This is a genomic window from Paenibacillus sp. SSG-1, assembly GCF_002224835.1.
Classification (GTDB): Bacteria; Bacillota; Bacilli; order Paenibacillales; family Paenibacillaceae; genus Paenibacillus_AQ; species Paenibacillus_AQ favisporus.
The window spans coordinates 3691079-3805939 of sequence record NZ_MBRK01000001.1 but is presented as its reverse complement, the minus strand read 5'-3'; the positions used below and the strand labels follow the sequence as shown (position 1 = coordinate 3805939).

General features: G+C 53.6%; 124 protein-coding genes and 1 other annotated feature (1 of these 125 running past the window's edge). Of the genes, 111 read left to right on the top strand and 13 right to left on the bottom strand.

The window, feature by feature from the left end:
* The 11 genes from BCV73_RS17580 to BCV73_RS35445 form a co-directional block, all read left to right on the top strand.
* Positions 1-417, top strand: the 3' end of a protein-coding gene (locus BCV73_RS17580) for a D-alanyl-D-alanine carboxypeptidase family protein (protein WP_089548070.1). The gene continues 774 nt to the left of window position 1, outside the view; the window shows 417 of its 1191 coding nt (coding positions 775-1191); its start codon lies beyond the left edge, outside the window; its stop codon occupies positions 415-417.
* A gap of 35 nt (positions 418-452) precedes the next feature.
* Positions 453-1100, top strand: a complete 648-nt coding sequence (locus BCV73_RS17575; protein ID WP_076170060.1) for a nucleoside recognition domain-containing protein — start codon at positions 453-455, stop codon at positions 1098-1100.
* A 9-nt stretch (positions 1101-1109) separates the two neighbouring features.
* The gene (locus BCV73_RS17570) at positions 1110-1643 is read left to right on the top strand and encodes a spore maturation protein (protein WP_076170061.1); all 534 of its coding nucleotides are present in this window, start codon (positions 1110-1112) and stop codon (positions 1641-1643) included.
* Positions 1644-1723: 80 nt separating this feature from the next.
* Positions 1724-2065, top strand: coding sequence for a peptidoglycan recognition protein family protein (locus BCV73_RS17565; protein WP_076170062.1), 342 nt, complete (start codon positions 1724-1726; stop codon positions 2063-2065).
* A 21-nt stretch (positions 2066-2086) separates the two neighbouring features.
* The gene (locus tag BCV73_RS17560; protein ID WP_076170063.1) at positions 2087-2827 is read left to right on the top strand and encodes a pseudouridine synthase; all 741 of its coding nucleotides are present in this window, start codon (positions 2087-2089) and stop codon (positions 2825-2827) included.
* A gap of 128 nt (positions 2828-2955) precedes the next feature.
* The gene (gene resA / locus BCV73_RS17555) at positions 2956-3480 is read left to right on the top strand and encodes a thiol-disulfide oxidoreductase ResA (protein ID WP_076170064.1); all 525 of its coding nucleotides are present in this window, start codon (positions 2956-2958) and stop codon (positions 3478-3480) included.
* A gap of 2 nt (positions 3481-3482) precedes the next feature.
* Positions 3483-5171, top strand: coding sequence for a cytochrome c biogenesis protein ResB (resB, locus tag BCV73_RS17550; RefSeq protein WP_089550298.1), 1689 nt, complete (start codon positions 3483-3485; stop codon positions 5169-5171).
* Positions 5168-6430, top strand: a complete 1263-nt coding sequence (gene ccsA, locus BCV73_RS17545) for a cytochrome c biogenesis protein CcsA (protein ID WP_089548069.1) — start codon at positions 5168-5170, stop codon at positions 6428-6430. Before resB ends, ccsA begins: the two co-directional genes overlap by 4 nt.
* Positions 6431-6611: 181 nt before the next feature.
* Complete coding sequence (locus tag BCV73_RS17540) at positions 6612-7328, top strand: response regulator transcription factor (protein WP_076170066.1); 717 nt, start codon at positions 6612-6614, stop codon at positions 7326-7328.
* A gap of 1 nt (position 7329) precedes the next feature.
* On the top strand, positions 7330-8763 hold the full coding sequence (locus tag BCV73_RS17535; RefSeq protein ID WP_089548068.1) for an ATP-binding protein: 1434 nt from the start codon (positions 7330-7332) through the stop codon (positions 8761-8763).
* The gene (locus BCV73_RS35445; RefSeq protein ID WP_218828154.1) at positions 8763-8921 is read left to right on the top strand and encodes a hypothetical protein; all 159 of its coding nucleotides are present in this window, start codon (positions 8763-8765) and stop codon (positions 8919-8921) included. The genes BCV73_RS17535 and BCV73_RS35445 overlap by 1 nt, the downstream gene beginning before the upstream one ends.
* Before the next feature lie 5 nt (positions 8922-8926).
* Here the strand turns inward: BCV73_RS35445 and serA are convergent, their stop codons facing one another.
* Positions 8927-10522: a phosphoglycerate dehydrogenase gene (serA, locus tag BCV73_RS17530; protein ID WP_089548067.1), complete on the bottom strand. Its 1596-nt coding sequence runs from the start codon at positions 10520-10522 to the stop codon at positions 8927-8929.
* A gap of 245 nt (positions 10523-10767) precedes the next feature.
* Positions 10768-11002, bottom strand: a binding site (T-box leader).
* Positions 11003-11249: 247 nt separating this feature from the next.
* On the opposite strand from serA, the gene BCV73_RS17525 reads away from it, so the two are divergent.
* The 3 genes from BCV73_RS17525 to BCV73_RS17515 are packed head-to-tail and all read left to right on the top strand — an operon-like array spanning position 11250 to position 13134.
* Complete coding sequence (locus tag BCV73_RS17525; RefSeq protein ID WP_089548066.1) at positions 11250-11843, top strand: CPBP family intramembrane glutamic endopeptidase; 594 nt, start codon at positions 11250-11252, stop codon at positions 11841-11843.
* A complete protein-coding gene (locus tag BCV73_RS17520) occupies positions 11840-12283 on the top strand; it encodes a hypothetical protein (protein ID WP_089548065.1) in 444 nt (147 codons plus the stop codon). The genes BCV73_RS17525 and BCV73_RS17520 overlap by 4 nt, the downstream gene beginning before the upstream one ends.
* Positions 12277-13134: a metallophosphoesterase gene (locus tag BCV73_RS17515; protein WP_089548064.1), complete on the top strand. Its 858-nt coding sequence runs from the start codon at positions 12277-12279 to the stop codon at positions 13132-13134. The genes BCV73_RS17520 and BCV73_RS17515 overlap by 7 nt, the downstream gene beginning before the upstream one ends.
* 45 nt (positions 13135-13179) lie before the next feature.
* Here BCV73_RS17515 and BCV73_RS17510 read toward each other — a convergent pair whose 3' ends face one another.
* Positions 13180-14130: a polysaccharide deacetylase family protein gene (locus BCV73_RS17510; protein WP_076170072.1), complete on the bottom strand. Its 951-nt coding sequence runs from the start codon at positions 14128-14130 to the stop codon at positions 13180-13182.
* A 95-nt stretch (positions 14131-14225) separates the two neighbouring features.
* Here BCV73_RS17510 and BCV73_RS17505 point away from each other — a divergent pair, with 95 nt between their 5' ends.
* The 24 genes from BCV73_RS17505 to BCV73_RS17395 all read left to right on the top strand — a co-directional run bounded on the left by BCV73_RS17505 (position 14226) and on the right by BCV73_RS17395 (position 34370).
* Positions 14226-14534 carry a hypothetical protein gene (locus tag BCV73_RS17505; protein WP_089548063.1) on the top strand — a complete coding sequence of 103 codons (309 nt, stop codon included), beginning with the start codon at positions 14226-14228 and terminating at the stop codon, positions 14532-14534.
* A 186-nt stretch (positions 14535-14720) separates the two neighbouring features.
* On the top strand, positions 14721-15335 hold the full coding sequence (locus BCV73_RS17500) for a genetic competence negative regulator (RefSeq protein ID WP_076170074.1): 615 nt from the start codon (positions 14721-14723) through the stop codon (positions 15333-15335).
* Between the two features lie 127 nt (positions 15336-15462).
* Positions 15463-16158: a glutamic-type intramembrane protease PrsW gene (gene prsW, locus BCV73_RS17495; RefSeq protein WP_076170075.1), complete on the top strand. Its 696-nt coding sequence runs from the start codon at positions 15463-15465 to the stop codon at positions 16156-16158.
* Positions 16159-16236: 78 nt separating this feature from the next.
* Positions 16237-16386, top strand: coding sequence for a hypothetical protein (locus BCV73_RS35095; protein WP_163879344.1), 150 nt, complete (start codon positions 16237-16239; stop codon positions 16384-16386).
* 84 nt (positions 16387-16470) lie between these two features.
* A complete protein-coding gene (ypeB, locus tag BCV73_RS17490) occupies positions 16471-17832 on the top strand; it encodes a germination protein YpeB (RefSeq protein WP_089548062.1) in 1362 nt (453 codons plus the stop codon).
* Between the two features lie 148 nt (positions 17833-17980).
* Positions 17981-18634, top strand: coding sequence for a flagellar brake protein (locus tag BCV73_RS17485; protein ID WP_179232025.1), 654 nt, complete (start codon positions 17981-17983; stop codon positions 18632-18634).
* A gap of 69 nt (positions 18635-18703) precedes the next feature.
* Positions 18704-18925, top strand: coding sequence for a hypothetical protein (locus BCV73_RS17480; protein WP_089548061.1), 222 nt, complete (start codon positions 18704-18706; stop codon positions 18923-18925).
* Positions 18926-19031: 106 nt separating this feature from the next.
* Entirely contained in the window at positions 19032-19736 is a 705-nt protein-coding gene (cmk, locus tag BCV73_RS17475; protein WP_076170078.1) for a (d)CMP kinase, read from the top strand.
* Positions 19733-20329 (top strand): lysophospholipid acyltransferase family protein, encoded by a 597-nt coding sequence (locus tag BCV73_RS17470; RefSeq protein WP_285855049.1) that lies wholly within the window; start codon positions 19733-19735, stop codon positions 20327-20329. The genes cmk and BCV73_RS17470 overlap by 4 nt, the downstream gene beginning before the upstream one ends.
* Before the next feature lie 123 nt (positions 20330-20452).
* Positions 20453-21682, top strand: a complete 1230-nt coding sequence (gene rpsA / locus BCV73_RS17465; protein WP_076170079.1) for a 30S ribosomal protein S1 — start codon at positions 20453-20455, stop codon at positions 21680-21682.
* A gap of 252 nt (positions 21683-21934) precedes the next feature.
* Positions 21935-23257, top strand: coding sequence for a ribosome biogenesis GTPase Der (gene der / locus BCV73_RS17460; RefSeq protein WP_089548060.1), 1323 nt, complete (start codon positions 21935-21937; stop codon positions 23255-23257).
* A gap of 11 nt (positions 23258-23268) precedes the next feature.
* Positions 23269-23892, top strand: coding sequence for a glycerol-3-phosphate 1-O-acyltransferase PlsY (plsY, locus tag BCV73_RS17455; RefSeq protein ID WP_076170081.1), 624 nt, complete (start codon positions 23269-23271; stop codon positions 23890-23892).
* Positions 23882-24922 carry an NAD(P)H-dependent glycerol-3-phosphate dehydrogenase gene (locus BCV73_RS17450; protein WP_076170082.1) on the top strand — a complete coding sequence of 347 codons (1041 nt, stop codon included), beginning with the start codon at positions 23882-23884 and terminating at the stop codon, positions 24920-24922. The genes plsY and BCV73_RS17450 overlap by 11 nt, the downstream gene beginning before the upstream one ends.
* A 70-nt stretch (positions 24923-24992) precedes the next feature.
* Positions 24993-25268 carry a stage VI sporulation protein F gene (locus tag BCV73_RS17445; RefSeq protein ID WP_076170083.1) on the top strand — a complete coding sequence of 92 codons (276 nt, stop codon included), beginning with the start codon at positions 24993-24995 and terminating at the stop codon, positions 25266-25268.
* A 224-nt stretch (positions 25269-25492) separates the two neighbouring features.
* On the top strand, positions 25493-25672 hold the full coding sequence (locus BCV73_RS17440; RefSeq protein WP_076170084.1) for a DUF2768 family protein: 180 nt from the start codon (positions 25493-25495) through the stop codon (positions 25670-25672).
* A 23-nt stretch (positions 25673-25695) separates the two neighbouring features.
* Positions 25696-25998, top strand: a complete 303-nt coding sequence (locus BCV73_RS17435; RefSeq protein ID WP_089548059.1) for a 2Fe-2S iron-sulfur cluster-binding protein — start codon at positions 25696-25698, stop codon at positions 25996-25998.
* A complete protein-coding gene (locus tag BCV73_RS17430; RefSeq protein ID WP_218828153.1) occupies positions 25999-26667 on the top strand; it encodes a nucleotidyltransferase family protein in 669 nt (222 codons plus the stop codon).
* Positions 26664-27023 carry a 2Fe-2S iron-sulfur cluster-binding protein gene (locus BCV73_RS17425; protein WP_089548058.1) on the top strand — a complete coding sequence of 120 codons (360 nt, stop codon included), beginning with the start codon at positions 26664-26666 and terminating at the stop codon, positions 27021-27023. Before BCV73_RS17430 ends, BCV73_RS17425 begins: the two co-directional genes overlap by 4 nt.
* A gap of 78 nt (positions 27024-27101) precedes the next feature.
* A complete protein-coding gene (locus tag BCV73_RS17420; protein ID WP_256992885.1) occupies positions 27102-27863 on the top strand; it encodes a DUF3939 domain-containing protein in 762 nt (253 codons plus the stop codon).
* 470 nt (positions 27864-28333) lie between these two features.
* On the top strand, positions 28334-29812 hold the full coding sequence (gene spoIVA, locus BCV73_RS17415) for a stage IV sporulation protein A (protein WP_076170087.1): 1479 nt from the start codon (positions 28334-28336) through the stop codon (positions 29810-29812).
* Between the two features lie 286 nt (positions 29813-30098).
* Positions 30099-31175 (top strand): sugar ABC transporter substrate-binding protein, encoded by a 1077-nt coding sequence (locus tag BCV73_RS17410; protein WP_089548057.1) that lies wholly within the window; start codon positions 30099-30101, stop codon positions 31173-31175.
* A 279-nt stretch (positions 31176-31454) separates the two neighbouring features.
* Positions 31455-32951, top strand: coding sequence for a sugar ABC transporter ATP-binding protein (locus BCV73_RS17405; protein WP_089550295.1), 1497 nt, complete (start codon positions 31455-31457; stop codon positions 32949-32951).
* Positions 32941-33927 (top strand): ABC transporter permease, encoded by a 987-nt coding sequence (locus tag BCV73_RS17400; RefSeq protein ID WP_089548056.1) that lies wholly within the window; start codon positions 32941-32943, stop codon positions 33925-33927. The genes BCV73_RS17405 and BCV73_RS17400 overlap by 11 nt, the downstream gene beginning before the upstream one ends.
* A gap of 170 nt (positions 33928-34097) precedes the next feature.
* Entirely contained in the window at positions 34098-34370 is a 273-nt protein-coding gene (locus tag BCV73_RS17395) for an HU family DNA-binding protein (RefSeq protein WP_076170090.1), read from the top strand.
* 45 nt (positions 34371-34415) lie between these two features.
* Here BCV73_RS17395 and BCV73_RS35090 read toward each other — a convergent pair whose 3' ends face one another.
* Positions 34416-34592 carry a hypothetical protein gene (locus BCV73_RS35090; protein ID WP_167372869.1) on the bottom strand — a complete coding sequence of 59 codons (177 nt, stop codon included), beginning with the start codon at positions 34590-34592 and terminating at the stop codon, positions 34416-34418.
* A 104-nt stretch (positions 34593-34696) separates the two neighbouring features.
* Here BCV73_RS35090 and mtrB point away from each other — a divergent pair, with 104 nt between their 5' ends.
* The 33 genes from mtrB to BCV73_RS17230 all read left to right on the top strand — a co-directional run bounded on the left by mtrB (position 34697) and on the right by BCV73_RS17230 (position 62260).
* Positions 34697-34930 (top strand): trp RNA-binding attenuation protein MtrB, encoded by a 234-nt coding sequence (mtrB, locus tag BCV73_RS17390; protein WP_076170091.1) that lies wholly within the window; start codon positions 34697-34699, stop codon positions 34928-34930.
* Positions 34931-35115: 185 nt separating this feature from the next.
* A complete protein-coding gene (locus BCV73_RS17385; RefSeq protein WP_089548055.1) occupies positions 35116-35667 on the top strand; it encodes a hypothetical protein in 552 nt (183 codons plus the stop codon).
* 124 nt (positions 35668-35791) lie between these two features.
* Positions 35792-36673, top strand: coding sequence for a heptaprenyl diphosphate synthase component 1 (locus BCV73_RS17380; RefSeq protein WP_089548054.1), 882 nt, complete (start codon positions 35792-35794; stop codon positions 36671-36673).
* Positions 36674-36681: 8 nt separating this feature from the next.
* Positions 36682-37416: a demethylmenaquinone methyltransferase gene (locus tag BCV73_RS17375; RefSeq protein WP_076170190.1), complete on the top strand. Its 735-nt coding sequence runs from the start codon at positions 36682-36684 to the stop codon at positions 37414-37416.
* A complete protein-coding gene (locus BCV73_RS17370; protein ID WP_089548053.1) occupies positions 37409-38281 on the top strand; it encodes a UbiA-like polyprenyltransferase in 873 nt (290 codons plus the stop codon). The genes BCV73_RS17375 and BCV73_RS17370 overlap by 8 nt, the downstream gene beginning before the upstream one ends.
* The gene (locus tag BCV73_RS17365) at positions 38278-38931 is read left to right on the top strand and encodes a UbiX family flavin prenyltransferase (RefSeq protein ID WP_089548052.1); all 654 of its coding nucleotides are present in this window, start codon (positions 38278-38280) and stop codon (positions 38929-38931) included. The genes BCV73_RS17370 and BCV73_RS17365 overlap by 4 nt, the downstream gene beginning before the upstream one ends.
* Positions 38932-39111: 180 nt before the next feature.
* Entirely contained in the window at positions 39112-40086 is a 975-nt protein-coding gene (locus BCV73_RS17360; protein ID WP_089548051.1) for a polyprenyl synthetase family protein, read from the top strand.
* 89 nt (positions 40087-40175) lie between these two features.
* Entirely contained in the window at positions 40176-40619 is a 444-nt protein-coding gene (gene ndk, locus BCV73_RS17355; RefSeq protein ID WP_076170097.1) for a nucleoside-diphosphate kinase, read from the top strand.
* Positions 40610-41449 carry a CheR family methyltransferase gene (locus BCV73_RS17350; RefSeq protein ID WP_275541922.1) on the top strand — a complete coding sequence of 280 codons (840 nt, stop codon included), beginning with the start codon at positions 40610-40612 and terminating at the stop codon, positions 41447-41449. The genes ndk and BCV73_RS17350 overlap by 10 nt, the downstream gene beginning before the upstream one ends.
* Positions 41450-41530: 81 nt before the next feature.
* Entirely contained in the window at positions 41531-41695 is a 165-nt protein-coding gene (locus tag BCV73_RS35085) for a hypothetical protein (RefSeq protein ID WP_163879324.1), read from the top strand.
* 346 nt (positions 41696-42041) lie between these two features.
* Positions 42042-43211: a chorismate synthase gene (gene aroC / locus BCV73_RS17345; protein ID WP_076170099.1), complete on the top strand. Its 1170-nt coding sequence runs from the start codon at positions 42042-42044 to the stop codon at positions 43209-43211.
* A gap of 2 nt (positions 43212-43213) precedes the next feature.
* Positions 43214-44320, top strand: coding sequence for a 3-dehydroquinate synthase (gene aroB / locus BCV73_RS17340; RefSeq protein ID WP_089550294.1), 1107 nt, complete (start codon positions 43214-43216; stop codon positions 44318-44320).
* Positions 44313-44687 (top strand): chorismate mutase, encoded by a 375-nt coding sequence (aroH, locus tag BCV73_RS17335; protein WP_089548050.1) that lies wholly within the window; start codon positions 44313-44315, stop codon positions 44685-44687. Before aroB ends, aroH begins: the two co-directional genes overlap by 8 nt.
* Before the next feature lie 318 nt (positions 44688-45005).
* Positions 45006-46559 (top strand): anthranilate synthase component I, encoded by a 1554-nt coding sequence (gene trpE, locus BCV73_RS17325; protein WP_076170101.1) that lies wholly within the window; start codon positions 45006-45008, stop codon positions 46557-46559.
* Between the two features lie 25 nt (positions 46560-46584).
* Positions 46585-47625 (top strand): anthranilate phosphoribosyltransferase, encoded by a 1041-nt coding sequence (gene trpD, locus BCV73_RS17320; protein ID WP_076170102.1) that lies wholly within the window; start codon positions 46585-46587, stop codon positions 47623-47625.
* Positions 47615-48445, top strand: a complete 831-nt coding sequence (trpC, locus tag BCV73_RS17315) for an indole-3-glycerol phosphate synthase TrpC (RefSeq protein ID WP_089548048.1) — start codon at positions 47615-47617, stop codon at positions 48443-48445. Before trpD ends, trpC begins: the two co-directional genes overlap by 11 nt.
* Positions 48438-49109, top strand: coding sequence for a phosphoribosylanthranilate isomerase (locus tag BCV73_RS17310; RefSeq protein WP_089548047.1), 672 nt, complete (start codon positions 48438-48440; stop codon positions 49107-49109). The genes trpC and BCV73_RS17310 overlap by 8 nt, the downstream gene beginning before the upstream one ends.
* Positions 49106-50305: a tryptophan synthase subunit beta gene (trpB, locus tag BCV73_RS17305; protein ID WP_089548046.1), complete on the top strand. Its 1200-nt coding sequence runs from the start codon at positions 49106-49108 to the stop codon at positions 50303-50305. Before BCV73_RS17310 ends, trpB begins: the two co-directional genes overlap by 4 nt.
* The gene (gene trpA / locus BCV73_RS17300; protein WP_076170106.1) at positions 50302-51108 is read left to right on the top strand and encodes a tryptophan synthase subunit alpha; all 807 of its coding nucleotides are present in this window, start codon (positions 50302-50304) and stop codon (positions 51106-51108) included. Before trpB ends, trpA begins: the two co-directional genes overlap by 4 nt.
* Positions 51109-51136: 28 nt before the next feature.
* A complete protein-coding gene (gene hisC, locus BCV73_RS17295) occupies positions 51137-52237 on the top strand; it encodes a histidinol-phosphate transaminase (RefSeq protein WP_089548045.1) in 1101 nt (366 codons plus the stop codon).
* A 24-nt stretch (positions 52238-52261) separates the two neighbouring features.
* Positions 52262-53359, top strand: a complete 1098-nt coding sequence (locus tag BCV73_RS17290) for a prephenate dehydrogenase (RefSeq protein WP_089548044.1) — start codon at positions 52262-52264, stop codon at positions 53357-53359.
* A 499-nt stretch (positions 53360-53858) separates the two neighbouring features.
* Complete coding sequence (locus BCV73_RS17285; protein ID WP_076170192.1) at positions 53859-54452, top strand: RNA polymerase sigma factor; 594 nt, start codon at positions 53859-53861, stop codon at positions 54450-54452.
* Positions 54449-55051, top strand: coding sequence for an anti-sigma factor family protein (locus BCV73_RS17280; RefSeq protein ID WP_076170109.1), 603 nt, complete (start codon positions 54449-54451; stop codon positions 55049-55051). Before BCV73_RS17285 ends, BCV73_RS17280 begins: the two co-directional genes overlap by 4 nt.
* 40 nt (positions 55052-55091) lie before the next feature.
* A complete protein-coding gene (locus BCV73_RS17275; protein ID WP_089548043.1) occupies positions 55092-55679 on the top strand; it encodes a histidine phosphatase family protein in 588 nt (195 codons plus the stop codon).
* A 93-nt stretch (positions 55680-55772) separates the two neighbouring features.
* The gene (locus tag BCV73_RS17270; RefSeq protein WP_089548042.1) at positions 55773-56900 is read left to right on the top strand and encodes a hypothetical protein; all 1128 of its coding nucleotides are present in this window, start codon (positions 55773-55775) and stop codon (positions 56898-56900) included.
* 44 nt (positions 56901-56944) lie between these two features.
* Positions 56945-57451, top strand: coding sequence for a gamma carbonic anhydrase family protein (locus BCV73_RS17265; RefSeq protein WP_089548041.1), 507 nt, complete (start codon positions 56945-56947; stop codon positions 57449-57451).
* Positions 57452-57475: 24 nt separating this feature from the next.
* On the top strand, positions 57476-57655 hold the full coding sequence (locus BCV73_RS17260) for an IDEAL domain-containing protein (protein ID WP_076170113.1): 180 nt from the start codon (positions 57476-57478) through the stop codon (positions 57653-57655).
* A 151-nt stretch (positions 57656-57806) separates the two neighbouring features.
* Positions 57807-58247, top strand: a complete 441-nt coding sequence (locus BCV73_RS17255; protein ID WP_089548040.1) for a DUF2487 family protein — start codon at positions 57807-57809, stop codon at positions 58245-58247.
* Positions 58248-58417: 170 nt separating this feature from the next.
* Positions 58418-58960, top strand: coding sequence for a Rieske (2Fe-2S) protein (locus tag BCV73_RS17250; protein WP_179232023.1), 543 nt, complete (start codon positions 58418-58420; stop codon positions 58958-58960).
* 15 nt (positions 58961-58975) lie between these two features.
* Entirely contained in the window at positions 58976-59647 is a 672-nt protein-coding gene (gene qcrB / locus BCV73_RS17245; protein ID WP_076170115.1) for a menaquinol-cytochrome c reductase cytochrome b subunit, read from the top strand.
* Between the two features lie 19 nt (positions 59648-59666).
* Positions 59667-60542: a menaquinol-cytochrome c reductase cytochrome b/c subunit gene (locus BCV73_RS17240; RefSeq protein ID WP_076170116.1), complete on the top strand. Its 876-nt coding sequence runs from the start codon at positions 59667-59669 to the stop codon at positions 60540-60542.
* 151 nt (positions 60543-60693) lie between these two features.
* Entirely contained in the window at positions 60694-61317 is a 624-nt protein-coding gene (locus BCV73_RS17235) for a DUF1405 domain-containing protein (RefSeq protein ID WP_089548039.1), read from the top strand.
* A gap of 61 nt (positions 61318-61378) precedes the next feature.
* The gene (locus BCV73_RS17230; RefSeq protein WP_089548038.1) at positions 61379-62260 is read left to right on the top strand and encodes a sporulation protein YpjB; all 882 of its coding nucleotides are present in this window, start codon (positions 61379-61381) and stop codon (positions 62258-62260) included.
* An 87-nt stretch (positions 62261-62347) separates the two neighbouring features.
* On the opposite strand, the gene BCV73_RS17225 is transcribed toward BCV73_RS17230, so the two are convergent.
* Positions 62348-63217, bottom strand: a complete 870-nt coding sequence (locus BCV73_RS17225) for a YitT family protein (RefSeq protein ID WP_089548037.1) — start codon at positions 63215-63217, stop codon at positions 62348-62350.
* Between the two features lie 187 nt (positions 63218-63404).
* On the opposite strand from BCV73_RS17225, the gene BCV73_RS17220 reads away from it, so the two are divergent.
* The 27 genes from BCV73_RS17220 to BCV73_RS17085 all read left to right on the top strand — a co-directional run bounded on the left by BCV73_RS17220 (position 63405) and on the right by BCV73_RS17085 (position 90445).
* Positions 63405-63734, top strand: a complete 330-nt coding sequence (locus tag BCV73_RS17220) for a nucleotide pyrophosphohydrolase (protein ID WP_076170120.1) — start codon at positions 63405-63407, stop codon at positions 63732-63734.
* Between the two features lie 50 nt (positions 63735-63784).
* The gene (locus tag BCV73_RS17215; RefSeq protein ID WP_089548036.1) at positions 63785-64321 is read left to right on the top strand and encodes a tetratricopeptide repeat protein; all 537 of its coding nucleotides are present in this window, start codon (positions 63785-63787) and stop codon (positions 64319-64321) included.
* A gap of 116 nt (positions 64322-64437) precedes the next feature.
* The gene (dapB, locus tag BCV73_RS17210) at positions 64438-65238 is read left to right on the top strand and encodes a 4-hydroxy-tetrahydrodipicolinate reductase (protein ID WP_089548035.1); all 801 of its coding nucleotides are present in this window, start codon (positions 64438-64440) and stop codon (positions 65236-65238) included.
* 18 nt (positions 65239-65256) lie between these two features.
* Positions 65257-65679 carry a methylglyoxal synthase gene (gene mgsA, locus BCV73_RS17205; protein WP_076170123.1) on the top strand — a complete coding sequence of 141 codons (423 nt, stop codon included), beginning with the start codon at positions 65257-65259 and terminating at the stop codon, positions 65677-65679.
* Entirely contained in the window at positions 65676-66389 is a 714-nt protein-coding gene (bshB1, locus tag BCV73_RS17200) for a bacillithiol biosynthesis deacetylase BshB1 (protein WP_089548034.1), read from the top strand. Before mgsA ends, bshB1 begins: the two co-directional genes overlap by 4 nt.
* Positions 66390-66588: 199 nt before the next feature.
* The gene (gene bshA / locus BCV73_RS17195) at positions 66589-67752 is read left to right on the top strand and encodes an N-acetyl-alpha-D-glucosaminyl L-malate synthase BshA (protein ID WP_076170125.1); all 1164 of its coding nucleotides are present in this window, start codon (positions 66589-66591) and stop codon (positions 67750-67752) included.
* 31 nt (positions 67753-67783) lie between these two features.
* A complete protein-coding gene (locus tag BCV73_RS17190) occupies positions 67784-69049 on the top strand; it encodes a CCA tRNA nucleotidyltransferase (protein WP_089548033.1) in 1266 nt (421 codons plus the stop codon).
* Positions 69036-70010 (top strand): biotin--[acetyl-CoA-carboxylase] ligase, encoded by a 975-nt coding sequence (locus BCV73_RS17185; protein ID WP_089548032.1) that lies wholly within the window; start codon positions 69036-69038, stop codon positions 70008-70010. The genes BCV73_RS17190 and BCV73_RS17185 overlap by 14 nt, the downstream gene beginning before the upstream one ends.
* A gap of 272 nt (positions 70011-70282) precedes the next feature.
* Positions 70283-71155, top strand: a complete 873-nt coding sequence (panB, locus tag BCV73_RS17180; protein ID WP_076170863.1) for a 3-methyl-2-oxobutanoate hydroxymethyltransferase — start codon at positions 70283-70285, stop codon at positions 71153-71155.
* The gene (gene panC / locus BCV73_RS17175; protein ID WP_089548031.1) at positions 71152-72039 is read left to right on the top strand and encodes a pantoate--beta-alanine ligase; all 888 of its coding nucleotides are present in this window, start codon (positions 71152-71154) and stop codon (positions 72037-72039) included. The genes panB and panC overlap by 4 nt, the downstream gene beginning before the upstream one ends.
* A gap of 3 nt (positions 72040-72042) precedes the next feature.
* Positions 72043-72426, top strand: a complete 384-nt coding sequence (gene panD / locus BCV73_RS17170; RefSeq protein ID WP_076170868.1) for an aspartate 1-decarboxylase — start codon at positions 72043-72045, stop codon at positions 72424-72426.
* 135 nt (positions 72427-72561) lie between these two features.
* Entirely contained in the window at positions 72562-73191 is a 630-nt protein-coding gene (locus tag BCV73_RS17165; RefSeq protein WP_076170870.1) for a tetratricopeptide repeat protein, read from the top strand.
* Between the two features lie 153 nt (positions 73192-73344).
* Complete coding sequence (dinG, locus tag BCV73_RS17160; RefSeq protein WP_089548030.1) at positions 73345-76206, top strand: ATP-dependent DNA helicase DinG; 2862 nt, start codon at positions 73345-73347, stop codon at positions 76204-76206.
* A gap of 116 nt (positions 76207-76322) precedes the next feature.
* Positions 76323-77009 (top strand): redox-sensing transcriptional repressor Rex, encoded by a 687-nt coding sequence (locus BCV73_RS17155; protein ID WP_076170875.1) that lies wholly within the window; start codon positions 76323-76325, stop codon positions 77007-77009.
* Complete coding sequence (locus BCV73_RS17150) at positions 76963-78297, top strand: amidohydrolase (RefSeq protein WP_089548029.1); 1335 nt, start codon at positions 76963-76965, stop codon at positions 78295-78297. Before BCV73_RS17155 ends, BCV73_RS17150 begins: the two co-directional genes overlap by 47 nt.
* Positions 78298-78338: 41 nt before the next feature.
* Complete coding sequence (locus BCV73_RS17145) at positions 78339-78857, top strand: cell wall elongation regulator TseB-like domain-containing protein (RefSeq protein WP_076170879.1); 519 nt, start codon at positions 78339-78341, stop codon at positions 78855-78857.
* Between the two features lie 464 nt (positions 78858-79321).
* Positions 79322-79846, top strand: a complete 525-nt coding sequence (locus tag BCV73_RS17135; protein WP_089548027.1) for a hypothetical protein — start codon at positions 79322-79324, stop codon at positions 79844-79846.
* A complete protein-coding gene (locus BCV73_RS17130) occupies positions 79846-81348 on the top strand; it encodes an AAA family ATPase (RefSeq protein WP_089548026.1) in 1503 nt (500 codons plus the stop codon). The genes BCV73_RS17135 and BCV73_RS17130 overlap by 1 nt, the downstream gene beginning before the upstream one ends.
* A gap of 124 nt (positions 81349-81472) precedes the next feature.
* A complete protein-coding gene (locus tag BCV73_RS17125) occupies positions 81473-82345 on the top strand; it encodes a 3-hydroxyacyl-CoA dehydrogenase family protein (RefSeq protein WP_076170885.1) in 873 nt (290 codons plus the stop codon).
* Positions 82342-83550, top strand: coding sequence for an acetate/propionate family kinase (locus BCV73_RS17120; protein WP_089548025.1), 1209 nt, complete (start codon positions 82342-82344; stop codon positions 83548-83550). The genes BCV73_RS17125 and BCV73_RS17120 overlap by 4 nt, the downstream gene beginning before the upstream one ends.
* A gap of 44 nt (positions 83551-83594) precedes the next feature.
* Positions 83595-84890, top strand: coding sequence for an asparagine--tRNA ligase (gene asnS, locus BCV73_RS17115; RefSeq protein WP_089548024.1), 1296 nt, complete (start codon positions 83595-83597; stop codon positions 84888-84890).
* Positions 84891-84910: 20 nt separating this feature from the next.
* Positions 84911-85603, top strand: coding sequence for a DnaD domain-containing protein (locus tag BCV73_RS17110; protein WP_089548023.1), 693 nt, complete (start codon positions 84911-84913; stop codon positions 85601-85603).
* A 288-nt stretch (positions 85604-85891) separates the two neighbouring features.
* The gene (locus BCV73_RS17105) at positions 85892-86779 is read left to right on the top strand and encodes an NAD-dependent epimerase/dehydratase family protein (RefSeq protein ID WP_089548022.1); all 888 of its coding nucleotides are present in this window, start codon (positions 85892-85894) and stop codon (positions 86777-86779) included.
* A 104-nt stretch (positions 86780-86883) separates the two neighbouring features.
* Complete coding sequence (locus BCV73_RS17100) at positions 86884-87516, top strand: RNA polymerase sigma factor (protein ID WP_089548021.1); 633 nt, start codon at positions 86884-86886, stop codon at positions 87514-87516.
* Entirely contained in the window at positions 87516-87971 is a 456-nt protein-coding gene (locus BCV73_RS17095) for a hypothetical protein (protein WP_089548020.1), read from the top strand. Before BCV73_RS17100 ends, BCV73_RS17095 begins: the two co-directional genes overlap by 1 nt.
* A 43-nt stretch (positions 87972-88014) precedes the next feature.
* On the top strand, positions 88015-89241 hold the full coding sequence (locus BCV73_RS17090) for a hypothetical protein (RefSeq protein ID WP_089548019.1): 1227 nt from the start codon (positions 88015-88017) through the stop codon (positions 89239-89241).
* 292 nt (positions 89242-89533) lie between these two features.
* Complete coding sequence (locus BCV73_RS17085; RefSeq protein WP_076170904.1) at positions 89534-90445, top strand: phosphotransferase; 912 nt, start codon at positions 89534-89536, stop codon at positions 90443-90445.
* Positions 90446-90579: 134 nt separating this feature from the next.
* Here the strand turns inward: BCV73_RS17085 and BCV73_RS17080 are convergent, their stop codons facing one another.
* Positions 90580-90960 carry a hypothetical protein gene (locus tag BCV73_RS17080; protein ID WP_089548018.1) on the bottom strand — a complete coding sequence of 127 codons (381 nt, stop codon included), beginning with the start codon at positions 90958-90960 and terminating at the stop codon, positions 90580-90582.
* 186 nt (positions 90961-91146) lie between these two features.
* Here BCV73_RS17080 and BCV73_RS17075 point away from each other — a divergent pair, with 186 nt between their 5' ends.
* Both BCV73_RS17075 and BCV73_RS17070 read left to right on the top strand, forming a co-directional pair.
* The gene (locus BCV73_RS17075) at positions 91147-91662 is read left to right on the top strand and encodes a hypothetical protein (RefSeq protein ID WP_089548017.1); all 516 of its coding nucleotides are present in this window, start codon (positions 91147-91149) and stop codon (positions 91660-91662) included.
* A gap of 14 nt (positions 91663-91676) precedes the next feature.
* Positions 91677-92219 carry a hypothetical protein gene (locus tag BCV73_RS17070; RefSeq protein ID WP_089548016.1) on the top strand — a complete coding sequence of 181 codons (543 nt, stop codon included), beginning with the start codon at positions 91677-91679 and terminating at the stop codon, positions 92217-92219.
* Between the two features lie 100 nt (positions 92220-92319).
* Here BCV73_RS17070 and mtnB read toward each other — a convergent pair whose 3' ends face one another.
* The 7 genes from mtnB to BCV73_RS17035 all read right to left on the bottom strand — a co-directional run bounded on the left by mtnB (position 92320) and on the right by BCV73_RS17035 (position 99780).
* Complete coding sequence (gene mtnB / locus BCV73_RS17065; RefSeq protein WP_089548015.1) at positions 92320-92997, bottom strand: methylthioribulose 1-phosphate dehydratase; 678 nt, start codon at positions 92995-92997, stop codon at positions 92320-92322.
* 2 nt (positions 92998-92999) lie between these two features.
* Positions 93000-93674, bottom strand: coding sequence for a 2-hydroxy-3-keto-5-methylthiopentenyl-1-phosphate phosphatase (locus tag BCV73_RS17060; RefSeq protein WP_089548014.1), 675 nt, complete (start codon positions 93672-93674; stop codon positions 93000-93002).
* Positions 93671-94894, bottom strand: coding sequence for a 2,3-diketo-5-methylthiopentyl-1-phosphate enolase (locus BCV73_RS17055; protein WP_089548013.1), 1224 nt, complete (start codon positions 94892-94894; stop codon positions 93671-93673). Before BCV73_RS17055 ends, BCV73_RS17060 begins: the two co-directional genes overlap by 4 nt.
* Positions 94891-95751 (bottom strand): pyrroline-5-carboxylate reductase, encoded by an 861-nt coding sequence (gene proC, locus BCV73_RS17050; RefSeq protein ID WP_076170916.1) that lies wholly within the window; start codon positions 95749-95751, stop codon positions 94891-94893. The genes BCV73_RS17055 and proC overlap by 4 nt, the downstream gene beginning before the upstream one ends.
* A gap of 46 nt (positions 95752-95797) precedes the next feature.
* On the bottom strand, positions 95798-97045 hold the full coding sequence (locus tag BCV73_RS17045; protein WP_089548012.1) for a glutamate-5-semialdehyde dehydrogenase: 1248 nt from the start codon (positions 97043-97045) through the stop codon (positions 95798-95800).
* Between the two features lie 37 nt (positions 97046-97082).
* Positions 97083-98186, bottom strand: a complete 1104-nt coding sequence (proB, locus tag BCV73_RS17040; protein WP_089548011.1) for a glutamate 5-kinase — start codon at positions 98184-98186, stop codon at positions 97083-97085.
* A gap of 382 nt (positions 98187-98568) precedes the next feature.
* A complete protein-coding gene (locus BCV73_RS17035; RefSeq protein WP_089548010.1) occupies positions 98569-99780 on the bottom strand; it encodes a pyridoxal phosphate-dependent aminotransferase in 1212 nt (403 codons plus the stop codon).
* A 175-nt stretch (positions 99781-99955) separates the two neighbouring features.
* Between BCV73_RS17035 and BCV73_RS17030 the strand changes: the two genes are divergently transcribed.
* Positions 99956-100774: a carbon-nitrogen family hydrolase gene (locus tag BCV73_RS17030; protein WP_089548009.1), complete on the top strand. Its 819-nt coding sequence runs from the start codon at positions 99956-99958 to the stop codon at positions 100772-100774.
* Between the two features lie 86 nt (positions 100775-100860).
* On the opposite strand, the gene BCV73_RS17025 is transcribed toward BCV73_RS17030, so the two are convergent.
* On the bottom strand, positions 100861-101772 hold the full coding sequence (locus tag BCV73_RS17025; RefSeq protein WP_076170924.1) for a LysR family transcriptional regulator: 912 nt from the start codon (positions 101770-101772) through the stop codon (positions 100861-100863).
* A 204-nt stretch (positions 101773-101976) separates the two neighbouring features.
* Between BCV73_RS17025 and leuC the strand changes: the two genes are divergently transcribed.
* From leuC to BCV73_RS16975, 10 genes are all read left to right on the top strand, one after another.
* A complete protein-coding gene (leuC, locus tag BCV73_RS17020; RefSeq protein WP_089548008.1) occupies positions 101977-103401 on the top strand; it encodes a 3-isopropylmalate dehydratase large subunit in 1425 nt (474 codons plus the stop codon).
* A 14-nt stretch (positions 103402-103415) separates the two neighbouring features.
* Positions 103416-104018 (top strand): 3-isopropylmalate dehydratase small subunit, encoded by a 603-nt coding sequence (leuD, locus tag BCV73_RS17015; RefSeq protein ID WP_076170928.1) that lies wholly within the window; start codon positions 103416-103418, stop codon positions 104016-104018.
* Between the two features lie 295 nt (positions 104019-104313).
* Entirely contained in the window at positions 104314-105816 is a 1503-nt protein-coding gene (locus BCV73_RS17010; protein WP_089548007.1) for an N-acetylmuramoyl-L-alanine amidase, read from the top strand.
* A 31-nt stretch (positions 105817-105847) separates the two neighbouring features.
* Positions 105848-106522, top strand: a complete 675-nt coding sequence (locus BCV73_RS17005) for a GerMN domain-containing protein (RefSeq protein WP_089550292.1) — start codon at positions 105848-105850, stop codon at positions 106520-106522.
* A 281-nt stretch (positions 106523-106803) separates the two neighbouring features.
* The gene (locus BCV73_RS17000; RefSeq protein ID WP_089548006.1) at positions 106804-108249 is read left to right on the top strand and encodes an N-acetylmuramoyl-L-alanine amidase family protein; all 1446 of its coding nucleotides are present in this window, start codon (positions 106804-106806) and stop codon (positions 108247-108249) included.
* 31 nt (positions 108250-108280) lie between these two features.
* On the top strand, positions 108281-108988 hold the full coding sequence (locus BCV73_RS16995) for a GerMN domain-containing protein (RefSeq protein WP_089548005.1): 708 nt from the start codon (positions 108281-108283) through the stop codon (positions 108986-108988).
* 191 nt (positions 108989-109179) lie between these two features.
* On the top strand, positions 109180-111915 hold the full coding sequence (locus BCV73_RS16990; protein ID WP_089548004.1) for an S-layer homology domain-containing protein: 2736 nt from the start codon (positions 109180-109182) through the stop codon (positions 111913-111915).
* Between the two features lie 89 nt (positions 111916-112004).
* Positions 112005-112679, top strand: coding sequence for an endonuclease III (gene nth / locus BCV73_RS16985; RefSeq protein WP_076170938.1), 675 nt, complete (start codon positions 112005-112007; stop codon positions 112677-112679).
* Between the two features lie 32 nt (positions 112680-112711).
* On the top strand, positions 112712-112984 hold the full coding sequence (locus tag BCV73_RS16980) for an NAD/NADP transhydrogenase alpha subunit (protein ID WP_076170940.1): 273 nt from the start codon (positions 112712-112714) through the stop codon (positions 112982-112984).
* A gap of 188 nt (positions 112985-113172) precedes the next feature.
* On the top strand, positions 113173-114861 hold a 1689-nt coding region (locus tag BCV73_RS16975; RefSeq protein WP_179232022.1), incomplete at its 3' end, for a dynamin family protein.

Below are 114861 nucleotides of genomic sequence, written 5' to 3'. Positions count from 1 at the left end.
GACGGGGACGACTGGAACGACCACGGCAGAATGCTGGATTACGGGTTTGAATATTACCCGCTGAAACAGCTGACCGAAAAAGGGGAGTCGGTACAGGGTCAGGATTTGGTCGTCAGCCAAACGTTCCAGTACCCTTTTGCCGATGGCGAGGAAGCTCAGGTCAACAAGAAGCTGGTGCTCTATCCTGAAGCGGAGGAAGGAGCACCGGATTTGAGATTCGGGCTGAGAGGGAAAATCGAGGTGTCGCTGAAAGGGGAAAAGATCGGAGAAATCCCGGTCTACAGAAAAGGAAGCGTGCTGCCGGAACGAACGGCGTCCGGAACAGCTGCCGAGCAGACGATGGCACCCGTTCACAAAAGCAATTGGGGACAATGGTTCAGCGTAGTGCTGAAGCGTCTGCTTCAGCCTGGGGCCTGATGTTAACGTAACAACCTGGGGAGAGGGGATACGAAATGATCAATGCGATTTGGCTGGGGCTTATTCTGATTGGATTCGGTTTTGCAGCAGCCCAGGGGAAGATTGAACTGGTCACTTCTGCGGCCTTCGACGGGGCTAAGACCGGGGTGACAGTATGTTTCGGGTTAATCAGCGTGCTGGTCTTCTGGCTCGGTATGATGCGCCTTGCGGAAGATTCGGGTCTGCTGAAAAAAATAGCCCGGCTGCTGAGCCCGATCGTCACCTTTTTATTTCCGGATGTACCGAAAAACCATCCTGCCATGGGTTACATATTGTCCAATATGAGCGCGAATCTGCTCGGTCTAGGCAACGCAGCCACGCCAATGGGCATCAAGGCGATGCAGGAGCTGCAGACGCTGAATCCCGATAAGACGGCCGCCAGCCCGGCGATGTGCACGCTGCTGGCGCTCAATACGGCCAGCATCACCTTGATTCCGACAACGCTGATCGCGATCCGGATGAACTATCAGTCCGCCAATCCGACGGATATCGTCGGCACAACGCTAATGGCGACCGCCGTGGCCACGTTGGCCGCCATCGTGATGGACCGCTGGTACCGGCGCAAATTTATGCGCAGCAGGCCGAAGAAGCCGCCGGTGCACTCGGGTCCCGTTTCTTCCTCCCAATCCGAGCTGAAAGGGTGAGCAGGGCGTATGGTGGCGTTCATCAATTTGATATCGGCCTGGGCGATCCCCGTACTAATCGCGTTTATTCCCCTTTATGCTTTTACCAAGAAGGTGCCGGTGTACGAGTCCTTCGTCGACGGAGCCAAAGAGGGATTTCAAACGGCCATTCAAATCATTCCTAACCTGGTCGGGATGATGGTAGGGATCAGTATTTTCCGGGCCTCAGGGGCCCTTGATTTTTTTGTGGGCTGGACAGGTCCCTTCCTTCAGCATTTGGGCGTTCCGAGCGAAATATTGCCCCTGGGTCTGCTGCGGCCGCTGACAGGAACAGGGTCCCTCGCATTCGCCACCGATCTGATCTCGGTGTACGGCCCGGATTCCATGATCGGACGGATGGCTTCAACGATTCAAGGGAGTACGGATACGACGCTGTACGTGCTCACTGTTTATTTGGGTGCGGTCGGAATCCGCAACGGGCGATATGCGCTTAAGGTCGGTCTCTTATCGGATGCGGTAGGATTTGCAGCAGCTATTGCCGTCTGCCTGCTGTTCTTCGGATAACCGGCCAGCCGTGTGGAACGGTTTCATGGACACCTCATATACTGTACCAAGCTCAGGCTAGTTTAAATGAGGTGATCCGCATGACATTCGAAGGCTTTATCATTCATCATTCCGTATGCCCTTCCATCAACGGAAAAGGGTATGATTTTTGGATCGGGGAGGATGCCTCGGTCGTTTCTTCCCCTTACGTCACCGATCCGTCCCATATCCATATTTGCCTCCAGGGTGATTTCAACCGCGAATACACCCTGTTTCGCGCTGCCGAAAAACAGCAGCTGTTCGTTGCCAGCAAGCTTATTATGGAGCTGGCACGCCGCTACAACATTTCCCCCCTCTATTTGTATCCTCACTCCGACACCTGCCCAGGAGCGGATTTTCCATGGAACGAACTTGTGATTTATCCGGTTGATGGTTATCATTAGGGTTGAGGTGACCTATTGAACATGGAGAGATTACAGAAAGTGTTAGCGCAGGCCGGTATCGCTTCGCGCCGTAAGTGCGAAGAATTGATTCTGGCTGGCAAAGTGGAAGTTAACGGGGAAACCGTAACCACGCTGGGGACCAAGGCGGACCCGAATCAAGATATCATCAAGGTGAATGGCAAACCGATCAAACACGAGCAGAAGATTTACATCGTGTTCAACAAGCCGAAAGGGGTTATTACCAGCGCGTCCGACCCGGAAGGACGAAAAATCGTAACCGATTATTTGAAAGGCATCAAAGAGCGGGTTTATCCGGTCGGCCGTCTGGACTATGATACCGAAGGTCTGCTGCTGCTGACCAATGACGGCGAATTTGCCAATCTGCTGACTCACCCGCGTCATCATGTGCCCAAAACGTATCTGGCGACGGTGGAGGGGATCCCGCATGGCAGCGACCTGGACAAGCTCAAAGCCGGCATTCAGCTGGAGGACGGTATGACGGCCCCTGCCGAAGTCGAATATAAAGATATCGACACGGAGAAGAACGAAGCCGTAATCAGCATCACGATTCATGAAGGCCGCAACCGGCAGGTCAGACGGATGTTTGATGCGATCAAGCACCCGGTGATCCGGCTGAAACGTGTGGCGTTCGGCGACCTGCTGCTGCACAATTTGAAGCGGGGCTTGTACCGCCATCTGACAAAGGATGAAGTACAAAGTTTATTAAATATGGCTAAATCGGGAAATTTAAACAAAAGATAGAACGGAAGGACACATAATTTTCAAATACTCCCGGAGCACCTGTGACATTATTTCGCTATAATTGTTCATAGGTTGTTCAAACTCTGCGCTTAAAATATGTGATTTGTCATGGAAAGGGAGCTTTTGGCATGGGTAAATCTAGAAAAAAGGTTCAAATCATTATCCTGCTGTTGATTGTCATTTTGGGCGGTTACGCCATTACGACACAGGTTTCGGGCTCTAATGGCAAACCGACGGAAGGCAGTAAGGCGCCGAACTTTGACTTGCTCGGGCTGGACGGCAAGGTTCATACGCTCGATGAATATAAAGGCAAGGCGCTTGTTGTCAATTTCTGGGGAACCTGGTGCGAACCATGCGTGAAGGAAATGCCCGCCCTGCAGGCCCAGTATGATAAGTGGAAGGATAAGGATGTCGTCATCGTTGGCATCAACGCCGGTGAGGACAAAATGGCCGTGGAAAATTTTGTGAAGCAGGTCCATGTCAGCTTCCCGGTAATGCTGGATCCCGAGAAGGACGCCATTCAATCCTACGGAATATCCCCGCTGCCCACGACGTTTTTTGTCTCGCCTAACGGGAAGATCAATAAGATCCATCTGGGACAGCTGGATTTGCAAACTCTCGATCAGCAAATTGAAGAGTTGGTGAATTCCTGATGATGAAGGAAGTTATTGCATTCAAGAACACCAAGTGCGAGTGCGGGCACCAAAACCCCGTGGGGACGGTGCTCTGCGAGGCTTGCGGAAGGCCATTGGAAGAACAAGACCGCGAGTCCAACGAAGTTCTGGAGATGCGCTATGACGGGATGGCACGACGCTCTCAGCGTGCCAACCCGAATTTCATAGACCGGATCTGGAACTTCTTTTCGTCTGTAAAGATCGCCGTATACATGATTATCCTGACCCTGCTCGGATCGATGCTCGGGACGATTTTCCCCCAGGAAAACACATTTCTGAACATCGATCCCTCAACGTACTACAAGGAAACTTACGGCACGCCCGGATTGATTTATTACAAGCTGGGCCTGTCGCATACGTACGAATCCTGGTGGTTTGTCCTTCTGCTCGTCATGATCGGCGCGTCGCTGGTCATCTGCAGCCTGGACCGGGTGCTGCCGCTGTACAAAGCGCTTACCAAGCAAAGAATTTTGAAGCATAAGCAGTTCCTGACCCGTCAGCGCGTGGTGTATCAGGGACCGATAGAGCTGGAGTCCAAGGAATGGGTGGAGCAGGTATCCGTCCATATCAAGAAAAGAGGCTACCGTGTACATACCTTGGATAACGCTTTACTCGCAGAAAAGTACCGCTTCAGCCGCTGGGGACCATACGTCATCCATATCGGGCTGATCATTTTCCTGCTGGCCGTGCTGGCCCGCGGCTTGCCCGGTCTGCACATGGATCAGCATGTCGCTTTTCCAGAAGGCGAAATCAAGCACATTCCGAATACGTCGTATTATTTGAAGAACGAGAAGTTTACGGTTGAATATTACTCGGAACAAGATTTGCCAAAGGAATTTCAGGGCAAAAACAAGGTGCTTCCAAAACTGTTCAAGACGCAGGCGACCCTGTACGAGTGTACGGCCAACTGCAATGATCCGTCCAAACAGCCTACGCTGAAGGCCGTTGACCATCACAATATTGAGGTTAATGACCCGATGGATTACAAAGGCCTGAAGGCCTATCAGTTTGACTACGATTTGACACCGGTCCTCCGTTCGGTCAAGCCTTCCCTGGTGGACAAGAAGACCGGCAAAGATTACGGAACGTTCCAGCTGAAGATCAAGGATCCAGAGCGGAACTACAAGGTAGGGCCATATTCGCTTGAGTTGAAGGAGAAGTACAACGATTTTGGGCTGGACGAGAACGGTCAGCCCGTCACGAAAACTCCGAATCCAAACGCGCCGGCTTTTCTCTTCCTGATTAAAGGGCCGAATTTGCCAGCCGAAGGCGTACATTATTTCTATTTCCCGAAACAAATCGACAAGGAGCGCTTCCAGCAGGATGCCATAAACGCCAAAATGAACGGCGGCAGCGTTCCGCTTGAGCTGGATGTCAAAGGAATGGGAAATGTGGACTTATCGATGTCGACCACCTATTTGAACATCCGGGTGGACAAAGCGATGCCTTTTGTCTGGGTAGGCGCAGCCATCGTCATGCTTGGACTTGTACTCGGCTTCTATTGGCAGCACCGCCGGATCTGGCTGCGGATTGACGACGGGAACCTGACCCTCGGTGCGCATACCAACAAGAACTGGTTCGGCATCCGCCGGGAGATTGCGGCAATACTTCGCAAAATGAATCTGGAAGTGGACGAGAAGTCCTTGGATAACGGAGGGAATCACTCATGAGTGGATTGTTAAATTTCAGCAGCAACATGTTCGTCGTCGCATTCTTCCTGTACTGCGCGGCGTTCATCCTGTTCGCGGTCGCCATTATGGGCCGCCGGTGGAGCAACAGGGATCCGGAGTCGCACCGCAGGAAGTGGGGGAATATTGCGTTCGGGGTATCCTCTCTCGGCCTGGTGCTGGAGCTAACGTACTTCTTTACCCGGTGGGCGGGCGGCGGACATATTCCCGTCAGCAACATGTACGAATTCATGTCATTCCTTTCGATGATGGTCATGGTGGCGTTTACGGTGGTATATCTCATTTACCGCAAAACGATACTCGGCTTGTTCGCGGTTCCGATCACGATCATCATTATGGCATACGCCGCGGTGTTTCCGCAGGAGGTGCAGCCGCTGATTCCGTCGCTGCAGTCCTATTGGCTGAAAATCCACGTCACGATGGCGGCGGCCGGAGAGTCGTTCTTCGCGATCGCATTTGCGGCAGGCTTTATGTACCTGCTGCGCACGGTGAATTTCAGCAGCACGGATAAAAAGGACAGACGCCAGCAGCGCTGGGTCGAAATCGTATTTTTCTCGATCATTCTGGTTATCTCGTTTATCATTACGGTCTTTGCCTTCCGTGCAGCCGGTTATGAATCCGTGTTCACCCAGACGAAGGCTTCCGGAACGGCCGGGCAAACGGCGAGCGTTACGCAGACCGTCGAATACAAGCTGCCGCCGATCGTAGCGCCTTACCACAGCAAGGTCGAAAGCTATCAGCCGTTCCTCGGCATGACGAAGCCGCTGTTCAGCGCTCCGTCCTGGATGAACGGGATCAACGCGGGACGCAAGTTCAACACGATAATTTGGACGGTGATCTCCGGCATTATCCTGTACGGAATCCTCCGGTTGATCGCGCGCAAGCCGCTTGGACGTGCGGCCTCTCCGTTCCTGGACGGGATCGACCCTGATGATTTGGATGAGATCAGCTACCGTGCGATCGCCATCGGGTTTCCGATCTTTACGCTCGGCGCCTTGATCTTTGCAATGATTTGGGCTCAGGTGGCCTGGGGACGCTTCTGGGGATGGGATCCGAAAGAAGTGTGGGCGCTCATCTGCTGGCTGTTCTACAGTGCCTACCTGCACCTCAGATTGTCCCGAGGCTGGCAGGGGCGCCAGTCGTCATGGCTGTCGGTTCTCGGGTTCCTGGTAGTCATGTTTACCCTCGTCGGCGTGAACCTGGTCATTGCCGGACTTCACTCCTATGCGGGTACAAACTGATCCAGTTATGACAATTTATATAGATTGAACTGGAGCCAATTGTTACTCTAGTTCAATCCATTTAGCACTGAATAATCCGTTTCACATTGCTCGCTTGGATGTTGAAACGGATTTTTGTTAAGATTAGCATGGAGTTATGACAAGTTCTTCACAGAAACATAGAAGGGGTTGAGGTTGTCTTATGTCAGAACATACAAACCGGATCCTGGTCGTGGACGACGAGGAACGGATCCGCCGCCTGCTGAAAATGTATTTGGAGAAGGAAGGCTATGAAGTCGAGGAGGCCGAGGACGGCGAAACCGCGCTCCGTAAAGCTTCCAATCAGGATTATGGCCTGATCATGCTGGACTTGATGCTGCCCGGCATGGACGGCATCGAGGTGTGCAACCGGCTGCGCCAGCTCAAATCGACGCCGGTGTTGATGCTGACCGCCAAGGGCGAGGAGATCAACCGGGTTCAAGGCTTTGAAGTCGGCGCGGACGATTATGTCGTGAAGCCATTCAGCCCGAGGGAAGTCATTTACCGGGTAAAAGCGATTTTGCGGCGCTCTTCGGCAACGGCGTACCTATCGAAGGAAACGAATTCGAGCAACAACATCGTGTTTCCGCATCTTGTGATTGAGCACGATGCCCACCGGGTGACAGCGAACGGACAAGAGGTCAGCTTGACACCTAAGGAATACGAGCTGCTGCATTACCTGGCGGTCTCGCCGGACAAGGTTTTTTCCCGGGAAGAATTGCTGAAGGATGTATGGAACTATGAATTTTTCGGCGACCTGCGGACGGTCGACACGCACGTAAAGCGCCTGCGGGAGAAGCTGAACAAGGTATCACCGGAGTCGGCGGCGATGATCACCACCGTCTGGGGCGTAGGCTACAAGCTCGAGGTACCGAAATAACATGAATTTCTGGACCTCTCTTGTCGGGAAGCTCTGGGCGACCATCATCTGCCTGGTAGCATGCATCCTGATTATTCTCGGGTTATTTCTGCTTCCATACATCGATATGAATTATTCGAACTCCGGGGACATCAAGCGGCTGTTTACGTACACAGCTATCATCGGGTTTTCAATGACGACCTTCTTTGCGCTGTTTCTGCTGACGAAGATTACGCAGCCGATGCAGCAGATGATTCAGGCTACCGAAGCGATCCGTAAAGGCGAGTACAACACGCGCTTGTCGATCAATACGAGCGACGAGATCGGGAAGCTGGCGAACACGTTCAATCATATGGCGGCTGAGCTGGAAGACAATATCCGCAACTTGAACCAGGAAAAGGAGCATTTGGCGAGCGTCCTCCGAAGTATGAGCGACGGCGTCATTACGTTCGATACTTCAGGCAAGGTGATCTTGACGAATCCACCGGGACAGAAGCTGATCACCCAATGGAAGGATATCCACTGGAACTTGGACCAGGAGGACGCCGAAGGGGAGGAAGAACAGCAGGTACCCGAGCCTTTGCTGGACCTGTTCGACAATATGCTGGAGGGCAGCGGCGACACGAGCACGAATCTTCACGTCAAGCAGGGCGTCTGGTCGGTTCATATGGCGCCTCTGTATTCGGATAACGACATCCGAGGGGCGGTTGCGGTGCTCCGCAACGTAACCGAGGAAGTGCAGCTGGAGAAAATGCGCCAGGACTTCGTTGCCAACGTGTCGCATGAGATCCGTACGCCGCTGTCCATGATGCAGGGATACAGCGAAGCGCTGCTGGATGGCATGGCGGCGTCGCCGGAAGAGAGCCAGGAACTGATTCAGGTCATTCATGACGAATCCCTTCGCATGGGGCGGTTGGTTAAGGATCTGCTTGACATGGCGCGGATGGAAGCGGGGCATGTCGACATGGCCAAAAAGCAGCTTGACCTCAACGAGCTGCTCGAGCGCGTATACCGCAAGTTTACGGTACGGGCCAAGGAACGGAATATCGAGCTCCTTTATGACCGCAAGACGGAGGATATGGTGCTTGAGGAGGCCGATGAAGACCGTTTGGAGCAGGTGATGACCAACCTGCTGGACAATGCGTTCAGGCACACGCCAGAAGAGAAGAAGATCAGCATCCTTGCCGACCGTGTCCTGTCGGACAAAAAGCCGATGATCCGAATCGTGGTGAAGGACGAGGGCGTAGGCATTCCGCCGGAGGATCTGCCGTTCGTGTTTGAACGGTTTTACAAGGCGGACAAGGCACGGGTACGCGGGGAATCGGTCGGTACGGGTCTTGGGCTAGCCATTGTCAAAAACATCGTAGAATCGCACCAGGGCAGCATTCAGGTGGACAGCATCCTGGGCGAAGGAACGGCCTTTACGATGCTGCTGCCTGTCGAAAGCCGTAAATAATGGAAAAAGAACAGGAAACACCTCTGACGGGGTGTTTTTTTGTTGAAGAAAAAAGATTAATCTTGTTCAACGTGGAACATCGCTTGTTTCCCACCAACAAAAAACAGCGTAAGCCAGGCTCACTTGAACCTGCTTACGCTGTTCTTCATAAAGTATAGATCGATTAGGAAAGGACGATTTCGACGGCACTGTTGAGCTCAGGAATCGTCGTCAGCTCACTCAGCACTTCTTTCTGCACGCCTTTGTCGACGGTCAGAATCATGATGGCTTCGCCGCCGATAATTTTTCGGCCGACCTGCATCGAAGCGATGTTAACGTCGTTCTTGCCGAGCAGCGTTCCGACTTGGCCGATAATACCCGGTTTGTCGTTATGGGAAATCAGGATTTGATGACCCTCCGGAGCGATATCGACAGGGAACTTGTTCAGCTGCACGATCCGCTCGCCATAGCCGTTAAGCAGCGTGCCCGCTACCAGACGCTCTTCGTTCTCGGAGGTTTTGAGGGTCACGGTAAGCAGGTTCGTAAAGCCTTTGGATTTAGGAGCCGTGGATACGGCCACGTTGACTTCACGATTTTTGGCGAGATGCATGCAGTTGACGATATTGACTTCGCTGCCAAGGTGATGGGCAAGCACGCCTTTGACGATATAGCGGGTCAGCGGAAGGGTGTCGATGTCGGACAAATCTCCCGCGTAGTCCACATGAATTTCATGGATCGCCTGGTTTTTCGTAATTTGGGCGGCAAAGCTGCCCAGTTTCTCCCCGAGCGAGAAGTAAGGCTGCAGACGGCTCATGATGCTCGGTGCCACCGGCGGCATGTTGACGGCGTTCTTGAACGGCTCGTCGCGCAGAATATGCAGCACTTCTTCGGACACGTCAATGGCTACGTTCTCCTGGGCTTCGATGGTGGAAGCGCCGAGGTGAGGCGTAACGATAATTTTCGGATGGTTCAGGAACGGATGGTCCTGCTGCGGCGGCTCCGATTCAAACACGTCGAATGCGGCGCCGGCAACGATGCCTTCGTCGATCGCTTCAACCAGGGCCATCTCGTCAATGACGCCACCGCGGGCGCAGTTGATGATGCGCATACCCTTTTTCATCACTTCAAATTGCGGACGGGAAATCATATGGCGGGTCTCCGGCGTAAGCGGCGTATGCACTGTCATAAAATCGGCATTCCGGATAATATCGTCCACCGTTGCCAGCTTTACTTCGAGCTTCTCGGCGCGTTCCTGGGTCAGGAAAGGGTCGAATGCCAGAATGTTCATGCCGAACGCTTTGGCACGTTTGGCCACCTCGCTGCCGATCCGTCCCATACCTAGTACGCCAAGCGTTTTGTTGCGAAGCTCGACGCCAAGGAACGATTTGCGGTCCCAGGTTCCGCCGATCGTTTTGGCATAAGCTTGAGGGATGTGACGGGCCAGTGCCATCATCATCGCAAAGGTATGCTCGCAGGTGGTGATCGTATTGCCGTCAGGGGCATTAATAACGATGATGCCGCGTTGGGTTGCCGCTTCGAGGTCGATGTTGTCCACGCCGACGCCGGCGCGGCCGACGACTTTCAGGCGGGTTCCCGCGGCCATAATTTTTTCGGTAACACGCGTTTGGCTGCGAACGAGAAGGGCGTCATAATCCCCGATGATCGCCGCAAGCTCGTCTTCGGAGAGCCCTGTATTTTTCTCTACCGTGACATCAGGTGCATCGACTAACTGCTGGATTCCGAGATCGCTGATCGGATCCGATACTAACACTTTAAACATTGGTTTCCATCCTCCTTAAATATCTAGAACGCTTATATATAAGGACATGTCCGATAGGAACATATCCGTGAAGCCGAAAGTGGAGCCGCTGAGCAGCCTATGGGAGACAATCAGGCGGATACCTAAGTTCATTCCGTAAAGCAACGCGGTACTGTGCCAAAGGATGAACGTGCAGCTGGCCGGATTTTTCTCCTTATTCTTAGTTGGACAACAAAAAAACTCCCGATCCGCATACTACTTCCGTAGTAAGGGACGAGAGTTATCGTGGTGCCACCCTAATTCACCGCCGTCTTCGCGAACGGCAGCCTTAAGGTCTTCCGATTGGAGACCTGATTGATAACGGAATCATCCGACTGCACCTACTGGGTAGTTCAATGCAGTTGCTCTGGAACGCTAAAGATGACTTCTCTGTCACCGGTTTGCACCAACCACCGGCTCTCTGGAGACGATAAAGCCTCTTCTTTCCTTCATCGTGTTTCGCTCAATTAATTTTTCCATAATGTATCACGGGCCTATCAGGCGTGTCAATAGGTAAAAGTGCTTCCCTTGAATGTTCTGCTCTTAATCTGCTATGATTCTAATGCTGGGAGGACTTTTTTAACAAAGTTAATTCGTATATTTCGGGGGTCCCGCAGAACACAAACAGATGTTGGAGTAAAGCCTTCACGTTGTGGGATGTTTGCAACTACTCTAGTAACAGAAACTTAATAGACAGGCAGGCCTCATCATGAAAAAAAGGAAATGGAAATTACCCAAAATTCAGCAGGCTAAGCCTGAACAGCTGAATGACCGTCTACTTCTGATCAATCTGTATATCACCCAGGGCCTAACCTTATTGATCGGTCTCGTATGGATTCTGCTGCAGCGAAGAAATCCGCTTGCCTTGTTTCAGCTTCAGCATCCCGGACAAGTTGTCGCATGGGGGCTTGGGCTGGCCGCCGTTATGTTTGCCGTCGATTTCCTCGTCTCCCGGATTACGCCGGAGGAAGTGATGGATGACGGCGGAATCAACAACATGCTGTTCCAGCGCCGTCCCGTATGGCATATTATAGTCATCTCCGCGGTCGTGGCGGTATGCGAGGAGCTGCTGTTCCGTGGAGCCGTACAGCATGCATTCGGTCCGTATTGGACCAGTATATTATTTGCGGTCATTCACGTCCGGTATTTGAAGCACTGGATTCCAACCGGCTGGGTTTTTTTGAGCAGTTACGGCCTCGGATATATCTACATACATTCCGGAACACTGCTTGCCCCGGTCTTATGCCATTTTATGATTGATTGTGTATCCGGGCTAGTGATTCGATTTCGGAGGGAAGCATGAACAGCGAATTGAGCAGAGTTGAAACGTACAGAAAAAATCGGAAGAAGACCCCAGTAAAAAAGGCGCCTTCAGCCGGTGCCGGTCAACGGACTCCGCCCAAGTCCAAGGCAGCAGAGACGTCTTCAACACGGGCGGCCGGAACGCTGAGACGCGGAAAAACGGCAGGAAATGCAGGGAAGCGGCCGGCGGCAGCCAGAACTGCTGCAGCCGCTTCCGGCTCGGGGGCAGCCCCGCAGTCCCGGCGGAGTAACCGGACTGCCGGAAAAAGAGAGGCAGGCGAGGAATCCGCCGTTCCGGCAAGAGCGGACACTTACGGTTCCCGGCGCATCAAGATCAGTAAATATTTTACGAACTCTTTAATCTTTTTATTTATCGGTTTAACGGCATTTCTTGTTTATTGGGGAATTAAGGGCGCCCCCCCGCTGGAGGACCTATGGTAGCCCCCTGGCTCGTCTGGGCAGGGGCAGGCGTCGCGGCTGCGGCTGCAGCGCTTTACGCCAGGATGTCGTATGAAGCGAGGCTAGAGCTGGTTCAGCAGGCCGACGTGAGGCTGGAGAGGCTGCCAAAGCCCTTTGACGGCTGCAAGCTTCTGTTCATATCGGATCTGCATAGCAGAAGGCTGACGGGGAAGACGATACGGCAGCTGGCCGGAACGGTTGATTGGGTGATCCTTGGCGGGGATATTATGGAACGGAATGTACCGCTGAGCCAGGTGGAGCACAACTTAAGGCTGCTCGCCGAAATCGCCCCGGTATATGCCGTATACGGCAACCATGATTATAAGGCCGATCCCGAAGGTTTGGAAAAGCTGATGAACGCATGCGGAGTCACTTTGCTGCGGGATGAGAACGTTCCTCTCCTGCGAAACGGCGCGCGCCTCTGGTTAACCGGTGTTGATTATCCGCGGTACAAACGAAACGATTATCCTCCGGTTCCACAGCTGCCTGTCCGTGACGCCGGTGCGGAATGCCGCATCCTGGCCGTTCATGACCCAGCCTGGCTTCAGAAGCAGAAGACGATCCAGGCGGACCTTGTGCTTGCCGGCCATACCCATGGCGGACAAATTACGCTGCCTTGGCTCGGACCGATCCGGCTGAATCAATTTTACCGCAAGTATGCTTCGGGATGGTTTGAATGGGAGCAGCCGGAAGCGGAGGTCCGCCGGCCGCGCATGCTGATCAGCCGCGGTTTCGGCACAAGACGCGTTCCGCTCCGCCTGTGCTGCCCTGCAGAAATGCATGTCCTTACGCTAAGGACAGAATCCATAGAAAAAACACAGATAAACGAGTAAAAGCAGCCGATATGCCGGCTGCTTTTTTATGCATTGCATGATTCCTTACTTGATTTGAGTATCGATGCTTTCGGGATCTACAAAGGTGTAGCCTTTGCTTTCCAGCTTGGTAAGGAGCGTATCCAGCGCTTCGACGGTCCACGGAAGCTCATGCATTAAAATGTTGCTGCCGCTGTGCAGCTGGTCCAGCACGTGTGAGATAACCTTGTCGGCATTGCCGCTGCTTTTGGAGCTCATCGTCCAATCGAGCGAACCGTTGGACCAGGTCATGTACAGGAGACCGTTCTCCTTGGCGATTTTCTTGCCGGTATCACCGCCAGCCCCATTGGGGGGACGGAAAAATACCGGCGCTTTGCCAACGGTTGCCTTGACGATCTGCTGCGTATCCTCGATTTGTCTGCGTACTTCCGCTTCAGGCTTATTTTTGAGGATGATATGGTCCCAGCTGTGGTTGCCGATGGTCTGCCCGCGGTCCGCTATTAATTTCAACAGCTCGGGATGCTGCTTGACGCGGTATCCATTGACAAAAAATATCGCCTTGGCGTGATGCTTGTCCAGCGTATCGATCAACCCGTTGATCATTTCGGCCTTTTTAGGGCCGTCGTCGAAGGTTAGCAGTACGACTTTTTTCGAAACCCCTTCAACACTCGGAACGATATCGTAAGCTTTATTCATGCGATACTGCACCTTTACCGCTTTTGTACCCGACTGCTGATCGTTGGAATCCGGCTTGGATGCGCTGCCTTGATTCGTTTGATCGTTATTCGTTTGATCGTTATTCGTTTGATCCTTATTCGTTTCCGGAGAACTTTCCGGTACCGATCCGCCGGGTTGAACGCCGGACGTCCCGTTTGTTGTGGTGCTGCCTGGATGGTTTGTATGTACTTCGTTTGTTTGAGCCGGAGGGACCGCCTTTTGGTCTTTTTGTCCCTCGTTTCCGCAGGCGCTAAGGATGAGCAGGGAGCATAGAGCCAGCGCCGCCGTGATTTTAACCATGATTTCATCTCGCTTTCCTGAATTTATGCCGCATGAGCAGGACCATATTCGCTCAAAATATATTCGACTTCATCCCATAAGGAGGTTGTACCTAAATGAACACTTCTGCTTTTATTGGCGGTATTTTGATTGGTGCTGCTGCAACGACGCTCTTGTCCAGAAACCGGGGACGCAACATGATTACGTCTGTCATTGGCGGCAATGCCAAGGACAAAATGATGGATATGGCGAACATCGGCATGGGCTCGTCCCATCGTCACGACGCTCATGGTTCCCACAACGATTCGTATTCCAAGGGATCGAGCGTTACCCAGATTAAAGATTTTATCCGCACCAATCCGGATGTCAAGCGGGAAGTGGACATGATTCTGAAAGAGACAAATACGGTGATACCTGGATTGTAAACGCGTCAAACCCATTAGAATCATTTAAAGGGCGGTTATCCGCTCCAAATGATTCTTTTTTTGTCCATTTTACAGCGTGCATTTATGGTTATATAATGATAACATACTTACATAGAACTATTTTCAGCACATATTATGGGAGACATCATAATTTGTTATAACAATGCTTACAAGGAGGATCCTGTCATGAAAATAGAACGCTTAAGCTCAGATAAGATACGGATTTTCCTTACGTTTGACGACCTGAGTGAACGGGGCATCCAGAAGGAGGACATGTGGCAAGAAATCCCGAAGGTGCACGAGCTGTTTACCGAAATGATGGATCAGGCCTATAACGAACTGGGCTTTGATGCAACGGGACCGCTCGCCGTGGAAGTGTTTGCCCTTCCTGCTCAAGGAATGGTCGTCATCGTGACCCGGGGGAAATACGATCATCATCAGTACAGTCAACTGGGTGAAGATGAACTCCCTGAAGAAGTTTACGAAATGGAAGTCACGCTTGAACAAAGCGACTCCATCGTGTATGCTTTTAACGACTTCGAAGTGCTGATCGAAGCTGCACACGTACTTCAACGACATATCACCGAAGCCGGGCGGCTTTATCATTATAGAGATAAATGGGTACTGTACATGGACCCCGAAGAAATCGACGCTAATCAGCTTCCTTCGCTGATCGCGGTTCTTGCCGAGTTCGGAGAAGCTGCATCCTATACGGAAGCCGTACTTGAGGAATATGGCAAAGTCGTCATTGCCGAGAATGCGGTTGACGTCATTTGCACACATTTCAAGCGCCAGGATTAACACCGTTGTCCTGATTGAGACATCCCATGAGGATTCATCTTCATGGGATGAACTTTGCTTTGAAGCTGGAGTTACATTCGGCAGGGCCGCTTAAGGTCACTGCCAGGAAGTGGAGGGATTAAGAACGGTGCTTTTGTTTTCGGTTATTGCGTCGGCATTGGCGCCGGGTCTTGCCCTACTGACCTATTTTTATTTAAAGGACAGATACGATCAGGAACCGCTGCTTATGGTGATCAAGGTGTTTCTGCTTGGTTTTATGATCGTGGTTCCGGTCATGATCATCCAGCGGGGCCTTACAACGGGGCTCGGCGGCAATCCGTATCTGGATTCTTTTGTCATATCGGCGTTTGTTGAGGAATTTTTGAAATGGTTCGTGCTGTTTCACATGATATACAACCATACGGAGTTTGACGAGCCGTACGACGGAATCGTGTATGCCGTAGCGATTTCGCTTGGTTTCGCGACTGTGGAGAATGTGATGTATGCCTGGTACAGCCACGCATCCTTCGGGGCGATGTTCCTGCGGGCGCTGCTTCCGGTATCGGGGCATGCCATGTTCGGGGTGATGATGGGTTATTACCTCGGCAGAGCGAGGTTTTCGACCGGAGCCAAGGCCAAGCGTTTTCTGGTCTATTCGATGATCATCCCGTGGTTCTGGCACGGGGTCTACGACTTTATTTTAAGCACGATGACGCATTATTGGATCTGGTTTATCGTCCCGCTGATGGCTTTTTTATGGTACGGAGGCATGGGCAAGGTATACCGGGCCAACAACCGCTCCCCGTTCCGTTTCCTGAAGCGGGAGGAAGAGGTTAATACGTAATTAAATTGGGCACACTTTATCCTAAGAAGTTACAATCCGCATTCGGATACAATCTTTTTAGGATGGAGGTGTCCTTTTTTGCGTGTCAAAGTAAAAATCGTCTGCAGGCAATGCGGGGAACGCTACGTGCTGCGCGGCAAAAAAGAACGCGGGAAGATCGAAACCGGCTTCAAGCAGTGCCTGTGCAACAACCAAAGCCAGTTCGATATCGAAGAAGACCCGTTTTGAACCGATACCTGGGAAACGATGCATAAGACTCCTTTCTTCTAGTCAAACTAACACCAGCTTTAAGTTGATGAAAGGAGACTTCACATGTACAAGCGATTAAGCGCTGTTTTATTTCCCATAGTCACCCTGTTTATGATCGGAGCGTTTGTGTGGGGGTACCAAGAGAACCAGGAGAAGAACGCCGTGCTGATCAAGGCGGAAAACCAGTATCAGCGGGCTTTTCATGACCTCTCCTATCATATGGACCGCCTGCACAGCGAGCTTGGCAATACGCTGGCCGTAAGCTCGGCTTCCAATGCGATGCACCGGAAAGGGCTGGTCAACGTGTGGCGGCTGACAAGCGAAGCGCAGAACGAAATCAACCAGCTGCCGCTCACCATGTTGCCGTTTAACAAAACCGAAGAGTTTCTGTCCAAAATATCGAAGTTTTCCTACCAGACCTCCATGCGGAATTTGGAGAAAGAGCCGCTGTCAAATGAGGAGATCAAAAACCTGAAGGCGCTCTACGCCAACTCCGGACAAATCACCAAGGATCTCCAGGACGTGCAGTCCAAGGTGATCAGCAACCGGCTGCGCTGGATGGACGTGGAAAGCGCGATGGCCACGGAAGACAAGAAGCTGGACAACACCATTATCGACGGCTTCAAAACGGTAGACAAAAGGGTCGGCGAGTACCCGGAATTGAACTGGGGTCCGTCGGTATCCAGCATCTATGACAAGCGATCAGTGAAAAAGCTGTCCGCACAGCCGGTATCTCCCGAGGATATCAAGCGGAAAGCAGCCGATTTTGCCGGCGCGGGAGGAGGCCAATCCAACGTTCAAGTTACCGAAAACGGGAAAGGAACCGAATGGGCGTCCTACACCGCCACCGTCAGCTCCAACAACCGGCCTGCTCCGCTGTCGCTGAACTTCACCCGTCAAGGCGGGCACTTGATTTCCTTTTCCGATAACCGGGAAGTCGGACCGAAGGCGGTTACGATGGAAGAAGCCCGCAAGAAGGCCGATCAGTTTCTGCAAAGTAAAGGCTATAAGGATATGACGGCCGTTACAGCAGACCAGTATGATAATATGGGCAACTTCACATATGTGCGCAAGCAGGACGGCGTACTGGTGTACCCGGAAAAAATGACGGTTCGGGTCGGGCTCGATAACGGCGAGGTGACCGGGTTCCAAGCCAGCGATCTCGTTTACGAGCAATCCCAGGCGCGTAAAATTCCAAAACCGAAGCTGACCTTGAGCCAGGCGCGGAAGAAGCTGAATCCCGAGTTTAAGGAAAACTACAACCGGCTGGCGCTGATCAAGGATGATTCGGGCCAGGAAGCTCTGTGCTACGAATTCGGAGGCAACATTAACGGCTCCAGATACCGGATATACATGGATGCCAATGACGGCTCTGAACGGGTCGTAGAGGAACTCAAGGATTCGGATAAAAAAGCGGTGAAATAGGCAAAAAGTTGCAAGGATCAAGTGATGAGCAAAGCCTCTCGGATCAGTCGAGGGGCTTTTTTTATTGCGCAAAAACACTGCTTACCTATGAACAAAGACATGGTATAATCAGGATAGAATGCTATTTTACAGGCTGGCGGTGAGTTTGTTGTTTCCTAAAATCAGCGATCAATTGTTTATCTCCGTGGATTCCGGAGACCAGAAAGAAGCGGGGATGGAGTACAAGTCCCGCATCACGGATTTGGAGGACGAGTCCATTCTGATGGAAGTGCCCATCCAGGAAAAGACCGGGCAGCTGAAGCGGCTGCACATGGGTGACGAGCTTTCGGTGTATTTTTTGACCGACGGCGGCGTTAAAAATTTTTTCAATACTTACGTGCTCGGCTTCAAGGAAGACGTCGTCCGGATGGTGCGGATCCGCAGGCCTGAGCCCGAGTCGATCGGCAAAGTCCAGCGCCGAAGCTTTTTGCGCGTCAATGCCGGTTTGGAGGTGGCGGTCCAGACCGAACACAATATCCGCTTCGTCACGCGTACAGAAGATGTCGGCGGGGGCGGCATTTCCTTTTATAGCGACGCCGACATGGCGATCCGGGAAGGTGACATGCTGTCCTGCTGGGTGCTCGTACCGTATAAGAACGGAAACCTGGAGCACGTTCCGTTTAAAGGCAGCGTCGTCCGGATCCAGCAGCTCGACAACGGCCGGAAAATCATGATGCTGAAGTTTGAAGCGATTACGGATATGGAGCGGCAAAAGCTGATCCGGTACTGCTTCGAGCGCCAGTTTGATTTCCGGAACCGCTGAGAGATCGGGTGAGGGAATATTTTGCAATGCCAAGGATACACTAGTAGGAAAATGCAGGGAGTGTATCTGATGGATGAACAGGATCGCGTTCGGCAGTATCTCCGGCTGTTCGGGGAATGCTTTAACGTTTTGTCCAAATGGGTGAAAAGGGCTTTGATTGTGCTTGTCGTTATGCTGATCCTCATACAGGGGGCGCTTCATATCAAGCAGGTCAGACCATACTTGTCCCCGGTGTACAAGCTTGACGGCATCCCTGTCAAAGAGCGGGATGTCAGGGATTGGAAAGAGTAAAATGGAGGGACGTTTTTGCATCGGAATACGTTGTGTGGTATAATTTTCTCGACGCAGGCAATGCCTGCTTTTTTCTTGAGGCTTATGTTTGAGGAGGAATGCCCCTTTGGTTAGGCAGGGGACAGAGGATAACTTGAAAATCAACATTGCGATCGATGGACCTGCCGGGGCCGGCAAAAGCACGATTGCCCGCCTGGTGGCGAGAGCCCTCTCGTACATATACGTGGACACCGGAGCCATGTATCGGGCCGTAACGTGGTTTATGATGGAACAAGGAATTGGACCGGAATTTCCTGAAAAAGTGCTTCAACTCACCCAAAAGATGGTGATTGAATTAATACCCGGGGAAGACGGGCAGAAAGTTCTGGTCAACGGCGAAGATGTGACCCCTTACATCCGTTCTTTGCAGGTGAACGGGATGGTATCCCAATACTCGCAGATTGAAGGAGTAAGACGCCACCTCGTTGCGCTGCAGCAGCAGATGGCTCTGCACAAGGGCATAGTGATGGATGGACGAGATATCGGAACGACCGTGCTTCCCGATGCCGAAGTGAAGATTTTCATGACGGCAAGCGTCAAAGAGCGTGCTCTCCGCCGGTACAAGGAAATGAACGATGCGGAAGGATTGACACTTGAACAGCTTGAGAAGGATATCGAAAGACGTGACCGTCTGGACGCAGAGCGCGAAATTTCGCCGCTTCGCTGCGCCGATGACGCCATTGTCCTGGATACGACGCACATGGATATACCTCAGGTTGTCGACACCATCGTTGATTACTGCAAAACGTACAGGGGTGGGGAGAAGAATTGAAGATTTACGTTTTTTGCCGGGATATCCTTAGGGCCATATTCACCTTGTTGTACCGCTTTGAAGCGGTCGGCACGGAGAATATCCCCAAAGAAGGCGGGGTGCTGCTCTGCTCCAATCACAAAAGTCTGCTCGATCCGATATCCGTCGGGATCAAGGTGAAGCGGCAGGTCAAGTTCATGGCCAAGGAAGAATTGTTCAAAGTTCCTGTACTGGGATGGCTGATCACCCAGTTCGGAGCGTTTCCCGTCAAGCGGGGGGGAGTCAGCAAAGAGTCTTTCAAGACCTCCATCTCCATTTTGCGCGGCGGTGAAATCATGGGCATCTTTCCGGTAGGCACGCGCTTCTCCGATACTGGCGCCGCCAAGAAAGGGGCTGCCATGTTTGCGCTCCGCGGCAATGCCGCCGTCGTGCCGGCCGCGATTATCGGCGATTACAAGATTTTCAGAAAAATGAAAATCGTGTATGGACAACCTATCGTCCTGGATGACCTGAAAAGCGGCGAGGTGGATGGCGATCCGCTCGAGCTGGTGACAGAACGCATCATGGACCGGATCCATGAAATGGAGAAGACCGGAAGACCTTCGGGGAATTAGCCGGGCGTGCATGAACACAAGCACTTATTGGAAACATATGATTCGTACTGCTTTATGATGTTTTGAACTCTGCGTCAGCAGGTTTGAATAAATGGGTTTTTTTGAATTGAGGAGGGTATTGACATGTCGGAAGAAACGAAAAATCAAGAAACTGCAGAAGCGGTAAACCAAGAGGAATTGGATCAATTCGTATCCTTGAAAAAAGGGGACACCGTGAAAGGCACGATCGTCAAACTGGAGGACAACCAGGCTTATGTAAGCATTGGATATAAATATGACGGCGTCATTCCGGTCCGCGAACTGTCTTCCGTACACCTTGACAACGCATCTGAAGCGGTGCAGGTTGGTCAGGAAGTGGAATGCAAGGTTGTCAGCATCGACGACGAGAAGGAAAGACTCGTTCTTTCCAAGCGTGCGATCGACAGCGAGAATGCTTGGGATGAGCTCGAGAAGCATTTCGAAGCTCAGGACGCTTTCGAAGTTACCGTAGCTGACGTGGTAAAAGGCGGTCTCGTCGCAGACGTGGGCGCACGCGGATTTATCCCGGCTTCCATGGTTGAGCGTCATTTCGTTGAAGACTTCAGCGACTACAAAGGCCGCACGCTGCGCGTGAAGGTAAAAGAGCTTGACCGTGAGAACAACAAAGTGATCCTGTCGCAAAAAGACGTTCTCGAAGAAGAGTTCGAAGCCAACAAGCAAAAAGTGATGGGTGAACTTCAAGAAGGACAAGAAATCGAAGGTACGGTTCAACGTCTGACTCAATTCGGCGCCTTTGTTGATGTGGGCGGCGTTGACGGACTGGTTCACGTGTCCGAAATGGCTTGGCATCATGTGGACAAACCTTCCGATGTCGTGTCCGAAGGCGACCAAGTGAAGGTAAAAGTTCTCAAAGTTGATCCGGAAAAAGGCAAAATCAGCCTGAGCATCAAGGCTGCCCAGCCAGGACCGTGGGAATCCGCAGCCGACAAGTTCCATACCGGCGATGTAGTAACAGGCGAAGTGAAGCGTCTTGTCACTTTCGGTGCTTTCGTTGAGCTGGCGCCAGGTGTCGAAGGACTTGTTCATATTTCGCAAATTTCCCATAAGCACATCGGTACACCGCATGAAGTGCTCAAAGAAGGCCAAGAAGTTCAAGTCAAAATCTTGGACATCAACACGGCTGAAAAGCGCGTAAGCCTGAGCATCAAGGAAACCGAGGAAGCTCCTGCGGCAGCTCCAAGACCGGAAAGAGCACCGAAGAGCAGCGCGCACAAGGATGATCTGAAAGACAACCCGAACGTATCGCTCAGCAACCAAGGCCTCAGCATTACACTCGGTGAACGTTTTGGAGACAAACTCAGCAAATTTAAATGATTTGGGCCTCCAAAATTGAAATCGGTGAACCCTTACACGGGTTTACCGATTTTTTTTTAGATTAGCAAGTATGCTGACTCGGGGAAATTGGTACGAGATGTTCGATCATGAAAGCCAAAGAATCGGCCATGCATGGTTCGGTGTATGCTTTGGAAAAATACAATTAACATTCGGCTATTCCTATGAAAGGTTAGCCAAAAGAAACGTTTTTTGCTATGATGATTATCGTAAGAATTGACAGGAGGAGTGACTATGGCAAGACCCGTAGTGGCAATCGTGGGCAGGCCTAATGTGGGGAAATCCACCATTTTTAACCGTTTGGTCGGGGACAGGCTGGCCATTGTAGAAGATAAGCCGGGCGTGACGCGTGACCGGATTTACAGCGTTGCCGAATGGAACGGCAAACCTTTCAGTGTCATTGACACGGGAGGTATTGAAATTGACGGTGACGATGTAATTTTGAAATCGATCCGTATGCAGGCTGAGCTTGCTATCGAAGAAGCCGACGTCATCGTCTTTATGTGCGATGCCAAGAGCGGCGTAACCCAATCTGACGAAGAAGTAGCCCAGATGCTTTTCCGTTCCGGAAAACCGATCGTGCTGGCCGTAAACAAAGTGGACAATTTGCAGCGCAATGACGACATTTACGAGTTTTACAGCCTCGGTTTTGGGGACCCGATCGCGATATCCGGCAGTCACGGAACCGGGATCGGCGATCTTCTGGACGCTATTGTAGATATTTTGCCAGACCTGACGGATGACGAGTACGATGAGGACGTGATTCGGGTTGCACTGATCGGACGGCCGAATGTCGGCAAATCGTCGCTCGTGAATGCGATCCTTGGCGAAGAACGCGTCATTGTCAGCGATATTGCGGGAACGACCCGGGATGCCATTGACACTCCGTTTGAGCGGGACGGGCAGCGTTACGTGCTGATCGATACCGCCGGTATGCGTAAACGCGGAAAAGTATACGAAACGACCGAGAAGTACAGCGTTATGCGGGCGATGCGCGCCATCGAAAGAGCGGACGTGGTGCTTGTCGTCATTAACGGTGAAGAAGGGATCATTGACCAGGATAAGCATATTGCTGGTTACGCTTACGAGGCCGGCAAAGCTTCTCTTTTTGTCGTCAATAAATGGGACGCCGTCGAGAAGGATGACAAGACGATGCACCAGTTTGAGAAAAAGATCCGCGATCACTTCCTGTTTATGACCTACGCGCCGATTCTGTTTCTGTCCGCCAAAACGAAGCAGCGGCTCCACAAGCTTCTGCCGGTCGTTCAGCACGTCGCCGAGCAGCATTCGCTGCGGGTGCAGACGCATCTATTGAATGACGTCGTATCTGACGCCGTGGCGATTAATCCGCCTCCGACGGACAAGGGGCGCCGTCTGCGTATCAACTATGCGACGCAGGTTGCGGTCAAGCCGCCGACGATGGTCATTTTCGTGAACGATCCGGAACTGATGCACTTCTCTTACGAGCGTTATTTGGAGAACAAGATCCGGTCTGCTTTTGATTTTGAAGGAACGCCTATACGCATCTTTACTCGGCGCAAATCGGATGAAAGTTAGGGGAGAATAGCTTGGTTCTACAGATCATCGCCATTATACTGAGTTACTTGCTCGGTTCCATCAGCTTCAGCGTCGTCCTTGCCAAGCTGCTGAAAGGGATCGACATCCGTCAGCACGGCAGCGGTAATGCGGGAGCGACGAATACGCTGCGCATACTGGGAAAGGGGCCGGCCGTTCTGGTTCTGGCGCTGGACGTCCTCAAAGGAATCGCGGCGGTGTGGATCGGCGTGTGGATGGGTGGAGGCGAGGCATGGGTTCCCGCATTATGCGGCATCGGTGCGATCGTCGGGCATAATTGGCCGGTGTATTTTCACTTCCGCGGGGGCAAAGGCATTGCGACGACCATTGGCGTCATGGCGACACTGAGCTTTCTGCCAGCACTGTATGCCGGCATTATCGCCATTCTGCTAATCGTGGTTACACGGTACGTGTCGCTGGGATCGCTGGTGTTCGTGGCGCTTACGCCTGTATTTTTGCTCATTTTGGGTTATGCCTGGCCGATTTTTTGGACCAGTCTCATTATTTGTTTATTTGCCTTCTGGAGACATCGGAGCAATATTGTGAAAATTCTTCAGGGTCGGGAAAACAAAATCGGATCCGGAGGGCCCAAAGGGGGTAAAGGGATTGTCAAATAAAGTGGCTGTATTGGTCGCGGGCAGCTGGGGAACGGCTTTGGCCAGCGTGCTCGCTGCAAACCATCCGGAGGTGGTGCTGTGGAGCCGAAATCCGGATCAGGTCAAGGAAATCAATGAGCAGCATACCAACAACCGCTATCTGCCGGACGCTCAGCTGCCGGTCAATCTGAAAGCGACAAGCGACATGGGGGAAGCGGTGTCGGGGGCGAAGGCCGTAGTGATCGTTGCCCCATCCAAAGCGATGCGGCAGGTGGCGCGGGACTTAAGCGCTCATTGGCAGAAGGATATGCTCGTGATCCACGCGACGAAAGGTTTTGAGACCGAAACGTTGAAGCGGATGTCTACGGTCATCGCTGAAGAGCTGGGCTGCGAAGAGGGAAGAATCGTAGTCATGTCCGGTCCAAGCCATGCGGAGGAGGTCGTCAAGCGGTGCCCGACCACCGTTGTGGTCGCATCACTGACCGAGAGCGAGGCGGTCGCCGCGCAGGACTTGTTTATGAATTCCGACTTCCGCGTATACACGAACCGGGATATGGTCGGGGTCGAGCTCGCGGGAGCGCTGAAGAACATCATTGCCCTCGGCGCGGGCATGTCGGATGGCCTTGGCTTCGGGGACAACGCAAAAGCGGCGCTGCTGACGCGAGGTTTGGCTGAAATCACCCGGATCGGCGTGGAAATGGGAGCGAACCCGCTCACGTTCTCCGGCCTCGCGGGCGTCGGGGACCTGGTGGCCACGGCAACGAGCAGGCACAGCCGGAACTGGCGGGCAGGCTCCATGCTCGGTCAAGGCAAAAACCTCGATGAGGTGCTGGATTCGATGGGCATGGTGGTGGAAGGTGTCCGGACGACCCAAGCGGCGCATGACATCTCGAAAAAATACGGCGTACAGATGCCGATAGCCGATCAGCTGTACCACGTGCTCTTTTTGAACCGGAATCCGCGCATTGCCGTTGAGGCGCTCATGGGCCGGGACCCGAAGACCGAAATGGAGACGATGAAGCTGGAAACGTGGGAGCAGTGGCACCGTTAATGCTTATTCACCTTTTTCCGCACTTCCTCATATATTAGGGTTGAGGAATGCCGGAGGAGGGGAGAAGACATTGAGCAAAAACATTTCTAGGGATGCGCTGAAGGCGATCAATAAGAAAACGGGCAAAAACATCTCTGAAAGTGCCGTCAAAAAACTGGCCAGCACGGTTAAGCCGTCGACCATGCAAAACGAGGCCCAGCTCCGTCAGCTGATTAAACAAGTATCCGCGATGGCCAACGTTCCCGTCAGCGAGGAAACCATCAAGGATATCATCAGCGCCGTGAAGAAAAGCGGGATGAATCCTGAAAACATGGAAGCGTTGATGAAAATGATGATGAAGAAATAATCATATAGGTCTGACGAAAAAAGAGCATGAAGTCTTTGGAGCCGGAGGCTGCAGGGCTTTTCGCTCTTTTTTTATATGTGTCAAATCGTCTCTGCTGTTCCGATGAGAGGAAGAAGTACGGGGACTGCTGACCGAGCCTTACTTTGTGGGCGCATTTTGCGAAATTGGACAAGTTTCGTGTTATAATACGGTTAATGATGGAACAGATTGGAGAGTTTTAGCGTATGGATCCAATGACAAAAATGTGGGTATCCCTGATCGCCATCTTGATTATGGGGCTATCCGTCTTTCTCATTACCTTCGCCCGAACCAAAACAAAGGGGGTTCTTCGGGGAGCCCTCTCTTTGGTCGCATTTGTCATTATGGTGGTCGGATTTTTGGGCGGCATGGCAGCATTAATGTAGCAAAGGAACGGTGGATAACGAACATGGAAGCAGCATTACAGCTTATTGGAAGAACAATCGAGAAAACCGTCGTGCCTGAACCGGGCAAAAGCATCCTTCAGCATGCGAAGGACAACAAAGTGGACTGGCAGCACCTCTGCACCCGCGGTACTTGTGCCCGCTGCCGTTGTCTGATTTCCGAGGGGGCGGAGCACCTGGAGGAACCGACGAAAGCGGAACATCTTCGCCTCGACCCGGAAGAGTTTGACGAGGGCTATCGTCTAGGGTGCCAAGCCGTGGTTAAGACGGCGGGAAAAATCGTAGCCAGAAACAAAACGTATTTTTAAATGGACCGGAAGATTGGAGTGTGTGCCGTGCAGATCCCAGCCGAATTACAGCAAGCCCTGCATGACGCCTCTCATGCGCTGTCGCAAACTTCATCCTGCTGGTTGATTGGCGGAAGCTGCGGGCTATTGCTTCAGGACGTGCATTTGGATAAACCGCCACGCGATATCGACATCTACGCCGATTCGGCCTCCGTATCGGAGCTTCATCATGCCCTCGCAGGGTGGGAGGTGGATCAGCCGGTCCTGAGCGTTACGGATCAATACCGGTCCGTGTTAAGCCATTATAAGTTGAGCCGATACACGCTGGAACTGGTGGGAGGGTTCGAAGTTCAGGCGGAGGGTTCGCATTATAAGGTTGAAATTAACCGGAGGCTGGCCTCTGCGGGCGTCCATGCGAAACTCAACTCAATACGGATTCCGCTGATGCCGCTCAGCCATGAGCTGCTGTTTAATGTACTTCGGAACCGGGAGGACCGGTACACGGCGATTGCTGCTGCCATGCGGGCAGATTTGCAGGCCCATTTACCGCTTCTTGAGGATCTGCTCTCGGATAATGCGTTCCAATCCGAACACATTCAGATCATTTCCCAACTACTCCATACCGAGTCATTAGTACGATTTGCGGTAAACGGGCGGGATTCAGGCCATGCCGGGCGGGAACGCCTATGAATCATAAAGTTACGTTCCAGCCGTCAGGCAAAAGCGTTCTCGTCCGTGAAGGCATATCGCTGCTCCATGCGGCCAGGGATGCAGGTGTATACATACCCACGCGATGCGGGGGCAAAATGGGCTGTTTGATGTGCAAAGTTCAGGTTGACGCCGCCAGCGCCGGACAGCTTACCCCTCCCGCCGAGGCGGAGAAGCGCAAGCTCGGTTCCCTGATCCGCAGCGGTACCAGGCTGTCTTGTCAAGCCAGAGTGCGCGGGGCAGTGACGGTGACAGTCCCGGAAGACAAACTGAAGGCGGCGGTCCGCAAGCAGCTGGAAGCAGCAAGGAACCGTGACAGGGAGGACGACCTGTGGTAGCGGCAGGCAGGACAAACACGCTACAGGCTGCTTGATGTATCAATCGGCTTTACTATATGCAAAGGGTGATATTTGTTGATGACACCGGCTTTGACCAACAAGATGATGAAGGGAACCCGGAAGGCGGCGACGGCTGTCATGGTGCTGCTGTTGATCATGACCGCCACTGCCTGCATGTATCCGGATCAGAAGAGCGGTGAGACGAGGGTATCCTACCGTGAAAGCGTGAAGCGCATCCAGTCCGCGATGGACGATTTTCAAAAGGACCAGGGGATCCTGCCGATCATCAATGCGGATGAAACGACGCCGCGCTTTGAGAAGTTCCGTATCGACCTGGACCAGCTCCAAAAGCGGGGCTACTTGGACGATATCCCGACGACCGCCTTTGAGAAAGGCGGAAGCGCATACTTTCTGGTACAGAACGAAGAGACCGACCCGACCGTTAAGGTCATGGATCTCGTCACGGTGCAAAAGGTCAACGACGTGCAGCGGGCTGTCGATTTGTATAAGTCCAAGCATGATGGGCAGCTGCCGGCCGGCGAAGAAATATATCCCGGCATCCATACCGTTGACCCGGATCTGGCCGGCACAAACAATGTTGAGCTGAAGAGCGTATATTCGGGTCAGGACATGAGCTTTATTATGGATGCCAAGGGCATAGTGTACGCGGATTATGCGTTTGATATTATGCAGTTGATCGACAAGGAAGGCGTGAAGCCTTCCAAAGACGAGGATTTACGAGATTACCTCATCAAGTCTTCCGATTATGTACCGGTGAAGTCGCTGCCGTACGAGTGGTCCGGGGATGCGCCAGTCGCCAAATCGGAGACAGGGGCGTGAAGCTGAACGTACAGATTGGAAGTGAAAGGCCTGCTGGAAACAGCAGGTTTTTTTTATGCGTATTGCTATGTTTTTCGGCATTCCCGCTAGCAAAACAGCATCAACAAGTGGATAAGCGGCTGTGCGCAGGTAGTTATGTTGTGCTGCATGCTTCATATACATATTTATTTCTGCCCCGGCATATATCTGAGAGGGATGACGAGGGGCATGCGAACGACGCAGGGATTATATGAATTTTATTCCGAATACCCGTCATATTGTTTTTAATAGGTACATACTATGATACTAGTCCAAATGCCTACGGAGTAACGCCGCTTTGCCGTTTCCCATCCTACCTGACTACCGGCGGCGGACTACTGACGACATTGTAAGGCTCAAATCCGTTGCAATGGCTCGAGGCTCCAGATGGAACACGAAGCGGATGCTCTTAAAGCATTTTTCCTTCGGAGTAAATGAGGAGGGGATCTCTTTTGGAAAAAGTGGACATTTTTAAAGACATTGCCGAACGAACTGGCGGGGACATTTACCTGGGTGTCGTCGGCGCCGTCCGCACAGGAAAGTCAACATTTATTAAACGGTTTATGGAAACAATCGTACTGCCGAACATTGCAAGCGAAGCAGACCGCGCCAGAGCGGTCGATGAGCTCCCGCAGAGCGCTGCCGGGAAGACGATTATGACCACCGAGCCGAAGTTTGTACCGAACAATGCGGTGCAGCTGAAGGTCACCGAAGGTCTGGAAGTGAACGTCCGCCTCGTGGACTGCGTAGGCTACGCGGTGGAAGGCGCCAAAGGCTATGAGGATGAAAACGGTCCGCGCATGATATCGACGCCATGGTTCGAGGAGCCGATCCCGTTCCAGGAGGCCGCCGAAATCGGGACGCGGAAAGTGATTCAGGAGCACTCTACGCTGGGCGTTGTGGTGACCACGGACGGCACGATTGCCGAAATTCCACGCCACTCCTATGTGGAAGCCGAAGAACGCGTCGTCGCCGAGCTGAAGGAAGTCGGCAAGCCGTTTGTGCTGGTCATCAACTCCACGAAGCCGCGGAGCGAAGAAACGCTGCAGCTGCGCAATGAGCTCGCCGAGAAATACGACATTCCGGTCATGGCGCTCAGTGCGGCCACAATGACGGAGGATGACGTCACCGGCGTCCTGCGCGAAGTGCTGTACGAATTCCCGGTGCACGAAGTCAACGTCAACCTGCCTAGCTGGGTTATGGTGCTGAACGAGAAGCACTGGCTGCGCAGCAACTATGAAAATTCCGTACGCGATACGGTCAAGGATATCCGCCGTTTGCGCGACGTGGACCGGGTGGTTACCCAGTTCATGGACTACGACTTCATCAACCGTGCGGCGCTCAGCGGCATGAATATGGGCCAAGGGGTAGCCGAGATCGACCTGTTCGCTCCGGATGAACTGTACGATCAAATCCTGATGGAAGTGGTCGGGGTGGAAATCCGCGGTAAGGACCACCTGTTGCAGCTGATGCAGGAATTCTCGCATGCCAAGCGGGAGTACGACCGGTTCGCCGAGGCGCTGGAGATGGTCAAGACGACCGGTTACGGCATCGCCGCTCCGTCGCTGGCCGAAATGTCGCTCGATGAGCCGGAGCTGATCCGCCAAGGATCCCGTTTCGGGGTTCGCTTGAAGGCGACGGCGCCTTCGATCCATATGATCCGCGTCGATGTCGAGTCGGAATTCTCACCGATCATCGGTACGGAGAAACAGTCCGAGGAACTCGTGCGCTACCTCATCCAGGACTTCGAAAACGATCCGATCAAGATCTGGGATTCAGACATTTTCGGCAGATCGCTGCACTCTATCGTACGGGAAGGCATTCAAGGCAAGATCGCAATGATGCCGGATAATGCGAGATATAAACTGCAGGAGACGCTCGGACGCATTATCAATGAAGGCTCTGGCGGATTGATCGCGATTATTTTGTAACCCATCAGCGTGAAGTAAAAAACCGTAGGCAGGCGCCCGCTTGCTTGCGGTTTTTTTGTGCTTGAATGCAGAAATGGATACCTGTTGATAGTAATTCCTGTTTTATACATAAAAATAAGCAAATGGCTGCTCGGAGCCGAGTTAAGGGACCGTTATGACAGGTTTTTTATGAAAAAAAGAAAGTATTTATACAAACTCTTAAAAACCTATTTACATACTTGGATATAGGCTTTATATTAGTGTATAACATTTTAACATAGTGAAGCTTTTAAGGGGGAAGAGAGAAATGCGTTTAAGAGGTAAAAAAAGGGGTTTCGTGTTGGCATCCGTTCTGCTGGTGCTGTCGATGGTGATGAGCGCCTGCGGTCATAACGCGCCGCCGGCATCGGACTCGGGGAGTGCATCCGGTGCCAATTCGGACAAGCCTCTGGCTGGCAAACGAGTTGCGCTTATCATGGAGTTTAACACAGGGACGTTTTCCCAGCAATACGTTCAAGGGGTAACCGAGGAAGTGGAGAAATTCGGCGGAAAGCTGACGAAGTTCGTGGCCGCCAACGATAAAGCAAAAATGGCGTCTCTGCTGGATTCGGCCATCACGCAGCATTTTGACTTGATTCTGACCGACCACGGTGATTCGCTCCTCGAACCTGGCCTTCGCAAGGCGGTGGAGCAGAAGATCCCTGTCGTCGTCTTCGACGCTGACGTGAACGTTCCCGGCGCGACAGTGCTCTCTCAGGACGACCAGAAGATGGCCGACCTGACGCTGCAGCAAATGAAGGAGAACATCGGGGGCAAGGGCAACATCGTTAAAGTATGGGTGGCCGGATTCGCACCGATGGAACGGCGCCAAATCTCTTACGCGAAATTTATGAAAGAGAATCCGGATATCAAGGAAATCGCTACGTTCGGCACCGCGAATAACCCGGCACTGGACACGCAGACCCAGATGGAAGCGATTCTGAAGCAGTATCCGAAGGGACAGATTTCGGCCGTTTGGGCTGCATGGGACGAGTTCGCAAAAGGGGCGGCGCGCGCCATCCAGCAGGCCGGACGCGATGAAATCAAGGTGTATGGCATCGATATGAGCGACGAGGACCTGCAAATGATCCAGGATCCTAGCAACCCGTGGGTCGCATCCGCCGCTGTCGATCCAAAGGATATCGGACGCATCCAGGTCCGTTATGGCTACCAGAAGCTGCATGGGGATCAAACCGAGGACAAGGTCGTTCTGAATCCGGTGTACGTTTCCCGCGACGCGCTTCCTAAGGAGCAAATTTCCACTACCGAGCTGTCCCAATATGTAGACGGCTGGGGTGCCAGCAAGCAAGGGCTTCAGGACTGGATGAACGAGTACAGCAAGTAAAAAAGATCCGGTCAAACCGGCAAATGCAAGTCTTGGGGTGGTGCTGAGGCGCTGCCCTTTTTCAGGAACAGGGGCTAAGCTGCACCCCACTTTGTGGGGTTATTATTTTGGGGCTCCCCGCAAAGTACTTGAACAACATCGCAGCAGATCATCACTTTGTGTGGTTATTATTTCGGGGCTCCCCGCAAAGTACTTGAATAATATTCAAAGCTGCACTCCACTTTGTGGGGTTACTTTTTGAAGGAGGAATGCCGTGTGACATCATCATTTCAGCTGGAAATGAGCGGAATCGGCAAACAATTTGGCGGCGTTTCTGCGCTGCATGCGGTGGATTTTTCGGTTCACGGCGGCCAGATTCATGCGCTGCTCGGTGCCAACGGCGCCGGGAAGAGCACGTTGATGAAGATTCTGTCGGGCGCTTATCAGCCGGACAGCGGACGCATTGCGGCAAACGGCACGGAGCTGCATATCACCTCTCCGGCCGCGGCCAAGCAGCACGGCATTCACTGCGTGTATCAGGAGGTCGATTCAGCCCTCGTCCCGCAGCTGAGCGTCGCCGAAAACGTCATGCTGGACGCCTTGTCTTCAGGCCGGGGAAGCATGTGGGTCAATTACCGGTCTATGGACAAACAGGTCAAGGCGATTTTATCCAGGCTGGATGACAGTATAGACATTCATAAAAAGGTGTACGAGCTGTCGCTTGCTCAAAAACAGATTGTCCTGCTGGCCCGCATTTTGTCCCAGGACGCCAAGGTGATTATATTCGACGAGCCGACCGCTCCGCTGAGCGACAGCGAATGCGAGGCTTTTTTTCGGATGATGCACTCGCTGAAGGACGCCGGTGTGGCGTGCATCTTTATTACACACCGCCTGCCGGAAGTGCTGCAGCACAGCGATATGGTGACCGTGATGCGTGACGGCAGGAAGGTTTACACCGGCCGGACACAGGACATCACCGGGGAAGGCATTATCGGGCACATGCTCGGTAAAACGTTTGAAGAAGAGTTTCCGAAAAAGGATACCGTGATCGGGGAAGTGCTCCTTCAGGCGGAAGGCGTCAAGCGCGGACACAAGGTGCGGGGCGCGGATCTTGAGGTCCGCCGCGGTGAAATTGTGGCCGTAGTCGGCCTGGTGGGCGCCGGTAAAACCGAACTGGCTCGGATCCTGAGCGGTGCGGATCAGCCGGACGAAGGCAGCATCCATCTGAAAGGGAGTAAGCTGTCGCTTAAGCAACCGGCGGACGCGGTATCCGCGGGAATCGTCTCCATCCCGGAGGAGCGCCGGAAAGAGGGAATCTTTATCCACGAATCGGTGGATTTGAACCTGTCCATACCGGTGCTGAACCAAGTCAGCAGGCTGGGGTTCATCTCGCGGAAGAAGGAGAAGGCTTTATCCGCCAAAATGATCGGTGCCCTTGGAGTCAAGGCCGCCTCCGGCAGCCAGCTGGTGAAGTTTCTGAGCGGCGGCAACCAGCAGAAGCTGGCGATCGGCAAATGGCTGGACAGCGGGGCGGAAGTTTTTATTTTTGACGAACCGACCAAAGGGGTCGATATCGGCGCGAAAAGCGATATATTCCGCATCATCGGAGATTTGGCGGATGCCGGCAAGGGCATTTTGTATTTTACCTGCGAATTGGCAGAAGGACTGGGAATCGGCGACCGGATCGCCGTCATGAGCGGCGGAACCATCAGCAAAGTATTTGCTCGGGGAGAAGCGACGCAAGCCCAGCTCCTATATTATGCGAGCGGAGGCTTGGAGGAAGACCATGAAGGATAAACTGTTAAACTTGGCGTTCCGGTACGGGGCGGTTGTCGTTATCATCGGGGTTATTGCATTTTTTTCGTTCAGACTGCCTTATTTCTTCACGTACGGGAACCTGACCGACATTCTGGGCTCGATCACGATCGTGACCTTTGTGGCGATTGGGGTGACCTTGTCGCTGGTCGTGGACGGCTTTGACCTGTCGGTAGGCTCAACCGTGTCGCTGACCACCGTAGGCGCTGCGTCGCTGATGATATGGTATGAGCAGCCGCTGTGGGTCGTCATCATCGTGCCGCTCATCCTGGGTGCCATCATCGGGCTCGTTAACGCCTTCCTGATCGTCAAGCTGCGGATTCCGGATCTTCTGGCGACTCTTGCCGTGATGTACATTGTCGGCGGGATTCACAAAACGTATGCCGCGGGTTATACGATTTACAACCATATGGAATTTCCGGACGGCACCAAAGCCCCCGGCGAGATGAGCGCCGCCTTTCTGCAGCTTGGACAGGGCAAATGGTTCGGCATTCCGATTTCGGCCGTCCTCCTCATTATTGCTGTGGCGCTTGTGCATATTTTTCTGACGCGGACCAAATACGGCCGCCAAATGTACGTCACGGGCGGTAATGAGGAAGCGGCGCGCCTGTCCGGAATCAAGGTGAAAAGGGTGCGTACGCTGGCGTACGTCGCTTCCGGCGTGTTCGCCGCGATTGGCGGGATTATTTACGCCTCCCGGGTCGGATCCGGTCAAATCGACGCGGGATCGCCGCTCTTGATGGAATCCGTGGCGGCTGTGTTCGTCGGTTTTTCGGTCTTTGGCGCCGGCAAGCCCAACGTCATCGGCACATTTATCGGGTCGGTATTGATCGGGGTACTGGTCAACGGACTGACCATGATGAATTTGCAGTATTTTACACATGATATCGTCAAAGGGATCGTTCTTGTCCTCGCACTTGCCGTCACTTTTTACGTTTTAAACCGCTCGCGAACGTAAAACTCTTGAAATTCTGCGGTTGCTGTATTACTATAAGTTTGTTCCGCGCCTGCGGCTGAATACGGTCTATATGGCGATTCTATCTGTAAATCTCACAGATGAACGTATATTTTACGGCAAAACGGAAAGATTGATAACATCGATTTATTATTTTGGGAGGTGAAATGATAGTGAACAAGTCCGAACTGATTTCCCAAGTAGCTGAAACGACAGAACTGTCCAAGAAGGATGCGACGAAAGCGGTTGACGCTGTATTCGAATCCATCGCACAGGCTCTGCAAAACGGGGACAAAGTCCAACTCGTTGGATTTGGTAACTTTGAAGTGCGCGAGCGTTCCGCACGTAAAGGCCGCAACCCGCAAACCGGTGAAGAAATCGAAATCCCTTCGAGCAAAATTCCGGCATTCAAGCCTGGTAAAGCGCTCAAAGACGGAATTAAATAAGATTTCTACATATTCCATACGCAAGAAGAGGACCGTGACGCTCGTTCACGGCCTTTTCTTTTCTGTAGGGCTGACATGTCCTTCGAGAGGATTGCCGTTGTCGTCCTTTTCCGAATAGGCGATCAGGATGACGGGAGAACCCGTCAGCTGGCTCAGCTGCTGTTCGTATTCGCGAAGCTTGGAAATTTGCCCTTCCCGCAAGGGCGCCGGTTCATATTGCATGTTCTCAACTCCTTGGACTTTATTACATTGGGTAGTATAGCCAGAGGATTTTAAAATAATTATACGCTGTGTGTAAGGCTCGCTGAAAAAAGGAGGATACACTCATGGAAAATAAAGGGAATACGGGGAACAGCGATTTTATCGTGATCAAGGCGAAGGATCAAGGGGTGCAGGTCATTGGACTGACCCGAGGCCAGGATACCCGGTTTCATCACACGGAGAAGCTGGACAAAGGCGAAGTGCTGATCGCCCAGTTTACGGACCATACCTCCGCCATTAAAATCCGCGGCAAAGCCGAAGTGTGGACGAAACACGGAAGTCTCGAAAGCGACAGCTAATAGCAGGGAGCTCAAAAAAACAGCTCTTGAATGCAAATTAGCTGCTGGTCAGGGGATGGCAAATTACCTTAAGCGCAATCTGTACAAACGCAGGCATAGCCTGCTTTTTTTCGTTGTAGAATGAGGTATGGACAGCACGTGTCCGGACGAAACTAAGGGATACTATGACGATGGGAGGGCTGTACTTGAAACGATTTTTCATTCCTGGCCTGGTGCTTGCCGTTACGCTGGGCTCGGTCCTCATCCTGCCTGCACTGTATCATGCGGAGCACACATTTGCCCGGGAAAGCCGGGCTTTGGCCGCGTTTCATCCCCAATCGGGCTGGACGCTCGACAATGCGAATATCGTGGATGCGCTGGACAGCCTTCCCCTTACGCTGCCGATCCGCAAGGTGGAGTGGGAATCCCGCGTGCTGACGGTTGACCTGAAAGTGGCCACACCGGAGGTGTCCGTGTCTGAAATCTATTCGAATATCGCCGAGATCCTCACATTTAGCTTTGACGGCACTTCCAATGTCGACCAGATTCTCCTTCGGCTCGTCGCAGAAGACAAATGGCTCGGCACAAGGCATCTGCTGCTTGCTGCGGATGTCCGGCGGACGGAGTGGAGTCCGGAGCTGAAACAGGCGCTTGGCGAAGCGGGAGAAAGCCCGCTTGCGGACGATATCAAATCCCGATTCCACCTCACCGAAACGAAACTGTGGAGAGACCGGTTCGATCCGCAGGAAAACGGGTAAAAAGAAGTAAGCATACTGTGCGTGGTCTGACAAGTTGTGCTATAATAAAAAAGATTGTGAACAAAAGTTCTTGCTCGCAACAGACGACATAGAAGTGAGAAAGTTATAGGCTCGGAGGCTGACGATGAAACCGTACCGCATACCCCAACTAGCAAAGAAATATGTCGATTACGACATGATCCAAACCCATACGGAGCTGCCGCCCTATCCGGATGCCCGTGTTCATCTTCTATATATTTTTCTGAACCAGGGAAGCCGCAAGCCTTCCGTGCATACAGAGCTGCTGGCGCTTGTCACGTCGCTCGTTCAGATGGGTATTGACACGCATGAAACGATCGACACCATCCAGGGCAAACAGAACGAGGGAGAAATGCGTTCCCGTCAGCTTAAAGTGCTCGCGGGAGACTATTTCAGCAGCCGGTTCTATCAGCTTCTGTCCCAGAAGGGGCAAATCGAGGCTGTATCGACGCTGAGCGCGGCCATTTGCGATGTGAATATTTTGAAAATGAATCTGTACGGCAAAATGAAAAGCCTTCTCCTGTCAGCGGAGGAATACTTACGGCAACGGGTACAGCTGAATATGCAGCTGTTTCTTTCTTTTACCCCTTTTCTGGATGATTCGTTAAAAGAACTGTGGAAATCGCTTCTCCGCGGCTTCAGCGAATGCGAAACGGTCGTTCGTGAAATGCAGCTGAGCTCAGGCTCGGAGCCATTCTTGTACAGCTATTCGTTCTGGCACATCCTGGATGTGGCCTCGGATGAAGACAAGCTGGCCCTGAAGGAAAACCGGGTTGAGCCGAAAGACTGGAAGAAGATGCTGCTTAAGTACAAGGCCGGAGAACATTTGGCGGATAAGCTGCAGCAGGCGGTGAACAGCGTGCAGTCCATCCTGAAAATGGTTAAGGGAGACGGAATGTTCCGGGAGATCGGACAGGTGCTTGACCCGTTCCTTCGTCAGCTTAACACACCGGGATCCGCAGTAGGGGAGGGATTGGCGAGAGGATGAATACCAGCATGAGTGAACGGGACACGAAGACGGAAAACAAATACTCACATGTCCAATCCGTTTTTGAGAGCATAGCACCGAAGTACGATGTGATGAACGATATTATAAGCTTTCGCAGGCACAAGGCCTGGCGGAAGTTCACGATGAAGAAAATGGCGATGAAACCCGGAGATACGGCGGTTGACCTGTGCTGCGGGACTTGCGACTGGACGTTGAGCATGGCGGAAGCCAGCGGCACGGGGCAGATGGTCGGCCTCGATTTCAGCCCGAACATGCTGAAGGTCGGCATGGACAAAATCAAGGCGAGACACCTCGAGGATCAGATTACGCTGGTTCAGGGGGATGCCATGAATTTGCCGTTTGAGGATAACCGTTTTGACTACGCCACCATCGGCTTTGGTCTGCGGAACGTGCCTGACCTGGTGCAGGTGCTGAAAGAAATGCAGAGGGTAGTCAAGCCTGGAGGCATGGTTGTATGCCTGGAGGTGTCCAAGCCGACGTGGCAGCCTTTCAAAGGAATTTATTATTCTTATTTCAAGTATATACTGCCTGGACTCGGAAAGGTGTTGGCCAAAAGGTATGAGCAGTACAAATGGCTGCCGGAATCGTTGGCTCTTTTCCCGGGAAGAGAGGAACTGGCAAGCATATTCCGCAGCATCGGTCTTCAGAATGTCGAAGCCTATCCCCTAACTGGCGGCGTCGCAGCATTACATATTGGGATCAAGGAGAATCGGCATGTTTAAGAAAATCGGCATTTTTCTAGAAATGATCAAAATTGAGCACACATTATTTGCGTTACCTTTTGCGTTTATGGGCGCGATCCTCGGATCGGTCGTCGTAAACGGTCACCTTCCATCATGGGCCCAGATCGGCTGGGTCCTGTTAGCCATGTTCGGAGCCAGAAGCGCGGCCTTCGGCTTGAACCGGATGATCGATCAGGTGATCGACAAGAAAAATCCGCGGACGGCGAACCGGGCCATTCCGGCAGGGCTGCTGAAGAGCGCGGAAGTGATCCTGTTTACGGTCGTTTGCTTCCTGCTTCTGCTGTGGGCGGCCTATGAGCTGTCTCCGCTGGCGCTCAAACTGCTTCCGATCGCCGTGTTTTTTCTCGTCATTTATTCCTACACGAAACGGTTTACCTGGCTGTGCCATATCGTGCTCGGCTTAACGATCGCGCTTGCCCCGCTCGGCGGCTGGGTGGCCGTGACTAACGAAATCGACTGGCCGTCCATCGTGCTGTACATCTCGGTCGCTTTCTGGACTGCCGGCTTTGATATCATTTATGCGATCCAGGATATCGATTTTGACCGGAAGGAAGGCTTGTACTCCATTCCGGCGCGCTTCGGCGTCCGCAAGTCTCTGCTCATTGCACGGTATTTTCATTTCATTACCGCGATCGGATTCGTTATCCTGTTCTTTACGACCGAGCTGAGCTGGTGGTATTTTGGTGGGATGCTGATCGCTTATATTATTCTCTTCTACGAGCATTTTATTTTGTCCCCGAATGACATGAGCAAGCTGCAGGTCGCCTTCTTTACGATGAACAGCGTCCTCAGCATTCTCGTATTCGTATTCACCCTGATTGATTTGGTGGTGCAGTACTTGTGACGCAGACGGAGAACAAGAGAAGAAGCTGGGTCGTCGGGATTACCGGCGCCAGCGGTTCGGTGTATGGGGTTCGGTTAACGGAGGTTCTGCTGAAGCAGGGCTATGACGTACACATCGTCGTCTCGAATGCAGGCTGGCGGGTGCTTGGCGAGGAGCTCGGCTGGAAAACAGCTCAAAGGGAGCTTGTGCTAAGCGAGAAATTCGGCGGCCATCCGGGCAGCGTCTATTACCATCCGGTGGCGGATATCGGAGCAACGATTGCCAGCGGCTCCTATCAGGTGGAGGGTATGGTGATTGCGCCATGCTCAATGGGGACACTGTCCGCTGTAGCTAACGGATCGTCCGACAATTTGATGACCCGCGCTGCAGACGTCATGCTGAAAGAAGGAAGGCCGCTGATTTTGGTGCCCCGTGAGACGCCGCTGCATGCCATACACCTGGAAAATATGCTGAAGCTCGCCAGGCTCGGGGTGAAGATGATTCCGGCGATGCCGGCTTTTTACTTTCATCCCCGGACGATCGAGGATTTGATCGACTTCCAGGTGGGAAAGGTGCTTGATATGATGCGGATCGAGCATGAGCTGTTCAGGCGTTGGGACGGCGGGCTGGCCGGACAGGCCAAAGCTGCAGAGTCCGGTACCAAAGAATAGACAGTCCTCCAAACCCATTCGTGCAGCACGAATTGTATGCTATGATTTAAATAAGATGAAAATGAATGGAAGAACGCCAGTGCTCTTTGTTTCTGCTATGCGGGCCATGCTCAAGCCGATGATTTGAACATGAACGGACAGGGAAATGCGGAGTAACATTACGCTGATACGGGTGAAGGAATGAAGAGATTAGACATATTCGGCTTACTGAAAAAAGATATGAATCAAATCGAACAAGAGCTCTTTCGCAGCATTGAGGGCGATCACGAGCTGTTGAACGAGACGTCCATGCACCTGCTGAAGGCAGGCGGCAAGCGGCTGCGCCCGGTGTTTGTGCTGATGGGCGGCAAGTTCGGCAGCTATGACCTGGACAAGCTGAAGCATGTGGCCGTTCCCCTGGAGCTGATCCACATGGCTTCCTTGGTGCACGACGACGTCATTGACGACGCCGAGACGCGCCGCGGTCAATTGACCGTCAAGTCCAAGTGGGATAATAAAATCGCGATGTATACGGGGGACTATATATACGCCCGGGCGCTGCTGCTTGCCACCAAGCTGGAGAACCCGAAGATTCATCAAATCCTCTCCAAAGCGATGGTCGAAATGTCCATCGGGGAAATGGAGCAAATCCGGGACTTTTTCAATACGGAACAGAGCATCCGTCGTTACCTTCTCCGTATCCGGCGCAAAACCGCCCTTCTGATCGCGATCAGCTGCCAGCTGGGAGCGGTTGCGGCTGACGCGGAGCCGAAGGTAGGCAACCTGCTCTACCGCTACGGCTACAACGTAGGGATGGCATTCCAGATTCAGGACGATCTCCTGGATCTGTGCGGAACGGAGAAACAAATCGGCAAACCGCCTGGAAGCGATATCCGGCAGGGCAACATTACGCTGCCTGTGCTGTATGCCCTGGAGGACGAAGCGGTTCGGGAACCGCTGCTGAAGGAGATCGCCGTCATCCGGGAACAGAACGGGGAATGCGACGTTTCCGCAGCGGTTTCGCTCATCAAATCAAGCACGGGAATCGCCCGGGCGGAGGAGCTGGCTACGCGCTATATCAACAAGGCGCTGGAGGCGCTCGACCGGCTTCCGAACCAGCGGACGAAGAAAAATTTGCGCGATATCGCCCATTTTGTGACCAAACGTTCGTATTGATACTTCCGCTGATCCGACTTTCTGTTTACAATACAAATCATAACTATGTACAACATTCGCAATGACTTGAGGAAATGGAGAGTGAGTTTATGCAGCGAACTTTTTTAATGATCAAGCCTGATGGAGTGCAGCGTGGTTTAATCGGTAAAATTATCGGCAGATTGGAAGACAAAGGTTTCAAAATGGTGGCCGGCAAGCTGGTGCAGGTGTCGGACGAGCAGGCCAAGCGTCATTACGCGGAGCATGAGGGCAAGGACTTTTATGACAATCTGGTAAAGTTCATCACGTCCGGCCCTGTGTTCGCCATGGTATGGGAAGGGGATAACATTATTCAATTGTCCCGCATTCTGATGGGCAAAACAGAAGTCACGGAGGCTCTGCCGGGCACCATCCGCGGGGACTACGCTTCCCATACGCCCCATAATCTGATTCACGGCTCGGATTCACCGGAGAGCAGCGCACGCGAAATCGCCAATTTCTTCGAAGCGCATGAACTGGTGGATTACGACCGCAGCATTACGCCGTGGATGTAAAGCCAGTTTTATATAATAACGGCGCGTCGGAAGAGCCAGGGACGCCCGACCCGGATTACATAGGGTTTATCCAGAATATTAAGCGAAGCACGGGAATCGACCTGTCGGACTATAAGGAAGCCCAAATGAAGCGGCGTCTGACGACGCTCAGGGTAAAGAACGGATACAGCAGTTTTGCGGAGTTTTTCGAGGCGCTGCAAAAGGATAAGCGCTTGTTTCATGAGTTTCTGGACCGGATGACGATCAACGTCTCGGAATTTTGGCGCAACCCGAACCGCTGGGAAGTGCTGCGCGATGTGATCCTTCCCGAATTGACCGCAGGTGCGCGGTCCAGGCTTAAGGTATGGAGCGCCGCATGTTCCACGGGAGAGGAGCCCTATACGCTGGCCATGATTTTGGACGGCAAAGGGCTGCTGCAGACGAGTACGCTGGTCGCCACCGATATCGATGAGGGCGCGCTGGCCAAAGCGAAACAGGGCTTGTACCTCGAGCGTTCGCTGAAGGACGTGCCGAAGGAAGTCGCGGCCCGGTATTTTTCCCAGGAAGGTCCGATGTACAAGTTCAGCGAAGGGCTCAAGGCAAACGTCCAATTTCGTAAGCAGAATCTGCTGACCGACACGTTTGAGCAGAATCACGATCTCATCGTCTGCCGGAATGTAATGATTTATTTTACTGAAGAAGCCAAAGCCAAGCTTTACCATAAATTTGCCTCTGCCCTGCGTCCAGGGGGATATCTTTTTGTGGGGAGCACCGAGCAAATTTTTACGCCCGGCCAATACGGGCTCGAGCCGACCGAAACCTTTTTTTACCGGAAAAAGGCTGACGCTTAAGGTGTCAAGGTATATTCAAACCTTCTCTTTGCGATACTACGATTATATTACGGCATCAGACAAAGCGGAGGTTTGCACATCATGGACAAACGAAAGGTAATTACCGCGTATCAGCGCGGGTTTATTACCATTCAGGAATGCGGACAGATTCTGGGCATTGAGAGCGTCCAGCTGAGCCGCCTGGTACAGGATTCCCTGGAAGGTCAGAAGAATACGCAGCGAAGCAGCCAGCCGGTAAGCCGGTAGGCAGGCGGAAGCTGGCGCTAATAAGCACCGCTCTTTCACTAGGAAAGACGGTGCTTTTTTGTGCTTGGTTACGGGGCTATTGTTTCGGTGCCCCTATGCAACGGGCTGAAGCTGTAAACGAACCGAACAGCTGGCCTTGATCGTGGGATTTCAATATAACGGGCTAATTTGAACCAAGCTTCTCCTTGAATCATCTTCAATACAGCGAAGTGTTTTCCCTAGCTTTAGCACATTGTATATAGCTGTAGGGGTTTCTTGTCAAAGCGTGGCACCTATACTATAATGGCAAAAGATATCTGCGGATTTTAGCCAGTTAATGTTTAACAGTTTAAAGGGGGAAAGCACCATGAGTATACGCTACTTAACGGCGGGGGAGACGCACGGACCTCAACTCACGGCCATTATCGAAGGATTGCCGAGCCAGTTGAAACTGGACTTTGAAGCCATCAATTTTCAGCTTGCACGCAGACAGAAGGGGCATGGACGCGGGCGCCGCATGCAAATCGAGAAGGATACGGCGAATATTGTAGGCGGTGTCCGGCACGGTTATACGACGGGAGCGCCTGTTGCCCTCGTGGTTGAGAACAAGGACTGGGCGAGCTGGAGCAGCATCATGAACGTGGAGCCGATCGAAGGGTCGGATGAAGAGAAACGCCGCGTTCACCGTCCCCGCCCGGGACATGCCGACCTGAACGGAGGCCTGAAATACAATCATAAAGACCTGCGGAACGTGCTGGAGCGCTCCAGCGCGCGCGAGACGGCGGCACGCGTTGCCTGCGGGGCGATCGCCCGCCAGTTTCTCGAAGCTTTCGGCATCAAAATTGCCGGGCAGGTCATCCGGATCGGCGAGATTGAAGCGCCGGCCAACAACCTGAGCGTCGACGAACTGATCGAACGCACCGAGGCTTCTTCGGTTCGGGTGGTAGATCCTGAGACGGAAGCGAAAATGGAAGCCTACATCGATGAAATCAAGAAAGAAGGCGATTCCATCGGGGGGATCGTGGAGTGCGTCGTTGAGGGCGTTCCGGTCGGTCTGGGGAGTTACGTCCAGTACGACCGCAAGCTGGACGGACGGATCGCTCAGGCGGTCATGTCGATCAACGCGTTTAAAGGCGTCGAGATCGGCATCGGGTTTGAGGCCGGCGTGCTGCGCGGATCCCAGGTTCACGACGAGATCCTGTACGAGGAAGGCAAGGGATATACCCGAGCCAGCAACCGCCTGGGCGGTTTTGAGGGCGGCATGACCAACGGCATGCCAGTTGTCGTCCGGGGCGTGATGAAGCCCATCCCGACGCTGTACAAACCGCTGCAGACCGTGGATATTGACACGAAAGAGCCGTACACCGCTCAGGTAGAGCGTTCGGACGCCTGTGCCGTTCCGGCGGCGAGCGTGGTGATGGAGCATGTGGTCGCATGGGAAATCGCCAAGGCGTTCCTGGAGAAGTTCGGCGGCGATTCCATGGACGAAATCAAAGCCAACTATGAAAATTACCTTGCCCAAGTGGAGAGGTACTAATGATGAGAACCGTACAAGTGGAGCTTGGCGAACGTTCGTATCCGATCTATATTGGCCCGTCCCTTCTTCCCGAAACGGGAAGTTTTCTGGAGAAGCATGGGCTGACCAAGAAAAGCATGCATCTGATCGTCACGGATGAGCAGGTTGCGGCCCGCCATCTGGACACCCTCAAGCAAAGTCTGGAAAGCCGGGGATATACAGCGGTCGTCTCGATCGTCAAATCGGGGGAAACGTCCAAATCCCTCGCAGTGTATGAAGAAGTGATGACGACGGCCATCCAGGGTGGTCTGGATCGCAGCTCGGCCGTTCTGGCACTCGGCGGAGGCGTAGTCGGAGACCTTGCCGGCTTCGTGGCTGCTACATATATGCGCGGCGTCAAGTTCGTGCAGATTCCGACCACGATTCTGGCGCATGACAGCAGTGTCGGCGGGAAGGTAGCCGTCAACCACCGGCTCGCCAAAAACATGATCGGCGCCTTCCACCAGCCCGAGCTGGTGCTATACGACATGGATACGCTGCAGACGCTCCCGGCGCGCGAAGTATCCGCCGGTCTTGCCGAGATGGTTAAGCACGGCCTGATCCGGGATGCGGAGTTTGCCGGCTGGTGCCGCGACCACGCGTCTGAGCTGCTGTCCCTGGACCGGGAGGCGCTGGCGTACGGATTGGAACGCGGCTGCTCCATCAAGGCCGATGTCGTGTCGGCCGATGAACGCGAGGGCGGCCTGCGCGCCATTTTGAATCTGGGCCATACGATTGGCCATGCGATTGAAGCGGTGGGGGGTTACGGAGAATTTTTGCACGGTGAGGCGATTTCCATCGGGATGGCGGGCTCAGCAATGCTGGCTGTCAAACTGGGACGCGATGCCTCCATCTTTCCGGAAACGGTGTCCATGCTGAAGGCACTGAAGCTTCCGGTCGTACTGCCGGAGCACTTGTCCACGGATAAGCTGATCGCGGCGATGAAGCATGACAAGAAATTTACGGAAGGCACCATGGTGTTTATCGTCCCGGATCGGATCGGGGAGGTCAGCATTGTGAAAGACATTCCGGAGGCTCTGGTCCGCGAAGTGATCGAAGAGCTGAGAAGAAAGGAGCCTGAGCATGTATAACCGGGGAATACGGGGAGCAACGACAGTAACCCGCAACGACGAACAAGAAATTCTGGATGAAACCCTTCGTTTGATGAAGGAAATTGCTGAGCGCAACGAGATCAATCCGGAAGACATTTGCAGCATCTGGATTACGCTGACCCAAGATCTGGATGCAGCATTTCCGGCCAAAGCAATCCGCCAGCTGGAAGGCTGGGAGCTTGTGCCGCTGATGTGTTCGATGGAGGTGCCTGTCAAGGGAAGCCTGCCGCGCTGCATCCGTCTTATGGTGACGGTCAATACCGAGAAGGGCCAGGCAGAGATCAACCACGTCTACCTGAATGAAGCGAAGAAGCTGCGCCCGGATTTGGCCGCACCCAAAGCCTGATTTGAAAAACATGGTTGCCATAACAGGGAATGTTCCTGTATAGTGTAGGTAGTTGAGATGAGTAGAGTTTAGATGAGATGAGTTAAGTATAGAAGAGCAGAGTCCATAAGGTTGCATATATATTTCGTCAACATGTCCGTGCTAAGGCAGTCAAGGCGTTTCCTTGTATTAGGGAACAGGTGAATGCTGATGCGGTTCATGCTGTCGGACTCTTTCATATACTTATTGAAATCCAAACCTCTACTTCGGTAGAGGTTTTTTTGTTGCTTTCGAGTCTGCTGCTCAACAAAGTCCTGATCAATCGAAGGAGGGTACACGATGTTGAATCCTAGTAAAGAGCAGGTCATCGCCCTGGCCGGGCAGTACAATCTGATCCCGGTTGTCAAGCGGCTGCTGGCCGACATGGAAACGCCAATCCGTATATTTCAGCGCTATGCCCAGCGGGAATGCGCATTTCTGCTTGAGAGTGTAGAGGGAGGAAGCCAGTGGGCCCGTTATTCGTTTATCGGGACGGACCCGTTCATGATGATCTCCGGCAAGAAGGGGGAAATCGTGCTGGAGCAGGGCGGACAGAAGCAGCTCATGAAAGGGAAGCCTGTTGAGGAGCTCAAAGCGCTGCTTCGCACATATCGAAGCCCGAAACTCGATGATCTTCCTCCATTCACGGGAGGAGCGATCGGCTTCTTCGGATACGATCTGCTGCAGTATTATGAGAAGCTTCCCGCGCATCAGGTCGACGATCTGGGGATGGACGACATCCGCTTCATGTTCTGCGACACCGTCATCGTGTTCGATCATGTGAAGCAGCAAATTTTGCTGGTCGGTAACGTGCATGTAAAGGAAGGGGACAACGACGAAGCGATCCGCAAAACGTATGACGAGGTGGACCGCAGGCTGGAGGAGATCGCGGGGCAGCTGCAAGAGCAGGGTCCGCGAGAGAATGTCAACGGCCGCAGCATTCCGGTGGATATCGACCTCGGCGAAATCAAGTCTAACATGACCAAGGAGCAGTATATGGCGAACGTTCGCCAAGCGCAGGAGTATATTCGCGCAGGGGACATTTTTCAGGTGGTGCTGTCCCAGCGCTTTCATATCGAGACGGAGGTGTCCCCGCTGCATGTGTACCGGGTGCTGAGAACACTGAATCCTTCGCCTTATATGTATTATTTGAAAATGCATGAAGAAATCATTGTCGGCACCTCACCCGAGGCGCTGGTCAAGGTCGACGGCAACCGGGTCAGCACCCGGCCGATCGCCGGCACGCGGCCGCGGGGAGCCGATGAGGCCGAAGACAGCCGCCTTGCCGCCGAGCTGCTCGCTGACGAGAAGGAGCGCGCCGAGCATTTGATGCTCGTGGATTTGGGACGCAACGATCTTGGCAGGGTGTCGGCGTTCGGCACCGTGAAATGCGACAGCTTTATGGAAATTGAGAAGTATTCGCATGTGATGCACATGGTTTCGAATGTGTCGGGGACGCTGCGGGACGACAAAGATTTCTTCGATGCCTTTCTGTCCTGCCTGCCGGCGGGAACGGTGTCCGGAGCACCGAAGCTGAGAGCGATGGAGATCATCGCCGAGATGGAGCGGGAGGCGCGCGGCGCTTATGCCGGTGCCATCGGGTATCTGGGATTTAACGCCAACATGGACTCCTGTATTACGATCCGGACGATCATATTCCGCAAGGGCAAGGCGTACGTGCAGGCGGGCGCAGGCATCGTGTGGGACTCCGTTCCGGAGAAAGAGTATGAGGAGACGATGAATAAAGCCAAAGCGCTCCTGAAATCGATCCGGACGGCGGAAGCGATGTTCCCGCCGGTTAAACTGGAGCGGGAAGTGACCAATCAGGATTATTTCTTTGAATATACACCTTAATGGACCGGAAAGGAGAGGAAAGAGCATGAGCGCAAGCGAATTGATACATGCGAGTTTGTCACAATTAATCGGAGGCGCGGATCTTTCAAGGGAGGAAGCCCGCGGACTGATGCAGTGCATCATGGAGGGAGCGGCGACATCTTCCCAGATCGGGGCGCTGCTGACAGCGCTGCGGATCAAAGGGGAGACCGTGGAGGAAATCACAGGGTTTGCCGAAGCGATGAGAAGCGTCGCGAGCCATGTAGCGACCGATAACGCAAGGCTGCTGGATACCTGCGGAACGGGCGGATCGGGGATCCACAAATTCAACATTTCCACCGTCTCGGCGATTATTTCTTCTTCCGTTTCGGTCCGGGTGGCTAAACACGGCAACCGCTCGGCTTCAGGCCGCGCGGGCAGCGCCGATGTGCTGGAGGCGCTCGGCGTTAACATTCACTTGAGCAGTGAACAGGCTAAACGGTGCCTCGAGGAAATCGGTATCTGCTTCCTGTTCGCCCAAATCTACCATCCGTCCATGAAACATGCAGCCGCTCCGCGCAAGGAGCTCGGCGTGCGGACGGTATTTAATATGCTGGGACCTCTGACGAATCCAGCCGGAGCCGACCGTCAGCTGCTGGGAATCTACGACCGGAACAAGACCGAAACGATCGCAAACGTTCTGAAGGAGCTCGGCTCCAAACGGGCGCTCGTTGTGACCAGCCTGGAAGGTCTGGACGAAATCAGCATCTCGGGGCCGACGCAAATTTCCGAACTGCGTCACGGCGAAGTGCGGACCTATCAGATTCACCCGCATGATCTCGGGTTGGACGTCCACCCGCTGGAAGCCGTTCTGGGCGGAGATGCAGTTCAGAATGCCGCCATTATCCGCTCGGTGCTGGCAGGCGAGAAGAGCCCGTACCGCGACATCGTGCTGGCCAACGCGGGGGCATGTATCTATGTCGCGGGGCTTGCAGACAGCATCGCGGAAGGCGTGCAGGCGGCGGCTCGGGCCATCGACAACGGCAGCGCATCGGCCAAACTTGAGCAACTGATCCAAATGACAGGAGAGCTGAGCTATGTATCTTGATAAAATCGTACAAACCAAACGGACCGAGGTGGCCCGACTCGCCGAGCATTTTTCACTTGTGGAAGCGGAGCGCCAAATCGCGGCGATGCCCGCGACCAGAGGATTCCACCGGGCGCTGACTGAAGGACGCAAGCGGAGCATGGGGCTGATCGCCGAGGTAAAGAAGGCGTCGCCTTCCAAGGGTCTCATCCGTCCGGATTTTCATCCGGTGCGTATCGCCCAGGCTTATGAAGCGGCAGGGGCCGACTGCCTGTCGGTTCTGACGGACGTCGAATACTTCCAGGGGAGCGGGCAGTATTTGCGCGATGTGCGCGCCGCGGTGGACCTTCCGCTGCTGCGGAAGGACTTCATCATCGACGAGCGGCAAATTTATGAAGCCCGCCTCCTCGGTGCGGACGCGGTGCTGCTGATCGCGGCCATTCTGGAGCCCGATCAAATCGCCGCTTACCTGCAGCGGGCGGGTGCGCTCGGGCTCGACGCCCTGATTGAAGTTCACAGCCGGAAAGAGCTCGAAGCCGTGCTTGGCCTCGGAGCGGATCTGCACCAAGGAGCGCTGATCGGGATCAACAACCGGAATCTGCATACGTTCGAGACTTCCCTGGAGGCAACGGCAAAGCTTCGGGAGCTGATTCCACAAGGGATTCCGGTCATCAGTGAGAGCGGCATCGCGGGCAAAGAAGATATGGCGTATTTGGAGCAGGCGGGAGCAAGCGGCGTGCTGATCGGAGAGTATTTCATGCGCCGGGACGACATCGCGGAGGCGGTCCGTGACTTGATGGGGCCGACCTTATCCGGGGAAGAAGTGAAGCATCGTGGGTGAGACGGCGGTAAAAATTTGTGGACTTCAGGACGTTGAAGTGCTAAAATCAATGGTAAACTTGCCTGTGGATTATATCGGATTCGTATTCGCGCCGAGCCGGCGCCGGGTAACGCCTGAGCAGGCTGCCCTGCTTTCAGCACAGCTGAAGGCGTGGAAGACGCCCGAAATTCCGCAAAGCGTCGGCGTGTTCGTCAACCCGGACCTGGAAGAGCTTGCCGCGATCGTGGAGGAGGCCCGGCTCGACGTCGTTCAGCTCCATGGACAGGAAAGCCCGCAATTTTGCCGGGAGGTCAAGGAGCGTTTGGGGACCCGGGTGTTCAAGGTACTATCAGTTCAATCCCTTAATGAGAATTCCGAATTATCTATAAATCATGAACTTTACGCAGGCTTGATCGATGGCCTGCTGCTTGATACATTCGATCCTGTGTATGGCGGAGGATCGGGAAGCACGTTTGCCTGGGAGGAGATACCGGCATACCGCGATTGGGCGAAAGCCCAAGGGATTCCGCTGTTTGTAGCCGGAGGCCTTCTGCCGTCCAACGTGGCCGAGCTGATCGATAAGTACAGCCCGGACGGCGTAGACGTTTCCAGCGGCGTGGAAAGTGACGGAGTGAAGGATATAGACAAAATCGCAGCATTTGTGGGAAGGGTGAAGCAGGCATGACAACACAATTACCAGACAAGAACGGGCGCTTCGGACCGTTTGGCGGAAGATTCGTTCCCGAGACGCTCATGAACGCGCTGATCGAGCTCGAGGAGTCATACAACCGATATTCGGACGACCCGAGCTTTCAGGAGGAGCTGAACTATCTGCTTAAGCAGTACTCCGGCCGTGAGACGCCCCTGTACTATGCGGAGCGTCTCAGCAAGCATTTGGGGCAGGCGAAGATCTACCTGAAACGGGAAGATCTCAACCACACCGGCGCCCATAAAATCAACAACGCGCTCGGACAAGGCGTTCTCGCCAAACGAATGGGCAAGACGAAGGTCATTGCCGAGACGGGAGCAGGCCAGCATGGTGTGGCAACGGCAACCGTAGCCGCACTCCTTGGAATGGAATGCAAGGTGTTCATGGGGGAAGAGGATACGAAACGGCAGGCGCTGAACGTATTCCGGATGCAGATGCTGGGCGCCGAAGTCGTACCCGTTACGTCCGGTTCGCGGACGCTGAAGGACGCCGGCAACGAGGCGCTGCGGTACTGGGTCAGCCATGTCGACGATACGTTCTACATCCTTGGCTCTGCCGTAGGGCCGCATCCATATCCGATGATGGTGCGCAACTTCCAGCGGATTATCGGCGACGAGACGCGCCGCCAGATCCAGGAGGCGGAAGGGCGTCTTCCGGACTATGTTGTCGCAGCCATCGGCGGCGGCAGCAATGCGATCGGCATGTTCTTTCCGTTTATCGAGGACAAGGACGTCCGGTTGATCGGCGTAGAGGCCGCTGGTAAGGGTGTGGAGACCGCCTTCCACGCCGCGACGATGAGCAAAGGCACTCATGGCGTCTTCCAAGGGTCTATGAGCTATCTGCTGCAGGACGATTTCGGCCAGGTGCAGGAAGCCCACTCCATATCGGCCGGTCTGGATTATCCGGGCGTCGGACCGGAGCACTCTTACCTTAAGGATATTGAGCGCGCCCAATACGTTCCGATCACGGACCAGGAAGCGCTTGATGCGCTTCAGCTGCTATGCCGGACGGAAGGGATCATTCCGGCTCTGGAATCCGCACATGCGATCGCTGAAGTGGTGAAGATGGCGCCGCGGCTCGGAGAGGACGACATCGTCGTCATCTGCCTGTCCGGACGGGGAGACAAGGACGTGGAGTCCATCATGGCTTATACGGGAGGTAAACAGGCATGAATTTGATGGATCAAACGTTTGCCCGTCTTAAACAGGAGAATCAAACGGCGCTGATTCCGTTTCTGACCATCGGTGACCCGGATCCCGATACGTCGGTTGAAATTATAGCCGGTCTCGAAGCGGCCGGAGCCGACATGATCGAGCTGGGCGTGCCGTATTCGGACCCCTTGGCCGACGGCCCGGTTATTCAGCGGGCTTCCGAGCGGGCGCTGAAGCATCAGGTGACGATCAAAACCTGCATGGAAACGGCGGTCAGAGCACGAAAGGCAGGGGTGAAGCTGCCATTCATCCTGTTTACTTATTATAATCCGGTGCTTCAGTTCGGGCTGGACCGCTTTTTTGAAGAGGTCAAAGCACATGACATCAGCGGCATTATCATTCCGGATCTGCCGATTGAGGAGTCAGCTGACGTACGCGCCCGGGCCGAGCGCTCGGATATTCATGTCGTTCCGCTGGTGGCTCCGACCTCCCATGAGCGGATCAAATCGATCGTGGAAGGAGCCAGAGGCTTCATTTACTGCGTATCCTCGCTTGGCGTGACGGGTGAGCGGGCGAGCTTCCACGAAGGCGTGGAAGATTTCATCGCCAGCGTGAAGAAGTATACGGACATTCCGGTGGCGATCGGCTTCGGTATTTCAAACAGGGAGCAGGCGGTGCGCTTTTCCCGGATCTGCGACGGTGTCGTCGTGGGCAGCGCCATCGTCCGCAAGGTCGAAGAGGCCATTCCGCTGCTGCAGGGCGGAGATACGCATGAACAGGGCCTTTTGCAAATCCGTGAATTTGTGGCACAATTAAAACCATAATCTTGAGTTGAAAGTGAGGGGGGATACGGTGAAACCAAAATCCCAGATAGTGAACATTCCGGTCTATGAGCCGGGCAAACCGATTGAAGAAGTCAAGCGGGAGCTTGGTCTCAGCGAAGTCATCAAGCTGGCTTCCAACGAAAATCCTTACGGCGCTTCGCCGCGTGTGAAGGAGGCGGTGCTTGCCGAGCTCGACAACATCAGTCTGTACCCGGACGGAGGCGCGGTGGAGCTTACGGCGGAAGTAGCCCGCTTCCTGGGTGTTGAGCCCGGGCAAATCATTTTCGGCTGCGGATCGGACGAAGTCATCGCCCTGATCTGCCGCGCGTTCTTGGTTTCCGGCGACGAAACCATCATGGCGGATCAAACCTTCTCCGTGTATAAAAGCAACGCCGACATCGAAGGGGCCGTCAGCATCGAGGTTCCGCTGGTGGACGGAAAGCATGATCTTGAAGCGATGCTCGCCAAGCTCAGCAGCAAGACGAAAATCGTTTGGATTTGCAACCCGAACAACCCGACGGGAACCATTCTCTCCGAAACCGAATTGACCGGTTTCCTGGATCAAGTTCCATCGAATGTGATGGTCGTGCTGGATGAGGCTTACTTCGAGTATGTAACCGACCTCTCCTACCCGGACGGAAGCAAGCTCCTATCCCAATATCCAAACCTGGTCGTTCTCCGGACCTTCTCGAAGATCTACGGCATGGCTTCCCTGCGGATCGGCTACGGCGTAGCTCAGCCTGAGGTCATTCAGCTGATCAACCGTGTGCGCGAACCGTTCAACACAACGCGGGCAGCCCAGGCAGCGGCCAAAGCGGCGCTTGCCGATCAGGAATACGTGGCCAACTGCCGCATCGCGAACGCGGAGGGCATCAAGCAGCTGCAGGCTGAGTTCGACCGGCTAAGCCTCGATTACTTCCCCGCGCACGGCAACTTTATTATGGTCAATGTGCGTAAGCCTGCGGTGGAAATGTTCCAATCGCTGCTTCAGAAGGGGATCATCGTTCGCGCCGGATTCGGCAAGTATCCGAACCATGTTCGTGTAACCGTTGGATCCGAGGAACAAAATAAAGCATTTATTCACGCATTGGAGCAGGTATTGAGCGAAGATAAGGCCCAAGTGCAGTAAGTGCGAACAAACGAGTGAGGGAACATGAATACAACGAAGATTGCTATATTTGGAGTGGGTCTGATCGGCGGTTCGCTGGCGCTTTGCTTTAAAGGGAAGCCCGGCTTAACCGTCGTGGGCCATGCCCATCTCCCTGAATTGGCCGACAAATATATGAGCCGCGGCGTCGTCGACGCAGCGACGCTGTCCATGGAAGAAGCCGCACTTGATGCGGACTTCATTTTTTTGTGCGTTCCTGTCGGTATGCTGGAAGAATACCTGGACCGGTTAAGCGCACTCCCATTGAAAAAGGGCTGCATCATCACCGATGTGGGCAGCACGAAGGCAAGCATCGCGCAGGCGGCGCGCGCGCATGATTTCAAGGACTTTTACTTCATCGGCGGGCACCCGATGGCCGGCTCCGAGCGTTCCGGTGTAGAGGCGGCCACGCCGCTGCTGTTTGAGAACGCGTATTACGTGCTGACTCCGCCTCCGGGCACGCCTGATCATGCTTATGACGCGCTGGCGCAGCTGCTGTCTTACACCCGCGCTCAAATCGTCAAGGTGGATCCGGTCCTGCACGATGAAATCGTCGGGGCGATCAGCCATCTGCCGCATATCATCGCAGTGGCGCTCGTGAACCAGGTGTGCGATTACAATCATTCCAATTCCTTATACCGGCTGCTCGCGGCAGGCGGTTTTCGTGACATTACCCGGATCGCATCCAGCGATCCGCTGATTTGGCGCGACATTCTGCTGGGCAACAAAAACGTGCTGCTCAGACAGCTCAAGGACTGGAATGAAGGCATCGCCGCGTTCGTAGAGATGCTGGAGGAGGGCGATGGACAGGCCATTCAAGAGGCGTTTGCCAAGGCGAACGATTTCCGCAGCGAGCTTCCGGAGCGCCGCAAGGGCATGATTACGCCTAGTTTTGATCTGTACCTCGACGTACCGGATACGCCCGGTATTATCGGGAAAATCGCCACGGAGCTGGGCGTTAGGCACATCAACCTCAGCAACATGCAGATCATCGAGAGCCGGGAGGACGTCCCGGGCATTCTGCGCCTGTCCTTCAGGCAGGAACATGATTTGGAGCGGGCCAAGGAACTGCTGCAATCCATGAGTTATCAGGTATCGCAGTAAATTTTAAAACGTTTACAAAAAAACGCTTACTTTAGTGTTGACAAAATGAAAACGTATACATATAATAAAAGTACAGTATGGTTTCTCTCCACTCCTATCCAAATAAATGGCACTTTGTGCAGCCACCCGATGCGGGTGGTTTTTTTTTGCCTTTTTTTTATTTTGCGGCCATTTTTTTCTATAATCTAGCAACATTTACGGGGCGAAATTCGTCTATTAAGAGATTAGTGATGATTCAGCGTGTCCCAAAAAGAGTTATTTTCTCCTTGGATTTGGCAATTCTTCTTGAGGTTCGACTGACTAGTAGGAATTAATATGTTACAATGGAAATGATATATTTGTAGAATCGTTGCCGATTTTGCCGAATACATAGCTTTTTGGACGTTTATACTGCCGCGCGGTGGCGTAAATACCGCAACTTTTCATCACCTGTTCAGTACAAACATATAACTGAATCGAACGGGGATGCTTGTGTACGGTCGAGGAGGTCACAATGGAAATGACGGATTCGCAGATGATACAGGACATCAAGAAGGGCAATGTAGAGCTCTTCTCTGAATTGATGCGCCGTTATCAGCGGAAAATATTGGCTTTTGTATATCATATGCTTAAAAGTTCACATTTGGAGTTAATGGCGGAAGACCTGTGTTCAGAGACGTTTTACAAGGCTTTCAAGAGCCTGCATTCGTTTCGTGAGGTCGACGCATCGTTCTCCACATGGCTCTATACGATTGCCCGGAACACGGTGCTCAGCGAGCTGAGAAAGCAGCGCAGCGCCAATGTGCCGCTGGAGGAGAGCGGGGTTACACCGGTTGCGCCGATGGAGGTGGCGCCGGAGCAGGCCATTTTGCGCACCGAGAAGGTGGAGCTGGTTCGCGAGGCCATTAACAACCTGCCGGAAAAGCAGCGATCCGCGCTCATTTTACGGGAATACGATCAGCTCGATTACCAGGAGATTGCCGACATTTTAGGTCAAAGCGTCAGCTCTGTAAAATCTCTTCTATTCCGGGCAAGGTCCAGTGTAAAAGTTCAGCTGGAGCCGTATTTTTACGAGCTGACGTATGAAGAATATGAAGGGATGAAAAGCAAATGAATTGCGATGAGGCTCACAGCCTGTTCGGCATCGTTTTGGATTTGGAAGAAGACGATCCGAGACGGATTGAGCTCGAACAGCATACAGCCACTTGCAGTGATTGCCAAGCAGAATTGGCGTTATGGAAAGAAAGCCGGGTTCTCATGATGGAATTGCAGGAGGAGCCGACGGAAGAACAGGCGGAAGAAATCAACCGGAACGTCATGGACCGTATATACCGGGAGTCCCCGTGGCTGATTCCGGACCAGAGCAAACCTTTTGCCGTACCTGCATCTACCCGAAAACGCATGTCCTGGTGGATTGCCGGGTTTGTCATGGTATTTTTGGTGAGCTTTCTGTATTGGGCCATCATGGATAAGCCGTTTGCTAAAGAGACAGCCGAAGCGGTACCTACCGGGATTCTTCCGACCGGCGTTGCGGGTTCGTCCGTGGTGACGGAACAGGTCAGTTATGTGATCCCGAAGACGAACAGCGGGATTATCGAGCCGCTTGTCGCCGGCATGGGTCCGACCCATCCACAGTACTGGATGATCCTGTCGGTACTCGGGGTAGGAATGGCCCTCTTTTCATTGGGAAGGGTCAGCCGTATCAGAAAATAGGTTCTTTCGCATATATATATAGAAGAAAGGGGATACGCGTATGATGATCGGTTTGATCCGCCACGGCCTGACGGATTGGAATAAGCTCGGCAAAATTCAGGGACAGAGCGATATCCCTTTGAATGAAGAGGGCAGACAGCAGGCGGAGCGGCTTGGGGAAAGGCTGCTTCACGAACCGTACCACTGGGATTTTATCATCAGCAGCAAGCTCTCCCGCGCGCGGGAAACCGGGCAAATTCTGGCCGACAAGCTCCACATTCCGCTACTTGAGCCTGATGAGCGGCTGAATGAACGGAGTTTTGGGCAAGCGGAGGGACTGACGGCCGATGAGCGGGAAAGCCGCTGGGGCAAGCAGTGGGATGTGCATGACCTGGGCCAGGAGACGATCGAGCAGATTGAGGCTAGAGCTTTGGCGTTTATGGAGGATATGTGGACGGCTTACCCCGATATAAACATGCTCGTCGTGAGTCACGGCGGGCTGCTGGCACAGCTGTACAAGTCATTGTACAGGGATAAATATACGGAACGGATTGGCAACCTGTCGCTTACGATCCTGGAGAAAAAGGATATCGACTGGATCCCGCTCCTCTATAACTGCACCCGCCATTTGGCGGAAAAGAACGGATAACTCGGACAAGCGCCGGGTTATTTTTTTTGCCCGGATCGAATAAAAATTGTAATAATTCCCATAATGGTAGTAAAACGGCGAGGCGATGATGACATGAATTTAGCGGATATGCTTTCGTATGCGGATATCGGCCAGCTGACTACCATTGCAAGCCACTACCAATGCCAGTGCAAACGGAATTCCAAGCATGAACTGATCCAGAGCATCCTGGTCACGCTGAACCGAAGGGAGTTTATTGCGCAGCAGGTCAACACGGTTTCCCTTCAAGATTTACGCTTTCTGAACTCAGTCTTGTTTGACAGCAGATCGTTTTACAGCGTAGAAGATCTGGCGGCTGTCGTCCGGCAGACGGCTTTTGACCTCCCGGCAAACGAAGTGCATGAAACCCCGAGGGAAGCTATCGCCCGCTATAAGCGCAGCGGCTGGCTGTTCAACGGAATGACATCAAGCACCAAGTATCTGTTTCAAATGCCGAGTGATCTGAAGGACCGGTTCCGGGCCGAGCTTGGACACGCGCTGAAGCGAAAGGTCGTTAAATCCGGAGAGCCTCCGGTTTACCGGGAAGAGCAGGATCTGTGCGCCGAGGATCTGATGTACATGCTGAAGTATGTGAACCAGCAGGAGATCGAGCTGAATCAGGAATTCGTAATGTACAAGCGATACCAGCAGCAGTTAATGGACATGTTCCATGTCAGCGAGCCTCTGCTGACCAAAGGGGGATGGCGCTTTGGCTACGGCAGGAGCTTCAATGCATACCCCAACCGGATGGCGCTTCTGTATGACTATGCGTTCTACCATAGATATATCGAAGAAAACGGCAGCCGGCTGGAACTGTCGGGCAAGGGCGCAGAGCTGCTGGAAAGCGGGACGAAAGAGAGCATGGTACAAATTTTCCGCTTTTGGTTAAAACTTTATAAAAGCGCCATACCTAACTTGGCATCCCTCGTATATTGGACCGGGGAATGCGCCAAGGAATGGGTAACCGCCGCTTCCCTGCATGATGCTTTGGGCTGGCTGATCAAACCGTTTTATTACGACACTGCAGAGTCGATATTAAATGAAAGAATTATCGCGATGATGATGCATCTTGGGCTGATCCGCATCGGAGAAAGTCCGGAGAGCGGCATGGTTTTGAAGATGACCGCTTTCGGACAAAAGCTGGCCAGCAAAAGCCTGAACCTCGGAAGCGGCGAGCTGGAACCGCTCATTGACAAGTCATAGCCGCCTTGTTACAATCACTCCCAAAGTTAAGGGGTGATGAAAACATGCTGTTACCTTACGGCCAGCATCTGCCAAAAATCCACCCGTCCGTCTATGTCGCGGAGGGTGCCAAAATTGTCGGTGACGTTCAAATTGGACAGCAATCAAGCGTATGGTTTAACGCCGTGCTTCGAGGTGATATGGCACCCATTGTGATCGGTGACCGGTGCAATATTCAGGATGGAGCGGTAGGTCACGTCAATACGGACGAGCCGCTGATTCTGGAGGACGACGTCTCCGTCGGACATGCCGCCATCGTTCACGGCTGCACAATAGGCAAAGGTACATTAATCGGAATGGGGGCCATCGTACTGAACGGGGCCGAGATTGGTGAATATGCTTTAATAGGGGCAGGATCTATCGTTACTGAAAATAAAAAAATACCACCCTATACGCTTTCTCTGGGTTCGCCGGCGAGAGTGGTCCGTGAATTAACCGAAGAAGACTTGCGCAGAATGTATCGTACCACTCAAAACTATGTGGACAAGGGTAAAGAGTATAGGATGTTCTAATCAAAGGTTCGGAGGTGCATCCTAATGGATAAGATGAAAGCTACTTATGAAGTCATGTTGGGGCTGGCGGCTGAAATGGTATGGGACGAAGCGTTGCGAAAACACCGGAGCGAGGAGCTTTACCGCGAAATAGACAGGGCTCTGGCATCCGGAGACGAGGCGGCTTTCCGTAACCTGACGGATGAACTGAAGTTGCTTAATTAAGTGGAATAAATGAAAAGAAATGCAGGCTTTCATGCTGCATTTCTTTTTTGTTGGGACGGCCTGCGCGAATGAATTTTACAAATTGCTGACAGGGTAACAAGCATATTATAGAATGGAATGGTGAAAAATAATGGAAAGGGTGAACCCTTGAATGAAGTTCAGCGAAGTGGAAGAGGCAACATGGAGTGAGCTCTCCCCCTATTTCGACACCTGCCTCATCCCTTACACCGGCCTGTCGGGCAAAGAGTCTCCCATAGAAGCGACGGAGGCGCTGGCGAGGCTGCGGGATTTTATGGACCTGGTCGAGATCCCGTTTAAAGGGAGGATCATTACATATCCGGCCGTACAATACGGCCAAGGAGAGGATCTGTCGTTATTGCAGGAAGTTTGTCGCAATGTTAGGGAAGCGGGCTTTGCTTACGTCATTGTCATGACGGCAGACATCGAGCTGATCCAAGGAAAGATTGAAGGCTGCGATTTGGTTCTGTCCCGAAAAGTATACAATGAAGAAACGGGCGGAGCAGGTATAGCAGGCCAGATTAAGGATAAAATACAGGAAATGTGGCAGCGTGACAGCAAGAAGGAAATGTGACAGAAATTCAACAATTTAATTGGCTAAATCTTCTTCCGCCTGATAAAAGAGTTGGATATTCTTGACGGTCTTATAAGGCTAATATATTATTATTATGTCCTAGTAAGTCGTGTGATAATAATCATTGAAAGCACTTTAAGACTTGGTTGACAAAGGGGGTTGAAGACATTATGAGCAACCAAAATGAGCACCATGAACCATCTCACAAACCACCCGGTCGTAAAGAAATGTCCCGTCGACAATTTCTGACTTATACATTGGGCGGTGCCACTGCTTACATGGCAGCCGGTGCAGTCCTGCCGATGGTGCGTTTTGCTGTGGATCCGATCCTGCACAAGAAGGGCGAGGGAGAGTTCATTAAAGTTGTCGAAGAAAGCAAAATTACCGACGAGCCTCAAGAATTCTCTTTTGAGCTGAAGCAGCAGGATGGATGGTATGCAAGCACTGCTACACTAACTGCTTGGATACGCAAGGATGAACAGGGAAAAATCTATGCGCTGTCCCCGATCTGTAAGCATTTGGGCTGTACGGTCGGCTGGAACAATGATAAAAGCTTCCCGGATGAATACCATTGCCCATGCCACGGGGCGCGTTATACCAAAGAAGGCAAGAACTTGGCCGTTGCGCCAAAGCCGCTCGACACTTACAAAATAAAGATTGAAAACGGTTGGGTGTACCTTGGCGGAGTCGAGCCGAATACTGAAGTGAAATAGGAGGCGTAGAATCGGATGTTTAAGAATGTCTACAACTGGATTGATGAACGTCTTGATGTCACGCCGATTTGGAGAGACGTGGCGGACCATGAAGTGCCGGAGCACGTTAACCCGGCGCATCATTTCTCTGCGTTTGTATACTGTTTTGGCGGATTGACGTTTTTTATCACGGTCATCCAGATCCTGTCGGGGATGTTCCTGACCATGTATTACGTTCCGGACATCATTAACGCCTACGCCAGCGTTGAGTACCTACAGACGAAAGTAGCCTTCGGGCAAATCGTCCGCGGTATGCACCACTGGGGGGCGAGCTTGGTTATCGTTATGATGTTCCTACATACCATGCGCGTGTTCTTCACAGGTTCCTATAAGGCGCCTCGCGAAATGAACTGGGTTGTGGGTATGCTGATTTTCTTTATCATGCTGGGCTTGGGCCTGACAGGCTATCTCCTTCCTTGGGATAACAAAGCCTACTTTGCAACAAAGGTTACGCTGGAAATTGCGAATTCCGTTCCATGGCTTGGGCCGATCATTAAGGAATTCCTGCAGGGCGGTACGATTGTAGGTGCCGAGACGTTAACGCGTTTCTTCGCACTTCACGTCTTTTTCCTCCCGGCCGTGTTGCTCATTCTTCTGGTCGGACATTTTATCATGATCCGCAGACAGGGCATTTCCGGTCCACTATAATAAGAAGGGAGGAATATCGATGGCACACGGTAACAATTCAAAAGAAAAAGTGGTGTATGTTGGCGACTCGCGCGTCCGTAAAGGCAACGGGTTCATTACACCGCCGGACTACACGTCGTATCCAGGCAAATCGGAAGCGTTTATCCCTAACTTTCTTTTGAAAGAATGGATGGTCGGTGTTGTCGTACTTGTCGGATTTCTGGTGCTCACCATTGCGGAGCCGGCTCCACTGTGGTTCCCTGCGAACCCAAGTGCGTCCATTATCCCGATGCCTGACTGGTACTTCTTGTTCTTGTACCAATATCTGAAATTGCCGTACGCATCCGGAAGTTACGTCGTTCTCGGCACGATTGGTGTAAGCGGTGTAGCGTTTGGTTCACTGCTGCTGGCTCCTTTCCTGGACACTGGCAAAGAGCGCCGTTTTTACCGCAGACCGATCGCTTCCTCGCTGATGTTTCTCTCTTTGATCGCCGTGGTGTACCTGACGAACTCCGCATGGCACCACTACAAAGAAGAAATGGCTGCAACCGGTCAAATTCCGGAGAACATCCAGCGTGAAGAGAAAGCTGCCGAAAACAAGGCAAAAGGACTTCCGACGACCAGCGCGAACCAGCAAAAAGAGATCGCGATCGTCGATAAAGAAGATCCGGCAATGGAATCTTATAAAAAAGCTGGCTGCATTACCTGCCACGCAGCGGATATGAAAGGTGCTGCGGGTCCGTCTCTCCGTGGAGTCGGCGACAAACATAACAAAGAAGACATTCTGAAAATCATCAAAGAGGGCTATGAAGGTAAGATGCCTGCCATGTACGACTCAGCAATCGCTGCAGGCCTGACCGACAAAGACATTGATCATTTGGCAGAATGGCTTTCGAAGCAAAAGGCAGAGCAATAAGCGGCCATACTTATGAAAACCTGATCGTATTTACGATCAGGTTTTTTTAAGAGATCAGAAAGTATGCTTACATGCTAAAAACACAATGAACGAAGCTCAATAACCCAGCTTTAGCGGTAAAGGGATCGTGGGAGTACAAGGAGGGACAAGCGTGTCGATCGCTTATTTCTGGAGCCGTTCGCTCCTCGGAAACCGGGGATTTTTATGGCTCCTGTTATGGTGTAACCTGCTCGGAACAGTATACGGTTACTATTGGTATGCGGAACAAATGGAATATACCGTGGCGAACAACCCCTTCTGGCAGGTCATTTTCGTTCCGGACAGTCCGACGGCAAGCTTATTTTTTACGATCGCAGTCTATATGCTGCTGTATCCGCCTAGGACAAAGTTCGGATACGGATTCCGGTTGCTAATTGAGGCGCTGGCCGTCGTCACGTCGGTGAAATACGGCATCTGGGCGGTGAGCATCATATTTGCCGGATATGCACAGGGTTCCCCGCTGGTATGGCAGGACTGGATGCTGGTCCTCTCCCATTCAGCGATGGCCATTGAAGCGCTGCTGTACGTCCGCCTGTTCAAGTTAGGCGAGACGATGCTGATTCCGGCTGTGGCCTGGACATTCCTGAACGATACGGTGGATTATACATACGGGGTATTTCCTTGGCTGCCCGTTCAGCTGATGGACGATATCGCGAGCGTACAATATTTTACTTTCGGTTTGACGCTGTTCAGCGCGCTGCTGGCTTGGCTTGTCATCAGACAGGCAAGGCGCTGACTTGAAGTTCAGTTCTAGGGACATCCCTTCTGCCATACATATACGGTAGGAGGGATGTCCCATGTTACGTAGAGGCACGGCTGCCAGATGGAGCCTGGCGGTCATCATGGTGCTGCTTGGACTCGGCTGCAGTCTATCCTGGGTGGCGGCGGACGCCGATACGCTGTCGGCTGCAGGAGGCTCAGACGGGAATGCGGAGGCGGTGAAGCAGGCGGAGCAGCTCGATCTGCTGGCCGACTCGCTTTATCAGCATGTACTGGAGGGTAACATCAATCTCGTCCGGCAGGAAATTCTGCAGGCCAGCGATATATTTGAGCATTCATCCTTTCAAGGCTTGACGAGTGTGGAAGGATTTCATGCCTTATCGGAGAGCTTGGTGGAAATGAAGGAAGCGACGAATCAGGCGCAAATCCAGCAGGAACAATGGCAGACGGCTTCGGCCAAATTCCGGTTGGCAGCGGACAGCTTAAGTCACCCCAAACAGCCGATGTGGATGCAGTACTACAAGGTGCTTCGTGAGGACCTGAGCGAAATGAAGGCCCGGGCGGCCGCTGCCGACTCCCGGGGGATGAAAGCGGCTTACGAGAGCCTGCAGAACCATTATGAGATCATCCGCCCGGCCGTGATCATTCAGCGTAAGCCGGAGGAAATCACAGCAGCGGATGCCTGGGTATCTTATGCAGGCGGCTTGGTTCAGTCTTCATCGTCCTCGGCTGCCGAAATTCAGGATGTCGTGACTTCCGGCGAGGAAGTGTTTAACGGCTTATTCGGTAAGAAAAAAGACGATAACCCGGCTTTCGCCCCCATTGACGAGGTTAACGGACTGTGGCCGTGGACCTTCTGGGCCGGCTCGTTTATCATCCTGATCCTGACTTATACCGGTTACCGGAAATATAAAGGGGAGCGGGACAGCTTTAAAAGCGTGAAGCCCAAAGAACTGTAGTTCATATGGGGTAATGGGCCACATTTGCTGTCCATTGAAAAAGCCCGCTAGCTTCAAGAGCCGGCGGGCTTTTTTTGTGCTTCCGAATTATTCTTCCTTAAAACCTTCGCCGTGAACGTCATGCACATCACTAATGATGACGAATGCCCGCGGGTCCACCGATTTCACAATATCGTTGAGCCTGCGGATCTCCTGGCGTCCGACGACGCAGTAGGCCATATGCTTGGCCTGCTTGGAGTACACGCCTATGGCCGGAATCAGCGTAACGCCCCGCTCCATCTCGACCGTGATTTGGTCGGCGATTTCCTGGGCGTGGTCGCTAATAATCGTAAAGGCTTTGGCTGCATAGGCACCTTCCTGGATAAAGTCAATCACCCTGGAGGCGATGAAGACGGCTACGAAGGTGTACAGGATCCGTTCTCTAGGGATGAAGAACAGGGAAGCCCCGATAATGATAATATCGATCACGAGGATAACCCGTCCCATGCTCCAGCCAAATCGCCGGTTGCAAATGCGTGCAATGATATCGGATCCGCCGGTCGTCCCGCCGAAGCGGAATACGACGCCCAGTCCGGCTCCGAGAGTGACGCCTGCATACAGGGAAGCCAATATGTAGTCTCTTTCCGTTTGAAACGGCGTGATCCACCCGGCATCAATCAGCTTTTCGATGAACCACAGAAAAAACGTCAGCGATGCGATCCCGACGCCCGTATAAATCATCTGTCTGCCGCCAAGGATCTTCCAGCCGAGAAGGAAGAGCGGGATGTTCAGCACCAGGGTCGACAGGGACGGCGGAATGGAAAATGCATAATTCAGGAGGACCGTTACCCCAGTAACGCCCCCTTCCATCAGCTGGTTAGGGATAATGAAATAAAGCAGGCCGAAGGCATATACGGCAGAGCCCAAAATGATGGGCAATACGAGCTTGAGCTGAATAAACAACTTGGATGAACTCATGAAATCCCCCGCAATACCAGAAGTAGGAAGAATGGTTTTTCTTCGCTCCATTCCATAGTATACCTTTTTCCCCGGCGATTAAAAAATATTTGTTTTCATTTCCGCTTTGCGATAACATATGGAGTAAACTAGCGTCCGGCGTGACGTGAAGCATTGTACATACGAAAGAGGGGGACGGTTCGGTATCATGGAGAAGTCATTGGCAGAGATGCAGCGGGAAGTCGACCGGTACATCTCCCAGTTCAAAGAAGGGTATTTCAGTCCGTTATCGATGCTGGCAAGGATGTCCGAAGAGGTCGGTGAGCTGGCCCGCGAGGTGAACCACCGGTTTGGGGAAAAGCCAAAGAAGCCTTCCGAAGCGGATAATTCCATTGAGCTTGAGCTCGGAGATATATTGTTCATAACGATGTGCTTTGCGAATTCGCTGGGGATCGACCTGACGGAAGCGCATGACAAGGTCATGCACAAATTCAATACGCGCGATAAGGACCGTTGGACGAAAAAGGACACCGATTAGGCGAAATGAACATATGCTGTAGGAAAACCGCCTGAACGGGGGGAGCAGCTATGCAGTCCGAACCTTTTGTCCAAAAGGCTTACCATTGTATTTTGCAAAACGATTTTGAAGAAGCACTTCATTGGTTTGAAGCAGCGATCGCCGAAAACCCCGAGGATGCAGAAATTCATTATAGATGCTCCGTAACCTATGCAAGAAGCAACCGGCTGGATAAGGCCATGGAACGTGCGCTAGAAGCCTCCAGGCTTGCACCCGATAAGTCGGAATACGGTTTGTATGTTCAGCATTTGCAGGCGATGCGCATCGTGCAGGATGCGAAGAAAACGATCGATTCTCCCGATGTAGCACCTGCCAATCAATTGTATGAAACGGTATCTATTTTGAAGGAAGCGGTGCGGCTCGACCCGCTCTACGGGGAGGCGTATATTTGGCTTGCGCTTGCCTACAGCCAGCTTAACGAGCACGCGCTTGCCATATCGGCTATCAAGGAAGTCATCGCCCTTCAACCCCATGACCACGGCCTGCAGGATATGCTGGAGCAGTTAAAAGGCCGGCTAAACTCGTATTTATACGATTCATCCACCTAAATAGAATGAACTAAAGTTTATCTCATGTAATGTCTGGATCCCCGGGTCATTTTTCCGTGTCAGAAAAGGACTTTCTTTAGTTCATTCTATAAATCATGAGAAAGTGGGGAGCTAACATGTCAACCATCAAAGTAGCCGTCGCAGGAGCAGCCGGCAGAATGGGCAAGGAAGTCGTCAAACTGGTACTCGAGGATTCCGATCTGGAGCTGGTTGCCGCCGTCGGACGGTCCGGTGAGGGGACGGACGCGGGCATTTTGGCCGGGCTGCCGGAATGCGGCGTGAAGCTGACCTCCGATCTGGAGATGGCATTGGTCGAAGGAAAGCCGGACGTGCTGGTGGACTTTACGACACCGCAGTTCGCATACCCCAACACGACTTTGGCCGTAGCCCATGGGGTTCGTCCCGTGATCGGCACGACAGGCTTCACCCCGGAACAAATCGAAGAGTTGGACAAGCAGTGCAAGGAGAAAGGGATCGGCGGGCTGATCGCACCGAATTTCTCCATCGGGGCCATACTGATGATGAAATTTGCCGCGCAGGCAGCCAAGTATTTTCCTCATCTCGAAATCATGGAATTCCATGGGGATCAGAAGCTCGACGCGCCTTCCGGCACCGCCATCAAAACGGCTGAGATGATTGCTCAGAACCGCCAGGAGATCCGCCAGGGAAATCCGAACGAGGAAGAGACGATTGAAGGCTCGCGCGGAGGATATTATAACGGTTTCCGCATTCACAGCGTCCGCCTTCCTGGCGTGTTCGCCCAGCAGGAGGTATTGTTTGGAGGCTTTGGCCAAACGCTGAAGATCCGCCACGATTCCTATGAGCGGGCAGGATATATGCCTGGCGTCAAAATGGCGGTCGAGAAGGTTATGACGTACGAGGGTATGGTTTACGGGTTTGACCATTTTATAGAGTAGTTCAGGAGGGGTTACAACATGCTAAAAATCGCATTCATCGCACACGACCGAAAAAAAGACGAGATGGTCAACTTTGTCACGGCTTATGAGCATGTGTTTGAGGGACACCAGCTGTATTCCACAGGAACGACCGGACAGCGGATTATGGAGGGCACCAACCTGAAAATCCACCGGTTCATGTCGGGTCCGCTCGGCGGTGACCAGCAGATCGGGGCGCTCGTGGCCGAGAATGAGATGGACCTCATTATTTTCCTGCGGGATCCGCTGATGGCTCAGCCTCACGAGCCGGACATCAATGCGCTTCTCCGTCTTAGTGACGTCCAGGGGATTCCGCTTGCGACCAACATCGCAACGGCCGAAATTTTGGTCAAGGCGCTGGACCGCGGAGATTTTGCCTGGCGCGAGCTGGTACATAAATATAAGCCGGGTGCTGAAATATGAGTGAACGGCTGGATATTCTGATTTTCGGCGCCCATGCGGACGATGCCGAAATCGGGATGGGCGGCACGATCATCAAACATGTGCAGGCCGGGCTTAAAGTGGGGATCTGCGATTTGACCTATGCGGAAATGTCCTCTAATGGAACGGTCGAGCGCAGAAAGCAGGAAGCGGCGGCCGCGGCTGGCGTTCTTGGTCTTTCCATGCGGAGCAGCCTTGGACTGCCGGACCGTGGACTGTTCATCACTCCGGAACATGTGGAGGCCATCACGACGGAAATCCGCCGTCATGCGCCGAGGGTCGTATTCGCTCCGTATTGGGAAGACCGCCATCCCGATCATGTAGCCTGCAGTAGGCTGGTTGAGGAAGCGGTGTTCAACGCCAAACTGCGCCGGTACATGCCGGACAAGCCGCCTGTACAGGTGGAGCAGCTGTATTTTTACTTCATTAATGATATGGGCAGAGCCGATTTGATGGTGGATATTACCGCACAGCAGGAAATAAAGGAACAGGCGCTCCTGTGTTACCGGTCGCAGTTTGAGATGACTCCGGTTGAAGGAGAAACGGTGGTTACCCCGCTGAATCAGGGATATATCGAACGCGTCAGATCCCGCGACCGGCTGACCGGCCAGCGCAGGCTCATTCCCTACGCGGAAGGCTTTGCGATCAAGTCGCCTTACGTCGTGGACATGTTCATTGGAGGATCCGAATAATGACCGATAGACAGGACTGAAGTCAAGCGCCCAATCTTTAGGCTTGATTTCAGTTCTGACTTTTTATAAGCTGAAAGCGCGCAATCGAAATACCCGGTAGAGCGGTTGTCCGCTGTAAAATGAAACGTCGCCAGACGTTTTTAATATTCTCTGGGTACATAATATAGAGAAGGCATGTAAAGAAGGGGGGACACGAAGCTTGGGTCAATCACTTAAAATTGGCATCACCTGCTATCCGTCACTCGGAGGCTCAGGTGTAGTCGCGACCGAGCTCGGCAAGCTGCTGGCCGAAAAGGGCCACCAGGTACATTTTATTGCCCACAGCATTCCATTCCGGCTGGGAGGGCAATTCCATAAAAACATTTTTTATCATGAGGTTGAAGTCAGTGATTATTACGTATTCCGCTATCCTCCTTATGACTTATCCCTTGCGACCAAAATGGCACAAGTGGCCAATATGCAGCAGCTGGACATTTTGCACGTCCATTACGCGGTTCCTCACGCGGTGTGCGCCTTCTTGGCCAAGCAGATGGTAGGAAGCAACCTGAAGGTGGTCACGACGCTTCATGGCACGGATATAACGGTACTGGCGCAGGACGAATCGTTAAAGGATCTGATTCGCCTTGCGATCAACGAAAGCGATGCGGTCACGGCGGTATCCGGAGACTTGATCCGGGAAACCCGTGAAGTGCTGGATATCAGCCGCGATATCGATCTGACGTACAATTTTGTGGATAAGCGCATCTATTATCCGCGCGATACGTCCTCGCTTCGCGGCGACTATGCCGAACCGGACGAGAAAATTTTGATGCATATTTCCAACTTCCGCCCGGTCAAACGCGTCGGTGACGTCGTGGACATCTTCGCCAAAGTCAACGAGCGGATGCCTTCCAAGCTGCTGTTCGTCGGGGAAGGTCCGGAGCTGCCGAAGGTCCAATGCAAGATCAAGGAGCTCGGACTGGAACATAAAGTCCACTTTTTGGGCAAGCAGGACGAGATCGCACAAGTCATCTCATTGGCTGACGTGCTTCTTCTTCCATCGGAAAAAGAAAGCTTCGGCCTGGTTGCGCTTGAAGCGATGGCATGCGGCGTTCCGACGGTGGGATCGCTCGCCGGTGGAATTCCCGAACTGGTGGTTCACGGTGAGACCGGGTTCCTGTCACCGATCGGAGATACGGACCAGATGGCCGATCAAGTGCTGCGGCTGCTGACGGACAGCGATCTTGCCGCACGGTTCCGCGAGGCCTGTCTGACACGGGCATGCCGGGAATTTTCCGACGCATTAATCACACGCAAGTATGAACAGATCTATTATCGCGTTCTCGGACGCGAGGTGCCCCAGCTGGATGCGGTGTGCAGATAAGAGGTAGTCATTTAGGGGGTCATGGAAAGTTATGAAATGGAAGCAGGCGGATGCCGGGATGGCGGGTTGCGCCGAGCAGGTGCTGTCCGTCCTCGAAGCGCATGGGCATGAAGCGTATTGGGTCGGCGGATGCGTGCGTGATGAACTGATGGGCCGGCCGGTCAACGACATGGATATCACGACTTCGGCCCGCCCCGATGAAGTGACTCGGCTCTTTGAACGGACGGTGCCTACGGGGATTGAGCACGGAACGGTCACCGTTCTGGTTGGAAACTACGCCTTTGAGGTTACTACATACCGGGTGGAGGGTTCTTACGAAAATCACCGCCGGCCGGCGGAAGTGGCCTTTGTGCGAAATCTGTCCGAGGATTTGCGCCGCCGGGATTTCACGATGAACGCGATTGCCTGTGACCGGCAGGGACGGATCGTTGACCCTTACCATGGTGAAAACGACATTCGAAAAGGGATCATCCGCTGCGTTGGAGAGGCCCGCGTCCGCTTTCAGGAGGATGCCCTGCGGATGGTGCGGTGCATCCGATTTGCCTCGGTGTTCGGTTACCGCATTGCCTTTAACACCTGGAAAGGCCTTCTCCTGGAAAGAGAAGGAATTCAGTATATCGCGCTGGAGCGGATCCGGGCGGAGCTCGACAAAATGATGGAGGGCCCTCATCCTTATCTCGGCCTGGGCCTGCTGGGAAGGAGCCGATTGCTGGAAAAAGCCCGGGTACCGTTTACATCTAGCACCGTGGACGCCTCCCTGTCCAGGATCGGCGACATCCCTTCCAAGGAGACCGCTGTCAGATGGGCCCTGCTTATGCTGGCCTGCGGCTTATCCGGACAGGATGCCGGAAACCTGATGCGCCAGTATACGTTTTCCAACGATGCCCGCGAGAGGGTTGAAGCCCTTTTGTATTTGGACGAAGAGGTAAAAGGGTTGAGTGGCGAGACCCATCTTAGAGAGCAGTGGGTAGGTCTGGTACTGAAATACGGTAAAGAATCTATCCGGCGCTGGCTCCTGCTTCGCTCAGTACTGCCACAGGAACACAGGGGGACGGCAGCGGATGAGCTGCTGGCCCACGGGCTGGGTTGGATGGACGAAATGAAGATTTTCCACCTGCACGAGCTCCAGATCGGCGGCTCCGATTTGATCGCGATTTCGGGCAGGAGGGGCGGACCTTGGGTGGGAGAACTGCTGAAGCAATTGCTGTTTAAAGCGGCGGCAGGCATGCTGCCCAATACGAAATTGGATTTGACAGAAGAAGTGAGACGGGTGATGGTTACCGATGAAAAAGGCTGAGACCCTTTTGGATATACTGCTGGATGCGGATGAATTTGTTTCGGGCGAGGAGATCAGCCGGCGGCTGTCGGTCAGCAGAACCGCGGTCTGGAAACAGATCAACAAGCTCCGTGAGGCAGGGTACGAATTTGAAGCGGTTCCTCATAAAGGCTACCGGATTGTCAGCAAGCCGGACCTGCTGGATCAGCAGGAGCTGGCGCAGCGGATACAGTCTAAAGTGATGGGATCGCAGCTGAAAATATTGGGGACGACGGTATCGACGCAGGAAGAAGCGAAAGCGCTGGCTGAGGAGGGGGCGCCGGAAGGCACCCTGGTCATTGCCGAAGAACAGACCGGTGGCAAGGGGAGGATGGGCCGCAAATGGTTTTCGCCCTATGGAAAAGGCATCTGGATGAGCCTGGTCCTTCGGCCCGAGCAGCCGCTCCATTACACACCGCAGCTTACGCTCTTGACCGGAGTGGCGGTGTGCCGGGCGGTCCGCAAGGTGACCGGCGTCATGGCCGGCCTGAAATGGCCGAACGACCTGCTGGTCGACGGGCGGAAAATTTGCGGCATCTTGCTGGAGTCGGCGGCGGAGGACGAGCATGTCCGCTACTGCATTGCCGGCATCGGAATCAGCGCCAACCTGGACCCTGGCGATTATCCGGAAGAGCTGACCGGGGTCGGAACTTCCCTGAAGATCGAGGCGGGTGAGCCGATCGACCGGATGTCCCTCATCGCCACGGTGATGGAAGAGTTTGAAATGCTGTACGAGCTGTACCGCAAAGACGGATTTCAGCCGGTCGCCTCGCTGTGGGAGGCGCTGTCGGTAACGTTGGGCAAGCGTGTGTCGATTCAGACCGCACGCGGGCCGATCGAAGGGATGGCCGACGGGCTCGATGCAAGCGGCGCGCTTCGGGTTCGTACCGATTCGGGCGAGCAGATTCCTGTTTTTTCCGGAGATGTCGAACTTAGACGATGAAAATATTATGAACTTTTGGTATACTGACATGTAGAGGCGGTATCGACGGATGATCGAACTGCACTCTGCATGTTTTTGTTTGAAGAACACCCTCATAACTGCAAATGGAATATTGCCGTTACGTTGGATTCTGCTCTGAGCCGGAAGGACCGAGACAGAAGGGACGATCGCAAGTGACCCTTTATGCCCTTTCGGACCTTTTTAGTGACTCACTAAAAGGTTTTTTTGTTTTTATCCTATTTTTCACACTCATCGAAAGGGGAAGAAGCACAATGGCAAACAAACAACCACTGAATATCGTGAAAATGAAAAAGATGAAGGCGGATGGCATTCCGCTCTCCATGGTAACTGCCTATGACTATCCTTCGGCGAGCTTGGCGGAGGAAGCCGGCGTGGACATGATCCTGGTCGGAGATTCGCTCGGGAACGTGGTGCTCGGTTATGATTCCACGCTGCCGGTGACGATCGACGACATGGTGTACCATACGAGATCGGTTGTCAGAGGCGCCGGACATACATTTATCGTGGCTGATATGCCGTTTATGACGTACCACGGAAGCATCGACAGCACGCTGGACAACGTCAAACGCCTGATGCAGGACGGTCATGCCCATGCTGTGAAAATGGAAGGCGGACGCGAAATCTGCACCGCGGTGGAAACGATCGTCAAAGCAGGCGTTCCCGTGCTTGGCCACATCGGCTTAACGCCGCAGTCAGTGAACCAAATCGGGGGTTACCGGATTCAAGGTAAAGACGAGGCGGACGCCGCCAGATTGCTGGAAGATGCGAAGGCTCTCGAAAAAGCAGGGGCCTTCGGCGTCGTGCTTGAACTGGTAACGGAGGAAGTGGCCCGCTTTATTTCCGAACAGCTGTCGATTCCCACCATCGGGATTGGCGCCGGGCGGTATGTCGACGGCCAGGTGCTCGTATTCCATGATTTGTTTAAGTACGCATCCCCGTATCGCGATAAGCGTTTTGTCAAAACCTATGGTGACATCGGAACGATCGTTCGCGACGGGATCAGCCAGTACGTTCATGACGTGAAGAGCCGCTCTTTTCCGGATGAGACCCATGTATTTACGGCAGACGATCAGGTCGTCGAGAACTTGTACGGCAAAGGAAAGGAGAAGGTGGGACGCGCATGAAAGCTGTAAGAACGATTGAAGAACTGCGCAGCGGTATACGGGCGCTACAAATAAATTTGGGACCGGAAGCCACGGTCGGCCTGGTTCCTACGATGGGTTATTTGCATGAGGGGCATGGCAGCTTAATCCGCCGTGCCCGCAAAGATAACGGAATTGTCGTCGTCAGCATCTTCGTCAACCCGATCCAGTTCGGTCCGGGCGAGGACTACGAAACTTATCCGCGTGACGAAGCAAGAGATCTGGCACTGGCCGAAGCGGAAGGAGCGGACCTGGTCTTCCTTCCGTCGGTGGAGACGATGTATCCGCAGCCGACCAAGACCAAAATCATGGTATCGGACATTACGACCCGTTTGTGCGGCGCCTCCCGTCCGGGACATTTTGACGGCGTGACGACGGTGGTGAGCAAGCTGTTCAACATCGTTCAGCCCGATAAAGGTTATTTTGGCATGAAAGATGTACAGCAGGTCGCTGTGCTTCAGCAGATGGTACAGGATCTCAACATGAACGTGGAGATTGTTCCCTGCCCGATCGTACGTGAGGAAGACGGCCTAGCTCTAAGCTCACGCAACGTGTACCTGAGCGAAGAGGAACGCCGGCAGGCGCTTGTGCTGTCACGCTCTCTGGTCGAGGCTGCGGCCGCTGTGAGCGAGGGGACGGCGGTAACCGCCGGGGACATTCGAAACCTCCTGCAGCGCGTCATCAGCCAGTCTCCGCTGGCCGATATCGAATACGCCGAGGTCGTGTCTTTCCCAGGACTGCAGCCTTATCCCGATGACGAAGAAATCAGCCGGAAGGACGAGGCCGTCCTGATGGCCCTAGCCGTCCGTTTCGGTCGGACGCGCCTGATCGATAACCGTTTATTTAATCCCAAGGAGGCGAATTGACCGATGTACAGAACGATGATGAAATCCAAAATCCACCGTGCGACCGTAACCGAAGCGAATTTGAATTATGTGGGAAGCATTACGATCGATGAAGATTTGATGGAAGCCGCCGACCTGCTGGAGAACGAAAAGGTCCAAGTGGTGGATAACAATAACGGGGCGCGTCTGGAAACCTATGTCATCCCAGGTCCCCGCGGGAGCGGTGTGATTTGTTTAAACGGGGCGGCAGCCCGCATGGTTCAGCCCGGTGACACCGTCATTATTATATCCTACGCCGTCATGTCCGATGAAGAAATCAAGAGCCACAAGCCGACGGTAGTTTTTGTGAATGAATCCAACAAGCCGATGAACACGATGAGCAAAGAGGTTCACGCCACGATTATTTAAGGACTTGTCGGGTATGCGCGGGGAAGCTAAGACAAGGAATGGCAGCCCGGAGCGGGAATGAAAAAGCCCGGGTTAACAAAAAATGAGTTCAGGTGACCGCACTGATTTCATTTTTGTTTAAGGTGGGATGCAGCCATGTTTCAGCATGTATTCGCGGAAATGAACAACATGTTAGACGAAATCGTGAAACATTACCCCACAGCGCAGGAGGCCCAAAAGCATCAGCTGATCCAAAAGTGGAATTTGCTCAAAACGATGAGCGACGGCATCATAGAAGAATGGTTGTCTTTTGAAGAGAAAATGGGCGCTTTCCGGGAGCAGGCCAAGATCGCGCCTGTATTTCCGCAGCATGAAACGCCCGAGGTCGAGATGGATTCCTTTATCCGGGGGCAGGGATATTTCAAGCTGCTGATGTACAGGCAGGCGGCCCAGCAATTTGCGCAGGTGATCCTCGAATTTCCCGACAGCTATTTGGCCCGGATGTACTTGGCTATGGCGTATTTGCACCTGGAGGAGCCGGCGGAAGCCCGCCATCATTTCCAGTGGATTCTGCCGCTTGCCCAGCATCCCAAGCTGAAGGCGATGGTGCTGAATGCGCTTGGCTGTGTCGAGGCGATGCAAGGGCAGCTTGGCAAGGCCCAGGATTATTTTACGCTGGCGCTTTCGCATGATCCCTCGTTCCCGGATCCGCTAATGAATCTGCAGGTTTGCCAGCAACAGTGCGGTCAGCTTCATTATGGAAGCCAGTTAATATCGCTGATGTAATGCATGTGAGAAGACGATGCCCGCTGCACGGAAAGCGCCGGGTGTCGTCTTTTTCTATAGAACCGGAAGTTCAAGTTTTTCCTTCCTTGAATTTTCAAATGTGAAATCTTCTGTTATGCTGTTAAGGAGACTGGACGAAAGGATTTAGGAATCATGAAATTTGCCGTACTTGACTTCGAAACGACAGGCAACCAGTCCGCAGACGAAATTATTCAAGTTGGACTTGCCATTATAGAAGAGGATGGGACGATTTCAAAGGTGTATGGCTCTTATGTCAACCCGGGTATCGAAATCCCTCCGTTTATTACGGGACTTACCGGCATTACGAATGAGGATGTGGCCGCAGCTCCGGCCCTGGAAGAAATGATGATGGAGCTCGTGCCGCTGCTCGACGACGTGGTCCTGGTAGGGCATAATGTAGCATTCGATTTTAATTTTTTGCAAAACGCACTCGACCGGTGCGGCTATTTGCCGTTCTCTGGGCGGATTCTGGACACGCTCGACCTGCTCAAAATATGCTTCCCTTCGCTGACTTCCTATCAGCTGGGCATGGTGACCGGACACTTCGGTCTTCAGCATGACCGGCCGCATCAGGCCGACAGCGACGCTTTGGCGACGGCATACGTTCTGCTGAAGTGCCTGGATGAGCTGAACAGCCTGCCGTTGATTACGCTGCAGCGGCTGGCCGAGCTGTTTGCTGATGAGGACAGCGACCTCGGCTGGTATTTCGACGGTCTCTGCCAGGAGAAGGAGCGGGAACCCGCTCAAGATCTGAACAGCCACACCTTTTACCGCCAGCTGGCGCTTAAGGTGGATGACTGGACCGAAATGGCACCGCCGCGAGATGACGTGGACGACAATCCGCTCAAAGGCGTCGAGTTTAAGGAATATTTGGCCGAGATCGAAAAACGGCTGCGCGATATTATGCCTCATTACGAGGAGCGTGAGCCGCAGACGATCATGTTCGACCAGGTGATGAATGCGCTGGATCAGGACAAGCATCTGCTGATCGAAGCCGGGACAGGGACGGGCAAGTCGCTCGGCTACCTGATCCCCTCGATTTATCAGAGCGTGAAGCAGGACCAGAAGGTGATGGTCAGCACGCATACGATCAACCTGCAGGAGCAGCTCCGGGAGCGGGATATCCCCCTCTTGACGCAGGTCGTGCCATTCCCTTTCAAGGCAGCCGTGTTCAAGGGCAGACAGCACTATTTGTGTTTGAGAAAATTTGAACATAAAATAAACAGAAGAGACTTTATCAATCCGAAGGAAGACACCATCACAGCCGCCCAGATGATCGTCTGGCTCGCCCAGACCGAATCGGGTGATGACGAGGAGCTGAGCCTCGGCGGCCGTGCGGGAGACTTCTGGGAGACCGTAAGCAGCGACTCGGACTCCTGTCAGGGCCGTGCCTGCCCTTGGTTCCGCAAATGCTATTACCATCGGGCCAAGCATGAAGCCGGAATCGCGGATGTCGTCATAACGAACCATTCCAAGCTGTTTACGGACGTCAAGGCAGGCCATCAGCTGCTGCCATCCTACGAGCGGCTCGTGATCGACGAAGCCCATCACCTGGAAGACGTTGCCGGCAAGCATCTCGGACTTCATTTGAAGTACTTTACGGTCGTCCATACGCTGACACGGCTCTATAAGGACGCCCGGAGCGGGCAGCTGCCGGCGCTTCGCCAGCTGCTTCAATCGTCGGCCTATGAGCAGGCCGGTGAATGGACCGCCGTGATCGACCGGATGAGCGAGGATTTGGTCGATGTCAAAGAGCACTGGGACAAGCTGAGCGAATTGCTCTTCGGCCTGCTTCCGGAACGGAGCGACGCTGCTCCCGGCGACGGCGGCCAGTATACGCTGCGCCTTCAGCCGGGGAAAAAGCCGAAAGAGTGGGAGACGCTGGCGGCGCTCGAAAACCAGATCTTTGTCACGGTGGGGGAAATCGTCCGCAAAGGCGAAAAGATGCTGGCCGAATACAAGGAGGAGCAGGATGATTACGGTTCCGACAGCCTGATCACCGATATCGGCGGGCTGCTCAAGGACCTCAGCTCCGAACGGGAGAATCTCCGGTTCTTTATGACGCTGAACGACGAAACCGTCGTGTACTGGATGGAAGCGAGCGGCCATTTCCGCAGCAAATCGCTCCAGCTGTACGCTGTTCCGGTTGACGTCAGCAAGCAGCTCAAGGAGCTGTTTTTTGATAAGAAAAAGAGCGTCATCCTGACGTCCGCCACCTTATCCGTAGATAAATCGTTCCAGTATATGATCGATAACCTCGGACTACAGGAGGACCAGGACAGCGGACGCCTTGTGACGGTCCAGCTTCCGTCCCCGTTCCGGTACAGGGACCAGGCGCTGCTCGTCATTCCGCGGGATTTTCCAAGCGTGAAGGGAAGCGTCGGGGACGCCCTGTTTGTCGAAACGCTGGCCCGCTCACTGGCGGACGCCGCGATCGCCACCCACGGCCGGATGCTGGTGCTGTTCACCTCGTACCGCATGCTGCGCCAGGTATACGAGCCGCTGAAAGAAGCCCTTGCACAAAGCGACATCGCCGTGCTTGGACAGGGCGTTGACAGCGGCAGCCGCACGAAGCTGATCCGGCGGTTTACGGACAGCAGCGCTTCGGTGCTGCTTGGAACGAGCAGCTTCTGGGAAGGCGTGGACATCCCGGGTGAAGCGCTGACTTGCCTGGCCATCGTCCGGCTCCCGTTCCAGCCGCCGAACCATCCGCTGGTGGAAGCGAAGAGCGAGCTGCTGCAGCGCCAGAAGAAGAACCCGTTCATGAAGCTGTCGGTCCCGCAGGCCGTCATCCGCTTCAAGCAGGGCTTCGGGCGGCTGGTCCGCACCGCCCATGACCGGGGCATCGTCATCGTATACGATACGCGCGTCATCGAATCGTATTACGGGAAGTACTTCCTGTACTCGCTGCCTGGACCGAAAATGGAGCATATGCAGACAGACCAGATGGTTCCGCGCATCTCTGAATGGCTTCATCAGGACGGTGTGTCTTAAATGAGTCCATTAGATAGATTGAACTAAAGCGGTTAGAACAGGAAATTCAATGCAAAACTTTAGTTCAATCTATATAACCAAATAAATATTCAAGCCGTTCAATAGGGGGAACATGCATGAAATCGGAGAAAATATCCGAGGCGGTTGTCCGCAGATTGCCTATATATCTTAGATATCTAAATGAGCTGAACAAGCGGGAGGTGGCCACGGTCTCCTCCCAGGAGCTCGGGCAGAAGCTGGATCTCAACCCGGCGCAGATCCGTAAGGATTTGGCGTATTTCGGGGATTTTGGCCGTAAGGGGATAGGGTATGACGTATCCTATCTCATCGAGAAGATCCGTCAAATTTTGAATTTGGACCAGCAGATCAACGCGGTGCTGGTCGGAGCGGGGAATCTTGGTCAAGCTTTGTCCAACTATAACTTTTACCTGAAGGAAAATATGAAGATCGTGGCCGTGTTTGACGCCAATCCGTCCAAAATCGGCACACGGATCAACACCTTGACGGTACAGGCCATGGATGAGCTGAAAGAAACGATACAAAGCAAAAATATCCGGATCGGGATCATTACAGTCCCGGATTTCGAAGCACAAAACGTCGCCGATCAGCTGATTGCGGCCGGGATCGAGGCGATTCTGAATTTTGCGCCGACGATTCTGAAGGCGCCGGCTAGCATCCGGATCCATGCCGCCGATTTTACGACGGATTTGCTCAGCCTCGCTTATTATTTGAACAACGGAAAGGACGACACGGAAGATGACGGACAATTTGAAGAGCTCCAGCAGCCGGAGCGCCAATCCTAAATGGGCCATCAAGAACGGCAGCTTTGCCGTTTTGCGGCCGGAGCAGCCGGTATTGCACGGCTGGATGGTCATTGAGGGCGACCGCATCACCTATATCGGTGAAGAGGAGCCGCAGCTGGAGGAGGGCGTACAGGTCGTCGACGGCACGCATTTATTTTTTATGCCGGGCCTGATCAACACCCATGGACATACCGCCATGTCGCTGCTGCGAGGTTACGGAGATGACATGGTGCTCCAGGAATGGCTGCAGGAAAAAATGTGGCCGATGGAAGCGAAATTCACGTCCAGTGACGTCTACTGGGGGACTTCGCTGTCCGTGCTTGAAATGCTGAAGGGCGGTACGACGACGTTCCTCGATATGTACGATCATATGGATCAGGTGGGCAAAGTGGTGACTGAATCCGGCATGCGCGCTGCCCTGACCCGCGGTGTCATCGGTCTGTGCCCGGAGGATGTGCAGCGTCACAAGCTGAACGAAGCCATTCAGTTCGCCAAGGACTGGCACGGGCAGGCAGACGGCCGGATCACGGCGATGATTTCTCCGCATGCCCCGTACACATGCCCTCCTGATTTTATCGAGAAGTTCGTTCAGGCGGCGCATGACCTGGATCTGCCGATGCATACGCATATGTCGGAGACCAAGGCGGAAGTGGAGCAAAATGTACGCGATTATGGAACGCGTCCGGCGATTCATTTGGAGAAGCTCGGCATGTTCTCACGGCCGACGATTCTGGCACACGCGGTCCATTTAACAGACGAGGAAATCGACATTTTGGCGAAGCATCACGTGACGGTATCACACAACCCTGGCAGCAACCTGAAGCTGGCGAGCGGTGTGGCCCGCGTTACCGACATGATGCAGGCAGGCATTACGGTTTCCCTGGGAACCGACAGTGCGGCGAGCAACAACAATTTGGACATGTTTGAAGAAATGCGCCTTGCCGCTTTGATACATAAGGGCGTCTCGGGAGATCCGACGGCGGTTCCCGCGGCGGAAGCACTGCGTATGGGCACGATCTACGGAGCCCAATCCTTGTTCCTGGAGGGAGTCGGTGCACTTGAGGCCGGGATGAAGGCGGATTTTATCGCGGTGAATACGGATCAGGCTCATTTTCTGCCGCGTACGGACTTCATTTCACACGTCATTTATTCGGCCAGCGCGAAGGACGTTGAGCATGTCTGGGTGGACGGGAAGCAGGTCGTGAAGCACGGCAGCTGTCTCACCCTGGACGAGGAACGCATCCGCAGGGAAGCCCAAGCGGCTTTTGAAGGTCTTCTCTCCCGATAAGACCGGGATGATTAGCTCACCTTTCAGAAAGGAAGTTCAGGTTGAAGAACAAGAAAAAATGGATCTTTCTCGGCATTGTCGCCCTGCTGCTGATCATTTTCGGCGCTTACCGTTATTTTATTTACGTGCTGCAGGATCAATGGAGCGAAAAGGACACCGCTATTGCCAAAGCGAAGCAGGAAGCCGGAATCGTGTCGGTCGCCGATGCCCAAAAGTCGGTGTGGGACCAGAACAGCATCTACTGGGTCGTGGAAGGGACGAACAAGACGGGCCAGGAGGTCATGGTCTGGGTGCAGTTCACCGATCAGGGAAAACCCAAGGAAGGCCAAAATACCGTACATCAAGAGCTTTTGAGCAGCGGTATGTCCAAAGAGAAGATGAAGGCCAAAATCAAAAGCTCCATTCCCGGCATTAAAGATATGCGCCTCGTACCGGGTGTCTATAACGGAGAATACGTATGGCAGCTGTTCTATAAGGTGAAAGATCACTATTACTATCAATTTTACCGGTTCAGCGACGGAGCGGAAATCGGCAGCCCGTTCACGCTGCCCAATCGATGATTTTGTTTAAACGGCCATATCATGCAGAAAGAACCCCATCCTCAAATGGGGTTCTTTGGCTTACAAAGGATAATATTTAAAATATATTCACACTTTACCTTCGATTTAGTATATACAATGTGATATACTCTTATTTGTATTGAAGAGATATATATGACGAACAGCCCGGATTGTACTATAATTAGAGGATAGCGTTTTTCAGTAAAATTCAGCAGCCCGCTTCAGCTTGGAACAAGATTTTTCTGCTCTTTATTGAAAAACATGGTATATAGAAGTGCGGTCAGATGCGTGTATCTAACGAAGAGATGCTTGTGTTTCGCGACAAGCGCAAAACCATCCATCGAATCGGACTGGAACAGAAGCATGGTGACCGACCAATGGACTTGAACCGCTAACGAAATATTTATTTTTGTCATCTAAAGTTTACTTTTTTTTGCTTTACCATTTCGAAAGGGGGACAACAAGTGAAATTGCGTCCATTGCCTATTATTATAACTGTTGTGGTTTCGGTAGCCGTACTGTTTGGCGGCTGGTTCTTTTATCGGCAAACGACCCTGCAGGGTCCGCTGCAAAAAATCGTCAGCAATTATCAGGGCGTGAATAACGCACATTTTAATATTACCCGCGATCAGGTGGATTTGAAACTCGATTTGAAGCCGAATGTAAATTTGGCTGATTTGGCGGATAAAATCTCCACCGAAGGCAAATCCGTCGTCGGCACCCGGACACTGAAGTTCGATTTTGTGGATCATTCATCGGACAAGCTTAACCAGTATTGGGATAAAGCGATGTTCTCTGTAGCCGAAGCGATGGAAAACAAGCGCTATACGGAAATTCCGGTCAAGCTGCAGTATCTGGCTAAGGGTACCGGAATTCAGACGAAAGCCGAAATGGACACGAAAAATGTCTATATTACGCTGACGGACGGCAGCTCAAGCAAGTTTCTTGTTCTGCCCCGTGATCCCGGCAAGATGGGAGTGTGGGAATAATGCCTAAATTGCTGAAGGAAATTTTGATCGGATTTGTGCCGGTATTATTCATTTTTCTAGCTTTTGTAGGGGTCAATGTCATCCCTCTCATTATCGCCGGCCTGATGATCGGCGGACTCCTGTTTATGACCAATATGAGAGGCGGACTGACGGTAGGTGCGGCTTCGGAACGCAAGCGTAAAAAGGGCGGGCCGAAGAAGCTCACTTTTGAAGAAATCGGCGGCCAGGATAATGCGAAGCAGGAGCTGCGCGAGGCACTGGACTTCCTGATCCGTCATGATGAAATCCAGAAGCTCGGCATTCGCCCGTTGAAAGGAATTCTGCTGACGGGACCTCCCGGAACAGGGAAGACGCTGATGGCCAAAGCGGCCGCACATTACACGGATTCGGTATTCGTTGCCGCATCCGGCAGTGAGTTCGTAGAAATGTACGTCGGCGTCGGCGCGGGCCGTGTCCGGGATCTGTTCCGCGATGCGAGAAACCGGGCAGCCAAGGAGAACAAGCAGAGCGCAATCATTTTCATCGATGAGATCGACGTCATCGGCGGCAAGCGCGAAGGCGGGCAGCAGCGCGAATACGATCAGACGCTGAACCAGCTGCTGACCGAGATGGACGGCATCTATTCGTCGGACAGCCCGAGAATCCTTTTGATTGCGGCGACCAACCGCAAGGAGATGCTGGACAGCGCGCTGCTGCGTCCGGGACGGTTCGACCGTCATATTCAGGTGGACCTGCCTGACAAGAAGGGACGCAAGCACATCCTGGAGCTGCATGCGAAGAACAAGCCGCTGCACGGGGATGTCAACCTCGATAAAATCGCCGAGGAATCCTACGGCTTCTCCGGCGCCCAGCTGGAGAGCGTTATGAACGAAGCCGCGATCTACACGATGCGTGAAGGTCTGAAAGAGATCGAGCAGCGCCATCTGTCCATGTCCATCGACAAGGTGATGATGGGTGAGCGCACCGACCGTGAATCGACGATTGAAGAGAAGAAACGCGTCGCCATCCATGAGCTTGGACATGCCATCATGGCAGAGCTGGTGCGTCCGGGCAGTGTCAGCCAGGTGGCCCTCAGCCCACGCGGCAAGGCGCTCGGTTACGTGCGCCATAACCCGCAGTCGGAGCAGTACCTGTATACGAAATCGTTCCTGGAAGAGCAGATCATGATCGCTCTCGGCGGCGCGGCGTCGGAGGAAATTTTCTACGGCGGACGCAGCACCGGTTCGAGCAACGACTTTGAACAGGCGCTCGACATCGTCAAGACGATGATGAGATCCGGCCTTACGTCTCTTGGCATCGTAAACATGGATATGGTTACGACCGAAGAGCTGATGAAGGTGAACAATGAGATTCTGGAAGACCTGATGGGCAGAACGCGCAGCCTTCTGGAGAACCACCGGATCATTTTCGACAAATCTCTGGATATTTTGCTGGCAGAAGAAACGCTGTCCGGCGAACAATTCCGCAAGCTGTTTCATGAGTTTTCACTACTGCCAGCCTAATGCGCTGGCTCTTTTTTTTACTTTTTTTTAATGCTGCGTTATTATTATAAGTTGGGTCGTAAATGTATTTTTCGACAAGAAGGGTACAATAAATATAGAAGACCATGGAAGGTGGAGCAGAAACATGTACTTTAAAAAAATTGGTGTTATCGGCGGGGGGACGATGGGCCAAGGCATAGCCGAAATGCTGGCCGCCAGAGGCCTGGACGTTCTGCTGGTCGAGAAAACGCCGGAGAAACTCGATTATTCGTACAGCATGATCGAAACGAGTCTCGATAAGCAGCTGGAGAAATGGGCGATCACCCAGGCGGAGAAAAAGCTCATTTTGGGCCGAATCCAAAAGGTGGTCCATTTTGCTGAGCTGGGGAGCTGCGATATGGTCATTGAGACCATTTCGGAGGATCTCGAAGCGAAGAAGGAAGTATTTGCCCAGTTGGATCAAGTGTGTCCTAATCATATTATTCTCGCCAGCAATACTTCTACGCTCAGCTTAACGGAGCTTGCGAGCACGACGATGTATCCGGAGCGTGTCATCGGCCTGCACTTTATCCATCCTGTCAGCAAGGTTGACCTCGTGGAAATTATCCGCGGCCTGAAGACGTCTGACTCTACGTTCGGGGAAACGAAGCGTTTTGTGGAGGAAGTCGTGGACAAGAAAGGGATCATGGTCTATGAGTCCCCAGGCTTTGTGACGAGCCGCATGATCTGCCTGATGATTAACGAAGCGCTGCATATCCTGCAGGAAGGCGTCGCCTCCGCGGAAGATATTGACGATGCTATGCGGATCGGCTATTCGTTCCAGCACGGACCGCTCGAAATGGCGGACCGCTTCGGTCTGGATTCGGTTCTGGCCGCTCTGGAGCGCATGTTCCGCGAGTTCGGCGAGCTGAAATACCGCCCGTCCATCGTGCTGAAGAAAATGGTTCGTGCCGGGCATTTGGGCGTGAAAACAGGAGTGGGCTTCTTCAAGTATGATAAGGATGGTGACCGCGTATGAAAATTTTGGTGATCAATGCTGGCAGCTCATCGCTGAAATACCAGCTGTATGATATGACAGACGAAAGCGTACTTGCAAAAGGACTCGTAGAACGGATCGGCATGGACTCATCCATCGTTACCCATAAACCTACCGGCCGTCCGGACGTGACCGAGGTCAGCGAAATTCTGGAGCATACGACGGCGATCCGCAAAGTGCTTGCCCTGCTGACGGATAAAGAGAACGGTGTGATCGAATCCGTGGATGAAATCCAGGCGGTCGGCCACCGGGTCGTGCACGGGGGAGAATTCTTCAAGGAATCCGCTCTGGTGGATGCGGAAGCCAAGTCTAAAATCCGCCAGCTGTTCGATCTGGCGCCGCTTCATAACCCTGCATCCATGCTGGGAATCAAAGCAACGGAGGCGAATATGCCTGGCGTTCCGCAGGTTGTCGTGTTTGATACCGCCTTCCATCAGACCATGCCGGAGACGGCTTATTTGTATGCCATTCCGAGAGTGCTGTACAACAAATACAAAGTCAGACGTTACGGTATGCACGGCACCTCGCATGATTTTGTCAGCAAAGCTGCGGCTGACTTCCTTGGCCGGCCGCTGGAAGATCTGAAGATCATTACCTGCCACATCGGTAACGGGGCGAGCCTAACCGCCGTGGATGGCGGAAAATCGGTCGACACCTCCATGGGCATGACACCGCTCGAAGGCTTGATGATGGGTACGCGCAGCGGTGACCTGGATCCGGCGATCGTTCCTTACGTGATGAACAAGGAAGAGCTGACGGTCAACGAAGTGAACTCCATGCTGAACAAGCACAGCGGTCTATTGGCCATTTCCGGCATCAGCAGCGACATGCGAGAAATTACCGAAGGGATGGAGAAGGGCGATGCCCATTCCAAGCTGGCCTTTGACATGTACGAATACCGTCTGCGCAAGTACATCGGTTCATACGCAGCCGCGCTGAACGGCGTAGACGTGATCGTCTTTACGGCGGGCGTCGGTGAGAATTCGGTTGTTTTGCGTAAAAAAGTATGCGAAAATTTGACTTACCTGGGCGTGGAATTGGACGAAGAACTGAACGCCGTCCGTTCCGGCGAACCGCGCCGCATTTCTTCCAAGAACTCCAAGGTGGAAGTGCTGGTCGTTCCGACGAACGAGGAACTGGTGATCGCCCGCGATACCAACCGGATCGTTCAATCCTTGAACGCCTAGGCTGAAGGGATACAGGCAAGTAAAGTTAAGGGAGAGATTGAAGCATGGCCACCAAATGTGTAATTCGTGACGTAAGCAAGCACGTGGGCGAAACCGTCACGATTGGCAGCTGGATCAACAACAAGCGTTCCAGCGGTAAAATTCAATTTTTGCAGCTGCGCGACGGCACCGGATACATCCAGGGCGTCGTCGTCAAGAGCGAAGTCACCGATAAAGTGTGGGAAGACGCAAAAAGCTTGACGCAGGAGAGCTCCCTGTATGTCACAGGCGTCGTGCGCGAAGAACCGCGCAGCCCGTCCGGTTATGAAATGACGGTAACGGATGTGGAAATCATTCATCTGACGGAGAACTATCCGATTACGCCGAAAGAGCATGGCGTCGACTTCTTGATGGATCACCGCCACCTGTGGCTCAGATCGTCCAAGCAGCGGGCGATCCTGGTGATCCGCGCCGAAATTATCCGCGCTGTGCAGGAGTTCTTTGACCAGAACGGCTTTACTCTGGGGGCCCCGCCGATCTTGACGCCGACGTCGGCCGAAGGGACAACGAATCTGTTCCACACGAAATACTTCGAGGAGGACGCCTATCTCACACAGAGCGGTCAGCTGTACATGGAAGCCGCGGCGATGGCCCTCGGGAAAGTGTATTCGTTCGGACCGACTTTCCGTGCCGAGAAGTCCAAAACCCGCCGCCATTTGATCGAGTTCTGGATGATCGAGCCGGAAATGGCATTTACGGATCACGAAGAGAGCCTTCGTGTGCAGGAGCAGTTCATTACGCATGTGGTGCAGTCCGTCGTCAAAAACTGCCGGGCAGAGCTGGAAGCGGTTGGACGCGATGTATCCAAGCTGGAGAACATCCAGGCGCCGTTCCCGCGCATCACGTACGATGAAGCGATCGAATTTTTGCATGGACAAGGCTTCGATATCCCTTGGGGCGAGGATTTCGGCGCTCCGCATGAAACGGCGATTGCTGAAAATTATGACAAGCCGGTGTTCATTACACACTATCCGGTCGGCATCAAGGCGTTCTATATGAAGCCGGATCCGAACCGTCCGGACGTCGTGCTGTGCGCTGACATGATCGCTCCGGAAGGATACGGCGAAATTATCGGCGGCTCGCAGCGGATCGACGATCCGGAGCTGCTGGAGGAACGCTTCAAGGAGCATGAGCTGTCCACGGACGCCTACCAATGGTATCTGGACCTGCGTAAATACGGGACTGTGCCGCATTCCGGATTTGGTCTCGGACTGGAACGGACGGTAGCCTGGATTTGCGGTCTGGATCATGTTCGCGAGACGATTCCGTTCCCGCGGACGCTGTACCGCTTGTACCCATAATGCCGGAAGAGGTGGAGCTCATGGACAATGCAGGTTGGAAAACATGGGCCGAGGGAGCATCATCCGGACTCGGGGCAGGCATGGCGGTCATTCCGTATGTGCTGCTTCGCCATTACCGCAAGCTAAAGCTGTCGGATAGCGAAGCGATGCTGCTCGTTCACCTGATCGCGTTCAAGCAGGTCGAGCAGAAGGACTTTCCGACGATGGAGGAGCTGGAGGAGGTTACGGGATCCGGCGCCCAGTCGATTGCGGAGTCACTGCAGAAGCTGATGAGGGCAGGGTTCATCGCCATCGATGAGGAGCTGGACGAGCTGCGCGGCATTCAATATGAACGGTACAACTTGTCCGGCCTGTATCATCAGCTGAGCCTGTGCCTGGCGAGCGAGGAGAAGCAGCGGACCCAGGCTGCGAACAGACGGACGAAGAAGGCGGCCAAGCCGGAGACGGACAGCAGCAATATGTTTACCGTTTTCGAAAAGGAATTCGGCCGCCCTCTCTCACCGATGGAATGCGAAACGATTTCGGGTTGGATGGACCAGGACCGTTACCCTGAAGAGCTCATCCGCATGGCGCTGAAGGAGGCGGTCTTTGCCGGCAAGGTCCATTTTCGGTACATAGACCGGATCCTGCTGGAATGGAGCCGCAACCGGGTGCGTAGTGCCGAGGACGCCAGAGCCTACACGCAGAAGTTCCGCGGCGGCGGCAGAGCCTGACATCAGAGAGTTGGAAGCGTGCCTTTCCGGTTAAACGGAAGGGTACGCTTTTTTAGCGTCTGAACAGAACGGTTAGGCCGTGTGGTTTGAATCAGGTGTAAGGACAGCTGCTGCTTGGAAGCGGTTTGGTTTCCGTCTGATTATGCGCCGGTTCGATGGACGTTTCCATATAAAAAAGGCGGATCGGCGGGCGGCGGGAACATGATCGGCAGGCAGGAGTATGGTACAATATTTCATAGTGTTTAAGAAGCTGGGCTGTAAGCTTTTATATGTTAAAGGAGGATATCCATGAAGAACATACTGATCCTTGGCGGTACCCGTTTTTTCGGCAAACGGCTTGTTGAGCGGCTGCTGGAGGATGGGCATGAAGTCACCATCGCGACAAGAGGAAACACGCCGGATCCCTTTGGCGACAGGGTAGAGCGGCTGGTGCTGGATCGCGAGAATAAGGAATCTCTGGCCCTGGCCGTGGCAGACGGCAGGGTGTGGGAGGTCGTATACGACAACATCTGCTACTCCCCTCAAGCGGCCCAGGATGCCTGTGACGTATTTCAGGGAAAAGTCAAAAGATACATACTTACCTCGTCCTTGTCGGTGTACGATCCTTCTTCGCACCGGAATCAGGAGAAGGACGTCAACCCGTACATTTATCCGATCACGATGGGAGGCAAGGATGATTTCTCCTATGCAGAAGGCAAGCGGCTCGCCGAGGCTGTCTTTTTCCAAAAGGCCGACTTCCCGGTATGCGCCGTCCGCTTCCCGATCGTGCTGGGGGAGGATGATTACACGGAGCGGCTTGAATTCCATATCCGGCGGGTACAAAGCGGTACGCCGATCGGCATGCCGAATCTGAGCGCCAAGCTGTCGTTGATCGATTCTGAAGATGCGGCTACTTTCCTGAGCTGGCTGAGAACCCAGCGCGTGGAAGGGCCGATCAATGCCTGCTCGCAGGGGGATGTCAAACTATCGGACATCATCGGCTGGATCGAGAAGGAAACGGGACGTAAAGCCATCATCCAGCGGGAGTCGGCGAAAGAAAATGCTTCTCCTTTTGGCGTTCCGGAGTCCTGGACGATGGATACCTCCAAGGCGGAACGGCTGGGATATTCGTTTAAGCCGATCCGCTCGTGGGTTCCGGCTTTGATCAAGCAGCTATCTCAGCAGGAGAATGTTTAGAAAAAGATTTGCGGCGCTTCAGCTGGCCTGGGGCAGCCAGGCACGGATTCATTAAACAATTTAGGGCAGCCTCTTCCTTCGGGGAGGGGCTGTTTTTCTTTTGGATGATATTGGCACGAATTTTTTTTGAAAAACATGCAGGGTTAACCCGGAGGGCCGGCGTCTATAGATACGGGAAGGAGGAGAGAGTTATTGACGAGGAAGCATTGATCGAGCAAATTCGTGATGGCGACCAAAGCGCGTTCCGCACGCTCGTGGAGCGTTACGGACAGCATGTGTTCCATACGGCCTACTCGGTGCTGAAAGATGCCAAGGAAGCCGAGGACGCGGCCCAGGAAGCCTTTATACAAGTGTATAAATCTCTCTCCGAATACCGGTCCCAAGGATTCAAGACGTGGTTGACCCGCATTGCTTTACATAAAGCCATCGATGCTAAAAGAAAGCTGGGAAGGCGCAGGGAAGACCAGCTTGCGGATGCAGAGCAGCTGAACCAGTGGCCTTCCGGTGAAGCGGATCTGCTGGCCCAGCTGGTCAAGAAGGAGAAAAAAGAGACGCTGGAGCGGAGGTTACATCGCCTGCCGCAGCAGCACCGCGAAATTTTGATTCATTTTTATATTCAGGAAAAAAATTACGAGCAGATCGCCAAGGAGCAGGGAATTGCCGTCAAAACGGTGGAATCCCGGCTGTACCGGGCGAGAAGCTGGGTCCGCACCCATTGGAAGGAGGAGGAGTGGTAATGAGTCACAAAGGACGCTCCCAGCCGGTGACGCAGGATTGGGTGGAGTACATACAGGGGGATTGCTCCCCGGAAAAAGCGGATTCGCTGGAGTCGCTGCTGATGGAGGACGATACGGCCCTGGCGGCATACATGCAGGTCATGAATGATCTGGGACCGAAGCTGCCCGGTCTCGAATATGAGCAGCGGTTCATCGACAACGTCATGGATGCTCTTCCTTCCGAAGATAAGGATGCGGAGCGCGGAGCAAACGAAATTTGGCGCCGGCGGTGGTACGAGCATCGCATGTTCCATTACGCCGTGGCGGCCTGCATTACGCTCGTATTCCTGTCGACCGGATGGTTTGACAAGCTGGGCCCGGAAACGCTGCACAAGGCGGGGACCGGCGGCCAGCCGACGTATGGTGAAAAGCTCGTTCATGTGACGACAGGCTGGCTGGACCGGCTGAAGCCATAAAAAAGAGAGAACAGATGACCATTCAGAACAAAGGAAAGGAACGATGACTTTGTATCCACAACGCAGTAAGATGGCTGCTTTTATTCTCAATTTCATCCCGGGCCTCGGCCACTACTACATGGGACGGAGGCTGAGAGGGGTTATATACCCTATGCTGTTTTTTGGAGGTATTTTGTTTGGGGTGATGGTGGCGATCGCACTGGGTGAAGGCGGCATGTTTTTTGCTTTTACCCTGCTGTGTGCGGCTATACTATGGGGAATCTGCATGCTGGACCTGATCGTGTATCTGGTGCGCTTGCCTGCTCCGCAACCGGGGTATCCGCCGCAGCCTTATCCTCCGCATTGGGAACCGGGGGCAGGTCCTTATCCGGGAGGATACAGCGGGCAGGGGCAGCCTGGGTTTCCGGGGAATGGACCCGAATTTGCCCAGGAAGGAATGTATGCGCAGCAGCCGTACCCCCCTTATCCGCAGCCCAGCCCGGAGAACGAGCGCTTCTTTACCATTCTGCTCTCCTTTATTCCAGGGCTTGGACATCTTCATATGGGATTGATGCAGCGGGGCCTGTCGTTCCTGATCGCCTTTTTTGGGCTGGGGACCGTCATGTTCTTCCTGACCGGCCTGACCAGCCATGCGTTCTTTATGCTGTTTCTCGGCATCCTGCCGATCATCTGGCTGTACTGCATGTTTGACGCCGTGCAGCTGATCCACCGCAAGCAGGCCGGCGAACGGGTTGAGGACCGCACCCTGTTCGACGAGATGGAGGCCGGCCGTGCGGAAGGACGCCGCAGCAAAGTGCTCGCCACGCTGCTGTCTGCTTTCCCGGGAGCCGGACATATGTATCTGGGCCTGCAAAAAAGAGGGCTGCAGCTGATGGTGATTTTCCTGGGGAGCGTCTACATTTTGGATTTGCTGCGTCTGTCCTTGTTCATGTTTCTCATTCCGCTCATCTGGTTTTACGCCTTCTTCGACGGGCTGCAGCAGACGAGCCGATACGGGCGGGAGCCCCTCATCGACCGGCCTGTCATTGAAGGCATCAAACTGCACCAGAAGTGGCTTGGCATTGGCCTAATGGCACTCGGCGTGTATTATATCGCCACGAGCCTGATCATTCCCGAGCTTGAAGCACGTTTTCCAGAGTTCCATATCGATTACCGGATTTCGCATTACTTGAAAACAGCCATCGTGGCCCTGCTGCTAATCGGCGTAGGCATCCGGCTGTTAACCGGGCCTAAACCTAGCGGCCGGGAGAGAAGCCACGGGGATTTTTAAACGGATATTCACTCTAAAATACTGTTCGGCACTTCATGCAGCCTGACTTGAGTCAGGCTGTTTTTTTTATGGGGATTAAAGAGGATAAATATGGTGGCATTGGGGCCTTACGAGCAAATGACTTATAGCGGTAACCAATGGAGCACGATATCGATTGCTTTCCTGTTTCAGGAAATGGTATGATAGCCCATGCTCTAGCATGAGTTCGGGTCGGAATCGGGTATGAAGGTTTTTATCATGAAAGCCCACAGCTTGCCCAGGACATAACTGAGATGGAGGTGTTATCGTACGTATGAACCAGTGGGATGCCGATATTCACATCACGGACGCTTTGGTCTGCGAGCTGATCGAAAGCCAGTTCCCGGATCTGGCGGGACTTCGGATCAGGCAGATTGGGGAAGGCTGGGACAACGCCGTTTATCGGGTGGGAGACCGCTATACGTTCCGTTTTCCAAGAAGAAGCATCGCCGTAGAATTTCTGCGCACAGAAGGGAGGCTGCTGCCGCTCCTTCGTGATTACATTACGTTTCCCTATCCCAAACCGGTGTTTTACGGACTGGAAAGCGAGGCATATCCGTTTCCGTTTCTGGGTTACACTTATATTCCCGGAACGTTTCCCGTTGGACTGACCGATGAACAGCGGCGTTTATCGGCGGCTTCTTTAGGAAGCTTTCTGCGTAAACTTCATTCGTTTCCGGTGGGAATTGCAAGGGAAGCGGGGGCTTCGGAAGACCACCGGAACCTGACGGACGTAACTTCACGCAAGATGAAAATGGTAGACATCCTGTCCAGCCTGAAGCCTCATCTGCCAAGGGAGGAGCATGATGCCATCCAGAAATATTTGAACCACCATGTTACCGTGGACCGGATTACCCCGAAGGAAGTAATGCTCCATGGCGATCTGCACTTTAAAAATATGCTGGCAGACGAGCGTGGACAAATCAGCGGCGTGATCGACTGGGGAGATCTGAATGTCGGCCATCCGGGCTGCGATCTCAATATCGCTTACAGCTTTTTGGGGCCGGCAGAGAGGCAGTTGTTCTTCGAACAGTATGGCGAAGTGGATGAGGAAACCAGGCTGCTGGCCAAGCTGATCGGCGTGTTTATTCCGATGCTCCTTTTGGCTCAGGCGGTTCAAATCAAGGATGCCGGGGTGGCGGAAGAAGCGCGGGCCAGTATTCGCCGGGCTTTGTCCGGTGATTGAAGCGGCCGATAATGATCCTCGGGAAGCGTATGGTCGTGGTCCAACGGGACGGATGAAACTTTTTTGAAAAGCGCCCCCCAACCTGTTAAGAATGTTGGTGCCAGCTGCCCGAGTGTTAGGCAGTAAACCTCGACTTAACTGTCGGGGATTTTGGTTAGCTCAAACCGGCTGCCCCATCTTTGGGTAGTGGCGATGAGGGTGCGGTCTCCTTTCGTAAAAAAATAGCCGCTCCCTTCATGCTCCTTATAGTCCCACCCCTGCTTCTCCAGCATGGAAATGATGCGCTGACCATTCTGCTGAGAATTGAGCCGGCTGATATACCAAGTATTTTCCCCATCTGACAGCAGGACAGCAGGCGTATCGCCGGACTGCATGCCCTGATTCCATGCCGTCTTTTTGTCGATCCCTTGAAGCGGAAAAGCCGGGTATAGAAGATGGGTCTGAAGCATGAGCCACAGTATAATGGATAGCAGAACCAAGGCTCCCGACGCGCCGATAAACCATTTTTTCAACACGATATATTTCCCCTTTGTTTATCAGATAAAGTTCACAGTGCTAGAATTTTCCTTTATCCCATTATAGCCTGGATGTTCGATGTCTTGACAGGCCTACATAATGCAAACAGGCGTTACTTTCCTCTCACTTAAAGCGTTTTATACAAAGAGAATGACGTACAGATCGCGTTTGAAGGGGGCGCTCTATTGAAATTTATATTGCCGGCGATCCTGCTGACAGTGTTGGTGTTAGCGGGCTGCAGCCCGGAAAGGAATACGTTCAGCTCCCCGCTGTATCAAGGCCGAAGCTTGAAGATCGGGGTGATTGGTGATGTTCCGATGGTGCGGGAGAGTAATGTTACTTTTAAGCAAATTACGTTTGATGATTTGGAAAAAGGAGATTCGTTCTTATCCTCATACGACGCCGTTTTTATCATGAAAGAGGAGCTGCCGACAGCCGCATCGCCGCAGTACGCCAAAATATATAAACTTGCTGGAATTCCGTTTTTTTTCTTCGAATCTTCCAGATATCTTGCCACCTATATAGATGCTACGATTTCTTACGAGGATTGGCCTGACATGGGGCCCGGTTTCTTCGTACTTGGATACGACGGAGGGACACGGCACCAGTTTGGCACAGGTTTATACAACGACACCAAAAACGAGACGAATGTCAAAAGCGCTTACTCCGATATCTTCAGGCAGATCGAAACCGGGCTATAGATGGTAATATCGTATTGAATAAGGAGGAACATGTCCTGAAAATCATCGGCTGCTCGCTGTTAGTGCTTCTACTGTTACTTACCGGATGTGCTCCCGTCCCCCAATCTTACAGCATGCCTGAGTATAAGGGCAGAAGCTTAACGATCGGAGTGGTTGGAGGGGCGCCTTCTGTAAGGGAGAACAACGTTAGCTTTGTAACCTTAAATAAAGCAGATCTGGAGAAAGGTACCGCGAATTTAACCGGCTATGATGCCGTGTTTATCATGAAGAAGCATGTCTCTCATTTTGAAGCTCTTATGGAAAAAAATGAACTGAACTTAGAGGACGGCGTTCCGATCTTTTTTTTACAATCTTCGAATATACCGGATCCTCTCTTGAGCGGCGAGGGCTTGCTCCGGAAGAATACTTCCGAATCTAATGAATTTGCGTTAGGTTATGTGAAGAAGGGAGAGCAGAATAAAACATTTTCCTTAGTCTTGGACGAACAAAACGACCCTTTCTCAAACCTGGAGAACGCCTATACCATCCTTTTCAAAACAATCGAATCGGGTATTTAACCGGACAAAAAAATCCTTATTCCGACGCCGGCAGATCCGGTATGGAATAAGGATTTTTTGCTTGTTTCATCAAGAGCAGCAAGGCTGCTTCCGCGGTTGCTTAACGCCGGCCATCCAGCGTAAGCGGGGCGGCACTGTTCTGAAGAAGCATGCTGCGGTACAAATATTCAAAAATGAATTCAAACGCCTCCAGATGCTTTTTCGCTTCAAACGCGTTTTTACCCCACGCATAAATGCCGTGGTTGCGCAGCAGGATTCCCGGTACGGCCGGGTTCAGCACGCCTTCCACGAGTTCGGCAATGCGGGGAATATCCGCATAGTTCGGAAGCACAGGGATGGAAATCGGCGCATTCTCCTCCCAAATGTTGAACGCTTTAATCAACTCGATGCCCTGAGCCGGCACGGCTCCGGCCTCCCCGAACCATTCGCTGATCAGGTTGTTAAAGATCGTATGCACATGGAACACGGCGCCGCAGCCGGTGAGACGGTATATTTTGCAATGGATTTGCGTCTCCGCGCTGGGCTTCAGCGAGGTCGTTTCCACCGCCCGGCCGCTTTTGTCCACGAACAAAAAGTCTTCCGGCGTCGTCAGCGACTTGTCTTTACCGCTCGCCGTAATGGCGAAATAAAAGGCTTCCGGGTCAAATTCGCCCACCCGCATCGAAAGATTGCCGCTGGTCCCCGGGAACCAGTTCTTCGCGGCAAACTGCTGTTTGATCAGGCTCAACTCTCCGAGAACCTGCTGCTTATGCTCCAGGCTAATGCCGGCAAAGGTCATGTCTACAGCACTCCTTGTCGTTGTTTCTTCTTCATGTCCTCGATAATGTCAAAAAAGGTTTCAAAAGGAACATGCTTCACGCCAAGCTCCGCGCATTTGTCCGTCAGGATGGAGCGGGAGTAGACGAGGTCGGCGATTTTGGCGCCTTCGAAGTCGGTCAGGCTGTCGCCGATCAGAATCCGCTCGTATTCGTCTTCCGGGAACCGCCGCATGACCGTCGTTTTGCACATCCCGCAGCCGTTATGGCAGGGATCCTGGCAAGGGTGCGGCCAGAGAATCTCGATCCGCTCTCCGCTGAAATCGGCGCTGTTGCAGAAAATATGGTCGGACGGAATCCCGAACGGCTCGAGGAGCGGATCGATAAAAAAGTCCATGCCGCCGCTGGTCACGTAAAAGCCGATATTTTCCTCTTTGGCGTAGTCCAGAAACTCACGGAAGCCGTCGCGAATGCCCGCCCGGCTTAAGACGTAGCTGACAATTTCGTCCTTCATCGAAGAAGGCAGCAGGGCGAACATGGCGCCGACGCCTTCGCGCAGGGTGATCTTCTGGCTGACCGTATCTTCCATGATCGGCTTGTACCCGGCCGGGTCAAAATGCTTCATGATCGCCACGATGTTATCCGACAGTGTGATCGTGCCGTCAAAATCGCAAAAGATTACGCGTTTCTTGGCTGTCATCGTTCGCCTCCCCAGGCGTCCAGGGCGGCCTTCAGCTCAGGATGGCCGTCTTCGGCATACTGGGCGAGCGGAATGGACTGCTGCGCCGCAGCAATCGCCTGTACAAACGCCCGTCCGCCGGCCTCCGTACCCATCGGATGGCCGTGAATGCCGCCGCCGGCGTTCACGACGACGTCGGTTCCGAAATCCCGCAGGATGAGCGGCACGAGTCCGGGGTGAATTCCCGCCGAAGGCACAGGCATGCTGGCCTTCAGTGGCAGTTCACGGCTGATCAGCTCGTCACGGATCGCCATGTTTTCCGCCTTAGGCATCGTCACGGATCCGTAAGGGGAAGGGAAGAGCACCAGATCCGCGCCGGCGAGCCGCATAAGCTGGCCGAGCAGCACCGAGGCAGAGATACCATAATGCGGCGACGGGTAGAAGGCTCCCGCGAGCGCCGGATGCGCGGCGATCGGTACGTTGATCTCCGGATCGCTGCTCAGTTCATGCAGCACGTCGTAGCCGTAGGACAAGACGTTGAACAGCAGCGCGTTCGCGCCGGCGCCGATCGCCTTCTTCGCTTGGCTCTTCAAGCTGGACGTCGGTCCGGTCAAATTGGCCGCATACAGCAGCTTCTTGCCTGTTTCCTTCTGCGCCGCTTCTGCCGCCTTCAGGCATACTTCCACGCGCTTTTCGATCGGCGTCAGTTCGTTTTCGAACAGGATCTCGTCGTCTTTAATCAGGTCGACTCCCCCGAGGGCTTGTCTCAGAAACTGCTCACGCAGCTCGTCCGCATTCAGGCCGATGACGGACTTGAAAATGCTCATCAGAAGCGGCCGGTCATGGACGCCGAGAATGTCCCGAATGCCGGCAATGCCGAATTTGGGGCCGGGGAAACCCTGCACGAAATGATCTGAAAAGCCGAGGCGGTTCAGCTTGATTTTGCCGTCCATCGAGATTTTGCCGAAAACGGTGACAAGCAGGGCCGGAATGTCGCGGCTGAAGTTGATGTCCGGGTACGCGATGGTGACGTCGGCGTACCGCTCGCCGGGTGCGGCGCCTTCCGGCTCATGCACGTCCACCTGGAGCACTTCGCCAAGATGCTTCTGCATTGATTCCCGCTTTGCTTGGGGAAGCTCGGTCCAGCTGCCGACGGTCATGCCGACAGCGATCGATTCGGCCTTTTTACGAAAGTCGGCCTTGTCGTCATACAGCCGGTACGTGGCTGTGCAGCGGCTCATGAAATTCCCTCCTTCAGCGCGGCCCCCATTTCCCGGGAGCGTTCCGCGCAGCGGTTCACGGCAGCGATCACTGTTTCGAAGAAATCGCCTTTGTCAAGCGTCTCCAGTGCCGCCTGGGTGGAGCCGTTCGGCGATGTCACCTTCGCCCGGAGGGCGGCAGGCTCTTCGCCAGTCTGCTGCACCATCCGTGCGGCGCCAAGAACCGTCTGCACCGTAAGTTCCTTGCACTGCTGCGGCGTCAGTCCGCCGCGGATGCCGGCAGCCATCATCGCTTCCATCATGTAATAGATATAAGCGGGGCCGCTGCCGGAGATGCCGGTCAAAATTTCCAGCTTGTCTTCTTCCACGACCGTTACCGTACCGACAGCCTGGAACAGCGTCATGACCGTCTGGCGGTCCTGGTCGTTGATTTCCTTGGAGAAGGAGACGCCGGTTGCGCCGAGGCCGATGGAGCTGGAGGTGTTCGGCATCGTGCGGGCGACGGGCTGCTTGCGTCCGAGCAGATCCTGGATCGTGCGGATGGTGAGACCTGCGATGACGGATACGATCAGCGTGTTATCGGAGAGCAGCGGACCGAGTTTGCGCAGCACGTTAGCCGCATCCTTCGGCTTGATAGCGAGCACGATAATCGGAGATTCACGCAAAATTTCCGTCGTTTCCGCCGGGTCATTGTTCGTTTTGACATTGTAGCGGTGCTTGAGCTCTTCGAGCCGCCCCGAGTTGGAGCGGTTCAGCATGGTCAGGCTTCCGGCATTGACGACCGATCTTCCGATCAATCCTCTGACGATGGCTTCCGCCATCGCTCCTGCACCGTAAAAGGTAATGGGCTGGGCAATCATGGCCTGTTGTTGACTCATTATAATTCCTCCTTGCGCGGTAAGCCGGTATTGTAAAGCTCCGGTATTACCCGCGAATTTGTCCATTTCCATGGATGATGTATTTCGTGGAAGTCAGAGCCGGCAGGCCCATCGGGCCGCGGGCGTGCAGCTTTTGCGTGCTGATGCCGATCTCCGCGCCAAATCCGAATTCGAAGCCGTCCGTAAAGCGGGTGGAAGCGTTATGGTATACGGCGGCAGCGTCCACTTCGTGAAGAAAACGTTCGGCATGGCGCTGATCGGCGGTAACGATGCATTCGGAATGCTTGGTACCGTAAGCAGCAATGTGCTGCATGGCCTCATCTATCGATTCTACAATTTTTACGTTCAAAATGTAATCATTGTACTCCGTTGCATAATCTTCTTCTGTGACCGGGAGAGCCCAGTCGACGATTCTGCGGGTTTCTTCGTCGCCGCGCAGCTCGACGCCGGCTTCCTTGAATGTTCCTGCCAGTGCCAAAAGATGTTCCCGGGCAAACGCCTGGTGCACGATCAGCGTCTCCATCGAATTGCAGACCGACGGACGCTGTACCTTGGCATTGATCGAGATCTCCTCGGCCATCACGGGATCGGCCGTCTCATCCAGATACGTATGGCAGATGCCGGCGCCCGTTTCGATGACCGGCACGGTGGCGTTTTCCACTACGGTGCGGATGAGCGAGCTGCCGCCGCGAGGTATAACGACGTCGAGCAGGCCGTTCAGCTTCAGCATCTCGTCGACCGAGGAACGGTTCGGATCCTCGATCAGCTGCAGCGCCTCCGGCGGAATCGCGGTGGAGGCGAGGGCACCATGGAGCACCTCGACGATTTTGCGGTTGGAGGAGAGGGCGGAGGAACCGCCCCGCAGCACCACGGCATTTCCTGTCTTCAGACACAGGCCGGCGGCGTCGACGGTCACGTTCGGGCGCGCTTCGTAAATGATGCCGATAACGCCAAGCGGTACGCGGTATTTGCGGATACGGAGCCCGTTTGGCCGTTCGATATTCTCCAGCTCGTCGCCGACCGGATCGGGGAGCTCGACGATTTGCTCGAGCCCTGCGGCGATAGCGTCGATCCGCTGCGGATTAAGGGCCAGGCGGTCGAGCAGCGAGGATGAAGTTCCCTGCTGGCGGCCGCGCTCAAGGTCTTCGGCGTTGGCCGCGATAATTTCATCCTGCTTCTGACGCAGCGCCTCGGCCATGCGAAGCAGCGCCTGATTTTTCTCGTCGGTGCTCAGCCGGTTTAATACGGCGGCAGCAGCACCGGCGCGTTCTGCTTTTGATCGTACTTCACTCATATCATAAATGCCTCCTTGTCCTTATTATGTGAGTAACCTATTTTAAGGTAATCCACTCATCCCTATGAATCACTTCGAGCCGGTGAACGGTATCCAGCGTCCGGATCACTTCAGCGCTGCCCAAGCCCTGAATCCGCCTGAGCTGCTCATCGTCATAATTGACGATGCCGCGGCCGCATACCGTCCCTTCCAGGTTCAGCACCTCGACGACGTCGCCGGCATGAAACTGGCCTTCGACCTGCTTCACGCCAACGGGGAGAAGGCTGTGGCCGCCATGAACGAGCGCTTCCTCTGCTCCCCGGTCCACGTAGAGAGTGCCAAGCGGCGTGGACATGAATCCGAGCCACTGTTTTTTCATCGGCAGCGAGTGCAGCTCGGTGTCGAAGTAGGTTCCTTTGCCGCGGCCTTCCATGGCGCTGCGAAGATCGCCGTTCTCGGTCACGCGGCCCACGAAGACCGGCACGCCGCCGCGGGTGGCGATTTTGGCTGCATCTACTTTGGAACGCATACCGCCCGTACCGACGGATGAACCGGCGCCGCCGGCAATGGAGTAGATCTCCTCGGTAATTTCTCCGACATGGTCAAACCGGATCGCATTCGGATTATTCCGCGGATCGGCCGTATAAAGACCGTCCGTATCGGTCAGGATCAGCAGGTGCTGGGCTTTGACCAGGTTGGCGACGAGCGCCGACAGCGTGTCGTTGTCGCCGAATTTCAGCTCATCCACCGAAACGGTATCGTTCTCGTTGAATATGGGGACCGCCCCCTGCTTCAGCAGCTCCTCGACGGTCATGCTGGCATTGTTCATGCGCTTGCGGCTGCAAAAGTCGGTGCGGGTCAGCAGGATTTGCGCGGCGGTGATGCCGTGCGAGGCGAATGCTTCCTGGTACGCCTGCATAAGCAGCGCCTGGCCGACGGAGGCTGCGGCCTGCTTTTCGTGCAGAAGCTTGGGCCGGAAGCTGTAGCCGATCGCCCGGAAACCGGCCGCGACGGCACCGGAGGTGACCAGCAGCACTTCGCATCCGGCTTTGATGAGTGCTGCAATTTCGCCCGCAAAGAAAGCGACCGCATCGCGGTTCAGTCCGCCTTCAACGCTAGTGAGCGAGCTGCTGCCGATTTTGACGACGACTCGAGATGGCATATGATATCACGTTCCTTTTCTAATATAAGACTGCTCTGTTTTCCTCATAAAAACTTCTTGGTACAACAAAAAAACTTTCGTCCTTTGGAGTAAAGGACGAAAGTTTATACTTCCGCGGTACCACCTTTATTGATGATTGGATCATCCGGCTTTGGGCCCTGTAACAGAAGGCACTGTCCTGCACACAGGCAGGCCGCTCAGGGGTAGGTTTCGGAAGGGCTCGCGGTAAATTCTTTCAGCCGGTGGAATTTACTCTCTGGGCGCGAGTTGCCGTTCTTACTGGTCCCGTCAACGCGTTTCATTATGTTTCAACGATGCTTCCTTTGGTTCATCCGCTTTATTTTCACCTAGAATACCACGAAGCGGCGGTCTTTGCAAAAGGTTATACGAACAGATTCAGCCGTCCGATCCGCTCGGCTGCTTCCTGCAGCCTCTCCTCGGAGGTCAGCAGCCCGACGCGGACGTAGCCTTCGCCATGCCGGCCGAAACCGATGCCGGGAGCAACGGCCACCTTGGCTTCTTTCAGCAGGAGGTCGGCAAACGACTCCGACGTAAAGCCATTGGGCACCGGCAGCCAGCTGAAGAAGGAACCGCCCGGCTTCTCCGCCGCCCAGCCGATGCGGCCGAGACCGTCGAAAAAGGCGTTGCGACGCGATTCATACCGCTGCACGAGCTGCTGTACGCAGTCCTGGGAGGAGGTGAGCGCCGCAGCAGCAGCGGCTTGGATGCCGCCGAACAGACTGACGTAAATATGATCCTGCAGGTTGTTGATGAGCGAAATCACGTCCCTGTTGCCCAGCGCAAATCCGACACGCCAGCCAGCCATGTTGTACGTTTTGGACAGGGTGTAGAATTCGATGCCGACTTCCTTGGCGCCTGGTGCCTGCAGGAAGCTGACGGGGCGCTCGCCGTCAAAGCCGATGGCACCGTAAGCAAAGTCGCTTGCGACGACGATGCCGTGCTCTCTGGCGAAGCGGACCGTGTCCTCATAGAAGCTTAGCGGGGCGACGGCCGATGTCGGATTGTTCGGATAATTCAGGAACATCAGCTTGGCGCGTGCCCGGTCCGCCGGGCTGATCCGGCCGTAATCCGGCAGGAAGGCGTTGTCCGCCAGCAGCGGCATAAACGACATTTCGGCTTTGGCCAGCGCTACGCCGGACCAGTAATCGGGGTATCCCGGATCCGGAACGAGGCACAGATCGCCGGGATTGAGCAAAATCTGCGGGAGCTGCACGAGTCCCGTTTTGCCGCCGAACAAAATGGCAACCTCTTTCTCAGGGTCAAGCTCCACGCCATAATCCTCGAGATAGCGCTTCGCGATCGCTTCCTTTAAAAAGGCAAAGCCGGTAAACGGCGAATATTTATGATAGAGCGGGTTGGCTGCCGCCTCCTGCAGCGCGGATACGATGTGTCCCGGCGTGGGTGTATCGGGATTGCCCTGCCCCAGATTGATGACGTCATGCCCAGCGGCGATTTCCCGGTTCACCTTCTGCACGAGGGTAGCGAAAAACTGGGTCGGCAGCTGGGTCATCACTTCGGCGGGTACGATGGGAAAAGCGGATGTCGGACGTGCGTTGTCCTCTGATGAATGCATATCAAATCACTCCGGTCTGGACTCGAGAATAATATGTTTAAATCTATCACGATTTATCAGGGCTGTATAGAGGGAAATGACTGCTTGCACGCGGAATGGGCAGGGACTATGATGGTATACAAATGAGATTTGCGGATCAAGCCGTTCGCGCCATGATCCAGGGGAGGAACCAATCATGCCTTTAAATGAACGCGCGGTGCTGCGAGCCGCTTTAATACAGGCCGATATTCAAATCGGCCAGCCGGAGGCGAACCGCCGCCATATGGAAGTCCTGCTGGAACAGGCGGTGTCTGCGGAGCCGAAGCCGGAACTGCTGGTGCTGCCCGAAATGTGGAATACTGGTTACGCGCTGGAGCAGATCCAGGAGCTTGCGGATCCGGATGGCAGGGAGAGCCGGGAATGGTTATCGGCTTTTGCCAAGCGGCACGGGGTGACGATCGTTGGTGGCTCCATCGCGGAGAAGAAGGACGGCGGCATCTACAACACGATGTACGTTTTTAATGAACAAGGTGACACGACGGCCCAATATTCCAAGATTCACCTGTTCCGGCTGATGGACGAGGAGAAGCATCTAGAGGCCGGCGATGAAATTGTCAGCTTTACATTGCGTGAGGGCTTTCAGGCCGGCGCTTCAATCTGCTACGACATCCGTTTTCCGGAACTGGCCCGCACCCAGGCGCTGAACGGGGTAAAGGTGCTGATCGTGCCTGCCGAATGGCCGAATCCGCGCCTTCACCACTGGCGCACGCTGCTGATGGCCCGGGCGATCGAGAACCAGATGTATGTCATCGCCTGCAACCGCGTCGGGGTGAGCGGAAGCACCGAGTTCTTCGGACATTCGCTCATCATCGACCCCTGGGGCGAGATTGTGGCTGAGGGCGGCGAAGGCGAAGAGATCGTGACCGGTGAACTCGATCTTGGGCTGGTCGATGAAGTGAGAGGCCGGATTCCGGTGTTCGAGGACCGTCGCCCCGATATTTACCGTAAACCGTAACCTCAAACCTCAAACCTCAATCATCAAACCGGAAACTGCACATGGAAAAAAGGTCCGGGCTATCCGCCCGGGCCTTTACACGTTTTTTAGACCAGATCATTCAGCGTATCCTTGAACGTTTCGATAAAAGCCTCCGCCGCTTTGGACAAATACCGTCCGCGCCGGTATGCGACCACAAGTGTCCGGCTCGGCACCGGCTCGGCAAGGGGAAGGTATACCGGCACGAATTCGCTTCGCGGTGCCCGCGCGATAAAACGCGGTACCAGCGTGATGCCCATGCCCGTGGCGACGAGCGACTGGATCGTCTCCATGTTGTTGCTCTCAAAGACGACCTTGGGCTCGAAACCGGCCTGCTGGCACAGGTCGAAGGTTATTTTGCGGAAGCCCTGTCCCTTTTTGAGCACGATAAACGATTCCCCGCTCAGCTCATCGATCCGGACCGGAACCGGCTTCCCGGCTTTGGCTCTGGCAGCGAGCGGATGCGATTCCGGTACGGCAAGGTCGATCTTTTCTTCGCCGATTACCTCGTATGTCAGCGAAGGCTCCTGCAGCGGCAGGGAGAGCAGGCTGAGGTCCGACTTGCCTCCCGCCGTAAGCTTTTCCAGGTTCATAGAGGAGTCCTCCAGCAGGGTGATTTCGATGTCAGGGTACTGGCGTTTGAATGTGGGAAGCACATGCGGAAGCAAGTGCGCGCCTGTAATCGGCATGCTGCCGATGACCACCTTGCCGCTCTTCAGCTGGGATATATCAGCCATTTCCTGGCGCAGCAGCTCCACGGCGTCTATAATTTTTTGGGCCTGCTCCATGAAGGAAGCCCCGGCATGCGTCAGTTCCACTGTGCTTGTATTGCGCTGGAACAGCAGCACCCCGAGCTCTTTCTCCAGCTTGGACAGCTGTTGGCTCAAGGAGGGCTGGGCGATGTGCAGCTTCTCGGCGGCCCGGGAAAAATTTCGCTCTTGGGCGATTTGGAGTGCGTATTGCAGCTGTCTAAGTTCCATGAGACACCTTCCTTTGCTTTCTATAAAGTAGCGGATAAACCACGCTTTGCTTGATAGTTAATTCCTATTACTTTTATAGATATTATATCTTGGATCAATTAAGCTGCAAATGCTATATTTAGTTTAATTCAAGAGGCTGCCGGGCTGAATCGACTTCTGTCCGGCGTCTCTTCCAAGGAACGAAACCATGAAGAGGTGACAGTGATGAGTAAAAGAACGATGTTTGAGAAAATCTGGGATAACCACGTGATTCATCAGGAAGAAGGCAAGCCGAGCATTTTGTACATCGATTTGCACCTCGTCCACGAGGTAACGTCCCCGCAAGCCTTCGAGGGCCTGCGCCTGAGCGGCCGCAAGGTGCGCCGTCCGGAGCTGACGTTCGCAACGATGGACCATAACGTACCGACGAAGGACCGCTTTAACATTAAAGACCCGATCTCCAAGCAGCAGATCGACACGCTGTCGCAGAACTGCCGCGACTTCGGCGTCACCCTCTTTGATCTGGATACGATTGATCAAGGGGTCGTGCACGTTATGGGGCCGGAACTCGGTCTGACCCATCCGGGCAAAACGATCGTCTGCGGGGACAGCCACACCTCGACTCACGGCGCATTCGGCGCTCTGGCATTCGGGATCGGCACAAGCGAAGTGGAACACGTGCTGGCTACCCAATGCTTGCAGCAGGCCAAAGCGAAGACGATGGAAGTGCGCTTCGTCGGCAAGCGCAACCCCGGCGTAACGGCGAAAGACATGATCCTCGGCGTTATTGCCAAGTATGGCACGGATTTTGCTACAGGTTATGTCATTGAGTACACGGGCGAAGCGATTCGCGAGCTGTCGATGGAAGAGCGCATGACCGTCTGCAACATGTCGATCGAAGGCGGTGCGAGAGCGGGCATGATCGCTCCGGATGAAACGACATTCGAATACTTGCGCGGACGCCAATACGTGCCGCAAGGCAGCGACTTTGACCAAGCGGTGGAGCAGTGGAAGCAGCTCGTCACCGACGAAGGCGCAGCATACGACCGCGTTGTAGAGTTTGACGTGGAAACCCTGATCCCGCAAGTGACCTGGGGAACGAGCCCGGGTATGGGTACGGACATTACGTCTCGCGTGCCGGTGCCGGCGGAACTGCCGACCGAAAACGAACGCAAAGCAGCTGAAAAAGCGATTGAATATATGGGCCTGACGCCGGGAACGCCGATGTCGGAAATCGAAATCGACTACGTGTTTATCGGTTCCTGCACCAACGGCCGGATCGAGGATCTGCGCGCTGCGGCCCAGGTAGCCAAGGGGCACAAAGTGTCCGACCGGGTAACGGCGATCGTCGTTCCGGGTTCGGGACGCGTCAAGATCCAGGCGGAGAAGGAAGGACTGGACAAAATTTTCACCGAAGCGGGCTTCGAATGGCGCGATGCCGGATGCAGCATGTGCCTGGCGATGAACCCGGACGTTCTCCAGCCGGGACAGCGCTGCGCATCGACGTCCAACCGGAACTTCGAAGGCCGTCAAGGCCGCGGCGGACGCACGCACCTCGTGTCTCCGGCAATGGCTGCAGCAGCAGCGATCAAGGGTCGGTTCACGGATGTCCGTGATTGGAACTTCAAAACGGAAGCGGTCAGCAGCTAAGGAGGAGAATAAACATGGAAGCTTTTACGAAATTAACAGGTCTCGTCGCTCCGGTAGACCGGGTGAACGTGGATACGGATGCCATCATTCCTAAACAATTTTTGAAGCGGATCGAACGCACCGGTTTCGGACAATTTCTGTTCTATGAATGGAGATTCGATGAGCAGGGCAACGACATCCCGCAGTTTTCGCTGAACCAGCCGCGCTATAAAGGAGCTTCGGTTCTGATCTCCAGAGCGAACTTCGGCTGCGGTTCTTCCCGTGAGCATGCGCCATGGGCGATCATGGATTACGGGTTCAGATGCATCATCGCTCCATCGTTCGCAGACATTTTCTACAACAACTGCTTTAAGAACGGCATTCTGCCGATCAAACTGTCTGAAGAGCAGGTGGAAGACCTGTTCCAGCGTACGGCAGCAAATGAAGGCTACGAGCTGAACGTCGACCTGGAAAACAAAACGATCACGGATGCCCAAGGACTGCGTATCGATTTCGACCTGGATGAGCACCGCCGGCAATTCCTGCTGCAAGGCCTGGACGATATCGGCCTGACCCTTCAGCATGAAGACGCCATCTCCGCCTATGAGCAAAAGCACGCGGATCGCTTGTTCGCGTAACTTATCCAGCCGGATGGGCACTGCCCTTCATTATAAGCTCCCATGCTCCGATAAGGAGTGTGGGGGCTTTTTTGCTGGGCGCTGGAGTATACCCGAGGAGCCGAAGGAGTCAAGGGAGGTCGATATTTGGATAAATCGGGAAACAAAACAGGTAAAAATTTGTAAAATCAAGCAGGAATATAAGCTTAGCGCACAGAAATTGTTACAGGTCAAATACCGTTAATGTTTTTTTTATACATACATTCTGCGGCTTGTCACGAGCAGCAGCAAAAAATCAGTTTGTCAGAGGTGGAACATGAAGAAATTCGGCTTTTTACTGTTTTTATTAATGTTCGCCTTTATTGTCGGCGCCCAGGCGCCGTCGGTATCGGCGGCAAGCGGCACGGAGATCGTGCTGGACGGGAAACAACTGGACATGCCTGCGGACGCAGGGGTTGTCAACGTGAACGGGAGCATTATGGTTCCCTTCCGCGTGGTCGGTGAAAATCTTGGATTTGCCGTAGATTGGGAGCAGAAGTCGCAGAAGGTCACGATTCAGAAAGGCAGCACCAAGATGCTGCTAGTCGTGAAGCAGAAATCGGCAACCGTGAACGGCAAAAAGGTGAGCCTGGATCAGCCGCCGCTCCTGCAGAAGGGCAGCGTCGTTGTGCCGATCCGGTTCGTGAGCGAACAAATGGGTCTTGCGGTCAGTTGGGATGGCGTCAACAAAACTGTGTATCTGTCGACGGATGGATCGAATCCGTCGGGAGCCGATCCGGGAACAGGAGCAGGGAGTGGAGGCACAATACCGGTTCCTGATACGGGGAACGGCAATCCGGAAGGCACCGCTCCGTCAGGCGGTTCTGAAGGATCCGGCGTGACCGGCCAGGAGGGGACTGACGAGCTGACTGGCATCAGTTTTAGCGACAACCGCCTGATGATCGCTACCTCCGGTAATGGAAATGTGGTCCCGAAAGTGTTTTCGATGAAAAATCCGGACCGCATCGTCGTGGATCTGCCGCAGACCCAATTCTCAGGAGCACTGGGCGAGACGCTTCCCTTGAGCGCTGACGCTCAAGGGAAACTGGACGTCAGCGGGTATCCCGACGTTTCCGGGATCCGGTATTCGTTGTTCAGCAGCAGTCCGTCCACCGTTCGGATCGTGATTGATTTGAACTATGCCAAAAACTATGCCGCTTACCCGGATCCGTCCGGAAGCGGGATGTTTATCGTCGATTTGAATTTAGCTTCCGAGACGCCGTCGGTTCCGGTCGGGGGCAGCGGGAAGAAGGTCGTCGTGATCGACGCCGGGCACGGTGCCAAGGATCCCGGGACGATCGGCTATTCGAAAACGAAGGAGAAGGACTTCAACTTGGCGGTTGCCCTGAAGGTCGGACAGCTTCTCGGGAGCGAGCCGAATATCGATTTTGTTCTGACGAGAAGCGATGACACTTTCCTCGAGTTGAAGGACCGTGTTAAAATAGCCAACGATCTGAATGCCGACGTATTTGTATCCATTCATGCGAACAGCGCAGGCTCGTCTGCGGCGAGCGGCAGCGAAACCTATTATCAGCGTGATGCAAGCAAATCGCTGGCGAACGTGCTGCACAAGTATTTGGTTCAGGCTACCGGCCTGGCGGACCGGGGAGTGAGATACGGCAACTTCCACGTCATTCGGGAGACCAAAATGCCGGCTGTTCTCCTGGAGGTTGGTTATCTGAGCAATCCGAAGGATGAGGCAACCTTGTTCTCCGAAAACGTCCAGCAGTCCGTCGCGCAGGGAATTGTGAGCGGCATTAAGGAATATTTGGGATTATAGAATTCGGAACTTGGCTGAAAGGAGTGTTATGGTGAATAAAAAAATATGGTGCGCAGTTCTTCTGTCCGCTGTGATGATTGTGGGAGCAGGCTGCGGTCAGAAAGCGAAGACGGCTCCTCCACCCCCAGCGAGCGCTTCCGAACCGAGCTCGGTTCAAGCGGACGAGAGCACATCGCCGCCGGTTACGGAAAGTACTGCTCCGGATGACAGCACGGCAGGCAGCAATTCGGGCAGTGACAGCAGTGGAGGGACCGGGGAACCCAAGGGTGATTCAACCGGTGAGGCAGCTAAGGATCAACCCAGCTTTCAGAAATTGACCATTGATGTATATTACACCGACCCGCAGGAAATGGAGCTGAAGAAAGCCCAGAAGGAGATCAGCTACCAGGTTCCTCTTGAGAAATACGTTGAGGCGTTCAAAGCGCTTCAAGACAGCGGCAGCACCGACCTCGTTCCGCTGTGGGGGAAAATCGAATTGACCAAAATGTCGCTGGACACGGATACGGGACTCCTGCATATGGATATTCATATCCCGGACGAAGCACGGCTGGGATCGGGCGGGGAACAATTTGCCCTCGACTCGCTCAAGCAAACGATGTTTCAATTCGACGAAATCAAAGCGATCGACATCCTCGTCGACGGCCAAGCCGTGGAGAGTCTGATGGGCCACATGGATCTCGACCATCCGATCAAGAGAGGCGAGTAGATCATCGTTTCAATCGTAACGAAGAAGCATGCCGATTCCTATTGGGAGTCGGCATGCTTTTTTTGCGGGAACCATGCTTTTCAGCAGGGGTGTTTGAATCGATAATACATAAAATCCCGGTTTTGTCCATCCAAAGTCATAGTAAAACTTTTGCATATAGAGGAATATATTCGCAACTTTTCAAGGGGGCTCGCGTCTAATAAATGTCTGGTGATGTCGAAGATGCCGAAGCCGAAACGTCAAAAAGCAGTTGAAAAATTTGAGAATGGTAGGGGTGAATAATGAAGAAGTTTGGTTTTTTGTTTGCGTTTATATTTGTCTTCATTTTGGCGTTTCCTCATAATGGACAGGCTGCGGCAGGGAGCACAAAGATTTTTTTGAATGACAATGAGCTGAAGCTAACAGGTAATGCAGTGGTTGAAAATGTGAAGGGTAATACGATGATCCCATTTCGTGTGGTCGGAGAGAGTCTGGGATTTGAAGTCGCATGGGAGCAGAAGACCGGCACGGTAACCATACAAAAGGACTCGACAGTCATAAAGCTTGTTGTTAATCAAAAGAATGCTACGGTTAACGGCAGTAAGGTTGCACTTAATATCGCGCCGATTCTGCGCACCGACACGGTCATCGTCCCGCTTCGCTTTGTGAGTGAGCAAATGGGACTGACCGTCAGCTGGGATAATGTGAAGAAAGTGGTATATTTAATTACCCCGGATTCGAATGCCGGAAACAGCGGAAATGCCGGCACCGGTGCAGGCAACGGCGGGACAACCGTACCCGGCAGCGGCAGCGGCGATAACGACAGCAGCGTCGGGCTCGTCAATGGACTCAGCTTCAGCGACAACCGGCTGCTGATCGCAACCAGCGGGTCGGTTAAGGCCAGCAGTTTTAAAATGACTGGTCCCGATCGGGTCGTCATCGATCTGACGAACGCGAAATTTTCGGATCAATTCAGCGGTTCTTCTCCGCTGGACAGCAATTATAACGGCTCAATCAACGTCAGCGGCTATCCGGATGTATCCAAAGTCCGTTACTCGCTGTATAACGATAATCCTTCCACGGTACGCGTGGTCATTGATCTGAATTATGCAAAAAATTATAAGCTGACCAATGAAAACGGGATGTATATCATCGACTTGAACACATCAGACAGCGGCACTCCTTCCACTCCAGTTGGCGGAGGCGGCAAAAAAATCGTCGTCATTGATGCAGGCCATGGCGATCAGGATCCTGGCGCATCAGGCGTTTCCGGCAAAAAAGAAAAAGCGTTTAACTTGGCGGTTGCCCTCAAAGTAGGGGCTCTGCTCAAAAATGATCCTAACATCGATGTCGTACTTACCCGCAGTGACGATACGTTCCTTGAACTGAGCGAACGGGTAAAGATCGCCAACGATTTGAAGGCGGATGTGTTTATTTCCATTCATGCGAACAGTGCAGGCTCCTCTGTGGCAACAGGAAGTGAAACCTATTATCAGCGGGATGCCAGCAAGGCGCTGGCCAACGTGATGCATAAGTACCTGGTACAAGCCACCGGACTGAAGGACCGCGGCGTTCGCTACGGCAATTTCCACGTCATTCGCGAGACGAAGATGCCGGCTGTGCTGCTGGAAGTCGGTTATCTGAGCAACAAAAACGACGAGGCTGCCCTTTTCTCGGAAAGCTTCCAGCAGCGGGTTGCCAAAGGCATTGTCAGTGGTATTAAAGAGTATTTAGGTGTGAAATCATGATGAGTCGCAGGAACAAGGAGGCGGGAAGTCAATGAATAAAAAAGTTTGGTGTGCAGGGGTTCTGGCTCTGGCGTTGGTTGCTTTGGCAGGCTGCGGCCAGAAGCCGACCGCCTCACCAGAGCAGCAGCAGGAGACGGCCTCCGATCAGCAGGTGACTGGAAGCGGCGGAGATACGGCAGCCGGAGAAACGGGAACCGAAGGCACCAACGGTGCCGTTACTTCCGACAGCGGGCAGGACCAAGGTTCAGACCAAGGTCAGACCTCATCCGGTTCGCAAGGGCAAGGACAGGGTCAAGAGTCGACTGGCCAGGGCCAATCCACGTCCACACAAACGACGAATTCGAACCAAAAAAGCTTGAATATCGATGTCTATTATACAGATCCTGAGGAGCTGGATTTGCACAAAGTCCAGAAGGAAATCAGCTTCAGCAGCGATGATGAAAAGTATAAGAAGGCGTTCGAAGCGCTGCAGGCCAGCGACAAATCGGACCTCGTTCCTCTCTGGGGCAAGGTGGAACTTAAATCGCTGAGCATGAAGGACGGTCAGCTCACCATCGACATTCATATGCCGGATGAGGCCCGTCTTGGTGCAGGGGGCGAGCAGTTCGCCTTGGACGCGCTCGACAACACGCTGTTCCAGTTTGACGAAGTGAAGTCGATCGAACTGCTGGTTGACGGCGCCAAGGTGGAAAGCCTGATGGGGCATGTCGATTTGGAGCATCCGATGACAAGACACTGATTTTTTTGGGGAATTTCAGGAAATATAGCAGGAGCTCGGCTCCTGGATGTCGAATTATATACAGCTAGAGCATGGCTGATAGTATCGAACTAAAGTTGGAGCGTCGCGCATCCTTTGTGGGAGCTATGATTCCTGGGGAACGGGCGCCTCCGCTTTAGTTCTTTCTATTTATTTCAGAGAGGGGCACTATCATGGTTCAGAAACGCAGCAATCATTCCTTACCTTCTAAAAAAGTCGTCTCCGCCGTCCTGGTCGGTATGATGGCATTAAGCTCGGGCACAGCCGTATTCGCGGATACCCCGGCGACGACCGGAGCAAGTGTAACAGCAGCTTCTGCCGGCCAGTTCAGTGACGTCAAGAGCGGATTCTGGGCTGAGAAGCATATATACAAGCTTGCTGCCCAAGGCATCATCCTCGGTGATAAAGGGCTGTTCCGTCCAAACGATTATGTGACCCAGCAGGAAGCTGTTACGATGGCGATCCGTTTTGCCGGGCTTCAGAACAAGCTGAGCACGGACACGGCCGTTGCGCTGCCGGAGAATGTCGTCGTAAATAATTATTTCAAGCCATACGTTGCACTCGCTTTCCAGCAAAGCCTGCTGAACAAGGCATCCGAAAGCGCGGCCACCGGTCAAAAGGGAAACTGGGGCGAGCGGAAGGCGAGCCGGGAGTGGATCACCGAAGTGCTCGTCCGCGCTCTGGGCAAGGAAAGCCAAGCTTCCGCCGCAGCCTCGAAGGCCACGACGTTTGCCGATAACGGCAAGATTTCCGCTTCAAAACGCGGCTTTGTGAACGTGGCACTGGAGCTGGGATTGACGAATGGTGTGGATGGTAACCGCTTTGATCCGCAAGGTTCGGTTACGCGCGCCCAGCTGGCGACCTTTTTCAGCCGGGCCGAAGCCTACAACAACATTAAGTACGACAACTCCGCCGAAGGCATCATCACCGGGCTGAGCGATAATAAGCTTGATTTGTATGTAGACGGCAGTGTGAAGAGCTACGCCCTTGATGCGACAACCGGATATTTTACAAAGGATTCGGAAACGAAGATTGCCTTTACGGAACTGAAGCCGTACACCAAAGTGATGGTCATCGGCAGCGGGACGAAGGCAGGGTATGTGGAAGTGACGGATCCAACCGTTCAGCTGGAAAGCACGGAAGGAACGTTCCAGAAGCTGTCTCCGGGGAACATTCTCTGGATCGAAACGAACAGCACGTTCCAGCAGTTTACATATGATGCGGGCACGACGTTCCTGGATCAGAACGGTGCGAAGATCGATCCTTCCGCCATCGCGGTCGGCAGCAAGGTATCGGTATCTCGTGAAACGTTCAGCTCCGCGAAGAAAACGGTCATCGTTCAAGTGAAATCGGGGATCGTGAACAAGACGGGCACCGGAACGCTGCAGAGCATCGATACGGCCACCAAGTCGCTCGTTATCAAAAATGACGCGGGCAATCTCGAGAGCTACACTTGGGATGCCAACTCGTTCTTCAGTTACCAGAATGAGATTCTGTCTCCATCCGAACTGAAAGCGGGCTCGACCATTAATTACACGATCAGAAACAACATGATTCAATCCATTGAATTAAAACAGGGAGTGGAGCGTACGATCCGCGGATCCTTGTATGAGGTTGGAGCAAACGGCTCGACCATCACCTACAAGCGGGACGGCGGAGCACTTGAAGTGAAGCTTCTTGCCAGCAAGCCGGAAATCGTCATCAGCGGCATCAGCGCACCGCTTCTTAGCGATCTGATCGCGGATTCCACCGCTGGCGACCAGGTGCAAATTACGCTGAATCCTGACGAGCAGGTAACCAAAATCGAAGTGCTGAACCGCCAGATGGAGCAAAAACGCGGAGCCTCGGTTGTATCCTATGAACCGAAGACGAAGCTGCTCACGCTGATGGACGCCAACAAAAAACCGTTCGTTGTGACGCTTGACGATAAAACCAAGCTGGTGTACAACACGGCCAATCCGACACTGTCCGGCATCGAATCGCTGCTGACGACCGGCCGTAAAGTGAACGTCAGCTATCTGACGAACCGGGCGCTGTCGCTTGAAGTCATCTACCAGTACGACGGCAAGGTAACCGCGATCGATACGGCTGCCAAGAAGATAACTGTGGTAACCCCTGGCGGGGAAACACTCGTGCTGCCATACAGTAATCCTGCTGTACAGGCATACGGCAAGAGCAACGCGTCGATGTCCGACGTGAAGATCGGCAGTGATGTCGCCCTCGTGCTGAATGCGACGCAAGATGCCATTTCGTCCATTCTATTGAAATCGACGGTTCAATTTGAAGTCGTGGACATGAACTATACCAGCAGCCGAATTACGGTGAAGAAGGATGGCGTGACGAGCCAGTTCTATCTGGACAAGGCCGCACTGACAGGAGATAACGGACAGGCTGTTGAGCTTGCGGATATTCGTGCCGGACAGATCCTCAACGTGACGTTTAACGGAACAAACGCGGCTGCCGCACAAATCGTGAAGCTGACGACGGGCCAAATCACGGCGGTGGATTCTTCTGCGGCATCGCCAAGCATTACGGTGAAGGATTATGCCGGCACGACGGAAACGTTCAAGCTGGGAACCGGGTCGAAAATCGTCAATGACGCCGGCAGCGCGCTGAGCCTGGGCAACCTGGCTGCGGGAAACCGCGTCGAAGTCCGCAAGGACGAAAGCGGCAATGCCGTGGTCAAGGTGCTGAACGTAACGACCCAGACCTACTGGAAATATGACAGTTATGCGAAGGAAATATATGTGAAACGGCAAAATGTCAATGATGCCAACCTATACAAGCTTTCGCCTGGCGCATATATTCACCAAGGTGACACGATATTGACCGTGCAATCCCTGAAAGAAAATGATACTATTGTATTGTATTTAAACAATGGAACGATTGTAGAAATACAGAAACAATAGTATGCTTTGGGAATGGTCATAAGATACACCGTCTTGATGCGGGGTTCTTACCCGCGTCAGGACGTTTTTTTTTGCAGGAGGTACTTCGCATGAAGGCTGAAACCGTTCGCTATATTTTGGACACGATCGGAGCGATGTTTCCTGACGCGCATTGTGAATTAAACCACAGCAATGCGTTCGAGCTGACGATCGCGGTTCTGTTGTCCGCCCAGTGTACGGACGAAACGGTAAACAAGGTAACCAAGGATCTTTTTCAAAAGTATAAAACGCCTGAGGATTATGTTTCGGTTCCCTTGGAGGAGCTCGAACAGGATATCCGCCGGATCGGCCTGTACCGGAACAAAGCCAAACACATCCACAATCTGTGCCGCATTCTGATCGAACAGTACGGCGGAGAGGTTCCACGAGAGCATGACAAGCTGGTACAGCTTCCCGGCGTAGGACGCAAGACGGCCAATGTGGTGGTGTCGAATGCTTTTGACGTTCCGGCGATTGCGGTGGATACACACGTCGAGCGGGTTTCCAAGCGGCTTGCCCTTGCGGGCTGGAAGGACTCGGTGCTCGAAGTGGAGAAAAAGCTGATGAAGCGGGTGCCCAAGGATGAGTGGACGATCACGCACCACAGGCTCATCTTCTTCGGCCGGTATCACTGCAAGGCACAGAATCCGAAATGTCAGGTATGTCCGCTGCTCGATGTGTGCCGTGAAGGAAAAAAACGTATGAAGACGTCCCAAATCAGAAAAGATAAGGAACATACAGGATAGGAAGAACAAAGATGGAGAAGGATGGGATTTAGATGAAATGCATTTCGGTGTACACAGACAATTTTGAAATGTTTTCCGATATTTTTGATGCGGTTGTGGAAAGCAAACTGAGCGAAAACGAAGAGAAGGAAGTCGAAGGAATCACGGTGAGCCATTCGGGCGACGTGCCTGAGCATTACCTGGACCGGATGTCCGTTAAGCCTGAAGTCGTTGTCATGAAGGACAAGTCCCGGGGCTTGACGATTTTGCAGCACGGCAAAGTTTTTGAAATTTTGATTCCGGAACTCGAAAGCGCGTCGATTTAACGGCCTGTATATGCAGCGTAAGGCCCAGGATAAAACCGAATGGTATTCGGTTTTATTTTTTTTGTCCGGCAAAATGATTTCCAACCCATCAGTGGAATGTTAAAATAAAACTATTTGAATGGGTTTTCCGGCAAAAAGCGTCATGAGCCGCCTCATTCGGTCAATTGACACAAGGGAGAGTAGTCAGCATGTCGTTCACTGTCCAAACTACAGCCAGCCAAGGATCTATTGCGCTGCAGCCTCTGAAAGAGCAGCTTGCCGCTTGGGGCGATGCGAGATCGGCGAGTCTTATCGACGATTTAATACATAAAGCAGACGCCGGGGAAATGACCATCGCCTTTTGCGGCCATTTCTCGGCGGGGAAATCCAGCCTGATCAATTCCTTATGCGGACGAAAGGTGCTACCATCCGGTCCGGTGCCGACCAGCGCCAACGTCGTCTCCATCCGCAATGGCGAGCCGCGCGCCCTGATCTATCCGGCCGCAGGCGCAGGGGATGAAGCCCCGAGAGAGACCGCGGACCCGCTTCAAGTCTCGCTTAAGGAACTGTACGATTACTGCACCAACGGTGGTGACTATTCATCGGTGGAAGTGTGGGATCAAGTCCCCCTGCTTGGGGAGCACGGCGTCTTCATGGATACACCCGGCGTGGATTCGACGGACGACGGCCATCAAAAAGCGACCCACTCCGCGCTTCATTTGGCGGATGTCGTTCTGTATGTGATGGACTATAACCATGTCCAGTCCGAAAACAATTTGGTGTTTGCCAAGAGCCTGTCGGATTGGGGCAAACCGCTATATCTGATAGTCAACCAAATCGATAAGCACCGGGAGCGGGAGCTATCCTTTGATACCTACCGCCAAGAAGTGGAGGCGGCTTTCAAGCGGTGGCAGGTGCATTACGAGAATTTGCTGTTTATCTCGCTGAAGAATCCGGAGCATCCGTATAACCAGCGGGCTCAGCTGGATGGCCTGGTGCAGGAGCTGATCGCCAAGCGGGCACCGCTATTGTCTTACAGCATCGAGTGCTCCGCGCATCATATCGCCGAGCAGCATACGGCGCAGTTCGCCGATTCGCTGCAGGAGGACATGGAGCAGCTGATGCAGGAGATGGGAGGCGCCGAGAAGGCGGCGGAGCTGGAACGGGAAATGGGCGCCCTCAGGGAGGAGATCGACCGGTTTGAGAATATCCGGCAGCTGGAGCGGGAAGCGGTTCGCCGTGAGGCGGAAGGACTGCTCGAGAATGCCAACCTGACGCCGGCCGATCTGCGGGATCGGGCGCAGCTGTTTCTCGAAAGCCGCAAGCCGGGCTTCAAGAAGGGCTTTCTGTTCTCCGGGGCGAAGACGGAGCAGGAGAAGCAGGAGCGCTTGGACGGTTTTCTGTCTTCGCTGCGCGAGCAGTGCGCCTCCCAGATCGGGTGGCATCTTCAGGAGCTGCTGCGCCGCTGGGGACAGTCCCACCGGATTTGGAACGAGGATCGCGATCAGCAGCTTGCTGATCGGATGCCGGTCATCGGGCCGGAACTGCTGGAGGGCACGGTGGAGCCGGGAGCGGTGCTGTCCGGCGAATACCTGCTGAATTACTGCCGCAAGCTGTCGGCAGAAATCAAGGCGCTGTACCGCCGCGCTGCGCTGGACGCGGTGGAAGAGATGCTGGCGGATGTCGAGGCATCCGCCGCGCCCGCCAAGCAGCGCGCACAGCAGGATCTGGCCGCGCTGCAGGAGCAGTCCGCCGCGATGGCCCGCTACACGGAGCTGGCAGCGGCCATCGCGGCGCGCAAGGAAGCGGCGGCGCGCCTGCTGCCGCCGCACCAGGCGCTCACCCCCGGCACCCTGCCGCGGGTGAGCGCCCCAACCCGGCCGGCTGCGCAGCCGGCC

Coding starts and splice junctions, on each gene's coding strand:
- BCV73_RS17275 (WP_089548043.1), top strand. CDS start 55,092: ATGATGATCGGTTTGATCCGCCACGGCCTGACGGATTGGAATAAGCTC.
- BCV73_RS16980 (WP_076170940.1), top strand. CDS start 112,712: ATGAAATGCATTTCGGTGTACACAGACAATTTTGAAATGTTTTCCGAT.
- BCV73_RS17505 (WP_089548063.1), top strand. CDS start 14,226: ATGAACACTTCTGCTTTTATTGGCGGTATTTTGATTGGTGCTGCTGCA.
- BCV73_RS17435 (WP_089548059.1), top strand. CDS start 25,696: ATGGAAGCAGCATTACAGCTTATTGGAAGAACAATCGAGAAAACCGTC.
- BCV73_RS17225 (WP_089548037.1), bottom strand. CDS start 63,217: ATGAGTTCATCCAAGTTGTTTATTCAGCTCAAGCTCGTATTGCCCATC.
- aroC (WP_076170099.1), top strand. CDS start 42,042: ATGAGTATACGCTACTTAACGGCGGGGGAGACGCACGGACCTCAACTC.
- trpB (WP_089548046.1), top strand. CDS start 49,106: ATGACAACACAATTACCAGACAAGAACGGGCGCTTCGGACCGTTTGGC.
- BCV73_RS17165 (WP_076170870.1), top strand. CDS start 72,562: ATGTTTCAGCATGTATTCGCGGAAATGAACAACATGTTAGACGAAATC.
- BCV73_RS17375 (WP_076170190.1), top strand. CDS start 36,682: ATGAGTGAACGGGACACGAAGACGGAAAACAAATACTCACATGTCCAA.
- panC (WP_089548031.1), top strand. CDS start 71,152: ATGAAAGCTGTAAGAACGATTGAAGAACTGCGCAGCGGTATACGGGCG.
- BCV73_RS17025 (WP_076170924.1), bottom strand. CDS start 101,772: ATGGAACTTAGACAGCTGCAATACGCACTCCAAATCGCCCAAGAGCGA.
- dapB (WP_089548035.1), top strand. CDS start 64,438: ATGTCAACCATCAAAGTAGCCGTCGCAGGAGCAGCCGGCAGAATGGGC.
- BCV73_RS17100 (WP_089548021.1), top strand. CDS start 86,884: ATGATATTGGCACGAATTTTTTTTGAAAAACATGCAGGGTTAACCCGG.
- rpsA (WP_076170079.1), top strand. CDS start 20,453: ATGTCGGAAGAAACGAAAAATCAAGAAACTGCAGAAGCGGTAAACCAA.
- BCV73_RS17155 (WP_076170875.1), top strand. CDS start 76,323: ATGAAATCGGAGAAAATATCCGAGGCGGTTGTCCGCAGATTGCCTATA.
- BCV73_RS17220 (WP_076170120.1), top strand. CDS start 63,405: ATGGAGAAGTCATTGGCAGAGATGCAGCGGGAAGTCGACCGGTACATC.
- BCV73_RS17570 (WP_076170061.1), top strand. CDS start 1,110: ATGGTGGCGTTCATCAATTTGATATCGGCCTGGGCGATCCCCGTACTA.
- proC (WP_076170916.1), bottom strand. CDS start 95,751: ATGAGTCAACAACAGGCCATGATTGCCCAGCCCATTACCTTTTACGGT.
- ndk (WP_076170097.1), top strand. CDS start 40,176: ATGCAGCGAACTTTTTTAATGATCAAGCCTGATGGAGTGCAGCGTGGT.
- BCV73_RS17500 (WP_076170074.1), top strand. CDS start 14,721: ATGAAAATAGAACGCTTAAGCTCAGATAAGATACGGATTTTCCTTACG.
- BCV73_RS17285 (WP_076170192.1), top strand. CDS start 53,859: ATGACGGATTCGCAGATGATACAGGACATCAAGAAGGGCAATGTAGAG.
- BCV73_RS16990 (WP_089548004.1), top strand. CDS start 109,180: ATGGTTCAGAAACGCAGCAATCATTCCTTACCTTCTAAAAAAGTCGTC.
- BCV73_RS17480 (WP_089548061.1), top strand. CDS start 18,704: ATGGATGAACAGGATCGCGTTCGGCAGTATCTCCGGCTGTTCGGGGAA.
- BCV73_RS17215 (WP_089548036.1), top strand. CDS start 63,785: ATGCAGTCCGAACCTTTTGTCCAAAAGGCTTACCATTGTATTTTGCAA.
- BCV73_RS17030 (WP_089548009.1), top strand. CDS start 99,956: ATGCCTTTAAATGAACGCGCGGTGCTGCGAGCCGCTTTAATACAGGCC.
- nth (WP_076170938.1), top strand. CDS start 112,005: ATGAAGGCTGAAACCGTTCGCTATATTTTGGACACGATCGGAGCGATG.
- bshB1 (WP_089548034.1), top strand. CDS start 65,676: ATGAGTGAACGGCTGGATATTCTGATTTTCGGCGCCCATGCGGACGAT.
- BCV73_RS35085 (WP_163879324.1), top strand. CDS start 41,531: ATGGACAAACGAAAGGTAATTACCGCGTATCAGCGCGGGTTTATTACC.
- BCV73_RS17060 (WP_089548014.1), bottom strand. CDS start 93,674: ATGACAGCCAAGAAACGCGTAATCTTTTGCGATTTTGACGGCACGATC.
- BCV73_RS17035 (WP_089548010.1), bottom strand. CDS start 99,780: ATGCATTCATCAGAGGACAACGCACGTCCGACATCCGCTTTTCCCATC.
- BCV73_RS17105 (WP_089548022.1), top strand. CDS start 85,892: ATGAAGAACATACTGATCCTTGGCGGTACCCGTTTTTTCGGCAAACGG.
- ccsA (WP_089548069.1), top strand. CDS start 5,168: ATGAGTGGATTGTTAAATTTCAGCAGCAACATGTTCGTCGTCGCATTC.
- BCV73_RS17410 (WP_089548057.1), top strand. CDS start 30,099: ATGCGTTTAAGAGGTAAAAAAAGGGGTTTCGTGTTGGCATCCGTTCTG.
- BCV73_RS17110 (WP_089548023.1), top strand. CDS start 84,911: ATGGACAATGCAGGTTGGAAAACATGGGCCGAGGGAGCATCATCCGGA.
- BCV73_RS35090 (WP_167372869.1), bottom strand. CDS start 34,592: ATGCAATATGAACCGGCGCCCTTGCGGGAAGGGCAAATTTCCAAGCTT.
- BCV73_RS17260 (WP_076170113.1), top strand. CDS start 57,476: ATGGATAAGATGAAAGCTACTTATGAAGTCATGTTGGGGCTGGCGGCT.
- BCV73_RS35445 (WP_218828154.1), top strand. CDS start 8,763: ATGGAAAAAGAACAGGAAACACCTCTGACGGGGTGTTTTTTTGTTGAA.
- BCV73_RS17090 (WP_089548019.1), top strand. CDS start 88,015: ATGACTTTGTATCCACAACGCAGTAAGATGGCTGCTTTTATTCTCAAT.
- BCV73_RS17085 (WP_076170904.1), top strand. CDS start 89,534: ATGAACCAGTGGGATGCCGATATTCACATCACGGACGCTTTGGTCTGC.
- BCV73_RS17190 (WP_089548033.1), top strand. CDS start 67,784: ATGAAATGGAAGCAGGCGGATGCCGGGATGGCGGGTTGCGCCGAGCAG.
- BCV73_RS17000 (WP_089548006.1), top strand. CDS start 106,804: ATGAAGAAGTTTGGTTTTTTGTTTGCGTTTATATTTGTCTTCATTTTG.
- BCV73_RS17250 (WP_179232023.1), top strand. CDS start 58,418: ATGAGCAACCAAAATGAGCACCATGAACCATCTCACAAACCACCCGGT.
- BCV73_RS17095 (WP_089548020.1), top strand. CDS start 87,516: ATGAGTCACAAAGGACGCTCCCAGCCGGTGACGCAGGATTGGGTGGAG.
- dinG (WP_089548030.1), top strand. CDS start 73,345: ATGAAATTTGCCGTACTTGACTTCGAAACGACAGGCAACCAGTCCGCA.
- BCV73_RS17405 (WP_089550295.1), top strand. CDS start 31,455: ATGAGCGGAATCGGCAAACAATTTGGCGGCGTTTCTGCGCTGCATGCG.
- BCV73_RS17380 (WP_089548054.1), top strand. CDS start 35,792: ATGAAACCGTACCGCATACCCCAACTAGCAAAGAAATATGTCGATTAC.
- trpE (WP_076170101.1), top strand. CDS start 45,006: ATGTTGAATCCTAGTAAAGAGCAGGTCATCGCCCTGGCCGGGCAGTAC.
- panD (WP_076170868.1), top strand. CDS start 72,043: ATGTACAGAACGATGATGAAATCCAAAATCCACCGTGCGACCGTAACC.
- BCV73_RS17535 (WP_089548068.1), top strand. CDS start 7,330: ATGAATTTCTGGACCTCTCTTGTCGGGAAGCTCTGGGCGACCATCATC.
- BCV73_RS17280 (WP_076170109.1), top strand. CDS start 54,449: ATGAATTGCGATGAGGCTCACAGCCTGTTCGGCATCGTTTTGGATTTG.
- BCV73_RS17150 (WP_089548029.1), top strand. CDS start 76,963: ATGACGGACAATTTGAAGAGCTCCAGCAGCCGGAGCGCCAATCCTAAA.
- serA (WP_089548067.1), bottom strand. CDS start 10,522: ATGTTTAAAGTGTTAGTATCGGATCCGATCAGCGATCTCGGAATCCAG.
- BCV73_RS17400 (WP_089548056.1), top strand. CDS start 32,941: ATGAAGGATAAACTGTTAAACTTGGCGTTCCGGTACGGGGCGGTTGTC.
- BCV73_RS17265 (WP_089548041.1), top strand. CDS start 56,945: ATGCTGTTACCTTACGGCCAGCATCTGCCAAAAATCCACCCGTCCGTC.
- BCV73_RS17125 (WP_076170885.1), top strand. CDS start 81,473: ATGTACTTTAAAAAAATTGGTGTTATCGGCGGGGGGACGATGGGCCAA.
- BCV73_RS17360 (WP_089548051.1), top strand. CDS start 39,112: ATGAAGAGATTAGACATATTCGGCTTACTGAAAAAAGATATGAATCAA.
- BCV73_RS17185 (WP_089548032.1), top strand. CDS start 69,036: ATGAAAAAGGCTGAGACCCTTTTGGATATACTGCTGGATGCGGATGAA.
- BCV73_RS17515 (WP_089548064.1), top strand. CDS start 12,277: ATGGTAGCCCCCTGGCTCGTCTGGGCAGGGGCAGGCGTCGCGGCTGCG.
- mgsA (WP_076170123.1), top strand. CDS start 65,257: ATGCTAAAAATCGCATTCATCGCACACGACCGAAAAAAAGACGAGATG.
- BCV73_RS17575 (WP_076170060.1), top strand. CDS start 453: ATGATCAATGCGATTTGGCTGGGGCTTATTCTGATTGGATTCGGTTTT.
- BCV73_RS17425 (WP_089548058.1), top strand. CDS start 26,664: ATGAATCATAAAGTTACGTTCCAGCCGTCAGGCAAAAGCGTTCTCGTC.
- BCV73_RS17560 (WP_076170063.1), top strand. CDS start 2,087: ATGGAGAGATTACAGAAAGTGTTAGCGCAGGCCGGTATCGCTTCGCGC.
- BCV73_RS17420 (WP_256992885.1), top strand. CDS start 27,102: ATGACACCGGCTTTGACCAACAAGATGATGAAGGGAACCCGGAAGGCG.
- BCV73_RS17540 (WP_076170066.1), top strand. CDS start 6,612: ATGTCAGAACATACAAACCGGATCCTGGTCGTGGACGACGAGGAACGG.
- BCV73_RS17520 (WP_089548065.1), top strand. CDS start 11,840: ATGAACAGCGAATTGAGCAGAGTTGAAACGTACAGAAAAAATCGGAAG.
- BCV73_RS17130 (WP_089548026.1), top strand. CDS start 79,846: ATGCCTAAATTGCTGAAGGAAATTTTGATCGGATTTGTGCCGGTATTA.
- ypeB (WP_089548062.1), top strand. CDS start 16,471: ATGTACAAGCGATTAAGCGCTGTTTTATTTCCCATAGTCACCCTGTTT.
- leuC (WP_089548008.1), top strand. CDS start 101,977: ATGAGTAAAAGAACGATGTTTGAGAAAATCTGGGATAACCACGTGATT.
- qcrB (WP_076170115.1), top strand. CDS start 58,976: ATGTTTAAGAATGTCTACAACTGGATTGATGAACGTCTTGATGTCACG.
- panB (WP_076170863.1), top strand. CDS start 70,283: ATGGCAAACAAACAACCACTGAATATCGTGAAAATGAAAAAGATGAAG.
- resA (WP_076170064.1), top strand. CDS start 2,956: ATGGGTAAATCTAGAAAAAAGGTTCAAATCATTATCCTGCTGTTGATT.
- trpA (WP_076170106.1), top strand. CDS start 50,302: ATGAATTTGATGGATCAAACGTTTGCCCGTCTTAAACAGGAGAATCAA.
- BCV73_RS17565 (WP_076170062.1), top strand. CDS start 1,724: ATGACATTCGAAGGCTTTATCATTCATCATTCCGTATGCCCTTCCATC.
- BCV73_RS17010 (WP_089548007.1), top strand. CDS start 104,314: ATGAAGAAATTCGGCTTTTTACTGTTTTTATTAATGTTCGCCTTTATT.
- aroB (WP_089550294.1), top strand. CDS start 43,214: ATGAGAACCGTACAAGTGGAGCTTGGCGAACGTTCGTATCCGATCTAT.
- resB (WP_089550298.1), top strand. CDS start 3,483: ATGAAGGAAGTTATTGCATTCAAGAACACCAAGTGCGAGTGCGGGCAC.
- BCV73_RS17240 (WP_076170116.1), top strand. CDS start 59,667: ATGGCACACGGTAACAATTCAAAAGAAAAAGTGGTGTATGTTGGCGAC.
- BCV73_RS17230 (WP_089548038.1), top strand. CDS start 61,379: ATGTTACGTAGAGGCACGGCTGCCAGATGGAGCCTGGCGGTCATCATG.
- BCV73_RS17055 (WP_089548013.1), bottom strand. CDS start 94,894: ATGAGCCGCTGCACAGCCACGTACCGGCTGTATGACGACAAGGCCGAC.
- BCV73_RS17510 (WP_076170072.1), bottom strand. CDS start 14,130: ATGGTTAAAATCACGGCGGCGCTGGCTCTATGCTCCCTGCTCATCCTT.
- BCV73_RS17525 (WP_089548066.1), top strand. CDS start 11,250: ATGAAAAAAAGGAAATGGAAATTACCCAAAATTCAGCAGGCTAAGCCT.
- proB (WP_089548011.1), bottom strand. CDS start 98,186: ATGCCATCTCGAGTCGTCGTCAAAATCGGCAGCAGCTCGCTCACTAGC.
- BCV73_RS17370 (WP_089548053.1), top strand. CDS start 37,409: ATGTTTAAGAAAATCGGCATTTTTCTAGAAATGATCAAAATTGAGCAC.
- trpC (WP_089548048.1), top strand. CDS start 47,615: ATGTATCTTGATAAAATCGTACAAACCAAACGGACCGAGGTGGCCCGA.
- BCV73_RS16995 (WP_089548005.1), top strand. CDS start 108,281: ATGAATAAAAAAGTTTGGTGTGCAGGGGTTCTGGCTCTGGCGTTGGTT.
- der (WP_089548060.1), top strand. CDS start 21,935: ATGGCAAGACCCGTAGTGGCAATCGTGGGCAGGCCTAATGTGGGGAAA.
- BCV73_RS17255 (WP_089548040.1), top strand. CDS start 57,807: ATGAAGTTCAGCGAAGTGGAAGAGGCAACATGGAGTGAGCTCTCCCCC.
- BCV73_RS17045 (WP_089548012.1), bottom strand. CDS start 97,045: ATGAGTGAAGTACGATCAAAAGCAGAACGCGCCGGTGCTGCTGCCGCC.
- BCV73_RS17440 (WP_076170084.1), top strand. CDS start 25,493: ATGGATCCAATGACAAAAATGTGGGTATCCCTGATCGCCATCTTGATT.
- aroH (WP_089548050.1), top strand. CDS start 44,313: ATGTATAACCGGGGAATACGGGGAGCAACGACAGTAACCCGCAACGAC.
- leuD (WP_076170928.1), top strand. CDS start 103,416: ATGGAAGCTTTTACGAAATTAACAGGTCTCGTCGCTCCGGTAGACCGG.
- mtnB (WP_089548015.1), bottom strand. CDS start 92,997: ATGACCTTTGCCGGCATTAGCCTGGAGCATAAGCAGCAGGTTCTCGGA.
- BCV73_RS17120 (WP_089548025.1), top strand. CDS start 82,342: ATGAAAATTTTGGTGATCAATGCTGGCAGCTCATCGCTGAAATACCAG.
- mtrB (WP_076170091.1), top strand. CDS start 34,697: ATGGAAAATAAAGGGAATACGGGGAACAGCGATTTTATCGTGATCAAG.
- BCV73_RS17270 (WP_089548042.1), top strand. CDS start 55,773: ATGAATTTAGCGGATATGCTTTCGTATGCGGATATCGGCCAGCTGACT.
- BCV73_RS17290 (WP_089548044.1), top strand. CDS start 52,262: ATGAATACAACGAAGATTGCTATATTTGGAGTGGGTCTGATCGGCGGT.
- trpD (WP_076170102.1), top strand. CDS start 46,585: ATGAGCGCAAGCGAATTGATACATGCGAGTTTGTCACAATTAATCGGA.
- BCV73_RS17430 (WP_218828153.1), top strand. CDS start 25,999: ATGGACCGGAAGATTGGAGTGTGTGCCGTGCAGATCCCAGCCGAATTA.
- asnS (WP_089548024.1), top strand. CDS start 83,595: ATGGCCACCAAATGTGTAATTCGTGACGTAAGCAAGCACGTGGGCGAA.